This is a genomic window from Acidobacteriota bacterium, assembly GCA_009861545.1.
Classification (GTDB): domain Bacteria; phylum Acidobacteriota; class Vicinamibacteria; order Vicinamibacterales; family UBA8438; genus WTFV01.
This window is the reverse complement of the sequence record VXME01000110.1, coordinates 1,411-105,270: the sequence shown is the minus strand read 5'-3', so window position 1 is coordinate 105,270 and position 103,860 is coordinate 1,411. Positions and strand designations below refer to the sequence as shown.

The window sequence follows — 103,860 nt, the reverse complement described above, 5'->3', positions numbered from 1 at the left end:
GGCGGGGTGGTCTGGAAGACGCTGGGGGAGGCGGGGCCGCCGCTGGTCAACGTCAACGGCCCGCGCTACGGCGTCGTCCGGGGCGCCGACCGACGCGTGGTCGGCATCAACAACATCGAGCTCATCACCGACCGGCCCCTGGAGCTGAACCTGCGCGAGATCAAGGCGGTCAAGCGCGACTATCCCGACCGCGCGGTGGTGGTGTCGCTGATGGTGCCGTGCGAGGAGGCCGCCTGGCAGCGCATCCTGCGGCAGGTCGAGGAGACCGGCGCCGACGGCGTCGAGCTGAACTTCGGCTGCCCCCACGGGATGCAGGAGCGCGGGATGGGCGCGGCGGTGGGCCAGGTGCCGGAGTACATCGAGATGGTCACGCGCTGGGTGAAGGCGGCCACCCGGCTGCCGGTCATCGTCAAGCTCACGCCCAACGTCGCCGACATCCGCTACGCGGCCCGCGCGTCCCGGGCGGCAGGCGCCGACGCGGTGAGCCTGATCAACACGGTGAACTCCATCACCTCGGTCAACCTCGACACCTTCAGCCCCGAGCCCTCCATCGACGGCAAGGGCAGTCATGGGGGTTATGCCGGCCCAGCGATCAAACCGATCGGCCTGCACATGGTGGCCGAGATCGCGCGCGACCCGGAGACCGCCGGCCTGCCGCTGTCGGGCATCGGCGGCATCGAGACGTGGCGCGACGCGGCAGAGTACATCGCGCTGGGCTGCGGCAACGTGCAGGTGTGCACCGCGGCGATGGTCTACGGCTTCCGCATCGTCGAGGAGATGATCGCGGGGCTGCAGCTCTGGATGGAGGACAAGGGCTGCGAGCGCCTCTCCGACTTCCAGGGCCGCGCCGTGCCCAACGTCACCGACTGGCAGCACCTGAACCTGAACTACACGGCCAAGGCGCGCATCGACCAGGAGACCTGCATCCAGTGCGGCCGCTGCTACGCGGCCTGCGAGGACACCTCCCACCAGTCGATCGCCGTCCGCGAGGGTCGCGTCTTCGAGGTGATCGACGCCGAGTGCGTCGCCTGCAATCTCTGCGTCATCACCTGCCCGGTGGAGGACTGCATCACGATGGAGTCGCTGCCGGTCGGCGCGGTCGACCCGCGCACCGGCAAGGTGGTGGAAGGCTACGCGAACTGGACGACGCATCCGAACAACCCGGAGGTGGGGTCCGAGCCGCCGGTGTCGTGAGGTGACTGCTACAAAAGTGTTGGCGTTGGGACCTATGGCGACAAGAACGTAGCCCCGGCCGCCATTCTTGTCGTCCCGTCACCGATTTCGTCGTCCGTCGCCGATTCCGACTACGAATCGACCGCCTGAAGGCCCCTCTGTCCGCACCGCGGGGCGCAACCCGGACGACACGCTCGATCCACGAAAAAGTAGGCTGTGGTGGCCTGGTCTGACAATAGTGTCTGTCCTGCCGGGGCCGTCGACGGTCACCTCCCTACGGGCGGATCGCCAATTTTGCTGTTCCCCTGTTGGGCGAATCCACCGCGGGCACACCGCGCACACTCGGCCTCCAGCAGTGGCATCTTCCTTGCACCAGTTCCCGCTCATGACAGTCGTCCCGGCGGGAAACGGCTTGTGCTCGGAAGTCCGGAATCGGCATGCGCAACGGAGAAGGAGAAACATCGTGGCCTGTCACAGACATCGCAGCAACCATGCCGCATACGAGTGGCGTCTCGGATTGGCGGTGGCGTTGCTGGCGGCACTGGCCGGGTGGACCGGCGCCGGCGCCCTCCACGCCCAGGACGACGTAGACGCCGGGGAAGTGGAGATTATGGAAGCGGAAGCCCGCGAAGCGGCGGAAGCGCCGGCTGTGGAGACTCGCGCAGCGGCGGCAGCCCCCGGTTCGGCCGCGGGCGGGGAAGCCCGCGCAGCGGCGGCAGCCCCGGCGGCGGCAGCCCAGGACGTCGAGGCGGCGGCAGTCCAGGAACCGGAGCCGCTGCCCCCGATCTCGGTGGGCGGCGGGCTGCAGTCCAGCTTCCTGCATCACCGGTCGAACGACGCCGACGCCTCCGATCACCTCAGGGTCAACAGCCTGCGCCTGTACCTCAACGGCGCCGCCACCAACAACATCAAGTTCATGGTGAACACGGACATCGACTACGGAGGCTCGCTGGGTGCTCCCAATGTCGGCCAGAACACCAGGTTCAAGATCCTCGACGCGGTCGCCCAGTTCGAGATGTCCGACACGTTCAACGTGTGGGTGGGCAGGTTCCTGCCCCCGAGCGACCGGGCCAACCTGTACGGTCCGTTCTACGCGCACCACTGGGGGGTCTACGCGGACGGCGTCCAGGACGGCTATCCGTTCATCTTCCAGGGCCGCGCGAACGGCGCCGCCTACTGGGGCCAGTTCGACAAGGTCAAGCTGTCCGCGGGCGCCTTCGACGGCCATTCGACAACCGGCGTCTCTTCGCTTATCGGGGCCGGCAGGGTGCAGGTGAACTTCTGGGACCAGGAGCCCGGCTACTACCTGAACAGCACTTACTACGGCGAGAAGAACATTCTCGCGATCGGCCTCGCCGGTCAGACGCAGGCCGAGTCCGGTAACGCCTACAGCGCCGACTTCCTCATGGAGCGCAAGGTCCCGGGCGGCGGCGCCGTGACTCTCGAAGCCGAGTGGGCGCGCTACGACGGCCTCGGCGGCTACGACCCGCGCTACGTGATGAACGACGGCGGCTACCTGCTTGGCGCCTACCTGTTTCCGAAACGCGTCGGTCCCGGCCAGTTCGAGATTCTCGGCAAGTACGCCCGCGCCCGGTTTCGCGAGGGCGTGACGGCCGACTACAACCAGAAGACGACGGAGGTCGATCTCAACTACATCATCCGGCAGTTCAATGCCCGCGTGATGATCTTCTTCAAGGACACCAGCTATACCGCGGTCCAGACCGACGACTTCCAGGTCGGGGTCGGACTGCAGATCCAGATGTAGCGATCCGCCCATACACAGACAGGAGCCAGCTTCATGAAACGCATCCATGCATGTCTCGTCTTTCTCGCCGCCGCCCTGGTCGCCTGCGGCGGGACCGGCGACGCGCCGGAGTCTTCCGCCGACGGCTTGACCGGCGAACCCATCAAGGTCGGCGTTCTGCATTCGCTATCGGGCACGATGGCCATCAGCGAAACCACCTTGAAAGACACCGTCCTGATGATGGTGGACGAGCAGAACGCCAAGGGCGGCCTGCTCGGCAGGCCCGTCGAGGCGGTGGTGGTCGATCCGGCGTCCGACTGGCCGCTGTTCGCCGAGCGCGCACGCGAGCTGCTCGAGTCCGAGGAGGTCGACGTGGTGTTCGGTTGCTGGACATCGGTCTCCCGCAAATCGGTGCTCCCGGTGTTCGAGGAGAACAACGGGCTCCTCTTCTATCCCGTGCAGTACGAGGGCGAGGAGTCGTCGAAGAACGTCATCTATACCGGCGCCGCCCCGAACCAGCAGGCGATTCCCGCCATCGACTACCTGATGAACGAGGTCGGCATCGAGCGCTGGGTGCTCGAGGGCACCGACTACGTCTATCCCCGCACGACCAACCGCATCCTCGAGGCGTATCTGAAGCAGAAGGGGGTCGCGGAAGAGGACATCTCGATCAACTACACCCCGTTCGGGCATTCGGACTGGCAGACGCGCGTTTCCGCCATCCGCCGCTTCGGCTCGGCCGGCAAGCCCACGGCCGTGGTCTCAACCATCAACGGCGACGCCAACGTGCCCTTCTACCTGGAACTCGCCAACCAGGAGGTCTCGGCGGACGAGATCCCGGTCGTCGCGTTCTCGGTGGGCGAGGAAGAGCTGTCCGGTCTCGACACCACGCCGCTGGTCGGCCACCTCGCCGCCTGGAACTACTTCCAGAGCGTGGACTCGCCGGCCAACGCGGAGTTCATCGCGAAGTGGAAGACGTTCGTCGGCAACGCCGAGCGCACTACCAACGACCCGATGGAAGCGCACTATGTCGGCTTCAACCTCTGGGCCAAGGCGGTCGAGAAGGCCGGAACCACCGAAGTCGACGCGGTGCTGGCCGCGTTGCCGGGAACGACGACTCCGAACCTGACCGGCGGCATCGCGGAAGTGCTGCCGAACCACCACATCACCAAGCCGGTGTACATCGGCGAGGTGCAGGCGAACGGGCAGTTCGACGTGGTCTGGCAGACCGACGGCACCGTGCCGGGGGACGCCTGGTCGGACTATCTGCCGGGCAGTGAAGACACGGAAGCGGACTGGGTGACGCTGAATTGCGGCAACTACAACACCGAGACGCAGATGTGCTCCGGACAGAACTACGAGTAGGAGCACGAGCGCCCGGCGGGCGATGGATCCCGAGTCTGTCGCTCGCCTGGTGCCTGCTCGCCGGTCCGGTGCCGGCGGCGGCCGAAACCGGCGACGACGCCTTTCGGGCGCTCGTCGCCGAGTTCGCGGACGCCAACTTCCGCGCGAAGGAAGCGCTGGCCGAGCGGATGCTCGCGACCGGTCACCCTCGCGTGCGGGACGTGCTGACCGCGCTGCTCGAGGACCGCCTGTTCGAGCGCGAACGCGACGCGCGGATCTTCGTCGTCGAGTCGAACGACGAGCGCTTGACCGCCTTCCAACTGCTCGACCCCGCCTCCCTGGACCCCGTGGAGGCGGTCGCGGCCGACCTGCTGAGGCGCATCATCACCAACAACCGGCTCCGCCGGTTCCTGCGGGGCACGATCGCGCGGTTCAGCCTGTCGAGCGCCGACCCCGGCGTGCGCCTCGAAGCCGCGCGGGAGCTGCTGCGCGATCTCGACGAAGAGACCATCGATCTCCTGCGCCGGCGGGCGCAGGTGGAGACCAATCCCGACGTCGCGTACGAGCTCGAGACGGCGCTGGCTCTCGAAGCGCTCGATCACGGCTACCCCGCGGTACGCGTCGCAGCCGTCGAGACGCTCTCGGGCCGGCTCAACCCGGTGGTGCACAACCGCCTGTCGGCGCTGGTGACGACCACCGGGGACGGCGGCCACGTCGAGCCCGACGCGGAAGTGCGTGCCGCGGCAACCGACGCCCTGTGGCGAATCGACTCGAGGCGCAACATGTACTCGGTGCTCGAGACGGCGGCCTTCGGTCTGAGTCTGGGGTCGGTGCTGGTGCTCGTCGCCATCGGGCTGGCGATCACCTTCGGCGTGATGGGCGTCATCAACATGGCCCACGGCGAGTTGATGATGCTCGGCGCCTACACGACCTACGTCGTGCAGCTCTGGATGCCGGACCTCATCGGCGTTTCGCTGCTCGTGGCGGTGCCGGCCGCCTTCCTCGTCGCGGGGACCGTCGGCGTGCTCATAGAGCGCAGCGTCATCCGGTTCCTGTACGGAAGGCCGCTCGAGACCCTGCTCGCCACGTTCGGCGTGAGCCTCGTGCTGCAACAGCTTGTGCGGTCCCTGTTCTCCGCGAACAACCGTGCGGTCGTCACGCCGGCCTGGATGAGCGGGGCGCTGCAGTTCAACGAGGCGTTCTCGCTCACCTACAACCGGATGTACATCGTCCTGTTCGCCCTGCTCGTGTTCGCGCTGGTGCTGGCGGTGCTGCGGCGCACGCGCCTGGGTCTCGACATCCGCGCCGTCTCGCAGAACCGCGCGATGGCGCGGGCCATGGGCGTGCGGACGGAATGGGTCGACGTCATGACGTTCGGACTCGGCGCCGGCATCGCCGGGGTAGCCGGCGTGGCCCTGACCCAGTTGACCAACGTCGGCCCCAACCTCGGCCAGTCCTACATCGTCGACTCGTTCATGGTCGTGGTGTTCGGAGGCGTCGGCAACATCTGGGGCACGCTCATCGGCGGCATGTCGCTGGGCATCGCGAACAAGCTGCTCGAGCCCTTCGCCGGGGCCGTGCTCGGCAAGATCCTGGTCCTGATCGCGTTGATCCTCTTCATCCAGCACCGGCCCCGCGGCCTGTTCCCGCAGACGGGTCGCGCCGCGGAGGGCACGTGATGGCGGTGACGAGGTACCTGCCGGCGGCAATCGCGGATCGCGCCAGCGTGGTGTTTCTGGCGGTGCTGGCGGCCGTCGCGCTGGCGGCGCCGATTCTCAACCTGGCCGTGCCCGAGTCGTCGCCGCTGCATCTGTCGAGCTATGCGGTCGGCCTGATCGGCAAGTACCTGTGCTATGCGCTGCTCGCGCTCGCGGTGGACTTCATCTGGGGCTACTGCGGCATCCTGAGCCTGGGGCACGCCGCGTTCTTCGCGCTCGGGGGCTACGCAATGGGGATGTACCTCATGCGCCAGATCGGCACCCGCGGCGTCTACGGGCACCCGGTCCTGCCCGACTTCATGGTGTTCCTGAACTGGACCGACCTGCCGTGGTTCTGGTACGGCTTCGACCACTTCTGGTTCGCGATGTTGATGGTGGCGCTGGCTCCCGGGGCGCTGGCGTTCCTGTTCGGGTGGCTCGCGTTCCGCTCGCGGGTCACCGGCGTGTATCTGTCGATCATGACGCAGGCGCTCACCTATGCCCTGATGCTCGCGTTCTTCCGTAACGACATGGGGTTCGGGGGCAACAACGGGTTCACCGACTTCAAGGACCTGCTCGGATTCGATCTGCAGAGCGACGCCACCCGTACGACACTCCTGGCGGCGACGGCGGTGGCGCTCGGAGCCAGCTACTGGATCTGCCGGTCGGTGCTCGGGTCGCGCGCCGGGCGGGTGCTGCGCGCCATCCGGGACGCCGAGAGCCGCACCCGTTTCCTGGGCTATCGTGTGGACATCTTCAAGCTGTCGGTGTTCGTGCTGTCCGCGGTGCTCGCCGGGGTGGCGGGCGCGCTGTACGTGCCGCAGGTGGGAATCATCAATCCCAGCGAGTTCGAGCCCATCAACTCGATCGAGGTGGTGATCTGGGTGGCGGTGGGCGGCCGGGGCACGCTGTGGGGAGCGGTCGCCGGGGCGGTGCTCGTCAACTACGCGAAGACCTGGTTCACCGGGGCGCTGCCCGACCTGTGGCTCTACGCGCTCGGCGCGCTGTTCGTGGGCGTCACCCTTTTCCTGCCCCGCGGTCTGGCCGGCATTCGGCTCCCGGCGAGGCGCAGCGCATGAAGGCGGATCCGGGACCCGCCGATTCCGTGAGCCGGCGCGACGCCTGGCGCGAGAAGCGCGACGCCGCGCTGCGGCGGCAACGGTCCCCGCTCGGCGGCGGCGTGCTGTACTTGCAGCACGTAACGGTAAGCTTCGACGGCTTCAAGGCGCTGGACGACCTCACCCTGCACGTCGACCCGGGCGAGCTGCTGTGCGTTATCGGGCCGAACGGGGCCGGCAAGACCACGATGATGGACGTCATCACCGGGAAGACGCGGCCGGACGAGGGCACGGTGTGGTTCGGGAACCAGATCAACCTGTTGACGCTGACCGAGCCGGAGATCGTGCAGGTCGGCATCGGCCGCAAGTTCCAGAAGCCCACCGTCTTCGATTTCCTGACGGTCTTCGAGAACCTGGAGCTGGCCCTCGCCGGCGACAAGTCTTTCTGGCGCACGTTCGTCGCGCGCCTGACCCGCGCCGACCGCGAACGCATCGCTGCCGTTCTCGAGACCACCGGGCTGGAGGCGAAGCGCGACTCGCCGGCCGGGGCCCTGGCCCACGGGCAGAAGCAATGGCTCGAGATCGGCATGCTCCTGATGCAGGAGCCCAAGCTGCTGCTGGTGGACGAGCCGGTCGCCGGCATGACGCCGCAGGAGACCGAGCGCACCGGCGAGCTGCTGCTGTCGCTGGCGGGACGGCACTCGGTGGTCGTCGTCGAGCACGACATGGAGTTCGTGCGGTCGATTGCCAACCGGGTGGCGGTCCTGCACGAGGGGCGGGTGCTGGCCGAGGGCAACATGGAGGACGTACAGGACGACCCGCGGGTCATCGAGGTATATCTCGGCGCATGAGTCTGCTCCGCATCCGCAACCTCAACCAGTCGTACGGCGGCAGCCGCACGCTGTGGGATATCGACCTGGACGTGGCGGCGGGGACGCGCCTGTGCCTGATGGGACGCAACGGCGTAGGCAAGACCACGCTGCTCAAGTGCGTGATGGGTCTGGTGCCGGTCGAGTCCGGGAGCATCGCGTTCGGTGACGTCGACCTGCTCGCGCGACCGCCGGAGAGCCGCGCGCGGATGGGCATCGGCTACGTGCCGCAGGGGCGCGAGGTCTTCCCGCAGCTCACCGTCGAGGAGAACCTGCGCATCGGCCTGGCGGCGCGGCGCGACGGCGTGCGGAGCATCCCGGCGAGCGTGTTCGAGCTGTTTCCGGTGCTGAAGCGGATGCTCCAGCGCCGCGGAGGCGACCTGTCGGGCGGCCAGCAGCAGCAGTTGGCGATAGGCAGGGCCCTGGTGCTCGAGCCGAAGCTGCTGATCCTGGACGAGCCGACGGAAGGGATCCAGCCGAACATCGTCCACGAGATCGGGGATATCATCCTCAGGCTCAACGACGAGGCCGGCGTCACCGTTCTGCTCGTCGAGCAGAAGCTGCCGTTCGCCCGGCGCGTGGCGAGCGAGTTCCGCATCCTGGACAAGGGACGTGCCGTGGCCGGCGGCGCCATCGACGAGTTGAGTGACGATGACATCCGCGACTACCTCACGGTGTGATCCGCGCCGTGAGACCCCGCCGGCGGATGTCCGGCCATCGCATTCGGGAAGCGCAGCCGTGGCGGCCGGTGTCCTGTCGCCGCATGCACCGAGCCGCGCGCAGCCCGGCCGCGGGCGGTTCACGGTCGAGCGGGCGCGCGGGCGCAGCGTCGTGTCGCGGGCCTTCGCCACGAGCCCGCTGCGGCTGCTGACCCCCAGGAACCACGGCCATGCCGCCTGGATCTTCACCTCGAGCCATGGCGGCGGGCTGGTGGACGGCGACGACATCGCGCTACGGGCGTCGGTCGGCGCCGGCGCCACGGCGTTCCTGTCGACGCAGTCCGCCACCAAGGTCTACCGTTCGCCGCGCGGCACACGGGCGGCGCTGGACGCCGACGTCGGCGACAACGCCCTGCTCGTCGTCGCGCCGGACGCCGTGATCTGCTTCGCCGGCTCCCGCTATCGCCAGACGCAGCGGGTCAACCTCGGCGCCGGAAGCGGGCTGGTGCTGCTCGACTGGGTGACGTCGGGCCGCCGGGAGTCGGGCGAGCGCTGGGCCTTCGACGAGTACGTCAGCCGCACCGTCGTCCACCTGGAAGGGCGCCTGCTCGTTCACGACGCGCTGGCGCTGCGGGGGGCGGACGGGCGGATGGATGCCCGCTTCGGTCCGTTCGACGTGCTGGCCGCCGCGGTGCTGGTGGGCCGCGGGCTGGCGGAGGAAATCGAGCGGCTCGACGCCCGCGTGCGCGCCGAACCGGTGAAACGCGGCGCCGACCGTCTCATCGCCGCCGCACCGCTGCAAGACGCCGGCTGCGTCCTGCGGGTCGCGGGCCGCACGGTGGAAGACGTCGACGAAACGTTGCGGGACCTTCTCGGTTTTGTGCCCCGGCTGCTCGGCGACAGCCCGTGGGCGCGGAAATGGTAGCGCCATGCATCTGACACCGCGCGAGGTCGACAAGCTGATCCTGCACCAGGCCGGGTTCCTGGCGCAGAAACGGCTTGCCCGCGGGCTCAGGCTGAACTACGTCGAGGCGGTCGCGCTGATTGCGACGCAACTGCTGGAGTTCATTCGGGACGGGCGCTCGGTGGCCGAGCTGATGGACCTCGGACGGCGGTTCCTGGGAACCGGCGACGTCCTCGACGGGATAGCCGACATGGTGGACGAGGTGCAGGTCGAAGGCACTTTCCCCGACGGCACGAAGCTCGTGACGGTCCACCACCCCATCGTGGCGGAGCACGGCGACCACGAGCTGGCGCTGTACGGCAGCTTTCTCACGCCGCCCGCGCCAGAACGGACGGGCGGACCCCCGGCCGCGGGGCTGGCGGGAGCCCCCGGCGAGGTAATGACCGCGGACGGCGCCATCACGCTGAACGAGGATCGCGACGCCGTCAGCCTGACCGTCGCGAACACCGGCGACCGGCCCATCCAGGTCGGCAGCCACTACCACTTCTTCGAGACCAATCGCGCCCTGGCCTTCGACCGCAGGGCGGCCTACGGACGCCGCCTGGACATTCCCGCGGGCACCGCGGTCCGCTTCGAGCCCGGCGAGAGCAAGACGGCCACGCTGGTGCCCATCGCCGGTGCGCGCGTCGTCCGCGGCGGCAACGCCTGGGCGAGCGGCCCGGTGGACGAATCACGCGACCTGGAGAACCTGGAGTAGTCATGCCGCATCGCATCGACCGGCGGCACTACGCCGACCTGTACGGACCCACCCGCGGCGACCGGCTGCGCCTGGGAGACACCGGGCTGGTGGCGGAAGTCGAAGACGACGCAACCGTCTATGGAGACGAGTGCAAGTTCGGCGGCGGCAAGGTGCTGCGCGACGGCATGGGACAGGCCGCCGGCGTCTCGGACGAGCGCGCCCTCGACTGCGTGATCACCAACGCCCTGATCGTCGACTGGACCGGCATCCGCAAGGCGGACGTCGGCATCAAGAACGGGCGCATCGCGGGCATCGGAAAGGCGGGCAACCCGGACGTCATGGCCGGCGTCGGCGACGACCTCGTCGTGGGGGTGACCACCGAGGCCATCGCCGGCGAGGGGCTCGTCCTGACCGCCGGCGCCATCGACGCCCACATCCACTTCATCTCGCCGCAGCAGGTCTACGAGGCGGTCGCCAGCGGCGTCACCACGTTCATCGGGGGCGGCACCGGACCGGCCACCGGCACCAAGGCGACGACGTGCACGCCGGGCAGCCGGCACATCGAGCTGATGTTGCAGGCCAACGATCCGCTGCCGATGAACTTCGGCTTCCTGGGCAAGGGCAATACGTCGCTGCCGGAAGGCATCGAGGAGCAGATCCGGAGCGGCGCGGTCGGGCTGAAGCTGCACGAGGACTGGGGCTCGACGCCGGCCACCATCGACTGCTGCCTGACCGAGGCGGACCGCTTCGACGTGCAGGTGGCCATCCACACCGACACGCTCAACGAGTCGGGTTTCGTCGACGCCTCCATCGCGGCGTTCAAGGGCCGCACGATCCACACGTACCATACGGAAGGCGCCGGCGGCGGCCACGCCCCGGACATCATCCGCGTCTGCGGCGAGCCCAACGTCCTGCCGAGCTCGACCAACCCGACGCGCCCGTACACCGTCAACACCCTCGACGAGCATCTCGACATGCTCATGGTCTGCCACCACCTGGACAAGAACACGCCGGAGGACGTCGCTTTCGCCGAGAGCCGTATCCGTGGCAAGACGATCGCGGCCGAGGACGTGCTGCACGACCTGGGGGCGATCAGCATCATGGCGAGCGACAGCCAGGCCATGGGACGCGTGGGAGAGGTCGTCACGCGCACCTGGCAGACCGCCGACAAGATGCGGTCCGAGCGCGGCCGCCTGGACGCCGAGCAGGGTGACAACGACAACCTCCGGATCCGGCGCTACGTAGCCAAGTACACGGTGAACCCGGCGATCGCGCACGGGATCGCCCACGAGGTGGGCTCGGTGGAGGTGGGCAAGCTGGCCGACCTCGTGCTGTGGAAGCCGGCCTTCTTCGGGGTCAAGCCGGAGCTCGTCCTCAAGGGCGGATTCATCGCCTGGGCGCAGATGGGCGACGCCAACGCATCGATCCCGACGCCCCAGCCACAGTTGATGCGCCCGATGTTCGGCGCCTTCGGCCGGGCCACCGGGGCGACGTCGCTGGCCTTCGTATCCGGCCTCTCGCTGCAGGAGGGAACCGTCGCGCGCTACGGGCTCACGAAAGAGCTGTCGGCCGTGCGCGGGTGCCGTACGATCGGCAAGCGGGACATGAAGCTCAACGACGCGCTGCCGCGCATCGAGGTCGATCCGGAGACCTACGTCGTCACCGCCGACGGCGAAGTCCTGACGGCCGAGGCGGCCGCGGTCCTGCCGCTCGCGCAGCGCTACTGCTTGTTCTGAGAGATGTCCGACTGGCTGGCGTGGCAGGTCGTGGACTCGGCGTTTCCCGTAGGGGTATTCGCGCACTCCTGGGGTCTCGAGGCGGCGTGGCAGGCGGGACACGTGGAGGACGAGACGGCCTTGCGGCGGTTCTTGGCGGAATCGATTCAGCAGACGGGATGGAGCGCGCTGCCGCTGATGAGCGCCGCTTACGAGCGACCCGAACGCCTGGCGGAACTGGACGAGCTGAACCACGCCTTCCTCACGAACGGCGTGGCCAACCGCGCCAGCCGCGTGCAGGGGCGGACGCTGGCCGCCACCGCGGCGCGGGTGTGGCCATCGAGCGCCATGAGCGACCTGCAGGCCCGGACCCGGGCCGGTCGGGCGCACGTGGCGCCGCTGTCGGGCGTCGTCTTTCGAACCATCGGGCTGTCGCCGGAGACGGCGCGCAAGGCGGTCCTCTACGGCGCGGCCCGCGGCGTGTTGTCGGCGGCGGTGCGTCTCGGAATCGTCGGCAGCTACGGGGCGCAGCGGATGCAGCATGCCGCCGCGACGCACCTCGACGCGACGCTGGAACGGTGTCGCACGCTTGCGCCCGAGGAAATTTGCCAGACGGCGCCGATCATCGACGTGCTCCAGGGAGCGCACGACCGCCTGTACTCGCGACTGTTCCAGTCCTAGCGCGACCGCAGGCCGCGTTGGGAGTCGTGCTGGCGCGAAGCTCCTGCGGGACAGACTCCTGAAGCGTGAAGAGCAACCATTTGACAACCGTGACGACGAATACCGAGACGACAAGTGTCCCGTCGAGAAAGTGAAGCCCCATGCACGACATGATCGACCGCCCGTACTACCACCATGACCCGGCCGGGAACGATCCCTCCGAGCCCGGGCTTTTCGCGGACCGAGACACGCCGCACGCGCGTGACTACCGGCAGCGCGCCTTCACGGTAGGCATCGGCGGACCGGTCGGCAGCGGAAAGACGGCGCTGCTTCTAACGCTGTGCCGCAAGCTCCGGGACCGCTACAGCCTCGCGGTCGTGACGAACGACATCTTCACCAAGGAGGATGGCGAGTTCCTGGTGCGCCACGAGGCACTGGAGACCCGCCGCATCACCGCCGTCGAAACCGGCGGCTGCCCGCACACCGCGGTACGTGACGACGTCAGTCAGAACCTGGACGCGCTGGCGCAACTGATGGTGCAAGTGCAACCCGAACTGCTGTTCGTCGAGAGCGGGGGGGACAACCTGGCCGCCCAGTTCAGCCGCGACCTGGCGGACTTCACCATCTACGTCATCGACGTGTCCGGCGGCGACAAGATCCCCCGCAAGGGGGGGCCGGGCATCACCCAATCGGACCTGCTCGTGATCAACAAGACAGACCTGGCCACGCTCGTCGGCGCCGACCTCGACGTCATGGCCCGGGACTCGCGGCGCATGCGGGGCGACGGTCCGTTCGTGTTCGCCCAGGTCACCAACGGCGTGGGCGTGGACACCATCACCGACGCCGTGGTCGCGGGTCTGGAGATGACGCGCCCCGGGTCGTCCTGAGACCGAAGGCGCCGGCGCCGTCCCTGTTGCCGGTGAGGATGGCGCGGCCGTCGGCGTGAGACGAGCGCCGCTGCCGGTCGCTGGCGGCTCGAGCAGGATGAGGAGCGAGGGCACCATGCCAAACAATCGTAACGACTCCTCGAGGGAGCAGTTCCGAGTGATGGGGACTGACGGCCGAATTCCGCGCACTCGCGCTGCGTCATCCACTCGAGCATTCGATGACACCGGCCTCGAGAAGCGCGGTCTCAATCCCGCGGTGTCCAAGATCACAGTGCGGCCGGCACCGCCGAAGCCGATCGCGACCAATCAGACGACTCCAAAGCATCCTGGTGCTGGGCGCTGCGGCCTTTCTCGCAGCCTACCTGCCGGCCCGCCGCGCGAACCGGTCAGTCCCGTCGGTGGCGCTGCGGACCGACTGAGTGAGGGTGGCCCAAGCCGACGCGCCGACCCAGCGGCCTCTTCATCTCGAGGCCGGGTCCCGGCGCGTTGACGCCCGCAGCGTCGTCCAGTACGTTGAGTGTTGATTCCGATGCAGGTCTTCATCAGCCACTCCGATTCGGATTCTCCGCTGGCCGCCCGCGTGTCCAGGGCGCTCCGGAAGGCCGGACTGCAGGTGTGGGATCCGGATCTCCACCTCTTCCCGGGCGATAACTGGCCGGCCGAGGTGGGCCGCGCGCTCGAAGAGTCCGACGCCATGGTCGTTCTCTTGACGCCCAGCTCGATCAGTTCGCCGCACGTCAAGGCTGAGATGATGTACGCGCTGGGTTCGAAGAGCTACAGAAACCGACTGATTCCCGTCGCAGTCGGTGGTCGGGAGCAGCTTCCGAAGGGCGAGATTCCCTGGATCGTCCGAAAGCTGCACTGGGTGGATCTGCCGAACCCGGAGAGCGCCGATCCCGAAGTCAAGCCCATCGCCGCGGCGCTCCTCGGCCAGGCCTGAGCCCGAGTAGGTGCCGAGCGCAAGTGCCGACCGAGGTCTTCGTCTCGCATTCGCACGCAGATCAGGAGTTCGCCGAGCGGTTGGTCGGCGTTCTGCGCCACCATCAGATTCCGGTGTGGTACAGCGACACCGACATCCAGGGTGCCCAGCAGTGGCACGACGAGATCGGCAGAGCGTTGCAGCGATGCGATTGGTTCATCGTCGTTCTCTCCCCGGAGTCCGTGGCTTCCATGTGGGTGAAGAGAGAACTTCTGTACGCCCTCGACCAACGCCGATTTGAGGGGCGCATCGCTCCGCTGGTGCATCGAACGTGTGACTACGAGCCGTTGTCCTGGACCCTGTCCCAGTTGCAGATGATCGATTTCACCCGCAGTTTCGATGACGGATGCCGCGCTCTGCTCCGAATCTGGGACGTGCAATACACCCCGTAGCGCCGCGGCAACGCGCAGGTGTGCACCGCCGCCATGGTCTACGGCTTCCGCATCGTCGAGGAGATGATCGCGGGGCTCCACTCCTCGTCGAGCACCACGAAGGTTGCGCCCGTCGCGGATCGCGATCGACTGGCCCTGTGAAGAACTGCAGCACGATGGAGACGCTGCCGGTCGGCGCGGGAATCTGGGCGATACACGGTCGCAGACCGGGACACAGGGCTCTCGCGGTGAACTCGCAGTAGGATGAAGGGCGTGAACCCCGACACGGTGTGGATCATCAGCGCGGTGATCTCGGTCACCGTGGCGCTCGCCGTTTTCTTGTAAGTTGCGGAGCCGCCGTGGAATTCGAGCTCACACCCCGCCAGATGCGCACCGTTGCGGCCGCGGTAACCACCGTGGCGGCGGTGATCATTCTCATCGCGGCCGGGTTGCTGGGATGGTTGATCGTGTTGTTCGTTCGGACCTTCTCGGGCGTGTTCCTGCCTCTGGTGGTCGGGGGTGTTGCGGCACTCGTGTTCCGGCCGTACTACGACTGGCTGCGCGGCCCGGGCCGGATGCCGGTCGCAGGAGCGGTCGCTGCGGTGTTCCTTTCCGCCCTCGTCCCGCTGGCCGCGTTCACTGCGTTCTTCGGGCATCTGGCGGTTCGTCAGTTTCTCGGCCTCGCTGAGCAGGTGCCCGAGCTATGGGAGCAGACTCGTACGTTGGCCGAGGCGATGCTGCCGCGCGTCGGCGTGGTGCTCGATACCTGGGGCGTGGGCGAATTGCTGGGGGAGGTCGTGTCGGCTCAACAGACCACGGTGGTGGAATGGTTGCGGACTGTCGTGTCGGGCGCGGTCGAGGCCGGTTTCGGATTCGCGCGTGGGTTCAGTGCCCTGCTCTCGTGGGCGATCACGCCGATCTACTTCGCTTACTTCCTGACCGCCACCGGCATTCGGTTCGACGCCGATCAACTGCTGCCGTTTCTCAAGCCTGGCGCGCGCAGGGACGTGACGTATCTGCTGCACGAGTTCGTCGCCATCCTCGTCGCGTTTCTTCGCGGACAGTTGATCATCGCGTCCCTGCAGGGCTTGCTGTTCGCCGTCGGCTTCTCCCTGATCGGTCTCAGCTACGGGTTCGTCATCGGCATGGCGCTGGGGATGCTCAACATCGTTCCGTACCTCGGTAGTATGATCGGGCTCGCCGTTGCCCTGCCTATCGCCTTCTTCCAAGCGGACGGCGGCCTGAGTACCTGCGTGCTCCTGCTGGTGGTGTTCGCCGTCGTGCAGCAGATCGAGGGCTGGTTCCTGACCCCAAGAATCATGGGCGAGCGTACCGGCCTCCACTTCATGGCCATAGTCGTGGCGATTCTGTTCTGGGGCACGGTATTCGACAGTGTCCTGGGACTGGTCCTGGCGATTCCGCTGACCGCGTTCCTGGAGTCGGTCTGGCACTTGGCGCGCGAGAAGTACATTCCGCATCGTTAACCGGGGCCGTCTGCGCCGCCGGACCCTCGCCAGTCCGCCGGGTGCCCGCGGCGGGCCAACCGGAAGGCTGGCCGGCAATCCACTCCGCAACAACGCGACTCCCACGGCGCGCTCCGTTGTCGCGGAGCACTGGAGCGGAACCGCATCGACCAGAACGACCTCGCTGATTCGTCCCTTTCGTTCTCGGGCCGGATTGGTCATGCGCTGATCAGCGCGTCCAGGCGCTCGAGAAGCGCTTCATAGTCACCCACCCAGGTGACGATTGCAGTGACCGTATCAGCCGGCAGCGCCATGCGTTCCGCCAGATCGGTGAGATAGCGCTCTTCTTCTGCGCTCATCTCATCAGCGAGAGCCAGCGTCACCGCGTCGCGGTAGACCAGCACCCGCGTCGCCCACGGCAGCGCCGACAGATCGCGCGGTACTTCGGGAAGGTTGTCGAGATCCACGCCGAAGTGCGCAGCGTGCTGCTCGAGGAGCTCTTGCTCGGCGGGATGGAGCCCGTCCACATGCGCGATCTCAGACAACGTGGCAACGTACAGTGACGGCGACAGGCCGTCGAGCGGATCGCGCAGCGGGTCCATGTTCATCCCTGCATGTACGTGTCGACGTCACCGGTTGTGTGGAGAATGCTTTCATCCGGAACGCCGACGGCTTTCGCCCCCCGGACGCTGGCCTTCAACAGTGTGGTGTTGCTCTCTGGATCGAAGGCGGTTGTCGCCAAGCGCTCCAGGTTTCCGAACCAGGCGTCCAACTGCTGTACGCGCGTACGGTACTCCTGGTCGAGCTGCTCATAGGCGTCCCGCTCGTAGTCGGCGAGCGCTCCGGCCAACGCGGACGCCGACTCTCCGAGTCCGTTCTTGAGAGCCGACGCGACCAGTTTCCCGGCCAGGCTCCCGAGCAGAGCGCCGAGCATCGGGATCGGCACTAGCGTTTGGCCACCTGCGACCGCCAGTCCCGCGACGGCGGCATCCATGGCAACGATATAAGACATCTCGACGAACTGATCGCCGTCTATCGTCCCGGCATGATGGTCCCGCAAGAGGGACCCGACGCCCATCAGGGCGCTGACCAGAGAGCCGGCAAACGGTGCGGCCAACGCTGTCGAGTTGGTCAGGGTGTAAACGGCGCTTCCGGCGACTGCGCCGCCGCCGGCACCCTGTGCCCCTACGACGCCGACGTCCTGCCAGTCCTGGATCGAGAATCCTCCTCTGAAGGGATTCTTGCCCTCACGGCACTTCACCCAGATCGCCTGCGCCAATCCGACACCCCCACCGATTGTGGCGCCCAACGTGGTGGCCTTGCCCAATCCGGCCGGGGATGGGCCGTGCTCGGCCTGCGCTGCGTCCCGCAGGTCCTCTTTCTCTTGGGCGAGTCGGGCCTCACGGTCCTGAAGGGTGTCGTGAACCCGTCCCCGTTGAACCTCGGAGTAGCGGGCGTCGCCCGGCTCGAGCAGTTCGTCGACCGACCGACCCGTTGCCCGCTCAAGACTGTCGGCTTCGCGTTGGATCGCGGCCGCGCTTCGGTCGGACAGACCGTCTATGCTGCCAGTCCGGCGAAGCTCGTCCAACTGCTGGTGCTGGTCACGGGGAATGTGGTAGCGACCGTGCTCACTGGCGAAGTCCGGGTACTTCTCGGCATGGGAGGCAACACCGTCAAGGGTATTGCGTAGACCGTTGTAGTACTTGGACTGGATGTCCACGTCGGCCACCCGGTAATCCACCGGACCGGTGCGCGGAACCCCATCGAACGTCGCGGACGGAACCCGGCCGTAGAGCACGTCTCTCGCACGGCTCACACCGACGTGGACCTGTTCGGCGATCTCGCCGTGCTTGGTATCTGAGTTCCCGAGGATGTTCTCCGGCGATCCCACGAAGTCCCGGACAACCTGCAATTCCCGCATGGCGGCCAGAAACGCCCGATCCTGTCCCTGCAGTGCCGCGGCGAGTTCGTCGGCTCGATGCGCGGCGTCCAGATCACTCCACGCAGCGGCAACCTGAGCGGAGACATGCGTCCCGGTCCGAACGTCGGGAGACTGACTCACAACACGACTTCCTTGCGGATCAACTCGCTGAGCGAGCGAATGTGATTGATGAGGGCGCCGAGACGATCCTTGTGTCCCGGGTCGAACCGTCGATAGTCGTGCGGAGCGCGACTGCGAAGCCATCGGAGCGAAGCCAGCGTGCCCTCGGTGTACGTCTGCGTACTTGCTTCGAGCCGCTCGATTTCCTTGTGGGCTGTCCGCAGGGAACGGACCTCGCCTTCAACCCGGACACGCTCCTGTACGGCTCTCCGCGCGAGGACACCGTTGCGGTAGTGGAGATAAGTACCCGAGCCCACAAGCGCGAGACCGCCGACGGTCCAGCCGACCGGTCCGGCTAGGGCCAGGAGTGCGTTGCCGGCCGCCATTCCGCCGCCGCCGGCTGCCAGCGCGCCGCCGCCGAGCCAGGCGAGAGCGGCATTGGTGGCTGCGGCACCGGACAAGGCGGAGATGGCGGTGCCCGTCGACGCGGTACCGAATGTGGTGGCCACAGCCAAGGCCGCGGTCGGACCGAATGCAGCCATGCTTATCCCGGCCGTCGTCCCGGCCAGGCCGAAGCCACTCCCAATCTTGCCGGACTTGGCGGCCTCCATCTCGATGCGTTTCACAGTGCTGCCGAACCGATCGATCTCGATACGGAACGCGCGAACCGACTTGTCGAACTCCTTGGGCGTGTTCGCCAGCCCGTTGACGTATTCCTCCACGGGCTCGATCACCTCGGCGGCAACCCGTTGCCGCTGTTCGAACAGCCTTACGCTGGCCTGCTCGACCTGCTCGCGAAGGCTCTCGTGTTCCTTGAGCGACTCCCGGAGCTTCTCGACCGCCGCGCAGCGGGTTGACACATTGAACAGGCGCCCGCGGGCCTGCCCGACTGCCCCATGAATCACCTGTCGGTTGGGGAGCGATTGACGGAGCTTGTGGACCGCCTCGCCGACGTCGAACGTGGATGAACCGGGCATGGACCACGCGCTCAATGTCCGCCGAGCGATTCAGACCTGCGGGGGGATGTTTCCAGTCCCACTACCGCAAGGTCTCGTCGTTTCTTGTGCCACGAGGAATTGCCCACTGTTACCTTCGCCCATTGGCGCTTGACCTGGGTCCGCTGAATCGGGCGTCCGACTTCCGGTTCGACAAGCATCCACGTTAGGTCGAAGTGAATCCCTATTTCGATGAGAGTCCGGGACGTACTCCATCCTCCAGGAACACAAAGGCCTGCGCCGGAGCGCGGGCCTCGGAAGGAAGGCAACACGTGCTTGCGCCTCACCGAGCAGCGTACATTCGAGCGCCGACCGCGTCAAGACCGCGCGAAGGCTCGATCTGCGGGGAGGATCTTCAAACACGTCGGCGCTGTCGCCCTCAAGGCAACCCAAACGCCCAGAACCCAAGCCGGGACGCTATCGCGACGTACTGCCGCCCCCCGACCATGTAGGTCATCGGCGACGCTCTCCACTCCTGGTTGATCTGCCGGTGCCAGATCGGCTCGCCGCTCCGCGCATCCAGCGCGGCGAACGCGCCGCTGTTCTCCCCGAAGAACACCACGTCGCCGTCCGTCGACAGGACGCCGGAGAAGGTGCGCGCCTCTCCGGACTGCGCATAGCTCCACACCGTCCGGCCGGTCTGGATGTCGAGCGCGCGGATGAACTTCTGGTTCGGGGCGCCGTCCGGGAGCCAGGTCGTGCCGCCCATCCAGTTTCGGCCGCGCTGCCACTCCTCGTCGGTCTTCGTGTACGTGTTGCACGATTCGAGCGCCATCATGTAGAAGAGCCCGGTTCCGGGGTGGTAGCTCGACGACCACCAGTTGGTCGCGCCGTAGATGGCCGGGCAGGTGACGGTGCCGGCCTCGGTGGGGAAGGACTCGGGCAGGACGATGGGACGCCCGGAATCGTCGAGCCCTTCGGCCCAGGTCTGGTTGACGAACGGCTCGCCGAGGAGGAACTGCCCGTTGGTGCGGTCGAGCACGTAGAAGAAACCGTTGCGGTTGCCCTGGATGAGCAGCTTGCGCGGCCGGCCCCGGAACTGCTCGTCGATCAGCAGCAGCGGCTCCTGCGCATCCCAGTCGTGGGTGTCGTGCGGCGTGAACTGGAAGTACCAGATCATCTCCCCGGTGCGGGGCCGCAGCGCCACCACCGAGTTCGTGTACAGGTTGTCGCCCGGGCGCCGGTCGCCGTTCATGTCCGGGCAGGGGTTGCCGGTGGCCCAGTACAGCAGGTCGAGCTCGGCGTCGTAGCTGCCCGTCAGCCAGGTGGCGCCGCAGCCGCGGCGCAACACCTCCGGGTCGCCCCAGGTCTCCGATCCCGGTTCCCCGGGCGCGGGAATGGTCCAGAAGCGCCATGCGCGCTCGCCCGTCTCGGCGTGATAGGCGTCGAGGAAGTCGCGCAGCCCGGTGTCTCCCGCGCTGATGCCGGCAATGACCAGATCGCCCACCACCAGCGGCGCCACGACGGCGCCGTAATGCTCGCGGTAGTCGTCCATCTCGATGTCCCAGACCAACTCGCCGGTGAAGCGGTCGAGGGCGATGACGTGGGCGTGGTCGGTGACGCTGAACACGAGGTCGTCGCGCACCGCGACCCCGCGGTTGAGGCCGATGCCCGGGTCGCCGACCAGACCTTCCGTGCGTGGCTGCGCGTAGCGCCAGATCTCGCGCCCCGTCGCCGCGTCGAGCGCGTACATTTGGTTCACCGCGGTGACGTACATCACGCCGGCAATCACCACCGGTGTCCCCTCGATCATCGGCATGTCGGGAATGGGATAGAACCACTGCATCGACAGCCCGCCGATGTTGTCCCGGTTGATCTGGTCCAGCGGACTGTGGCGGTTCCCGGAATAGCTGCCGTGGTAGGACGGCCAGTCGACGTACGGCTCGATGGCCGCCTCGCGGTAGGCGTCGCCCTCGCGGCGGAGCAGCACGATGTCGCCCCCGGCCGTCCGCAACTGTGCGTCGAACCCGCTCTCGTTGAGGATGGTGCCTTCCAGCGCATCGCCCCCCGCGAGCGGTATGGAGGCGGCGCGCGGTTGCGGCGCCCGCGGATCACGGGCCGCCGGCGGCGCCGCGGCGGCCAGTTCCTTGAGGTAGGCGACGAGCGGCGTCAGCTCCTCGTCCGGCATCTCGATGCCGGGCATGCCCCGCGACGGCACCCCCTCGGTGATGATGCGCGCCAACTGCGCCGGTCCGCTCGCATCCAGCGTCGCGAGAATCGACCCGGCGCGGTCGCTGCCCGCGGCGTTGCCGCCGTGGCAGAGCGCGCAGCGGGTGCGGTACGACTCCTCGCCGTCGGCCGCGGCGAGGCTCGCCGTCGAGAGGACCAGAACGGCGACGATGGCCAGGAGTCTGCACCGTAGAACGCAACGGCGTGAGTTCTGCGGCGCAGATTCCTGGGGTGGTGGGGGCTGGGGCCGAACGCGGCGCCTTGGCGACGGGTTTGGCGGCGCAGAGATTCTCATGACCCCGCCATGATACGACGGTGGCTGCCGGCATCGGCGCGACTCCCAACGTCCTCTTGACATCTAGAGGAGCCATGAGCCATCCTTCCTCTAGATGGCTAGAAGACTCGAAGACCTTCGAGGCTCGCTCGATCTGGTGATCCTGAAGACACTCTCGCTGGCGCCGACGCACGGTTGGGGCATCGGCTAACGGATCCGGCGGATGTCCTCGGGGGTGCTGGAGGTCAACCAGGGCTCGCTGTATCCGGCCCTCCAGCGCCTCGAGAAGCAGGGGCTGATTCGCAGCGACTGGGGAACGACCGACAACAACCGGCGGGCGCGCTACTACCGGTTGACGCCGTCGGGCCGGCGCGCGCTCGGCGACGAGATCGACAGTTGGGAGCGCTTCGCCGAAGGGCTCGGCGCGGTGTTGCGGAGCACGTGATGCGGTGGATGGACGCCGCCCGCGCCCGTATCCGCCTGCTGCTGTTCCGTGAAGAGGTCGAGCAGCGGATGGACGAGGAGTTCCGCTTCCATCTCGACATGGAAACGGCGCGCCTGGTGCGCGAGGCGGGAATCGACCCGCGGGAAGCGCGTCGGCGGGCGCGCGCCGTCTTCGGCGGCGTCGACGCGCACAAGGACGCGGTGCGTGACGGCCGCGGCGGCTGGGCCTGGCGGTCGGGACTCCAGCTCGGGGTGGCTCGCGACATCCGCGACGGCCTCCGGTCCCTGGCCAGGCGCCCGGCGTTCACGGCGGTCGCCGTTCTCTCGCTGGCCCTCGGCATCGGGGCCAACACGGCCATCTTCAGCCTCGTCAACGCGGTGATCCTTCGGGATACCTCGATCGAGCGGCCGGAAGAGGTGGTCAACCTCTACTTGCACCAGGCATCGTTCGAGTTCGGCACGTTGTCGTACCCCGATTTCGAGGACGTCCGCGACGGCACCGCCGCGGTGTTCAGCGACATCGCGGCCTCGCATTTCCTGCCGCTGACGATCGACCGCGGCGAGGGCGGCGGCGTCGGTCTGGCGCCGGCGGAGGCGGTGACCGGCAGCTACTTCCCGATGCTGGGCATCGAGGCGGCGGTCGGACGCACCCTGCTGCCGAGCGACGACGTCTCGCGCGGCGGGCACCCGGTCGTGATGCTCGACTATCGCTACTGGCAGAGCGCCTTCGCCGGCGACCCGGACGTCGTCGGCCGCGAGATGCGCGTCGGCGGCCGGGCGTACACGGTGATCGGGGTGGGGCCGCCCGAGTTCGCGGGCACCGTCCGCGGCCTTGTGCCGACGTTCTACGTCCCGTTCATGATGGCCGAGGAGCTGAACGGATTCCCTCTGTTCGACGAGCGGGGCCACACTTCGCTCTTCGTCAAGGCGCGTCTGCGGCCGGGCGTCACCCTGCCCCGGGCCGAGGCGGCCGTCGGGGCGATAGCCGCGCAGCTCACCCGGGACCGCATCGAGAACTGGGATCCGGCCGGGCAGTTCGCGCTCCTCCCGCTCACCGACGTGCTGCTGTTCCCGCCGATGGACGTCTTCATCCGGGCGGCGGCGTGGCTGCTGATGGTGGTCGTAGGGCTGGTGCTGCTGCTGGCGTGCACCAACCTCGCCAGCTTCCTGCTCGCGCGCGCCCTCGACCGGCGCAAGGAGGTCGCGGTGCGGCTGGCGTTGGGCGCGTCGCGCGGGTCGCTGGTGCGGCGGCTGCTGACCGAGACGACGCTGCTGAGCCTGCTGGCCGGGGGCGCCGGCGTCGGGCTGGCGGTCTGGTTGCTCGACCTGCTGTTGACCGCGGACCTCCCGCTGCCGACGCCGGTCACGCTCGATCTCGGTCTCGACGGAAACGTCCTCGGGTTCACGTTCGGCGTCTCGGTCGCGGCCGGCGCGCTGCTCGGCCTGGTGCCGGCGCTGCAGAGCACCCGGCCGGACGTGGCCGGCGCCCTGAGAAGCGAGAACGCCGGGGGCGGCCAGCCCGGTCAGCTCCGGTGGCGCAACGCGCTGGTCGTCGTGCAACTGACGATCTCGCTGGTGCTGCTGGTCGGCGCCGGGTTGTTCCTCCGCAGCTTTCAGCGGGTGCAGTCGGTCGACCCGGGCTTCGGCCGCGAGCCGACGGCGCTGATGACCTTCCAGACGCCGGCTACCCGGTTCACGCCCGACGAGGCGCGCGTCTACACGCGGCGCCTCCTCGATCGCTTCCGGGCGCTCCCCGGCGTCGAGGCGGTCGGCGCCATCAGCAACCTGCACCTGAACCCGCTCAGCCAGAGCTCGAGCGACTTCAACGTCGACGGGTTCGAGCCGCCGACGGACCACGGCGCCTTCATCGCGGACCGGGTCGCGGTCGAGCCGGGGTTCTTCGCGGCGGCCGGCATCGAGATCGTCCGCGGGCGCAACTTCCACGACGCCGACCGGCCGGACACCCGGCCCGTGGTCATCGTCAGCGACGCGATGGCCCGGCGCTTCTGGACGGACGGCGACGCGGTCGGCCGGCTCGTCCGGCGGCGCGGCGACGCTCCCCCCTGGCTGGTCGTCGGCGTGGCGAGCGACGCGAAGGTGAGGCAGCTCGGCGAGTCGCCCCGCAACATGGTCTATCTGCCGTACTCGCAACGGTTCACGCCGTCGCTGACCGTCGTGGCGAGGACGTCCCTCGACCCGGAGCGGGCCGCGCTCGCCCTGCTGGCCGCCGGCCGCGCGCTGGATCCCGACCTGCGGGTCCTCGAGACGAAGACGATGGAGCGCCACCTGGCGCTGATGCGGCTGCCCCAGCAGCTCTCCGCCTTCATCCTGTCGGCGTTCGCGGTGCTGGCGCTGGCGCTGGCCGCGGTCGGCCTCTACGGGGTGGTCAGCTACGGCGTCGCCTGGCGGACGCGCGAGATCGGCATCCGGCAGGCGCTCGGCGCCGACGGTGGCCGCGTCGTCCGGCTGCTCGTCACCAGCGGTCTCAAGCTGGTGGTCCTCGGCGGCGCGCTCGGTCTGGCGCTCGCCGTCGCCGCGACCCGCCTGCTGGGCGGGCTGCTGTTCGAGGTCGACGCGCTCGACCCGCTGACGTTCGTCGGCGTGCCGCTGGTGCTCGGCGCCGTGGCCCTTCTCGCAGCCTGGCTGCCGGCCCGCCGCGCCAGTAGGGTCAGTCCCATCGTGGCGCTGCGGACCGACTGAGCGCCGGCCGGTCCGAGCGATAGGATCCCGGGGTACGCTCACACACGCCCATGCAGCACAGACCTTCGCCGTCTTCCTGGTTCCTGACCGTCGCCTTCGTCGCCGGATTCGCGGTCCTCGGCGTCGCCGGCAACCAGACCGTCCCGCCGGACCCCGAGGACCCGGCGCTGCGCGAGATCATCGACCGGGGCCTCGAACGCGCGGCCTGGGCCGAGGAGGAGGGTTTCGAGACCCGCTACCGGCGTGCGATGACCCGGCGCGTCCAGCGGTTCGACGGGGACGGCGAGGTCACCGACGACGAGACGCTGCGCTACCAGGTGGAGCCTTACCAGGGCGCCCTGTTCGCCCGGCTGATGGCCAGGGACGGCGAACCGATCGACGCGCGCGGGCGGCGCGAGCAGGAGCGGCGCTGGGAGGAATTCCAGGTCGAGATCGACGACCCGGAGAAGCGGGCGGCGCGCGAGCGGGAAGCGGAGGAGAACGAGATCAGGTTCGACGAAGAGCTGATCGGCCGGTACACGGCCAGGCTGGACGGGGTGCAGGACCTGCGGGGTCGCCCCAGCCACGTCATCACGTTCGAGCCCCGGCCGGGGAGGCTCCCGGTGCGCAGGCGGATCGACCACGCCCTGAACCGGTCGCGGGGCGAGGTCTGGATCGACACCGAGACCTACGAGATCGCGCGGGTCAGCTTCCAGTTGATGGACCGCGTGCGCCTCTGGTGGGGCATCATCGGCTCCATTTCCGACGCCACCGGGCGCCTCGAACGCCGGCCCGTCGCGGGAGACGTCTGGCTGGACACCGAATTCGAGATCTACTTCCACGTGCGGGTCCTGTTCCGGACCACCCGCCGGAACACGACGACGCAGTGGAGCGAGTTCGAGCGCGCGGACTGACGGGCCGCCGTTGCTGGACGACGCGGCTTGGGGGCTGGTGCGGCACGCCGAGCGCACGTTCAGCCGGTCGGCCGCAGCGTGCCCTCGACATACTTGTGGAGCACGCTGGAGATCAGAGTCTGGTAGGGGATGCCCTCCGACAGGGCTCTTTTCCTGAGCGCATCCAGGTCCCGGCTGGAAATCCTCACGTTCACTCGCCGATCCTTGCGGAACGTCGCTGCAGCGTACTCGCGGTGCGCCTTCAAGATCGCCGACCGGTCCGGCGGGGACTGCAGCGTACCCGCCTCGAAGGCCTTGACGATTTCCCGTTCCTCCCTGGTCAGTTGCGCCATCATGACTCTCCCAGGTACCGCTTCGCGGCCGCTCGACTCGGGATGATGGTCTTGAGAAACACCTCCGCTTCCGATTCGACGAACGGGACGAGATACGCGTAGCGGATTGTATGCCTTATGTCATCACTGGGTCGCGTGGACACGCTGGCGCTCGATCACCTGTTCATCGTGTGCCCCACACGCGAGGCCTGTCAGGTCGACCATGGCATAACCATGCTGCCGGACACCGCGGTGGTCGATCTGCGTGCCCGGATCGCGGCGCTTTGAAGCGGCAGCCAACCGTTGATTGTGCGAGCGCCGGTCGGATACGATGCGGGATTCCGTGTGTTGCGCGCGGCGCCAAGCTGGCCCCGTGCATGTGTGGTCGGCCTTCGGCAGACGAGCGTAACGGGCAATGCACCATGGGAAAGCCAGAAAGGCTCGCGTCACTGCTCCTGCTGCTGTCGCTCGCGAGCGCCGGGCTCCAGGCCAACGAGCCCGATTCCCGGCTGCCGGAGCTGGCGCGTGCAGGTGATCGCGCCGCGGTCGCGCGCCTGCTGCAGGAGGACGGCGTAGACGTCGACGCGACGCAGGTGGACGGCACCGCCGCGCTGCACTGGGCCGCCTACGACGACGACGCCGAACTGACCGGGCTGCTGCTCGATGCCGGCGCGGATCCCGACGCCGTCAACCGGAATGGATCCACCCCGCTCGCCCTTGCCTGCGCCAGCGCCGGTACCGCCGTGGTTGCGCGCCTGCTGGACGCGGGTGCGGACCCGCATCTGGCGCCGACCGGGGAGCCTCCGATCCTGACTTGCGCGCGCACCGGGCGTGTCGCCGCGGTCAGGGCGCTGCTTGCCCGCGGGGCCGACATCGACGCGGTGGATGCCTGGCGGGGCCAGACCCCGCTGATGTGGGCTGCCGCCGAGAACCACGTCCCGGTCATGAACTTGTTGCTCGAGGCCGGCGCTGCCGTCGATGCTTCCTCGACGGGCGGCTTCACGGCGCTGATGTTCGCGGTGCGCCAGGACGCCCGCGACGCGCTGCGACTTCTCATTGCGGCGGGCGCCGAGGTTGACGTTCACCAGCCCGACCCCGCCGCGCTGGCCGCCGGCCGTGAGCCCGCCACGGGAAGTCTGCTGAGCATGGCCGTGACCGTCGGCCATTACACGGCGGCGGCGATGCTGCTCGAGGCGGGCGCCGACCCGAACGCGCGCGACGGGCGCGGTAACGCCATCCTGCACGACCTGGTGCGCGCCCGGGCGCCGCAGCGCCGCGTGGCCAACCAGTTCGTCGACGGCACGGGACGGGATCATTCCCAGCTCGACGGCCTGGACCTGATGCGCATGCTCCTGGAGCGCGGCGCGGATCCCAATGCCCGGACGGAGCCGGTGCCGATAGTGCACGAGCGGTGGACCGACGAGGGCATCTTCAGCGCCGGCCGGCCCCTCATGGACAACCGGGTCAACCTGGGCGGGGCGACGCCGTACCTGCTGGCCGCCCAGGCGGCCGACGTGGAGGCGATGCGCGTGCTGGCCGCGCACGGCGCGGACGAGCGGCTGGCGACCTACGCCAACAACACGGCCGTGATGCTGGCCGCCGGGGTGGGATACGTCGAAGGATCGCGGCCGTTCCGCTCCGAGGGGAATGCGCTCGAAGCGGTCAGGATGGCGCTGGCCGCCGGCGTCGACGTCAATGCGAGCAACGCCAACGGCCAGACGGCGCTGCACGGCGCGGTCTACCGGGCCGCGAACAGCATCATTCGGCGCCTGGTCGAGGCCGGCGCCCGGACGGATTTCCAGGACGAGCTGGAACGGAACCCGCTGGATCTCGCCGAGCAGGGATTCAACCAGGTGGCCAGCGTGATCCGGCGCGACAACGCGGCGGCGCTGCTGCGGGAGCTCGGCGCCGAGCCGACGCCGGCGTCAGAGGACGATGCGGACCGCGCGGTCTCGCGTTGATGACATGCGGGGTGTGCGAGGCACGGAAATGAAGATGTCGATCGGACGGCGGGCTGTTCGGGGTGAGCCGTCCGTCGTTGCGGCGACGCCGCGGAGCACGGAGGTGACGATGGCAGTCGGACGGCGCGTCCGGCGACTGCGACACGTGGGGTTGGCGCGGCTGGCCGGCAGTCTGCTGGCCGGCAGTTTGCTGACCGGCATCGCTCCTGCCGAGGCGTCGCAGGCCGCCGTGGCTGCCGCGCCAACGGCCTTGGTGCAGGCGCCGCGAGCCGTCGGCGCCGCACCCGCCGCGGCGGCGCCCGACGACCACGCCGCGCTCGTGCAGCGCTATTGCGTGACCTGCCACAACGGCCGGTTGCGGACCGCCGGCCTTGCTTTGGACGCGGTCGAGGTCTCCGCGGAGCACGTCGCCGCCCACCCCGAGCTGTGGGAGAAGGTCGTCCAGAAGCTGCGTAGCCGCACCATGCCCCCGGCGGGGCGCCCGCGGCCGGCGGGGGCCGCGTACAGCGCCTTCGCCTCGTGGCTGGAGACGACGCTCGATACGGCCGCGCTCGCGCGCCCCAACCCGGGTCGCCCGCTGCTGCACCGGATGAACCGCACGGAGTACCGCAACGCGGTGCGCGATCTGCTGGGCGTCGATGCCGACGTCAGCGCGTTGCCCGCTGACGATTCCACCTACGGCTTCGACAACATCGCGGACGCCCTGGGGGTGTCCCCGCTGCTCATCGAGAGCTACGTGACGACGGCGCGCAAGGTCAGCCGGCTGGCCGTCGGCAGCCCCGCGATCCCGGCGGCGACCGTTACCTACAAGACGCCGGAAGACCTGACCCAGGACTACCACCTGCGCGACCTGCCGCTCGGCACTCGCGGAGGCGTCCGCGTGGCGGAGCACTTCCCGGTCGACGCCGAATACGAGATTCGCGTGCGGCTGCGGCGGACCGCGGTGGGCGCCATCCGCGGGATCGGCGAGGAGCATCGGGTCGAGCTGACCCTGGACGGCGAGCGGGTCGCCCTGTTTCCGGTCGGCAGCGAGGACGCCTACCGGCCGATCGTGATCAACGAGCAGAACCCCGGCCAGACTGCCACGAAGGCGTTCACCGCGGACGAGTCGATGCGCGTGCGGCTGCCGATCACGGCCGGCCGTCACGAGATCGTCGCCTCGTTCGTGGGCCGGCCCGCGGCGCTGTCGGAAGAGGTCGCGAGGCCGTTTCTCCGCAGCTACGTCGGTACGAGCAGCCGCCGGGGGTTGCCGGATGTCGACCGCGTCCTGATCGCCGGGCCGTTCGACGCCGTGCGGCCGGAGGACACGCCGAGCCGGCGGCGCATCTTCACGTGCCGTCCGGAGGGCTCCGCCGACGAGCTGCCGTGCGCCCGCTCGATTCTCTCGCGGCTGGGTCGCCTGGCCTACCGCCGGCCTCTCGAAGCGCCGGAGCTCGACCGGCTGATCGACTTCTACCGGGAAGGCGGCCGCGACGGCGGCTTCGAGGCGGGTATCGAGCTGGCGCTGCGCTTCGTCCTGGCCAGCCCGCAGTTCATCTTCCGCCTGGAGGCCGAGCCCGCCGCTGTCGCGGCCGGCGCCGTCTATCCGCTGGCGGACCTGGACCTCGCCTCGCGGCTGTCGTTCTTTCTCTGGAGCAGCATCCCGGACGAGGAGTTGCTGGCGGCGGCCGAAGGCGGGCGCCTGACGGATCCGGCGGAGCTGATGCGGCAGGTGCGGCGCATGCTGGCCGATCCCCGCGCGTCGGCGCTGGTGGAGAACTTCGCCGGCCAGTGGCTGTACCTGCGGAACCTGGGCAATACGCATCCCGATCCGCCGACCTTCCCGGACTTCGACGACAACCTGCGCCGCGCGCTGCAGCGCGAGACGGAGCTGTTCTTCGAGAGCATCCTGCACGAGGATCGCAGCGTCCTCGATCTGCTGACCGCCGACTACACGTTCGTGAACGAGCGCCTGGCGCGCCACTACGGGATGCGGGGCATCTACGGGGATCGGTTCCGCCGCGTGCGCGTGACCGACGCGGCGCGGCGCGGGCTGCTGGGCCACGGCAGCGTGCTGACGGTCACCTCGTACGCGACGCGGACATCCCCGGTGCTGCGCGGGAACTGGATTCTCGAGAACCTGCTGGGCGCGCCCCCGCCGCCCCCGCCGCCCGACGTGCCGGACCTGGAGGACACGGGCAGCGCCGAGGGCCTGTCCATCCGCGAGCGCCTGACGCGGCACCGCGCGAACCCCGCCTGCGCCACGTGTCACGCGCGCATGGATCCGTACGGGTTCGGGCTGGAGAACTTCGACGCGATCGGCCGCTGGCGCGGGACCGGCGCCGACGGGCAGTCGATCGACGCCTCGGACGTCCTCCCCGACGGGACCGCGTTCGACGGTCCGAGCGAGCTGCGGGAGGCCATCCTGCAGAGGCCCGGGACGTTCGTCGAGACGTTCACGCGCAAGCTGCTGACGTATGGGATTGGCCGGGGGCTGGAGTACTACGACGCGCCCGCGGTGCGCAGGATCGTCGGGCAGGCGGCCGACCGGGACTACCGGTTCTCGTCGATCGTCGCCGGCATCGTGATGAGCGATGCATTTCGCATGAAGATGAAGCGGCCCGCTTCGGATGAGACGGCGGGCGCAAGGGCGGCGGTGCCGTAGCCGGTGGGCGGCGTATCGTCAGTGAACGGGAGGGAGCGACGCAGATGATCATCACGAAGAAGGCCTTGCCGCGGCGGACGTTCCTGCGCGGCGCCGGCGCGACGCTGGCGCTCCCGTTGCTCGACGCCATGGTGCCCGCGCTGTCGGCCATGTCCCGCACGGCGGCGGCGCCGGTGCGCCGGCTCGCGTTCTCCTACATCCCGAACGGCGCGATCATGGAGCAGTGGACGCCGGCCGCGGCGGGGACGGCGTTCGATCTGCCGCCGATACTCGCGTCGCTGGAGCCGCACCGCGACCGGCTCGTCGTCCTGTCGGGCCTCGACTCGCGCCCGGCGGAGGCGGCCGAGGGCGAGGGCTCGGGCGACCACGCGCGGGCCAGCGCGGTGTGGCTGACCGGCGTGCATCCCAGGCGGACCCAGGGGGCCGACGTTCGCGGCGCCAAGACCATCGACCAACTTGCGGCCGACGAGCTGGGCCGCGAAACGCAGTTGCGCTCGCTGGAAGTGGCCGCCGAGGACTTCACGGCCGTCGGCGGGTGCGACATCGGCTACTCGTGCAGCTACGTCAACACGCTGTCGTGGCGCACGGCGACGACGCCGTTGCCCATGCAGACCGATCCGCGCGTCGTCTTCGAGCGCCTGTTCGGGGAGGGTCTCGGTGCGGAGGAGCGCCGGCGGCAGCTCGGCCGGGACCGGAGCATCCTGGATGCCATCGTCGGCGAGGTGGGCCGCCTGCGGACCCGGCTCGGCGCCGCCGACGCCGCGCGCGTGCACGAGTACCTGGACAGCGTGCGCGACGTGGAGCAGCGCGTCCGCAAGGTGGAGGCGCGCGTCGGCGAGCACATCGAGCTGCCGGAGATGCCGGTCGGGGTGCCCGAGCTGTACGACGACCACGTGAAGCTGATGTACGACCTGCAGGTGCTGGCCTTCCAGACCGACGTCACGCGCGTCAGCACGTTCATGCTCGCGCGCGAAGCGTCGACGCGGACCTACAGCCACATCGGCGTGCCCGATCCGCACCACGCCATCTCGCACCACGGCAACGCGGCCGACAAGGTGGCGAAGCACGCGAAGATCAACACGTACCACGTCAGCCTGTTCCGCTACTTCCTGGACCGGCTGCGCGAGACGCCGGACGGCGACGGCACGCTGCTGGATCATTCGCTGCTGCTGTACGGCGGCTGCATCAGCAACGGGAACCTGCACCTGCACACCGATCTGCCGGTGCTGCTGGCCGGCGGCGCCGGGGGCCGGCTGCAGGGCGGCCGCCACGCGGTCTGTGCGGACGGCACCCCGCTGACCAACCTGCTGCTGTCGATCCTGGACAAGGTGGACGTCCACCGCGACCGCCTCGGCGACAGCACCGGGCGCCTGGCGGAGATCTGAGGAGCTCTATCGGGAGCCCGTCGCTCGTTGACTGGTCAGAGTGGGTGGGCGCCCGGGCCCGTGCTGGGACGCCGGGCGTCCGTGGAGAAGGCGTGACGCCGGGTGGTGCGCTTGCACCAGCCCGGCGCCGTGGTCTGCGGTCAGAAGATCGCGATCGGGTTGAGCGGTGAGCCGGTGCCTCCCTCGACCGGGATCGGCCCGGCGGTCAGCATGAACTCCCAGCGGTTCTCCTGCGCCGCGGTCTCGGCCAGCGCCTCCAGGTCCATGTTGTCGAAGATGTGCGTGCCGAGCCCGGCGATGAGCATCGTGTGGACGGGCTGGGTGACGCCCTCGACCAGCGACGGCATCACGTCGCTGGCCGCGTCGCTGCCGACGATGGCGACGCCGCGCTCCTTGATCCAGGGCAGCACCGACGCGTGCAGCCCGGCGCTGTTGCCCGAGACCTGCCACGGCCCGAGCGCGGCGCGGCGCGCCCAGCGGCCGGTCCGCACGAAGACGACGTCGCCCGGCGAGACCGTGACCCCGGCCATCTCTTCCCAGGCCTCGATGTCCTCGACGTAGATCGGCGTCTGCGGCTCCAGGTACGGCACGCCCTTCAGGCGCGCGAAGTCGAGCAGGATGCCGCGCGTGACGATGCCCTGCTTCAGGTTCTGGATGCCGAGCTTGCCGCAGCCCTCCTCCAGCGAGCTCGCCGACGGCGGGATGTCGTTGTACATCCGGTCGTTCCACAGGAAGTGGCAGAGCGAGTCGATGTGGCTGACCCCGTAGCCGTGGTATCGGAACTCGTACGTATCGCTCCGCAACGACGCGCCCATCGTGTGGTTGAACGCGGCGTCGGGGTTGTCCACCGCCTCGTCCGGCATCGGGTTGTGCGCCAGCGACACGGTGATGCCCCGCTGCACGAGCGCCGCCGCTTCGCGCGTCTTCTCGGGCGTGATCAGATTCATCGTGCCGAGCTCGTCGTCGGCGCCCCAGCGGCCCCAGTTGTTCAGCTCCTGGAACATCGCGTCGAACTCTTCGACGTTGCGCGGGTTGCGCGGCTCCTGGGTTTCGACGGTGACGGCGGCGGCGAACGCGGCCGCGGCGACGAGTGCGACGAGCCTGAGGAATGCCGTGCTGGATCTGCGAGTCATCTGCGTGCTCCCCCCCGATACGCGTGCCTGATGATGTATCGACGCAGAGCATTATGTTCCAACAGCTCGTGACGGGAGCTCCGAGACGCAGGGATGGGGCCGAACACGGAGCCCGGCGACGGGTTTGGCGGCGCGCCCCGAAACGCCTCGCAGGCTCGGAGTCCTTGCCCATCCCCCCACTCCATGACCTTGCGCCTCGGAACTCCGCATCGCTGCGTTCTGCGGCGCGAGCTTCTAGAATCCACGGCGTGCCTGCGTCCGCCAAGGATGTTGCGAGTGAGCCGGGAAAGGAGAACGGCATCCGCGCGCGCCGGGAGCGGGCCGCCGCGGGCGTCCGCGCGGCAGGCGATTGGTTGCGGCGCCTGGGCGCCGCCGCGGCTGGCGCGTCCCCGGACGGGCGACTGACCGTTGCGGTCGACGTCCGCGCGTTCTGGGAGCCCCTGACCGGCGTCGGCTGGTACCTGTACGAGCTCCTCCGGCACCTGGCCGCGGCGGAGGGGCTGCGCCTGCGGCTCTACGGACCGACGCTGTTTCCCAACCCGGACGCGCCGGGTCCGGTCGTGGACCCGCCCCGCGGCCCGGCCATCGAGATGGTGACGGGGCTGGCGCCGCCCGGCCGGTGGGGCCGGCGGCGCAGCGTGCTGCGCGCCCTGCGGCTGATGGAGCCGCTGGTCTTCGCCCTGCAGCGCAACGCGGTGCTCTTCGCGCCGAACTTCATACTGCCGCGGGCGTTTCGGCTGTCCCGCGGAGCGACCGTGGCGACGGTCCACGACCTCGCGTTCCGCCGGCTGCCGGGGACGGTTCGCGAGGAGACGCGCGCCGCTCTCGATGCGCAGTTCCATCGCACGCTGGCCCGCGCGAGCGCCGTGATCACCGTGTCGCGCACGGTTCGCGACGAGCTCCTCGCGACCGAGGCGATCGGGGCGGCGCGGGTCACCGCGATTCACCACGGTCCGGGGCACCTGTCGACGCGGAAGGGCGGGGCGCCGCCTCCCGGAACCCCCGGGCGCTACATGCTGCACGTCGGCACCATCGAGCCGCGCAAGAACATCGAGCTGCTGCTCGGCGTGTGGGAGTCGTGGGTGGCCGACGACCCGGCGGCGCCGGCGCTCCTGCTGTGCGGCCGGCGGGGCTGGAAGAGCGAGGCGCTGCACGCGGCGTTCGACCGCGCCGCCGCGGCCGGCTGGCTGCATCATCCCGGCTACGTCGACGACGACGCGTTGGCCGCCCTCTACCGCGGAGCGCTCGCCGTCGTCTGTCCCTCGCTGTACGAGGGCTTCGGCCTGCCGCTGGTCGAGGGAATGGCGGCCGGCACGCCGGTCGTGGCGAGCGACATTCCGGTGTTCCGGGAGGTCGCCGGCGATGCGGCCGTCTTCGCGCCGGTGCACGATCCCGCGGCCTGGAAGCGGGCGCTGGTCGCGCTCGCGCACGACGAGATCCTGCGCGGGCGTCTGGCCGAGCTGGGACGGGAGCGGGCCGGGGGGTTCGACTGGGCGGCGGCGGCGGCGCGGACCGGCGAGGTCCTGCGGCGGGCGGCGCGGGACGGGTGAGCGCGCGCCGGCCGCCGCCGGCGGCAGCGCCGCCCCTGTAGTATTGGCGGCGATGGACCCTGGTTCGATCGCGGGGCGGCGAGTCGCGTGGGTGAAGTCGTTGACGAGACGGACGTCGATCCCGGCGATCGCCGCGGGCGTGCTGCTGGCCTGCGGGCCGGGCAATCCTCCCGAAGACTACGTCCCGTTGCCGATCGCGTCCGTGGCCCCGGCGCTGCTCGACGACGTGGAGAGGACACGGCGCCATCTCAACGCGTTCCCGATCGAGGAATACGAGCAGCACGAGGTCGCGGGCGTCGGCCGCTTCTTCATCGACGATCCGTCCGACATGATCAAGCAGGTCATCGTGGCCGGCTACGCGTGGGAGCGGCACCAGGCGGAGCTGTTCGAGGAGCACGTCGAGCCGGGCTCCGTGGCGGTCGAGGTCGGGGCGCACATCGGCAGCCACACCGTGTCGCTCGCCCGCCTGGTCGGGCCCTGGGGCCGCGTCTACGCGTTCGAGCCGCAGCGGAAGATCTACCGCGAGCTGTACCACAACCTCGCCCTGAACGGTCTGAACAACGTCGTGCCGCTGCGCTATGCGATCGGCGCGGGGGAGACGCGCGTCATCGAGATGAATCCCGCCACGCAGGGCAACGAGGGCGGCACCGGCGTCGGCGCCGGGGGCGACCGGGCGGAGCTGCGCAGCCTCGACAGCTTCGGCTTCGAGCGCGTGTCGCTGCTGAAGATCGACGTGGAGCACTACGAGAACGAGGTGCTCGCAGGAGCCGTCGAGACCATCCGCCGCAACCGGCCGGCGATCCTGATCGAGATCATGGGCGGCGAGGATTACGCGACGGCGTCGCCCGCCGTGCGGGAGCGGATCCACGCTACCTGGGACCGGTTGGAGACGCTCGGCTACACCGTTGAACCGGTGGCCGGGCACGACTACATCGCGTTGCCGAACATCGAACAAGGAGGAGACCCGTGAAGCTGAATCACCTGATCGCAACCGCGTGCGTCGCCGCGCTCGCCGCCGTCGTCGGCATCGTCGCGGCCGGGGCCGGCGCCCCATTCGCCGTAGCCGCGTCGGCCCAGAGCGGCGACTTCACGCCGCACGTCGTCACGCCCGAGGACATCCCGTCGGGCATCCACGAGGACTCGTGGGCGCGCGTGCCGCAGATCACGCGCGACTCCCTCGACGCCGACGGCCAGCGGGCGTACGACGTCATCGTCAATCCGGGCAGCCGCTACGCCACCGGCCTGCGCGGCCCGATCGGCATGTGGATGAACAGCCCGCTCATGGCCGAGCACCTGTTCCCGGCCAGCTCCTACCTGCGCTACGGCGCCGACGGCAACCGGGACCAGCGGCTCGCCGAGCTCGCCATCCTGACCGCCGCCCGCGCGCTGAACAGCCAGTACGAGTGGTCCGCCCACGAAGGGCTGGGCCGCAGCGCGGGGCTCGAGGAGGAGATCATCGATCTGCTGCGGTGGGACACCCCGCTGGCCGACGCCGGAGAGCTGCCCGGGTTGAACGAGCCGGAGCGGACCATCATCCGCGTCGTCCGCGAGCTGATCCGCGAGCCGAAGCTGAGCGACGAGGCGTTCGAGGCGGCGCAGCGGATCTTCGGCAACCAGGGCCTGATGGACATCGCCGGCCTGATCGGCCACTACACGCTGGTGAACTACACGTTGAAGGCGTTCGACGTGCAGCGGCCGCCCGGCAGCGAGCTCACGATGCCGACGCTTCCGTGAACGCGGGGAAAGGCTGCACCGTGCCGGGGTTGCGCCCTTCCGCACGACGCGGGAGGGCGCAATTCCTGGCCTGTGCAAGTCCTAGCCCGTGGTCGCCCGTGCGACGCCGGCAAGCTCGCCGAGCCGCTCGCCGGTGCTGTCGCCGAACTTCTCCGCCGGCACCCCCAGCAGGTTGAGCAGCGTCAACTGCAGGTTCGTCAGCCGCTGGGTGCGGCGCGGATACCGGAGATGGCGCCCGCCGGCGAGGCGTCCGCCCGCCCCGCCGGCCAGCAGCAGCGGGAGGTTCCGGGAATCGTGCCGGTTGCCCTCGCTGATGGCGCTGCCGTACAGGATGGCGACGTTGTCGAGGACCGAACCGTCGCCGTCGTCGGTCGCCGCCAGCTTGTCGAGGAAGTAGCCGAGCAGCGAGACGTGGTAGGCGTTGATGCGCTGCAGGGAGGCGATCTTCTTCGGGTCGCCGCCGTGGTGCGAGATCGGGTGGTGCGAGTCCGAGACGCCGATCTGCGGGTACGTCGCACCGCTCTGCTCGCGGCCGATCTGGAACGTGATGACGCGCGTCGAATCGGTCTGGAACGCAAGCGCCTGCATGTCGAACATCAGCCGCGCGTGCTCGTCGTAGTCCACCGGGATGCCGGCCGGCGAGTCGACCAGCGGCAGCTCGCGGCCGTCCGCCTCGGCGTTCTGGATGCGCCGCTCGATCTCGCGGACCGAGTCGACGTACTCGTCGATCTTCCGCTGGTCGCGATGCCCGAGGTCGCCGTGCAGGTGGCGGACCTTGTCGAGCACGGAGTCGAGGATGCTGCTCTGCCGGCGCAGGCGGGCGTTCCGCGCGGCCGGATCCGTGCTGCCGATGTCGCCGAACAGACGCTCGAAAACCACGCGCGGGTTCGGCTCCACCGGCAGCGGCGTCGACGGGCCGGCCCATGCCAGGGTGTTCTGGTAGGCGCAATTGAAGCCGACGCCGCACGTCCCGACGCCGTTGACGGTGTCGGCGCCCTCCAGGCCCAACTCCAGCGACGGCAGCGGCGTGTCCTGGCTGATCGTCTTCGCCAGGATCTGATCCATGGAGATGCCCAGGTCCAGGCTCGAGCTGCTCGTCGTCTGGAGCGGCTCGACCCCGGTCAGGAAGGCGCCGGCCGGCTTGGCGTGCGACCCGGGGTTCCCGGTCCGCGAGCTGGCCCCGGTGTTGTCGAGCCCGCTCACCACCAGCAGTTGCCGGCGATGGGCCGCGAGCGGCTTCAACGTCGGCGTGAACTCGAAGGCGCTCCCTTCGGCGGCCGGCGTCCAGTCCTTCATGATGATCCCGTTCGGCACGTACACCGCGCAGAAACGGGAAACCCGCCGGGCCGGGGTCTTCGACAGCGCGGTCAGCGCCGGCACCATGCCGTCGAGCAGCGGCAGCGCGAGCGCGGCGCCGGCGCCGCGGAGCACGGTTCGCCGGGGGATGGCCTTCCTGGTGATCATCATGATTCTGTCCTCCGCATCGGGATGCGATTACCCGGCATCATAGCCCCCTGCGGCGCGCGTTCCAACCACTTTCACGTCGAATCACCCACAGCCGTCGAATCGCCCCGCCGACCGCCGCGGCCAGCGTCGCCAGGATCAACACGCTCTTCAGCAGCGTGAAGATCGCCGCCACTCTCGACCAGGACGTCGGGTCACCGTCGTAGGTCGAGGCCAGCAAGGCGATGGAGAGGTTCTCGAGGACGTCCGCTGCGGCCCCCGCGATCGGCAGCAGGTAGAACGGCCGTCCGTCCCCGAGGACGCGAAGCAGCAGGAGCGCGAAGAGCAGGCCGTAGGCGATCGGGAAGATCATGTCGATCGACACCTCGGTCCAGGCGTAGACGGCCCTTGCCCGCGAGTCGAGCTGATCGAGCGCTCCGAACAAGTCCGCGGCCTGCTCGGGCGTGTACCACTGCCGGGTGTCGAGGAGCTCGAGACCATCCAGTCGAGCGTCTCGCCACTCGAAGCCGGCCACGCAGAGCAGCGCGGCCAGCGCTGTCGGGATGACCACGCGCCGCGTGGCGAGCCGTTGCAGTTCTCGACGAATCCGGTCGTGCATGTTTCACCCGCGTCGCTTGGCTGGCGGTCTGATCGCTCCCTTCGCCTGCCGGTCGGGCCCTGCGGGGTCTCGGTCCCGCGCCAGGAGGGAGGCAAGCGCCCTTGAAGAAGGATGTCAATATAACTATCATATTTCTGACACATCGGCTCAGCCGCCCATCATCATGCACAGCGTGTCGAAGCGTATCGTGGCGCACGCCCGCTCGCTCCCCGAAGCCACGCCGATCTGCGCTGGCGCCTTGCTTCATCTCGGCAACCGCACGGCCGTCGACCAGGCTCTCTCGCGGCTCGCCCGCTCGGGGAGACTGATGCGAATCTGTCAGGGGATCTACATGCGCCCCGTCGAGACCCGGTTCGGGCCCTGCGCACCCAACCTCGACAAGGCGCTCGACGCACTCGCGAATCTGTGGAACGTGACCATCGTCCCTTGCGGCGGTGCGGCGGCGCACGTGCTCGGGTTCACCACCCAGATCCCGATCCGGTCGGTCTACCTCACCTCCGGTTCCGGGCGCCGCTTGCGCTTCGGCAATCTGGACGTTGACCTGCGGCACGCCCCGCGCTGGCAGCTCGCCGCTCCCCGGCGCCGGGCGGGCGAGATCATCCGCGCGCTGGCGTGGCTCGGCCCGACCGAGGTCCGAGTAGGGCTCGAGGCCGTTCTGCCGGGCTTGTCTCCCGAGGACATCAGCGATCTCGCCGAGGCGCGGGCGACCATGCCGCACTGGATGGCGGAGCCGGTGAGCCTGCTCGTCGCGCATGGCTGAGACCCCGTTCGAGTCGTTGTCGGTTCGAGACAGGCGCGAGGCGCTGAACGTCGCTCAGCAAGCGGGCGGGCGGCGAGCGTTCCTCCTGGAGAAGGACGTCTGGATCGTCCGGATGCTGCGTGTCCTTTTCGGCGCGCCGTTCGGTACCGACCTCGTGTTCAAGGGCGGCACGTCGCTCGCCAAGGCCTACCACGCCATCCGCCGGTTCTCGGAGGACATCGATGTCACATACGACATCCGCGCCTTCGCGCCCGATCTCGTGACCGGCGCCGGCACCGAGGCGTTGCCGTCCACGCGAAGTCAGGAGCAACGCTGGAGCAGGGCGATCCGCTCACGCCTCACCGAGTGGGTCCGGGGCGAGGCGCTAGCGGCGGTCGGCGAGGGCCTCGGCCGGCCGGGCCTCTCCGGCGAAGTCAGCGCCTCTGGCGAACGGCTCGTCCTTCGTTACGAACCGGTGCTCGACGCCTACGGATTCGTTCGGCCCGAAGTTGTCGTCGAGTTCGGGGCGCGTGGAACCGGCGAACCCCACGAGACGTGCCCCGTCGCGTGCGATGCGGCGCGTCATCTTCCCGACATCGTCTTTCCGACGGCCTCGCCGTCGGTCATGATGGCCGAACGTACCTTCTGGGAAAAGGCGACCGCGATGCACGTGTTCTGTCGCCAGCAGCGTCAGCGGGGCGATCGGCTGTCTCGTCATTGGCATGACGTCGTTCGTCTGGACGAGACCGGATATGCGGGCAAGGCGCTCGCCGACCGCTCGCTCGCCCTGTCGGTGGCGCGCCACAAGGCGGCGTTCTTCCGTGAGAAGGATTCCGGCGGCCGATGGATCGACTACAGCGCTGCCGTTTCCGGCGGGATGCAACTGGTTCCCGAGGGACCCGCTCGGGACGCGCTGCGGCAAGATTACGAGCGGATGGTCTCCGGCGGCATGCTCGATGATGCCGAACCGTTTGACGTGCTCATCGACGGCTGCGCCGATCTAGAAGCGAGGGCCAACGACGTGTGAGCCGAATGTGCGGGGACAGTCAGGGCAGATCTCGGAATCGCAACGTCGCACCAGGAGTCGCAGTCATGAAGAACCGTAGAGCACGAACCGCCGTCATGGCGGTCGGACTGGCAGCGCTCGCGCTCGGTCCGGCGCCGGGGGCCCAGGCGCCCACCCCGGTCCGCAACGACGTGCCCAGAGTGGGGCAGCAGGAAGTCATCATGATGCGCCATGCCTATCTCGAGGAAGGCCGCTACGAGGCCTGGCATGAAGCCAGCCGGTCGGGGGTGTGGCCCTGGTTCGAGAGGCTGGGCGCTCGGATACTCGGCGACTTCGAGGTCGTCTATCCCGCGGGCGACGACGCCACGCCCGGCCGGGACGAGGCGCTTCGTTTCGCGCGATACGCCAGCTACGAGCACTGGCAGGCCACCCGCGGCGGCGCCCTCGCCGGCGATACGGGAGGCGCCGGGCGGCTCGGCGGCGACGGCGGCTTCAGCGATGCGTCGCGGGAGGCGCTACGCACCCGCCGCCAGTACCAGCAGGGATCCCGCGGCGGCATCTTTCTGCAGGGCTACCTGGCGGAGATCCGCCCGCTCTACATGCCCGGGCTCGTCGAACGCTACGAGCAGATAGACGGCAGCCCCGATCCGGCCTCTTCCGCACCCTACCCGGTGCGGTTGGGCCGGGCTCGGCCCGGAGACGGCCTGCTCGCGCTGGAGCACTCGCGGATCGGGAAGGGCGCCTTCGAGGAGTATCACGCCATCGCCCGCGATCGGGTCTGGCCCTACGTGGAGAAGATCGGGGTTCGGCCAGTGGGCCTGTGGCGGGTCGCGTACCTGCCGAACAGCGACCCGGTCGAGAGCGACGACTACGACGAGGTGTACTACCTGGCCCGCTACGCCAGCTACGAGCACTTTCTCGCGGTCCGTGACGGCGCGGTCGGCATGGGCGGCAACGGACCGGACTTCGTGGCGTTCCAGGACGCGTCGGAGCAACTCGACGGCCTCACGCAAGGGCGTTCCATCGAGTTCCTCCGGGGCGAGCCGTATGGCAGTCCGCCGGTGTATGCACCTGGCCTCGAGGAGAACTACCGCCCTGTCCGGTAGTGGACCGGGTCAGGGCGCTTCCGGCACGTAGATGATCTCGCCGCTGTCGAGTTGGTAGGCGATGCCGACCCGCCGGCCGCGGCGGCCCGCGGCGTCGTTCACGTCCTCGGCCCGATAGCGGGTGATCTCGCCGGCCTCCTGGGTGATGATCTCCATCTCTGCGGTGCCGGGGTTCTTGACCATCGTGAAGTCCTCCTGCGTGAGGAACTCCGTCAACTGCCAGCGGCTGACCATGGCGACCATGAGCGCCACGGCGAAGACCATGGCGACGTCGAACAGGTTCGCGATGGCGCCGAGCGGGTCGGTGTCGTCACGAAACGCGGCGCCGAGCCGCCGCCGCCGTCTCCTGCCTGCCATCCGGGCCTCCTGCTTCTTGTGTGGACGTCTGTTCGCCGATGGGGCGAGGCCCCCCGGGGGCGAGACGACTACTCTTCTTGTGTGGATGTCCGTTCGCCGATGAGCCCGCTCACGAACTCCAGGTCGTTGAGCGCCTCGCCGTGCCAGCGTTGCTTCGCTTGCGAGACGGCGAAGCCGATGCCGCCGACGAAGAGGCCCACGACCGTGGTCGAGAAGGCCACCTGCAGGTTCTCGGCCATCGTCGCGATGTCGCCGGCGGCCAGTCCCACCAGCGCCGGTCCCATCGGGATGAGCGTTCCCATCAGGCCGAGCATCGGGCCCAGGCGGGCCATGGTCCGCGCCGGCGCGAGGTCCTCCTCGCAGCCCGCCTCGAAGTCGGCGAGCGCCTTCTCGCGCTGCGCCGCCGACCGGCCGTGGTCGAGCAGACGCCAGATCGCCGGCTTCCACCGCGGCTCGGGGGGCAGGTCGGCGTCGCGGAGCAGGGACTCCGCGTTGTCGCGATCGAGCCGGTCGAGCAGCGGGCGCAACGCGGATCGGAACCGAAGCCGCGACAGCCAGGCGCCGTAGGTGCGTCCGGCGAGCAGCAGCGATCGGGCGAAGAGGATCAGCAGCAGGACGATGACCGGGACCAGCAGGCCGGTCGAGAGCAGATACAGGGTGCGGGTCAACAGCTCCATGGGGCTTCACTCTGCGATGCGGCCCGGCGCCGAGCGGGACTTCCCGGAGGAGAACGGACGTGTCGGCGGTTCCACGGTCTCACTCTGCGCCGCGGCGCAGGCGCCGGCGATGGCTCCAGTAACCGATGCCGATCCCGAGCGCCGCCGCGGCGGCGACGACGGCATGGGGCCCCGCTTCGAGCGCCGCCGCCGAGCGGTTCACACCGCCCTGCAAGGCGAACGCGGTCAGCCCGGCCGCCAGCATCACCTGCGCGGCGTGCACGAGCAGGCGCAGCTCGGCCCGTAGATCCCGATCCGGAAGCAGCCGTCGAATCGCCTCGCTCCCCGCGAGACCGGCAACGACGACGGCGCCGCACAGCGCCAGGGCGGTCGTCGAGAAGGGCCATGGTGACGCGTCGAACGCCTTCATCTCCAGGTAGAACAGCGCCGGCGCGGGGATGACGCCGACATGGTGTGCCGCGAGTCGCCGGAGGCGATGCAAGGGCAGGCCGTGCCGAGTTTCCGAGAGTCCGTGGAGATTCTTCGCGGAGGCCGCGCCACGGGCTCCCAGCAGCAGGGTCGCCCCGGTGCAGCCCAGGACACCGTCGAGCGTGAGGACGGCGGCCAGCGTCTGGAGGTCGACACCGTCCAGGGCGCCGACGAAGGCGGGCAGGCTCTGGCGCACCGCGATCGGGTGCACGGCGTAGGCGATTGCCGCGACCATCGCGACGGCCAGCAACCGGCCCCAGGCACGCTCGATGTACGCCAGCGCCAGCAGGAACAGGACGACACCCGTTCCCGCGACGATGTCGAGTACCGCCTCCATGGTTCGCGGGTGTCAGGTCGTTCTCCGCCGTCGCAGGAACTTCGCGCTGGGCCCAGACGACGATTGCTGCATCAGGATACCTGCCTGCGCGGCGACCGCCCGAGGCCCCGTCTTCAGCGCCCGGTGCCGCCGCCGCGCCCGATGCGGATCAGTTCCCGCCCCGTCCTGACGAGCAGCCCGCCGTCGACGGCGGCCGTGCCGTACACGCGCTCGGAGACGGTCAGCGAGTTCCTCGCCAGCTCGAGCGGCTCGGCCGCGTCCGCGGCGAAGATCGAGGCCACGCCGTCGGTCCCGAACACGTAGACGCGGTCGCCGTTGACGATCGGCGTCGCCCACGCGGCCGACGCGAGGCGGGTCGCCCACCGCGACCGGCCCGAGTCCAGCTCGAGGCAGCGGATGACGCCCCGGGAGTTGATGAAGTAGATCGCCTCGCCGTTCACGACCGGCGACGACATCGAAGCCGTCGCGCTGCGGCCGCGCCAGACGACCTGTTCCTCCGCGAGCCGTCCCCGGTGCCCGACGGGCAGGACGAGGTTGGACCGGGAGTCCGACGACGAGACGACGATGCGCCCCCCGGCGAGGATCGGCGACGGGAGTCTGTTGCCGGAGAGCCCGTCGATCCACCAGACCCGTTCGCCGGTCCCCGCGTCGTACGCCTCGACCGTGCCGTCGATGCTGACCACCACGAGCTCGCCGTCCTCCCAGGGCACGACGATCGGCGTCGTCCAGGCCGACGCGGCGGGACGATCCGCCTTCCACCGCGTCTCGCCGGTGGCTGCATCGACGGCCAGCAGGTACGACGGACCGTCGTGGGCGGCGAGGACGAACAGCGACTCGTCGTTGCCGGCGAGCGAGCCGCCGAGGCCGTAGCCCTCGATCTCGCCGTAGTCCGCCTTCAGCGACCGGGACCAGAGCGGCTCGCCGTCATGGCGCAGCGCGCCGAGGTCGCCGCTCTCGAACAGGTAGTAGACACGTTCGGCGTCGACTCGCGGCGTCGGCGCGCCCTTGGCCACGAAGTTCGTGACCTCGACGGGCTGGCTCGACGCCAGGGTGTGGCGCCACCGCAGCTCGCCGGTCCGCGCGTCGACGGCCTCGACGATCTGCGTCTCGCGCCGCGGGCCGTCGATGGCGGTGACGAACACGTGCCCGTCCCAGACCACGGGGCTCGATTGGCCGTAGCCGCCGATGGCGTGCCGCCACGCGAGGTTCTCGTCGTCCGACCAGGCCAGCGGAAGGTCGCGGGCCTGGCTGTGACCGAACGCCGCTCCCCGAAAGCCGGGCCAGCGCCGGGCTCCGGCCAGCGGCGGCCGGTCGCCTGCCGCGCCCGCCGTCCGCCGCGGCGTTTCGAGCACGTCGCTCGGCCGCAGCGAGGCCGCCTCGACCCGGTCGACCACCGCGTGGGTGCGGCCGTGCGCGGCTCCCCCCACGATGTGCAGCACGCCGGGTCCGCCGACCAGGGCGTGGTAGGCACGTTCCGGCGCGATGTCGTAGGTGAGCGCCTGCCAGGCGCGTCCGCCGGCGTCGAGACGGAACAACTGGTTCACGTTGCTCACGTACAGGTTCCCGCCGGTCGCGGCCATGCCCAGGCCGACGCCCCGGCTGCGGCCGCGAATCGGCGGAACGGGCGCGGGCGCCAGGGTCCGGGTCCGCAGGTCCAGCCGCTGCACGTCGAGCGCCGGCCCGCCGGGCGTCATGCCCCCGGCGAGCCAGACGGCGTCCTCGTGGACGGCCGCGGCAAGGGAATGCAGGCGCAGGGATGCCGTCTCGACCACCGTCCAGGTCACCGGGTCCGCGTCGAGGTCGGCGACGAGCACGTCGTCGCGCCAGTCCTCGGCCGGCACGGCGGGCGGGCGGAGGCGCGCTCGGGGGCTCTCGGCCACCGCCGAGGGCGCCCAGCCGCCGAGCACCCAGAGCCGCTGCCCGACAATCACCGCCGCGTGGTCCGTCCTGCCCGACGGCATCGGCGTCAGGTCGACCCACTCCCCATCCGCCTGGTCCCACCGCTGCAGGTCGGGGCGGGCCCGACGGGCGCCCGTGATCTCGGCGCCTCCCACGCGGTAGAGGTCCTCGCCGTCGCTGACGAGCACCGAGCCGAGTACCGGGCTGCCGGTCCAGACCGTCCTCCAGAACGCGTCGGCCGGGGAGAGCGCGTAGAGAGCGGCCCTCCCGGCGCCCGCGGCAGTGCGGGAGGCGGGCGGTTGCTCTCCTGCATGCATGTAGAGCACGTCGCCGGCGTAGGCCCCGGACACGTCCGCTGATGCGTGCGGGAGAGGCGGCGCGGTCTCGGGTGGCGCGGCCGGCATCAAGGGGGACTGCGCGTGCGCCCTCACGCCGTCGCCCGCGCCTGCTCCGCTCGCCAGGATGACCGCCGCCAACAGGGCGGAGGCTGCAGGGGTGCATCGCATGGTCGTCTCCAGTCTCGAACTGCTCGTGTTCCCGGGTTGCGTCGAAGGCCCCCTTACGCCCGTGTCAGGTCGTGCTCCGGCGCCGCAGGACGAGCAGCGCGATCGCGAGCAGCCCGGCGACTATGATTGCGCCCAGGTAGGCCAGGCGTCGCGCGGGCGGCTGGTTCGCCGGCGCATCGGCCGGCCGCGCCTCGGCGTCCTGGTCCGCCAGGACCACGCTCGCCTCGGTCAGCTCCACGCTCGACGTCAGCGCCCGCTGCAGCTCGCTCCGATAGCTCGCCGCGAGGTCTGCCGGGGCCTGCTCGGCGATGAACGTCGCCAGGGCCGCGTTGTCGCAGACGAACCCGCTGCAGCCCGCCTCGAACTCCTCCACCAGGCGGGTGTGCAACTCCGCCAGCACCTCGACCTGCCGCGCCGAGGCTTCCCAGTAGCCCTTGCGCACGGTCTCAAGCATCACCGCCGTCATCTCCTGCAGTGCGTACGGGTTCTCGCGGCGGAAGAAGTCCTCGATCCCGATGTCGTAGCGGTCGTCGACGTACACCTCGTACAGCTCGTTCCAGAGCGCGTCGTCGATGGCCGCCGGCTTCATCACGTTCCACCCGTAGGTGTTGCGGAACGTCTCGGCGAAGTGCTCGGCCGACGAGGCGCCGCCCTCCTGCATCTCGCCGATGTAGGCCGGGTTCAGCAGCGTCGACCGCGCCTCGGTCCAGACCGTCTCGGTGAGGTCGGTCACCCGCGGCCGCTGCGCGTTGCGGAAGTCGTTGAAGTAGGCGTCGGCGTCCCGGCCGGTCACGTGGCGGACGGCCATGCTCAGCCCGCCCATGAACTCGTAGACGTGGTCCAGGCTGAGGGCGCCCCAGGTGTGGCTCTCCCGCGGCTGCACGACGATCTCGGTGTCGGCGAGCGCCGCCTCGAAGATGCCCTCGGCGTAGAAGCTCCAGAGCTCGCCTTCGTCGTAGACGGCGCCCATGTTGCGCAGGTACTGGCCGGCAACCTCGGCATCGTCCTCCCAGCGGTCGCCACTTTCGACCATCTCCATGATGGCCGTCCCGTAGATGCCGTTCACGCCGCCGAAGACCCGCAGCGTCGAGTAGCGGCGCGCGTCCGCGGGCGACAGGCCCTTCTCCTTCATCACCTCTTCCGCCCGCAGGCGCCCCGCCTGGACGAAGTTGGCGTGCCCGTCCGCATCGCGAGCCTCGGCCGCCATCGCGACGGCGCGGTTGATGAGCGCGAGGCGCGAGGCGGCGAGGTCCCGGAGCTGGCCGGCGGTCTGGACGACGACGTCGATGCGGGGCCGGCCGAGGTCGGCCGCCGGCATCAGGCGCAGGTCGGCGACCCTCCCGAACGCGTCCCAGACCGGCTCGACGCCCAGCAGGTAGAAGATCTGGCCGATGGTCGCGCCCTCGGTGCCGATGAAGTCGGTGGGCCAGAGCGTGAACGCGACCTTCCGGGGATACGCGTCGTGCCGCCGCCGGTGCTCCTCGAGGAGCGCCTCCGCCAGACCGCGCCCCACCGTCCACGCCTCCGGCGACGGGGTCTTCTCGGCGTCGATGGAGAAGAGGTTGCGACCGGTGGGGACGGCGTCGGGGTTGACGATGGGGTCACCTCCGGGCGAAGGCTCCACATAGCCGCCGCCGAGGGCGCGTGCCACGCTCCCGAGCTCCAGATCCGTGCTGTTGCGCAGGCCCTGCCGATGCCGGTCGATGCCGGCGACGCTCGCTTCCAGCGTCAGGACTGCGCGTGCGAGCTCCGCGTCCCGGGCCGCTCGCTTCTCCATCTCGATCTCCGCGGCGCCGACGGCGCCGTCGAGGCGCCGGTCGAACGACGGGTCGTCGAGGATTTCTCGCAGGCGATCCGCCGCTGGCGCGTCGACCTCCCGAAGCTGGCCGCCGAGCGCCGCGCGGTGCTCCCGGTAGAAGGTGGCTGCTTCCAGGGCCTTCTCGATGTCCTCGCTGGCGGCGGTCACCAGCTCGCCGGCCGATTCGTGGCCCCAGGCCCGCCCGAGCGCCTCGACCTGAGGCGCATCGAGGGCGAACGCGAGCCGCTCCGCCGCCAGCCGCCGCTTTTCCTCCTCAACGCGGTCGACGAGTCCCGGGTCCTTCAGCAGGGCGAAGGTCCGCTCGCGGAGCGCCGCGTCCTGCATCACCTCCAGCAGGGCGAAAACGTCCGGGTCCTCGGCGATCTCGATGGCCTCGGCCATCGGGGGGATGACCGCGGCGATGGTCTTCGCGCGCTCGCGCTGCACGGGATCCAGCAGTTGCGACGTCCGCGCGAACTCCTGCTCCGATTGCATCCGCTCGACGAATTCGACCTTGCGCGGATGCGGCAGGATGCGCGCCACCAGGTCCTCGAGTTCGCCCGCGCGGGCTGCGGACACGGTCGCGTCCGGCCGGTTGCGGCTGCCCGCGCCCATCGAGATGAACCCGCGGATGATGTCGTCGTCCGACGGCCGGCGCGCCGCTTCCCGCCAGGCGTGGGCGTGTTGCCGGTCGGCGTCCGCCACCAGGTCGGAGAGCACCGCATCGGCGTCGCCGCCCGCCACCCGCCGCGCATAGGCGTCGCGGGCCCGCCGGCGGTAGCGGCGCTCGAAGAGCACCTCGTCCTCCAGGTCGGCGGCGTCGACCGCACGCTTGATCGTGTCGATGCGGGCCAGGGCGTAGGCGATCGGATCGATCGCCATCAGCTCCGCCGTCGAGTCGACCTCCGCCTCCGTGAAGGCGTTCCCGAGGGTGTAGAGGCCCTGCGCGACCTTCTCCCCGTCGATGGTCTCGACGTGGTTGCTCAGCCGGAAGAAGTCGTCCGCCGACCACGCCGCGTCGGGGTCGAGGCCGAGGTCGACGTGCAGGTTCATCTCCGTCGCAAGGCGTCGGATCGTGCGCGCATGCTCCGCCCGGACCGGCCCGTCGGCTGCGTTGCGATAACTGTCGAGCCGGTTTCGCAGCGGCCGCAGCCCCTCGTACAGCCCGCCCTCCATGAACGGGGACGTCAGGTGGGTCACCGTGGTGGCGTAGGAGCGGCGCTTGGCGATGATCCCCTCGCCTATGTTGCTCATGACGTAGACGTAGACGTGCGGGAGCCCGCCGACGAGGGCGTCCGACCAGTCGAATGTCGACAGCGCAATCTGCTTCCAGGGCCTGAACTCCAGGCTGCCGTGCGTGCCGAGATGCATCACGGCGTCGGCCCCGAAGGCATTGCGGGTCCACAGGTAGGAGGCCACGTAGGGATGGGGCGGGGCCTTCCGCGCGCCGTGCACGAGCCGGAACGTGTCGTCGCCGACGCCCGGCAGGGGCTGCGGCAGGATGACGACGTTGCCGAACTGCACGCGGGCCACCGCCAGCGCGGTCTCGTCGCCCTCGCCGACCGTCATGTACTCGCCCGGGGCGGGGCCGTACTGCTCGACGACGGCGTCGCGCATGCCCGGCTCGAGGTCCGCCGCCATCCACGCGGCGTACTCGGCGGCCGGCACCAGGGCCGGATCGCCGGTGGCCACGTACTCCTCGAACGCGCCGCGCGCGTACGGTCCGAGCACCGGGCCCTTTGCCTGGACGAGCTCCCAGAACTCGTCGTCGGTCTCGGGGAGCCCCTCGACCGTGTAGCCGGCGTCGCGCAGCGAGCGCAGCAGGTTCAGCAGGCTCGGCGCCACCTCCATGCTGCCGGCGTGCATGGCGTTCTTGCCCGGTCCCTTGTAGTAGTAGATGGCCACGCGCTTGTCGCGGTTGGGCTTCGCCTTCAGCGCCAGCCAGCGCTCGACGAGGTCGCAGAAGGTGTCGAGCCGCCCCGGCACCACGTCGAAGATCTCGTAGCCGTCCGCGTCGGTGAACTGCGCCGCCACCGCGTAGGGTGCGATGCCGCCGTCGAGCTCGGGTAGCACGACGCTCATCGTGAGCAGGGCGCCGGCCATTCCCTGCTGGTCGGTCACCCACTCGTCGTGGTTCTGGAACACCGAGAGCGGCGTCAGCATGGGGATGTCGCGCTCCCGCAGCCACGCGATCGCCTCGTCGGCGCGGCCCAGGGTGAGCCGGCCGTGCGGCATCAGCACCACGAGATCGGGTTCGATCTCCTTGAGGAAGTCGAGGCGCTTCTCGACGGCGGCAATCGGGTAGACGTTCCACTCGCGGCCCTCAAGCGCTTGGATGAACGCATCGACGTGATCCCGGTTGGCGTTGAACGGGCCGGGCACGCTGGTGATCAGGGCGATGTTCGGGGCGTTCGGTTTCGCCAGACCCTGCGCGTCGTAGTAGGCGTCGAACGCGTCGACGGTCTCGAACGTCAGGTCGTCGTCCAGATGGAACAGCACGTCCATGGAACGCTCGACCGGGGGCTGCACCGGATCCGAGCGGAACGCCTTGCCGTCGAGCTCGACGCGCGAGAAGTTGAGCAGCCGGGCGTAGTTGTCGGCGCCCCCGAACTCGAGGTAGCCGTTGACGGCGTCGAGCTGCGCGCCGCGCAGGTTGGTGACGTCGAGGGCCGGGTTCGTGGCCCCCTGCACGAACAGGCGCGCGCCCCGGCGGCCGGCTTCGCGCAGGTGCTCGAGCTGCGCCTCTTCGAGCTGCAGGCCGCGTCCGAAGATGTAGACGACCGGATAGTCGGCGGCCCGGTCCAGCGTCGCCATGTCCAGCGGCTCGATGCGCACCGCGCCGTGCGGTCGCGCGCGCTCGATGCGCGCGAGCTGGAAGCCGGGGAAGTTGACGAAGGCGACTCGGGTCACCGCGAGATGGCGCTGGTAGGCCGCGAACCCGCCCCAGAGCACCGCCGCCGCGAGCACCGCCGCCGCGATCCGCTTGCGATGGGACCACAGGTCGGCCAGCCGGGTCCTCACCGTCCGCTCGCGTGCCGGTTCTGTCCTGGCAGTCATCGGATCCTCCGGTCTAGAAAGGCGTTATCGCCAGGCTCACCGAAACGAGACGTCCGAGCGTCGGGCTCGCCGCCGTTTCCTGGTAGTCGGCATCCATCACGTTCAGGACGTGAACACCCACACGCAGGTCGTCGTTGGGATGCAGGTAGACCGCGAGGTCGGTGCGCATGTACTCGTCGAGCAGCACCGGGACGCCCTGCGAGCTCTGCGTCCGCTCGCCGACCCAGCGCTGATCGACGGACCCGGTCAGGCGCCACGACCCGAGCGCCGCCCCCAACTGGATGCCCGCGTTGACCTTCTGCCGCGGCACCAGCGCCAGCGGGTTGCCGGTGGCGCGGTCCTCGCTGTCCGTGTACGCGTAGTTGGCGTAGTAGCCCAGCCACGAGGCCGCCTGCCCGTTCGCCACCAGCTCCAGGCCGGTCGAGCGCGCGTCGGCGACGTTCACCCAGTCGAAGTGGTCGCGCTGCGGCGAGACTACGAGCTGGATGAGATCCGTCATGTCGTTGTGGAAGACGTTCATCTCCGCCCGGAGCGCGCGGCTGACCTCGTGCTGAATCCCGCCGTCGAACGAGGTGATGTGCTCGGGTTCCAGGTCCGGATTCGGCAGTCCGGGAATGGGACCGTGGAAGACGACGTTGCCGAACAGCTCGAAGAGGCTCGGGGCGCGGAAGGCGCGGCCGGCGGAGGTGCGCACTCGCGTCGCCGGCGTCAGGGCGTACAGCAGCGACACCTTCGGCGAACCGACCGAGCCGAACTCCGAGTGCTGGTCGTAGCGCAGGCCGGGGACCAGTCGCAGCCGGTCGGCCAGCACCCACTCGTCCTGCACGTACGCGGAGAAGATGTCGAACTGCTCCCGTTGGCCCCGTGACAGGGGGAAGACGTTGCCGATCGCGGGATCCCGGACGAGGGTGACGGTCGGATTGGGCACGCCTCCCGCCGCCATGCCGGCCTGGATGCCCGCGGCAACCCGCGCGAGCGTGGCGTCCGAGCCGAGCAGGTTGGAATGATCGGCGATGGTGCTGTCGCCGAACGAGCCGCGCTCGCTCGTGTAGCTCGCCCCGAGGACGACCGTGTGAGCGAGGTTCGGCGCCCAGGTGACCTGCGGCTCGACGAGCACGCTGCGGAAGTCGGTGTCCTGGCCGGTGAGGGCCGCGAAAGGAAACACGCCGTGCGACACCGACTCGACGACGGCCGGCCCGGGCGGATCGACGATGGTCGTCTGCCGCGTCGGGGCGAGCGTGAAGTTCTCCTGGAAGAGACGCTGGTTCGAGTAGCGGTAGCTGGTTCGGATCTGCGCCGACAGCGGACCCGCCCCGTTGTAGCGGAAGATGCCGCCGAGGTTCACCGCCGTGTCGCGCTTGTGCTCGTCGACCGCAACCGGCAGGCGGGCCGACACGTCGAGGCCCGTCTCGTAGCTGGAGATCCGCGGCAGCAGCGTCACGTCCCAGGCGTCCGAGACGGAGAAGTCCAGCCGGCCCGTCAGCCGCACGTCCTCGTACCCGACGTTGCGGAGGGGCACGGTCTCCTGCTGCAGGCTGCGGTCTTCGGCGACGCGCGGCACGGTGCGCGTGTCGCGGTTGTAGACGTTGTCGATCTTGCGGCGATCCGCGGTGAACGCGTAGCCGACGGGGCCGGTTTCGCCGCGCACGGACGTGCCGAGCTGGTAGTAGCCGGCCGCGCCGCCACTGGCGAAGAAGTCGGCCACCGGCGGGCCCTCGCCGGGCCGGGTGATGGCATTGATGGCGCCGGCGAAGGCGTTGGCGCCGTAGAGGCTCGAGAACGGTCCGCGGACCACCTCGGCGCGCTCCACCGAGGCCAGCGGCACGAGGCTCAGCGCGGCGAGCGTGCCGAGACCCAGATCGTTGGCCGGCAGCCCGTCCACCAGGAGCAGGGCCCGCTTGGTGCCGGGGACGCCGCGCATGACGAGCGACGAGTTGGCGCGGGCGGCCATGCCGGAGGTCTCGGCGAGATCGATGGCCGGCGTCCGGCGCAGCAGATCCTGCAGGTTGCGGGCCGACGACGCTTCGATGGTCCGTGCGTCGAGAATCGTGACGCTGGCCGCGACCTCGGTGACCGCCCGCTCGGTCTGCGTCGCGGTCACCACGACGCTCTCCTCGAACTCCAGCACCGGGAGCCGGAGATCGAGAAGCACGGGTTCGCCGACTGCCACCGTCACCGGCGACGTGAGCGGCGCAAAGGCTTCGCGCGTCACCGTCAGCCGATACGTTCCGGCAGGGACGCCGTCGATCGCGAATGCGCCGTCGGCCCCCGTTGTGGCAGACATGTCGGTGCCTTCCAGAGCTACCCGCGCGGCCGGCAGCGGCACCCCGCCGTCCTCGGCCGCGACGGTTCCCTGGATCGAACCGGTTTCCTCGAGTCCGAATGCCGTCTCCGCGGCGAACAGCCCGCCGACGACGATTGCGCCCGAAACGAACGAAGCAGCTACCTGATTCCGTACACGCATCCCGAGTCCACCTCCGCGGCGGTCACTCGTCAGCCACGCCGGCCGGCGAGCCTCCCGCCGATTTCGTCATTCGAACGGCCGACACGCGGATGGTCCTCGGGGACCGTCCGGGTCGACGCGGCAAGGGGGAGGTGCTACGCGGGCGGTCCGCGCGTGGGTCGGATGTCGAGCGCGGTGCGCGGGCCGATTCGGTAGTGCGTCCGCGCTGCAGCGAGCGCCGTGAGTTCGGGCGTCGACGCCGTCGGCGCTGCGCGGGCCTCTATCGCGGCGTAGTGCGCAATACAGCAGATGACGCAGTTGTGGTGGTCGCCGCCGGTCGCGTCTCCTTCGTCGTGTTCGTGGAAGAAAGAGCCGGCCGGCAGCAGGACGCACGTCAGCACCAGCGCTGCGAACGCGAGCGGCCGGCTCGGCTTCTTCATGGTTCCGGCGGGTCGATGGTTGCGTCTGGGGACCGGCGTTCGCGGTCCCGATCAGTCGAGTTCGACGATGGTGATGGCGTTCCAGTTGTTCATCGGGATGAGCAGCCGGTTCCGCTTCGAGTCGTAGGACATCGAGGCGGCGCTCGGGATGCCGGACGCCACGACCTCGGCCTCTTCTCCGGGACGGATGCGCGAGACGGTGCCGATCCTGACGCTGGAGACGTACTTCGTGCCGTCGTCCAGAATCACCAGTCCGTCGTTGCCGCCGTCCACGGCGTGCTCGGTCTTGACGAGCTCGCCGTCGGGCGAGAACGTGAGCACCGCGTTGTCGTTGATGTTCACCACGACGACGTTGCCGTCCGGGTCGAAGGCTACGCCGTTGGGCCGGGCCAGCGGGGCTCCCTCGACGACGACCGACGAGTCGCCGTCCGGTCCGATGCGGTACAGGCGCCAGGTGCCGCTCTCCTCGGTCCCGGTCTGCGAGGCCCAGATGGTCCCGTCCTCGGCGACCTCGATGTCGTTGAAGCGCTGCGCGTCCTCGACGGTGACGCTGCCCCGCGGCTCGCCGCTCTCCATGTCGAACCAGCGCACCACGTTGATGTCGGCCACGTACAGCAGGCCGTTGATGATGTCGCTGCCGAGGGGGTGGTTCAACGTCAGGCCGTTCCGGTTGACGCCGATCCACTTCAGCGTGTGGGCGCTGCCGTCGGGGTTGATCAGCGAGATGTAGCCGTCGTTCGGAATGACGTTCTGGGCGATCCCGGCGTTGACCGCGACGTACAGGTCGCGGGCTTCGTCGTAGGCCATGCTCTCGGCGAAGCGGAAGCCGCCGTAGGTCTTGGCGTTCGACGACAGGTCGAGCGGCGCCCCCGCCATGAAGGGCTGGTCGGCAGCATCCTGAGCGTGCGCGACGGTCGCCGGGCCCGTGCTGCAAAGGGCCAGCAGCGCGGCGACCGCCATCCAGCGGGAAGCGAGCTGTTCTCTGCGAAGAATCGACATGGCAGTGTTCCTCCAGGTGCGAGCGTTGATTTCCGGATGGGCGGGGCGCGCACCGGCGTCCGTGCCTGTGCCGACGCCGAGCCCGACAACCGACGATCGTGCGATACGGGGTGTCGCGGGGAAGTGCGACGGGGCGGCTACGCGGGCGGTCCGCGCGTGGCAAGGATGCCGAGAACCGCGGCGCGCTCGCCATCCGGGCCGGCGGAAACGACGCCGTGGGCCACGAGAGCCGGCGTCGGCAGCGCCGGCGTACCGTCGGTCTCGACTACCGACAGGTGTCGGATATGGCAGGCGTCGCAATCCGCGTGAGCGGCGGACTGCACGTCGGCGTCGTGCTCGTGGAGCGCGACGCCGACCGACGCGAGCGCGAGCACCACGAAGAGTGCCGCACCCATCGCCGTCATGCGCTTCGAGGACGCCATCCGCCTATTGAAGAAGCAAAGGCGAGCCGGAGTCAAGGCGCGGCCGTCGGGTCGCGCCCCTTGCCACCTGGGGCCGATCTCTGCTAGCGTCGACAGCTTATGGCCCAGAGAGACCCCGTGCACGCGGGGCTCGCAGCACGTAGTTCCGGTTGGCGCGCCTGGATCGTCTTCCTGGCGCTCGTGCTGGCCGGCGCCACGGCCGCAGAGGCCATCTGCCACGAAGACCACGCAGCGGACCATGACTGCGCAGTCTGCCAGCTCCGGCACCAGCCGGCTGCCGAACCGTCCGGATCCCTGGAGATCGGATTCGCGGACGTCCCGCAGCCGCTCGAACAGGTCGTCGCCGGCGGTTGGATTGCATCCGGTCATTTGCGCCGCCTCCCCGCCCGCGCTCCGCCCGCCTAGTCCCGTTCGCAATTTCCGTTCGCCTGTCGTGCCGCGATAGCCCGCGAGTTCGCCTGCGTCCGAGGCAATGCGTGCGCGCCGTCGCATCGGCCGTGCCTGGACGCCGTTTCGGCTTGTCGACCGCCGGTGCACCCGGAGGAGTTTCCCCGGTGTCCGGCGGCGGCTCGGCGGCACGCGCCGTCCCATGCGGCGACGGGCGCCGGATCGACGAAACCGTTGGGTACGAGATTGGAGAGGGTTGGAGAAGCGATGCAAAGAGCGATGCGCAGATACCGGTGGATTGCGAGATGTCTTGGAGCGGTCGCGGTTGCCACGGCTTCGACCGTAGCGCCGCTGCCGGCGCAGGAGAGCGGCGTCGTGCGCGGGACGGTGACGCTGGAAGAGAACGGGGACTTCATCAGCGGCGCGGTGATCCTCGTCGTCGGCTCCGGCGCCTTCGCGCTGACCGACACGCAGGGCAGTTTCGTGATCGACCGCGTGCCGGCCGGCTCGTACGAGGTTCTCGCGCAGCGGGACCATCTGACCGCGGGCCGGCAGACGGTGACCGTCGAACCCGGCGGGACGGTGACGGCGGACTTCGTGCTGGGCCTCTCGCCCGTGCACGAGGAGGTGACCGTGACCGCCTCGGCGGGTGGAGCCGAGACGACGTACGAGGCCTTCAACGCGGTCACCACGGTGGACTCGTTCGACATCGCAAGAGAGTCGGTCCCCGGTTTCGGAGACGCCCTGCGGAACGAGCCGGGCATTGCGGTCCGCGGCTTCGGCCCCGGCGCGAGCCGGCCGATCATCCGCGGCTTCGACGGCGATCGGGTGCTGATTCTGGAGGACGGCGTCCGCACCGGGGACCTGTCGAACAATTCCGGCGACCATGTCGTCACGGTCGACCCCAGCAGCGCGGAGCGCATCGAGATCGTGCGCGGGCCGGCGACGTTGTTGTACGGCTCGAACGCGGTCGGCGGGGTCGTGAACGTGATCACGCCCCACGAGAGCAGCCGCGCGTCACTGCTCGAGGGCACGCGGGCACAGTTGAACGCCGACCTCGGGAGCGCGAACGCGCAGGCGGGCACCAACGTCGGCCTGCAGCACGCGCGGAACGGGGTGCGCTACTGGGCCGGCGGCAGCACGCGGCGGACGGGGGACTACGCCACGCCCCTGGGGACCGTCCAGAACTCCGCCACCGAGTCGGCCAACGCGGAGGCCGGTGTCGGCTGGTCGGGCGACCGGCTCTTCGCGAGCGCCGGGGTGACCTTGAACGACGGCCGTTACGGCGTGCCGTTCGCCGAGCAGTTCCACGGACACCACGAAGTGGATGCCGGCGGGCACCGGGACGATCACGGGGTCGATGAAGGCGGCGCGACCTCCATCGCGCTCGATTGGCAGCGTCGCGCGATGCGCTTCGACGTCGGCCTCCAGGGCCTTGCCAACCGCGTCGTCGAGGGGGTGCGACTCAGCCTGAAGGCCGTCGACTGGGGCCACGACGAGCTGGAAATAGAGGGCGGGAACGAAAACGTCGGCACGCGCTTCGACAACCGGGTCTACATCCTCCGCGCCGATGTGGATCAGCGGCAGACGGAGCGTCTGTCGGGGAGGTTCGGCGCCTGGACGCAGATACGGGACTTCGAAGCCGCGGGCTTCGAGGCGCTGGCGCCGCGGACCGACCTGTCGTCCTTCGCGGCCTTCGCCTACGAAGAGCTGAACCTGGGGCGCTTACGCGTGCAGTTCGGCGGTCGCGTCGACCGTGACAACTACCGCGTGGCGGAGCGTACCGGCGCATTTGCGAACGACGATGACGACGATGGCCACGAGGGGCACGACCATGGCGTGCTCGAGGCGCCCGACGCCCGCGACCGCGACTTCGCGGGTGCATCCGCGTCGGTCGGACTCCACGCGGACCTCGGCGCCGGCAACGCCCTGGTCGCGAACCTGACCCGCTCCCACCGCCCCCCGGCCATCGAGGAGCTGTACAACTTCGGCCCGCACGTCGGCACGCTCTCGTTCGACGTCGGCAACCCGGATCTCGATGCCGAGTCCACCCTCGGACTGGACTTGAGCTTGCGGCACCGGGGCGACCGCGTCCGTGGCGCACTGAACTTCTTCGTGTACGACATCGACAACTTCATCTTCGGCGACCGCAGCGACGAAGTGGCGGACAACCTGCCGGTGTACAACATCCTGCAGGGCGACAGCCGCTTCCGCGGCTTCGACGCACGCGGCAGCACCCGGCTCGCCGGACAGACCTGGTTGACGCTCGGCCTCGGGTACGTCGACGCGCGGCTGGCGACCGGGGAGCCCCTGCCGCGGATTCCGCCGTTGCGAGGCACGGTGGACCTCGACATCCCCTACGGCGGGTTCACGCTGACCCCGCAACTGGAGTTCGCGGCGCGGCAGGCCGACGTGTTCCGGGGCGAGACCGAGACGGGCCGCTATTCCCTGGTCAACGTGCGGGCGTCGTACGTCTGGCCGCGGCAGGACACGGCGCACATCCTGTCGTTCACGGGCTACAACCTGACGAACGAGCTGTATCGGAACCACTCCTCGTACATCAAGGACCTGGCGCCCGAGATGGGCCGCGGGGTCCGGGCGAGCTACGCCGTGCGGTTCCACTAGTGCTCGAGGGTCGGTCGGGACGCCTGCGTCCCGTCCGTGCGCATGGCCGCCCGCCGGACATTTCCCTCCCCGGCGGGCGGCCGCGCTAAACGCTCCCCGGCGCGTGGCGCCTTGACGGATTCGCGGGAACACGCTACAAGACACAATGCGGCGAGGCCGATCGACGCTGTTGCAGTGGGGCGCCGTTCTCGCGCTCGCGCTGCCGGCTCTCGCGACGACGCTTCATTTCCACGACGAGGCGGAGGCGCGGGACGGCACGTGCGTGCTGTGCCACGTGCAGGGTTCGCCGCCTGTCGCTTCCGGCGTCCTCGATCACCCCGACCCATGCGCTGTCCGCAACCCCTGTGCGGATGCGCCGGGGCATGCCCGCCCCGCGGAGGTCGAGGGGCACGGCTCGCGGGCGCCGCCCGCCTGACGCCGCGACCACATCCCGACTCTCTGGCTCCGTAGTCGCGTCGACGCCGTCGGCGCACCGGCCCGTTCTTTTCCTTTGGAGGGGGGAGCCCTGGTGATCCACCGGGACTCCTGTCGAGACCATGAGCGAAGTCGCGCCGATCGATGCCCGCCCCGCCTCCACCGCCGTCGCCTCGAACCCCGTGCTCGAGGCGCAGGCGTTGTCCAAGCGGTATGGCGACGTGGAGGCCGTCGCGGGCCTCGACCTACGCGTCGGACCATCCGAGATCTACTGTCTGCTCGGACCCAACGGGGCCGGCAAGACGACCACCATCCACCTGTTTCTGGGGTTCCTCGAGCCGACGGCGGGGAGCGTGCACGTGACCGGCCTCGACGTCGCCGCCGAGCCGCTGGAGTCCAAGCGACGCCTGGCCTACATCCCCGAGCAGGTGATGCTGTACCGCAACCTCAGCGGCCTGGAGAACCTCGAGTACTTCGCCGCACTGGGCGGGCGGGGATCGCTGGCCCCGGAGCACCTCACCGACGTCCTGGTCGGCGCGGGCCTGCCGCGCGACGCCGTCCGGCGGCGGGTGTCCGAGTACTCCAAGGGCATGCGCCAGAAGGTCGGCGTAGCCATCGCCATCGCCAAGGAGGCCGACGCGCTGCTGCTCGACGAGCCGACGTCCGGCCTCGACCCGCAGGCGTCGAACGAGTTCTCGGAGCTGCTCGGGCGGCTCAGGGACCGCGGCGTCGCGGTGCTCATGGCGACGCACGATCTGTTTCGCGCCAAGGAGACCGGCACGCGTGTCGGCATCATGCGCCACGGGCGCCTGGTCAGGGAGATGAGCACGGACGAGATCGGCCACGCCGACCTCGAGCGCATTTATCTGGAGCACATGCACGAGTAGGCGAGGGAGCTGACGATGATCAAGCACATCGCACGCAAGGAGTTCACCGACGTGGTTCGGGACGGCCGCTTCCGCTGGTGCGCGGCCGTGGTAGGCGCGCTTCTCCTGGTCTCGCTGGGGCACGGCTGGGTCCAGTCGCGCCAGGCGCAGGAGGAGCTTGCGGCCGCGCAGGCCACCGCCCGCGATCACTGGGAGTCGCAGGGCGAGAAGAATCCGCACTCGGCGGCCCATTACGGCATCTACGCGTTCAAGCCCCGCCTGGCGCTGTCGTTCGTCGACGAGGGCGTGGATCCCTACACGGGCACGTCGGTGTGGCTGGAGGCGCACCGGCAGAACGACTTCCTCATGCGCCCGGCGCAGGACGCGACGTCCGCCCAGCGCGTCGGCGCCCTGACTGCCGCGGGGGTCTTGCAGCACCTGGTGCCGCTGCTCATCATCCTGCTGACCTTCGGCGCGCTGGCCGGCGAGCGGGAGCAGGGGACCCTGCGCCAGCTCCTGGCCACCGGTATCGGCCGCTCGGATCTGGCCCTGGGCAAGGCCCTGGGCATCGCCGGCGCGCTGGCGCTGCTGCTGGTGCCGGCGGCGCTGGTGGGCGCGGCCGCCCTCGTCGTCGGCAGCACGGGTCCGGCCGCGTCTCCGCTGGCCCGGGGAGCAGTCCTGGCCGGCGTCTACCTGGCCTACTTCGCCGCCTTCGTGGGGTTGTCGCTGGCCGTGTCGGCGTGGGCCCGCTCGGCGCGCACCGCGCTGGTCGTCCTGTTGGCGGTGTGGGTGGTGAACGGGCTCGTGGCCCCGCGCGCGGCGGTGGACCTCTCCAAGTGGATCCATCCGACGCCGTCCGCGGTCGAGTTCGCACAAACGCTGGAACGCGAGATGGCCGCCGGCGTGGATGACATCCAGCGACCGGACCGGGCGGCGTTGACCGAGAGCCTCCTCGCGGAGCACGGCGTGGAACGGGCCGAGGACCTGCCGGTGAACGACGTGGGGATCTACCTGCAGGAGAGCGAGGAGTTCGGCAACCGGATCTTCGACCGCAACTACGGTGCGCTGTGGGACACGTTCGAGCGCCAGGGTGTCGTCCACGAGGCGCTCGCGGTGGCGGCGCCGCTGCTGGCGGTGCGCACGCTGTCGATGGGGCTGGCCGGCACCGACGTCGAGCAGCACCGGCACTTCGCGACCGCGGCCGAGACGTACCGCAGGGACCTGATGCGGCGGATGAACGGCGACCTGGCGGAGAACTCCCGTAGCGGGGACTTCTCGTACGCCGCCGGACCCGACCTCTGGGCCGAGGTGCCGCCCCTGCAGTACGACGCCCCGACGCTGGGCTGGGTCCTGAACAACCGGATCCTGTCGCTCCTGGTGCTGGGCTTGTGGCTCGCCGGCGCGGTCTGGGCCGCGGCGGCCGGCGTGCGGCGCGCGGAGGTGGCGTAGCCGTGGCCCTGCGTACCGTCCTGCGGAACGAGTGGCGCCTGCTGGCGGCGGACCCGGCGCTGCGGATCGTGCTCGCGGTCTTCGCCGTCCTCTTCCTCTACGCGCTGGCCAACGGCATGGCCTGGGAGCGCTTCCAGGAGCGGACGGTGGAGGCCGCGCGGACCGGGAGCGCCGAGCGCGTGAGCGCCCTCGAGCAGGAGCTGACCGACATCGCGAACGGCGGACAGCCATCCTCGCCCTTCCGCGACCCCCGCGCCCCCAACGTCCTCGGCGGCGCCCGCGGCGCGCACGCCGCGGTGCTGGAGCCGGGCCCCCTGGCCGCGCTGGCGGTCGGGCAGAGCGACCTGCTGCCGTACCACTACGACGTCAGCATCTACACCAACGAATCGACCTTCCAGCAGAACGGCGAAGTGGAGAACCCCCTCAACCTCCTGGTGGGCCGATTCGACCTGGCCTTCGTGACGGTGTACCTGCTGCCGCTGCTCGTGCTGGCCCTCAGCTTCAACGTCCTCTCGGAGGAGCGTGAGCAGGGGACGCTGGCCCTGACGCTGTCGCAGCCCGTGTCGGCCCGCGACGTGGTGGGCGCGAAGCTGGCGTTCCGGGCGTTGCTCGTGGTCGGTCTCGCCGCGGGGGTCTCGCTGCTCGGCATCCTGGCCACCGGCGGCTTCGGCTCGGCCGGCCGGGTGGTCCTGTGGTGCGCCACGGTGGTCCTGTACGCGCTGTTCTGGTTCGCGCTCGCGGCGTGGGTGAACAGCCTGCGGCGGTCCTCCGCCTGGAACGCCACGGTCCTGGTGGGCGCGTGGCTCGTGCTGGTGGTGGTGCTGCCGGCTGCCGTGAACATCGCGGCCGGCATGCTGCACCCGTTGCCGTCGCGCGTGGAGATGATCACCGCCCAGCGCGAGGCCTCGAACGAGGCCGTGAGCCGCCGCAGCGAGCTGCTCGCCCGCTACCTGGAAGACCATCCGGAGATGGCCAGTGGCGTGGTGGCCGACGAGCCCGGCCTGGGCGCGCTCGCCTGGGCCGCCACCGACGCCGTGAACACGCGCCTGGAGGAGGTGTCGGCGGTGCACGACGCCAGCCGCGCCGACCAGTTGGCCCTGGTCCGCCGCTACCGCTTCCTGTCGCCGGCGCTGCTGGCCCAGGAGGTGCTCATCGACGCGGCGGGGACGGGAGACGCGCGCTTCGCCCGGTTCCAGTTGCAGGTGCGCGCTTTCGCCGAAGAGTGGCGGCAGTTCTTCGTGCCGGCGATCCTCGCCAGCGAGCAGATGACCGCCGACGTCCTGCCCGACGTGCCGGCGTTCCGGTTCGTGGACGAGGAACCCGCGGAGGTCGCCGGGCGGGCAGCGGTTCCGCTGACCGTTCTCGGCGGACTGGTCGTCCTGGTGATCGCCGGCGCCGGGGCCGGCCTCGGGCGGGTGCGGGGAGCCGACTGACACCGAGGCGGCGAACGGGATTGGTCGAACGGGGCGTCTGCGCTGCCGCAACTGCGCCGTCGCGCGCGGAGCGGGCGCCCCGGGGGCGCTACGGGACGATGTCCACGGACGCGTCGTCCTCCTCGATCGACGGGCGGAACTCGATGGGGATGCGCCGCGCGAACTCGCCGAAATGCGCGTCGGCGTCGGCTTCCCGTCCGAGCAGGCTGGCGACCGCGCCTTCGTGGTAGCGGAGCCCGGCCACGACGAAGTCGCGCTGCGCGGCGGTCAGCAAGCTCAGGTGCGGGTCGCGCTCCGGCGGCACGAGCTGGTGGAGGCGCCGGAGGAAGGCGCCCAGCTCGGCGGAGTTGAACCACTCGGTCGCCCCGGTGCGCTCTTCCCGTTGCGTCACGGGCGTCAGGTACTCCACGAGCGGCCGGTCGTCGGTGTTGATCGGCCCGGACGGAATCAGTCCGTCGGCCGCCGACAGGTTCCCCGCATAGAAGGGGAGCGTTACCGCGAGCGAGGTGGACGGGGGCAACTCGCGGCCGCCGCTCAGGTACTGCCCGTTGAGGTCGATCACGTCCGGGTCGAGCAGGGTCGGCCCGGAGGCGCCGATCAGCGCCAGGACCGGCCGCTCCGCCGCAAAGCTGCCGCGCCAGACCGTGACCTGCTCGAAGACGGTGAGCATGGTGCGGGCGACCACCTCGAACTCGCTCCGCGACAACTGGTACAGCGGCAGCCACTGGACGAACAGGCCGCCCGGCGCGAGGCGCTCGCGGGAGGCCTGGAAGTGCTCGCGGCTGTAGAGGTTCCCGACGCCGGCCCGCCACGGGACGAACAGGTCGGCGATGATCGCGTCGAAGCGCTCGGTCGTGCCCAGCAGGTGATTGCGGGCGTCGCAGGCGCGGACCGTCGCACGCGGGTCGTTGAAGAGGCCGCCGCTCGGGACGTCGAACCAGGCCGCGGAGGCCGCGATCACGTCGGCGGCTATCTCGCAGACCAGCAGCCGCTCGACGGGATGCCGGAGGGCCGCTCCCGCGGTGATGCCGGTGCCCAGGCCCAGCATGAAGACCGCGCGCGGCCGCGGGTGCGTCATCAGCGGCAGCAGGGCCTGGTTCTGCTCGTGCTCCATGGAGGCCGTGCCGCCGAGCGTGTAGAAGTTGTTCACCTTGATGCGCCGGTTCCCGGGACGCTCGACGACGGCGACGACGCCGTCGGGGCCCTCCCATGTCTCGATCAGCCGTTCGCCGCGATCCGTGTTGACGTTGACGACCGGCAGGCGTGAGGCGTCGACCAGCGTGCCGAGCAGCACCACGGCGCCGATCGTGGCCGCCGCCGGCAGGAGCCGCGCGCCGAGCGTCCGCCAGCCGTTCCAGCAGGCCGCCAGCGCCAGGACGAGGTAGCCGAAGGCGAACAGCCGCATGCTGTTCCACAGTCCGATGCTCCCGAGCAGGACGAATCCGGCGGCCAGCGACCCGACCACGGCGCCGCCGGTGTTCAGGGCATTGAGTCTCCCGATGATGGCGCCCGGTTCGGCGCGCGAACCCTCCGCCGCGCGCAGCAGGTACGGGAACGCGCTGCCGAGCAGAGCCGCCGGGACGAACAGCAGCAGCGCCGTGTTGGCGAAGATCGAGAAGACGTACAGCAGCCATCCGTCGCCGGTCACGAGCGTGCCGAGGCCGCCGGTCAGATCGTGGAACCCGAACGGAATGACGGCCACGCCCAGGCCCGACAGCGTCAGCAGCAGCCACAGGACCTGCGCCGGCGCCGCCCGTACCCGGCAGAGGCGGTTCGCGATCGCCGAACCGGTCGCGAGCGCGGCCAGGAACACCACCAGGATGATCGAGAAGGTGTAGACCGAGTTCTGCAGAACCTGCGCGAACATCCGCGTCCAGAGCACCTCGAGCCCGAGCGCGAACGCACCCGACAGGCAGGCGACGGTGGCCAGAAGCCACGCGGGGCAGGCCGTGTCGGCGGCGGGAACCGCCGGCCGTCTGCCGGGGGCCTTCCCCGGCCGTTGCGAACGCTGGTGGTCGGCCGGCGGCTCCGGGGCGGGCGCGCCGTGCGCCTCGGCGGCTCCGGCCAGCCGCCAGGCGAGACCGGCGACCGCGAGGTTGACGGCCATGGCCAGCAGATACGCCCGGTCGAAGCCGAGCGCGAGCGGCAGCACGAACCCGGCCAGGAACGCGCCGGTGGCCGCGCCGAGCGTGTTCACCGCGTACAGGAACGACCCGATGCGCCCCAGCTCGTCCGGACGCCGCACGAGGTGCTGACCCAGAACCGGGATGGTGCCGCCCATCAGGGCGGCCGGCGGCAGTAGCGCCAGCATCGCCAGGGCGGTCCTGGCTGCGTTGAAGGCCGCGGGGCGGTCGCTCAGTGCGTCGTACAGCGGACCGTAGAGCTGGAAGTAGATCTCGAGCAGGACAAAATAGACCGCGGCCGATACCGTGATCCCCAGCTCGATCCAGGCGTAGGCGCGCAGCGGCGATCGCAGGCGCGGCGACCAGCGGCCGAACACGGCCCCGCCGACCGCCAGACCGAGGAAGAAGACGGCCAGCGTGGTGGAGGCGGCGTAGGCGGTACTCCCGAAGAGCAGGCCCAGCTCCTTGAGCCAGAGCACCTCGTAGACGAGGCTCGCCGCCCCGGACAGGAAGACGAGGGCGAACAGCGGGGCCCGGTGCAGAGCGGGGCTCGATTGCCGGGACGGAGCGGGCATCGACTGAAGATACAGCGCCGGCCGCCCGCCGGGGGAGGGAGTCCGGCGAGCGGCCGAGCGCCTGGACGGGCCGAAGACGACCCGTCCCTCGGTTAACCGGGCCTCCTAGCGCCCCGAAACGCCTCGCAGGCTCGGCGTTTCGGCCCATCCCCCCCGCTTCATGACCTTGCGCCTCAGCACTTCGCTTCGCTGCGTTCTGCGGTGCAAGGTCCTAGAAGAACCGCACCGAGTAGTTCACCCGGACCCCGCGGCCCATCTCGGGGGCCAGATCCTTGATGAACGAGGTGTGGTTGCGATAGAGCTCGTTCGTCAGGTTGTAGCCGGTGAACGACAGGATGTGCGCCGTGTGCTGCCGCGGCCAGACGTAGGACGCTCGCAGGTTGACGATGGAGTAGCCGTTCGTCTCCGTCTCGTCCCGGAACACGTTGGCCTGCTGCCCCGCGAATTCCAGTTGCGGACCGAACGTGAATCCGCCGTACGGGACGTCGAGGCTCACGGTCCCGCGCAACGGTGGGATGCGCGGCAGCGGCTCGCCGGTCGTGGTCAGGTCCGCATCGACGTAGCCGATGCCGAGCGTCGCCCAGGCGTTCCCACCCAATCGCACGCTGCTCTTGGCGTCGAAGCCGACGAAGCGGCTGTCGCCCTGGATGAAGTACCAGACCGGCAGGTTGTCCTCCACCTCGCCCGTGCGGTCGCCGAAGATGAAGTTGTCGATGGAGTAGACGTAGGCGTTCAGGTTGCTGCGCACGCGGCCGGCCTGGTGGCGGAAGCTCACGTCGACGCCGAGCGTCGTCTCGGCGTCGAGCGTCGGGTTGCCTATCTCGAAGGCGAGGTTGCCGACGTGCGGACCGAAATTGTAGAGCTCCTCGAGCGCCGGCGCGCGGTGCGAGTGGGTGAGGTTGGCGACGAAAGCGCTGCCGGCGCCGACGTCGGTGTGCAGGCCCACCGAGGCTGACGCGCCGAGGAACTGCCGATCGGGCGCGTCGGGCACTTCGAGACCATGGGAGTGACCGTGGTCGTCGCCGGGGGCGTCGGGAACCATGCGGCCCGCGGTCCGGTAATCGTTCTGCTCGACGCGCCCGCCGAACTGCAGCCGGGTACGTTGGAAGTCGACCTCTTCGTAGGCGAACGCGGCGAAGGATGTCTGGTCGGTCCGGGGCGCGAGCGCCTCGACGCCCACCGCCTCGAAATCGCGGAGCTGGGCCCAGGCCCCGAACCTGCCCGAGAGCCGCTCGGTCTGCCGCTGATCGACGTCGGCCCGCATGATGTAGGTCCGGTTCGTGAACCGGGTGCCGATGCGCTCGACGCCGTCCTCGATCTCCAGCTCGTCGTGTTTCCAGTCGATCACGTTCAGGGCCACGCGCACTCCCTCGATGAAGGTGTTGGCGAGGTTGCGGAGGCCCATGTCGAAGCGCCCGACGCGGCGGCGCGACGCGAGGTCGATCGCCGTCTCCCTGGGACCTTCCCCTGCGTGTACGCCGTGCGCCTGGTGAAACTCGTCCGCGAACGGCACCCCGTAGCGGCCGTCCTCCAGCGTGAGCCCGCCGCTGGCGAAGGCCCGGTCGCCGAACCAGCCGAGGCCGGCCCGCGCGTTCGTCAGCTCGGAGGCGGAATTCTCGACGGCTCCCTCGGGCGTGGCGTAGTCATCCGTGCGCCGCATGCTTCCGCCGCCCCAGACGAGCACGTTGTTCTGCGAGTACTGCAGGCTGGCGGTGGTGCCCGCCTCGGCGTTCGCGCTGCCCACGTTGGTGCCGAACTGCGCCCGCGCGCCCTCGAAGAGCGACTCGCGGTAGCTCTCGTGCGGGGTGATGATGTTGACGAGGCCGCCGACCGCGTTCGACCCGTAGAGCAGGGTCGCCGGTCCCCGCACGATCTCGATGCGCTCGGCGCCGTTCGGGTCGATCGTCACGCCGTGATCGCCCGACTGGCTGGAAAGGTCGCCCGTGCGGAGCCCGTCATCGAGAATGAGCACGCGGTCGCCGTCGAAGCCGCGGATGATCGGCCGGCTCGACCCGGGGCCGAAGCTGCGGCTGGCGATCCCCGGCTCGTTCCGGAGCGCGTCGCCGAGGCTGCCGGCCGACTCCCTGGTGATGTCGAACGAGTCCATCGTGGTGACGGCGTTGAAGGCTTCGAATGTCGTCTCGGTGCCGCCCACCGAGGCGGTGACGGTCACGTCCTCGTGGACCGGGGAGAGCCCGAGCACGAAGTCCACCGTCGCCGGCCCATCGGGGTCGACAGTCACCGACTGCCGCCCCGCCGTCAGGTGCTCGCGTTGCGCGAGGACGTCGTACGAGCCCGCGGGTATGTTGTCGATCTCGAACATTCCCTGTTCGTCGGTCAGCGCGAACGCGCCCGAGCCGACCACGAGGATCACCGCGCCGTGGACGGGCTCCCCGTTCTCTTCCAACGTCACCGTACCGCGTACGGCGCCGGCCTCCTGGGCCGAGGCCGTCGTACCGGCCAGGGCGGCCGCGGCCACGGTTCCCACGAGACATGTCGCAATCAATCGGTACATCGTTTCCCTCCCCAAGTTCTCAACGGTTTCGTCTACCCTGTGCGGCGCGGTGGCGTGAAACGCCATGCCCGCGCTCGCCCCCCTGCACTGCTCGGGAGACGTTCCGAACGCCGTCGTCGTCCTGAACGGCGTCGGATTGCAGGGCGCTCACGCCGCGACGCACGTACATGTACCTCGGGCTCGCCGGCTCGGCGGCGATGGCTGCGCGCCCGACGGTTGCGGCGTTGACGGGAATCAGGCGGGTGGGGCGCGGGCCGGGAGACGGCGGGTGTGGCCGGATGCGATCCATGCGGCGGCGGGAGCCGGCTCGAACGGCTTCGGGACGTCCGCGAACCCGACTTGCACGGACTCGGAGAGTGCGGCGGGCTGGTGTCGGAACTGGCAGACCGCGCAGTCCTGGTCGGCTGCGTGCTCCTCGTGCCGGGCGGTCGCGGTGGATGCAGCACCGACCAGCGCCATCGCCAGAACGGCGATCCGGATGCGCCGGCCAAGGCTGCGTCGCGCGAGCCCTGCGTGCATGGGTCCTCCTGTGATCATCGAGCTTCGACCATAGCGGAGACCGCGCGGAAGCCGCAAGAGGCAGCCGGTCGGCGATTTCTGAAGTTTGCCTGAACTCGGGCGGGCAACAGGGGCCGCGGCGGCGGGCGTCTCGGGCGCGTCCGATTGCGGGGCTGCCTCGTGGTCAGGGCGTCAGATCGACGCCGACCGGGCAATGATCGGATCCGGTCACCGCGGGCCAGATGAAGGCGCTGGTCACCCGCCGCGCCGCGGACGGCGACGCCAGCACGTAGTCGATGCGCCATCCGACGTTGTTCTCGCGGGCGCCGCCCCACTGCCGCCACCACGTGTAGTGGCCCGCCTCGCCGGGATGGAGGGCGCGGAACGTGTCCACCCAGCCCGCGTCGACCCAGCGCGTCAGCTCCGCCCGCTCCTCCGGCAGGAAGCCGCTGGTCTTCGTGTTGGCGGCGGGCCGTGCGAGATCGATCGGCGCGCGCGCCGTGTTGTAGTCGCCGACGACGAACACCGGCCCGCGGCGCCGTAGCGCCTGCAGGCGTTCGAAGAGCGCCGCGTAGAAGTCGAGCTTGTAGGGCACGCGACGGTTGTCGCGGTCTCTCCCGCTGCCCTTGGGGAAGTAGACCGACGCCACGCAGAGTCGCCCGAAGCGGGCGATGGCCAGGCGGCCCTCGGCGTCGAAACGCGGTTCGTCGAGGGACGTCTCGACGCGGTCGGGCGGCTTGCGGGAGTAGATCGCGACCCCGCTGTAGCCGGCCCGCTCGGCAGGAGAGAAGGTCGCATGCCAGCCGAGCGGCGCGCGCACCGCCGGCTCGAGCTGGTGCTCGAAGGCGCGCACCTCCTGGATCCCGACGACATCGGCCTCGGCGTCTTCCAGGAAGCGGAGGAAGCCCTTCCGGGCGCAGGCCCGCAGGCCGTTGACGTTCCAGCTCACGATGCGCATGGCGTCACGATTCGATCCGGCTCCACGTCGAGGACCACGATGTTGCGCGGAACGTGGAGGCCCGGTCAAGGCGATGCGGACGCTCCGGGCGGTGGCCGGCGAGGTCGGATTGGCAACGTCCGACGGCGCAGGGAACGGGCAGGGGTAAACGGTCCGGCTCCGGAAGCCGTCGAAAGACGGCTAGAATCGACGTGTCGTCCAAGGCACGCAGCTCATGAGCAATCACCAGCACCGGCTCCGCATCGGCCGCTCCATCGCCGTCGTGATTCTGGCCGCCGGGCTGCCGCTGGGGGCGGCCGGGCAGTCTACCAGCGGCAACGGCGGCGGCGAGCCGGCGGAGGCCGGCGCGCAGACGTTCTCCGCCCTCGAGGCCCGCGCACTCACCGCGACCGGCGCCCCGATCGCGTTCGCGCTGCGCGTCGGGGAGGCGCCGGCGGTCGACGGCGATGTACTGGCCGACCCGGCCTACGGGGACGCGCGGCTGGCGACCGGCTTCGTGCAGAGCCGTCCCTTCGAGGGGCGGCCCGCCTCGGAGCGGACCGAGGTACGCATCGTCTACACGGAGGACACGCTGTATTTCGGCGTCGTCTGCTATACGGACGACCCGTCCACGATCATCGTGGCCGACAGCCGCCGCGACTCCGACCTGACCGAGACCGACAGCTTCCGGCTCATCCTCGACACCTACCACGACGGCCTCAACGGCTTCGTCTTCGGGACCAATCCGGCCGGCGTCGAGTACGACGGGCAACTGACGAACGAGGGGCAGGGGAGCGGCCGTTTCGGCGGCGGCGGGAGCGGACGGCCGAGCAACAGCCGGCAGCAGCGCGGATCGGGCGGCGGCCTGAACGTGAACTGGGACGGCGCGTGGCAAGTGGCCACGAGCATCACCGACGTCGGCTGGACGGCCGAGATCGCCATCCCGTTCCGCACGCTGCGCTATCCGCCCGCCGACGTGCAGACCTGGGGCATGAACTTCCAGCGCAACATCCGCTTCAACAACGAGCAGGCGTACTGGTCGCCGTTGCCGCGGCAGTTCACCCTCAACCGCCTGACGTTGGCCGGCGAGCTCCAGGGCCTCAGCGTTCCGGCCCAGCGGAACCTGCAGTTGATGCCGTACCTCCTCGGAGACGCGGCCTACAGCAGCGAGGTGCGGCGCACCGACCGCACCGGCGCCGTCGGCGGCGATCTGAAGTACAGCATCACGCCGAGCATGACCCTCGACGCCACCATCAACACGGACTTCGCGCAGGTGGAGGTGGACGACGAGCAGGTCAACCTCGACCGGTTCACGCTGTTCTTTCCCGAGAAGCGGCCCTTCTTCCTGGAGAACGCGGGGCTGTTCTCGGTGGGCCAGTCCGGGGCCGTCGACATTTTCTTCAGCCGGCGCATCGGCCTCGGCGAGAGCGGCGAGCAGATTCCCATTCTCGGCGGCGGACGGCTCTCCGGCAGGGTCGGGAACAACACCAACGTCGGCTTCCTGAACATGCAGACCGGCGCCGTCGACTCGACCGGCACGCCGCAGCAGAACTTCACGGTGGGCCGCGTCCGCCAGGATATGGCGAACCGTTCCAACGTCGGCGCGATGTTCGTCAACCGCCAGGCGAGCGGGGCGCTGGCGGGGGATCAGGACTACAACCGGGCCTACGCGCTCGACGGGCGCTGGGGCATCGGCGAGGGCGGCACCCTCGCCGGATTCGTCTCGCAGACCGACAGCCCCGGGCGGCCGGGGGACGACAACCACGCCTACGCCTTCAGCGCGCAGCACCAGTCGCAGACCCTGCGCCTGAGTCTCGGCTATACGGAGGTCGCGCCCGAATTCAACCCCGAGGTCGGGTTCCTCGCCCGGCGGAGCTACCGCCGGATGAACGGCAGCGTGTTCTCCACCCTGCGGCCCGACGACTTCTGGGGCGTCCACGAGTTCCGTCCCCACATCTCCCACTTCACCATCTTCGACTTCCACACCGGTTGGCAGGAGACGCAGTTCACCCACATCGACAACCACATCGAGTGGCGCAACGGCTACGAGATCCACACCGGCGTGAACGTCACCCGGGAAGGGGTCTTCGAGCCGTTCGAGATCTTCCCGGGGGTCATCGTGCCGCCTGGGCGGTACGATCACAGCGAGGCGCAGATCGCCGGGAACACGAACCTCGGCGCGCCGGTGAGCGGCAACTTCAACGCCATCATCGGCGGCCTGTTCGGCGGCCAGCGCGTCACCATCACCCCGTCCATCGCCGCGCGCGCCGGCGAGACCTTCAACGCGTTGCTCGAGTGGAGCTACAACGACCTGGACCTGCCGCTCGGGCACTTCACGACCAACCTGATCCGCCTGCGGACGTCCTATTCGTTCTCCACCCGCATGTTCTTCCAGGCGCTCGTGCAGTACAACGACCGGGCCAACCTCTGGTCGTCGAACCTGCGGTTCGGCCTGCTGTCGGACGCCAACACCGGGCTGTTCGTCGTGTACAACGACATCCAGCCGCTGGGCCTCGAGCGCGGCGACTTCATCATCCGGTCCGGCCGCAGCCTGACGGTGAAATACAGCTACCTGTTCGACATCCTGCGCTGACTGCGCGACCTGCGGTCGCGTTGGGAGTTTCGCTGGCGCGAAACTCCTGCGCGGCGGTCGCGTTGGGAGTTTCGCTGGCGCGAGACTCCTGCGCTGCGCTTGACACCGTGCGGCGGCGCGGCTACAACACCATCCGTGCATATAGATGGCGTGTTTCCGCCCATTCCAACCCCCTTCAAGGACGGCCGGGTCGACGTCGCGGCGATGGCGTCGAACGTCGAGCGCTGGATGGCGACCCGCATCCGCGGCGTCGTGGTGCTCGGCTCGAACGGCGAGGCGCCCCTGATCGACGAAGCGGAATCGGACGCGGCGATCGCGGCCGCGCGCGACGCGGTGCCGAGCGGCCGGCTCTGCCTCGCCGGCACCGGACGCGAGTCGACCGCCGCCGCCATCGGCGCCTCGCGGCGCGCGGCCGACTTGGGGGCCGACGCGGTGCTGGTCCGAACCCCTTCGTACTTCAAGCCGCTGCTGACGTCCGACGCGTTCGTGGCGCACTACACGGCGGTGGCGGACGCGTCGCCGGTTTCGGTGGTGCTCTACAACTACACGGCGCTGACCGGCGTCACGCTGGGCGTGGACGCGGTCGCGAGGCTGGCCGAGCACCCCAACATCGTCGGCATGAAGGAGTCGGGAAGCGACCTCAAGTTCCTGACCGCGCTCATCGACGGCACGCCCGACGACTTCGCGGTCATGGCGGGGTCGGCGCCGGTGTTCTATGCCAGCCTGCTGGTGGGCGCCGCCGGCGGGATTCTGGCTCTCGCCTCGGTCGTGCCCGACCTGTGCGTCGACCTGTACGACCTGGTCCGTGCCGGCCGTCTCGACGAGGCGCGCGATCTCCAGCGTCGCCTGACGCCGCTCGCGGGCCTGGTGACGTCGAGGTACGGCGTGCCGGGCCTCAAGGCGGCCGTCTCGCTGCTCGGTTTCACCGGCGGCGATCCCTGCCCCCCGCTCCGCCCTGCGAGCGAGGGCGCGACCGGGGAGATCCGCCGGGCGCTGGACCACCTGCGCGTGCCGGTAGCCTGATCCCGGCGCCGCGGTCCGCCGCCGGGTCCCGGCCGCCCGTGGTACGCTGGTGCGAAGGACGGTGCGCGGTCCGGAGCTCGGGCACCGCTCCCGATTTCCACGCCTCGCGGAGGTGGACGGCATGGCTTATCTGCTTCAGTCACGCGCCGGACGGCTGCTCGCCGCGGTTCTGCTCGCGGGTGTGGCCGCGGCCTGCGCCACGAACCCGGTCACCGGGAGCCGCGAGCTCGTCTTCATGAGCGAGTCGCAGGAGGCCGATCTGGGCCGCTCGGCCGACGCGCAGATCCGCAGCGAGATGGGCGTCTATGAAGATGCGGCGCTGCAGGAGTACATCGCGAGGGTGGGCAACGAGCTGGCCGCGGTATCGCATCGCCCGGACCTGCCGTGGCAGTTCGCGGTCATCGATTCGCCGGTCGTGAACGCGTTCGCCGTGCCGGGCGGTTACATCTATCTGACGCGCGGCCTGCTGGCGTACCTGAACGACGAGGCGGAGCTGGCCGGCGTGCTCGGCCACGAGATCGGCCACGTGACGGCCCGCCACTCGGTGCAGGCGTACAGCCGCGCCGCCGGGGCCCAGATGGGGTTGCTTCTCGGTCAGATCTTCGTTCCGGCCATGCGTCCCCGGTACGGAGCACCCGGAGTCGGCGACGCCGCGGGGCAGGGACTGGGGTTGCTGTTCCTGAAATTCGGGCGCGACGACGAACGGCAGGCGGATCGTCTCGGCGCCGAGTACGCCGTCGCCTCCGGCTGGGACCCGCACGGCGTCGGAGACATGCTGACGACGCTGGGGCGTATCGCGGACACGACCGACCGCCGAGGGACCCCCAACTGGCTCGCCACCCATCCGGAGCCGGCCGACCGCGTCGCCGGCGTTGCCGGCACCGTCGAGACCCTGCTTGCGGACACGAGCGACCTGTCCGCGCTTCGCGTCGACCGCGCGGGGTACCTGGCCCGCGTGGACGGCATCGTCTATGGCGACAACCCCGAGCAGGGCGTCGTCCGCGGCCGGGAGTTCCTGCACCCGGCCCTCCGCTTCGCGCTTGCGTTTCCCCCCGGCTGGGAGGTGCACAACGGCGCCGAGATGGTCATCGCGCGCGAGCCCGGGCAGGAGCGGTACATGCTGCTGCAGATCGCGCAGGAAACGGGCTACGACCTCCAGCGGTTCGCCGAGCGCGAGATGCGCGGCGCCGGCTTCGTCGAGGTGCAGGCGACGACGACCCGGATCAACGGCCTCGACGCCTACATCGGCACCTACACGCAGGACGTCCGCGGGGTGGGCCCCATGATCGCGCGGGTCGCGTTCATACGTTCCGGCTCTTCGGTGTACCTGTTCGGCGCCTTCGCCGACGCGGACGGCTTCCGGCTCATCGAGCGCGATGCGCACGACAGCATTCATTCGTTTCGGCAGATCAGCCGCGACGAGGCGGAGAGGATCCGGCCCAATCGGCTCGCCCTCTACCACGTGCAGGACGGGGACACGTGGCAGCGCATCGCGCAGCGGGTCGGAGACGAGATTGTCTCGGCCGCCACGCTCGCGATCATGAACGGCTATCCGGTGAACGAGCAGCCGTTGCCCGGGGACGTCGTCAAGGTCGTGCGGCCGGGCGCTTGACGGCATTGCGCGTCCGGTGAGGTAACTCTCGTGTGCGCAACGTGTTACATGGCGGTTCGGTTGACACCGGGTTGGGCGTCGGCGAGAATGGCGCAGCATTCCGGGGGGGGCCGTGGAGCAGACCTTGCTGCTGAACGCGACGTACGAGCCGCTGAAGGTGGTCGACTGGCGCAAGGCGATGACCCTGCTGTGTCAGGGCAAGGTGGAGGTCGTTTCCGAGTACGACCGCGAGATCCACTCGGTGTCGGTGACTTTTCGGCTGCCCTCCGTGATTCGCCTCCTGCGCTACATTACGATCAGCCGGCGGCTGGACGACGTGCCGTTCTCGCGCGCCAACATCTACGCCAGGGACGAGCACCGATGCCAGTACTGCGGGTGGGAGTTCCCGGTCGCGGAGCTGACCTTCGATCACGTCGTGCCCGTCTCGCAGGGCGGGCGCAAGGACTGGGAGAACATCGTGACGGCCTGTATCCCGTGCAACCGCCGAAAGGGCGGGCGCACGCCGGCCCAGGCCGGGATGCGCGTCATCCGGCAGCCCTGTCGTCCCACGCGGTCGCCGGTCGTGCGCATCACCTTCGGGCTGCGCGAAGCGCCGGCGAGCTGGCGCGACTATCTGTACTGGAACGTCGAGCTCGACCGGACGTGATGCATCGGGCCCCGTCAGCCTCCACCGTTCTCCGCCGCGGGTACTGAACGGGTGCCCGAACCACGCATCACCGCCGTGCAGCCGCCGTGGGCGGTCGAGGGCGGACGGATCACCATTCGCGGGGAAGGCCTGGGATCCGGGGATGGGGAGGCTCTCCTGCCCGAGGTCCGGATCGGCGCGTCGACCGCGCGCGTCGTCGCCGCCTCGCCGCGTTCCGTCTCGGTCACCGTGCCGGCGGGTCTCGACGGGGGACGGACCCCGGTGCGGGTCGGCGGGGCGTCCGGCGCGACCGCGTTCCTCGAGGTGGGGCGTCCGGTGGCGACCGGCGTGCACCAGGTGGACAATCCCGTCATCGACGGCGACGGGACCCTGTTCGTCACCTACAGCGGGCCCCGGGGAGAGCGGTCGCCCGTGTCGATCTTCCGGGTCCGCTCCGACGGCTACCGCGAGCCGTTCGTCACCGGCATCGTCAACGCGACCTCGATGGCCCTGTCGCCGGACGGCAGACTGCACGTGTCGAGCCGCTCCGAGGGTTCCGTCTACTGCATCGCCGAGGACGGTTCGTACGACGTGTTCGCGAGCGACCTCGGCGTGACGTGCGGAATGGCCTTCAGTCCCGACGGTACGCTCTACGTCGGCGACCGGTCCGGTACCGTCTTCAGGGTGGCGACCACCGGCCGGGCCACGCCGTTCGCGACGCTTCCGCCCAGCGTCGCCGCCTTTCACCTCGCCTGGGGGCACGACGACGGCCTGTACGTCTCCGCCCCGACGCTCGCGACCTGCGATCGCGTCTATCGCATCGAGCGCACCGGCGCGGTGGCGACGGTCTCGTCGGGCTTCGGCCGGCCGCAGGGACTCGCATTCGACGCGCAGGGCGTGCTCCACGTGGTCGAAGCGCTCGCGGGCGCCAGCGGCCTCTACCGGATCGACGGCGACGGGACGCGCACGCTGGTGCTGGCTGCGACGAGCCTCGTCGGCGTTGCCTTCGATCCCTCGGGCGGCGTCGTGGTGGCGTCCGGAGACACGGCGTATCGACTCGATCCCGGCGCCGTGGCGATAGGGCAACCGGGCCTTCCCTGACCGGCGTGCTAGCATGACGGGTTTGGGTTTCCGTCGAAGGGGGCTCACGATGCCATGCCGCACGACTGGATCGACATCCGCGGGGCCCGCGTTCACAATCTGAAGGACATCGACGTCCGGATTCCGCGCAACCGGCTGGTCGTCGTGACCGGCCTGTCCGGTTCGGGCAAGTCGTCGCTGGCGTTCGACACCCTCTACGCCGAAGGGCAGCGGCGCTACGTCGAGTCGCTGTCCGCCTACGCCCGCCAGTTCCTGGAGCAGGTCGAAAAGCCGGATGTCGATCAGATCGACGGCCTGTCGCCCGCCATCTCCATCGAGCAGCGCACCACCGGGTCGAATCCGCGGTCGACGGTGGGGACCGTCACCGAGATCTACGACTATCTCCGCCTGCTGTTCGCCAATATCGGGGTGCCGCACTGTCCGTCGTGCGGGCAAGTGATCACGTCGCAATCGGTGGAGCGCATCGTCGAGACCATCATGGTCGAGCCCGCGACCGAGCGGGTCAACGTCCTCGCGCCCATCGTGCGCGGCCGCAAGGGCGAGTTCCGGAAGGAGCTGGCCGCCATCCGGGAACGCGGACTGACGCGCGTCCGGATCGACGGGGAGGTGCGCGCCGTCGAGGAGGAGACCCGCCTGGATCGGCGCCGCAACCACTGGATCGAAGTCGTGGTGGACCGACTCGTCGTGCGCCGCGGCGCCGAACGGCGCCTCACCGAGTCCATCGAGTACGCACTGACCCTCGCCGACGACGTCGTCATCATCAACACGCTGGGCGGCGGCGACAGGCTGTTCTCGCGCCGGATGGCCTGCGTCGACTGCGGAATCAGCGTCCCCGAGATGACGCCGCGCGCCTTCTCCTTCAACTCGCCGCACGGTGCGTGTCCCGCCTGCCACGGGCTCGGCGCCGTGGAGGACTTCGATCCCGCCCGGATCGTGCCCGACGAAACGGTCACGCTGTCCGGTGGCGCCATCGAGGCCTGGGCAGCCGGCGACCGCCAGCTCGTGAAGCGGGCGCTGTCGCGGTTGTCGCGCTGCTTCGGCATCGAGCTCGACGTGCCGTTCGGCAAGCTGCCGCGGCGCCACCGCGACCTGTTGCTCTTCGGCCCGAACGGTGGCGCAACGCCTCCCCGCGCGCCCGCGTCCGCCCGGGGACGGCGTGCCGGACCCGGTCGGGTCGATCCGTTCGGCAAGGACTTCGAGGGCATCATTCCCAACCTGCGGCGCCGCTACGACGAGGGAGCCTGGTCGCAGCAGGAGGCGCTGGAGAGCTACCGGACCCTGCAGCCGTGCCCGGCGTGCGGCGGCCGGCGGCTGCGGCCCGAGAGCTGCGCGGTACGGGTGAAGGGCCGCACGATGGCGGACTACGTCGACGTGTCCGTGGCGGATGCGCTGGCGATGATCGACGGGCTCGAGCTGAGCGACCGGGAGTCGCCGGTGGCGGAGCGTGTCCTCCGCGAGATCCGCGACCGGATGCGGTTCCTGTGCGACGTGGGCGTCGGCTATCTGACCCTGGCGCGGAGCGCGACGACGCTGTCGGGGGGCGAGACGCAGCGTATCCGGCTCGCCACGCAGGTGGGGGCCAACCTGACCGGGGTCCTGTATGTGCTCGACGAACCGTCGATCGGGTTGCACCAGCGCGACAACCAGTTGCTGCTGGCGACGCTGGAGCGCCTCCGCGATCTGGGCAACACGGTGGTGGTCGTCGAGCACGACGAGGAGACCATTCGCGCGGCGGACTACGTGGTGGACCTCGGGCCGGGCGCGGGGGAGCACGGGGGGCGCGTGATCTTCCAGGGGCCGTCCGGCGTCCTGGAGACGGCGGGCGGGGAATCGCTCACGGCCTTGTACCTGAAAGGCGAGCGGACGATCCCGGTGCCGGCGACCCGTCGTCGCGCGCTCGGCGGCGAACTGCGGATCCGCGGCGCCCGGGCGAACAATCTGAAGAACATCGACGCGGGGGTGCCGCTGGGACTGCTGACCGCCGTCACCGGGGTCAGCGGGTCGGGCAAGTCCACGCTGGTCAACGACATCCTCTATCGCACGCTGGCGCGGGCCCTCTACCGGGCGAGCGACGATCCCGGCCCGCACACGGCGGTCGACGGCATCGAGTCCATCGACAAGGTGATTCAGATCGATCAGTCGCCGATCGGGCGCACGCCGCGGTCCAACCCCGCCACCTACACGGGCCTGTTCACGTTCATCCGCGAGCTCTACGCCATGCTCCCCGAGTCGCGCGCCCGCGGTTATCGGCCGGGACGGTTCTCGTTCAACGTCAAGGGCGGGCGATGCGAGACCTGTCAGGGCGATGGAATGATCGCCATCGAGATGCACTTTCTCCCGGACGTCTACGTGACGTGCGAGCAGTGCAAGGGACGCCGCTACAACCGGGAGACCCTGGAGGTCAGGTACCGCGGCATCTCCATCGCCGACATGCTGGCGCTGACGGTGGATCAGGCCGTTCCGCTTCTGGAGAACGTGCCGTCGGTCGCCGCGAAGTTGCGTTCGCTGCAGGACGTCGGCCTCGGCTACGTGACGCTGGGGCAGTCGGCCACGACGCTGAGCGGCGGCGAGGCGCAACGGGTGAAGCTGGCCAAGGAGCTGTCGCGCCGGAGCACCGGCCGGACGCTCTACATCCTGGACGAGCCGACGACGGGGCTGCACCTGGAAGACACGCGGCGCCTGCTCGACGTGCTTCATCTTCTCGTGGGGCAGGGCAACACGGTGGTCGTGATCGAGCATCACCTCGACGTCATCAAGACCGCCGACCACGTTCTGGACCTCGGCCCGGGGGGCGGCGACGCCGGCGGGCGAATCGTCGCTCAGGGCACGCCGGAGGAAGTGGCGGCGCACGGCGGTTCCGAGACGGGCGCGTTTCTCCGGCCGCTGCTCGGACGCTGATCCGGCCGCCCGTCGTCCTCCCTTCGAGCGTGGAGACCGGATCCGGGAGGCGGGAAGGGCGCGACTGGTATCCGGTGGTCGACTTCCGCTAAAGTTGACGGCAGCGGCACCCGATAGTCCCAGAAGATGCTAGCCGGCGGTGGTCGTGTGTGGTATAAGAGCCCATCTGTGAGTCGACCGATGACAATCGGTCGGCCGGGCACTGCCGGGGTCGCCAGCTTCGAGTGGCTGGCCAGGCACGACCGAACCGAGGCGTTGCGGGAGGCTCACAGTCGCTCGGAATGACGACCCAGCGGACTCTTAGGCGGTCGGTTTCGTGCACCGGTATCGGGCTCCACTCGGGGCGGAAGGTGACCCTTCGACTCAAGCCCGCCCCACCCGATCACGGTATCCGCTTCAAACGTCTCGACCTCGACGGTCTGGAAGTACCCGCGGTGGCGGACCGGATAGCGGGCATCAGCTACGCCACCGGTCTGGCGCAGGACGCGGCGTCGGTCGGCACGGTGGAGCATCTGCTGGCGGCGCTGGTCGGTCTCGGGATCGACAACGTGAGCGTCGAGCTGGATCAGGCGGAAGTGCCGATCATGGACGGCAGCGCCGCATCCTTCGTCTACCTCGTGCACGAGGCCGGCGTGCGCAAGCTCAAGGCGGCCCGGCGATTCCTGAAGGTCGTCCGCCCCATCGCGCTCTCCAACGGCAACAAGCGGATTGCCGTCTACGCCTCCGATCACTTCAAGGTCACCTACAGCATCAGCTTCGATCATCCGCTGCTGCGGCACCAGTCGCGGACCCAGCACGTGACGGAGGAGACGTTCCAGGAGGAGATCGCGCCCGCGCGCACGTTCGGCTTCCTGAAGGAGGTCGAGCAGTTGCGCAAGAAGGGGCTCGCGCTCGGCGGCTCGCTCGACAACGCCATCGTGCTCGGCGAGACCGGCTTCCTGAACAACACGCTGCGCTTCGACGACGAGTTCGTCCGCCACAAGATTCTCGACGTGATCGGCGATCTGGCGCTCGTCGGTTACCCGATCATCGGGCACGTGGTCGCCCACAGGGGCGGACACGCGCTCCACGCCGGTTTCGCCCGGAAGATACTGGAAGAGACCGACGCGTGGCGCCTCGTCGAATTCCAGCCCGGGCCATCCGAGGAGCCCGTCCCCGCGGTCAGTCCCGGCGCCGTCCCGGCGCGCTGACTGTCCTTCCGATTCGGAGTGCCGGACTGGCGGCCGCGGTCGGTCAGGGACGGTCGGCCGTGTGCGCGACCGGCGGCCCCGTATCCGACGTGAGCTTACGGACGTAGGCGCCCAGCTTCTCGTTCTCGTAGGTCACCGAGTTCAGGAAGAGGCTCTCGAGCAGGTAGGTCTCGCGGTCCGTCTCCGCCATCTGGCCGATGAGGTGCCGGATCTCGCGCATGGTGTCCTCGAAGCTGTAGTCGAGCCCGTGACGGGAATGGAGTTCGCGATACAGCGTTTCGAGCACCCCCAGCAGGTCGCCGTCCAGACCGATTTCGGTGCCTGAGGTCGTCTTGATCGTGCGCATGTTCATTCCCCAAAGCTGCTGGCGGCGCCGGCCTCGTCCGCGTGCAGCTCGATGAAATTGTGCGCGCCCGTCATGGTCAGCATCGTTTCGACACGCTTCTGCACGCCTGCCAGCTTGATCGCGCCGCCGAGCTTGTCGGCCTGGCGGTACAGGTCCATCAGGCAGCCGATCGTCGCGCTGTCGACGTACACGACCCGCGACAGATCGATGATCACGCGTTTCTCGCCGGCCGCGAACAGCTTCGTCACCGCGTCCGCGAACTTGGAGAGGATCTGGTACGTCAGTTTGGCCTCGCCCACCCGGACGAGAACCGCTCTGCCGACGCGTTCGCTTGACAAGTTCATTCCCGTTGCTCCGCTCATGGGGTGGCCGCCGCTGCTCCCGCACGCCGGCTGTTGTCCGCGCGCTGCGCCTTCTCGATCCGCAGCACCTGGCGCGCCAGCTCGTGGCGTCCCCGGTTGATTCGCGACTTCACCGTGCCGTCCGGAAGACCGAGTTGCCTGGCGATTTCCTGATAGGACAGTTCCTGCAGATCGCGCAAAGCGACCGCTTCCCGGAGCGTTTCCGGCAGCGCCGCGAGGGCCTCGCGCAGCAACGCCCGCCGGTCGAAGCGATCGAGTCGTGCGAACGCGTCGAGACCTCCGGACACCGGTGTCAGCTCGCTCGCGTCCACGCGGTGATCGACGACCTCGCGTTCCTTTCGCACGCGCCTGTAGTGATCGATGCAGAGGTTGCGGCTGACGCTGATGATCCACGTGGTGAAGTTGGCCCGGCGGTCGAACGTGCCGAGCGCCTTGAAGACCTTCAGAAAGATGTCCTGCGTCAGATCCTCGGCCTCGTCGTGGCGACCCACGAACGTGTACGCGACGTTGAACACCTTCCGGCGGTAGCGGCGGACGATGGCGTCCCACGCCGACTGGTCTCCCCGCAGACAGGCCTCGATGAGGGTGTCGGTGGAGTCGGCCGGCCCGGCCAGCGGATCGGTGGGCACAAGCCGTAAGTTTCGCGCGGGCACGCGTGGCGGGTCAAATCGCCGCCGTTCCGGACCGCCCGGTTCGACAGGGCCGCCGGCCCCGCGTACAATGCGCCGCGCCGTGCGTCGTCACGATTCCCCATGCCCGGATTCACGTTCTCACCGCACCCGGTGACCTGCGACGGGGTGAGTCCGGCGGCCCTGGCGGCTGCCGAGGGGACGCCCCTGTACGTCTACAGCGCGGCCCTCATCGTCGACCGCTACCGCGCGCTGGACGCCGCGCTCGGCGCGTATCCCCATCGCGTGCACTACGCGCTGAAGGCGAACTCGACGCTCGGCATCGTGCGCCTGCTGCACTCGGCGGGCAGCGCCGTGGACGCCAACTCGGGCGGCGAGATGGCGGTGGCGCGACGGGCCGGCGTGGATCCCCGGGACATCGTCTTCACCGGCGTGGGCAAGACCGCGGCCGAGCTCGAGGAGGCGGTGTGCATCGGCGTCGGCGCGATCAACGCCGAATCGGCCGGCGAGGTGGACCGCATCGATCGAATCGCGACCGCGCGCGGCGTGCGGGCGCGGGTGGCCGTGCGGATCAATCCCGGCATCGAGGCCGACAGCCATCCCGGCATCGTGACCGGCGGTCCGGAGCACAAGTTCGGGGTGCCGATCGAGGACGCGGGCGCCGTGTGCCGCGATGCGGCGGGCCGTCCCGGACTCGTCCTCGTCGGCGTGCATGCGCACGTGGGATCGCAGTTGACGACCCTGGACGCGGTGGCGAGGACCGCCTCGACGATGGCGCGCTTCGCGCAGGATCTGCGTGACGCGGGCGTCGCGCTCGAGCACGTCGATCTCGGCGGCGGGCTCGGGATCTCGTACGATGGGAGTCCGGCGCTCGATGTCGCGGAGTACGCCGGGACGCTCGTGGAGGCGGTGGCGCCGACGGGACTGACGCTGCTCGTCGAGCCGGGCCGCTGGATCGTCGGGCCGGCGGGTGCGCTCGTGGCAACCGTGGTGGACGTGAAGCCCCGGCGCGCCGGACGCTACTTCGTGGTGCTCGATGCCGGCATGAGCGAGCTTCTGCGGCCGGCTCTCTACGGCGCCGAGCACCGTCTGGAGCGGCTGACCGAGCGCGCCGGGCCGGATGTCACGTGCGACGTGGTCGGGCCGATCTGCGAGACGACCGACGTGATCCGGCTCGGGCAGTCGATGCCGCTGCCGGAGGTCGGCGATCTGGTCCTGGTGCGCGACGCGGGGGCCTACGGGTCGGCGATGGCATCCAACTACAACCGCCGCGCCCTGCCGGCCGAGGCCCTGGTGGAGGGCGGCGCCTGGCGGATGATCCGCCGTCGCCAGACGGTGGAAGACCTGCTGGCCTGCGAGTCGTGACCGTGCAAGGCGGACCGGAGCCGCCGAGGGAGCGAGGCGAATACGATGCTGGTGGCGGTTGAAGGGCTGGACCAGACCGGCAAGACGACACAGGCGCAGCACCTGCGGGATCGACTCCGCGCCTCCGGGTACAAGTCGCGGGTCGTCTCTTTCCCGGACTACGACAGCTTCCTGGGCGAGGAGATCGCCAGGGCGCTGCAGGGCGAGCGGGACTACGGTCCGGAAGCGATGCAGTTGCTGTACGTCGCGAACCGCTTCGAGCGCAAGGCGGACATCGAGCGCTGGCACGCCGCCGGCCTGATCGTGCTGTTCGACCGGTACATCGCGTCCGGGATTGCCTACGGTGAAGGGCAAGGGCTCGATCCCGACTGGCTGGCCTCCATCCAGGGGGCTCTTCCGCAGCCGGAGCTGACCATCCTGCTCGATGCCGCGCCGGACGCGACCGCGGCCCGCAAGCAGACCGGCCGCGATCAGTACGAACGCGACCTCGCGTTGCTCACGCGGGTTCGGCAGAGCTACCTGCGTCAGGCCGCCCGGCCGGACTGGGTGCGCATCGACGCCGAACAGGCGCCGGATGTCGTGGCCGCGGAAATGGCGGCTGCGATCGAGCCGCGACTGCCAGAGCTGCGCTGAGCGCCCGCACCTGCCGCGCCCCCGCATCGCGGAGCACCGCGGCGCAGGCGTCCACCGTCGCACCGGTCGTGATCACGTCGTCGACGAGCACGACGGAGCGTCCGCGGATCGCCGCGGCGGCCGTGCGCCGGCTGCCGCGGCGCGCGAGGGCGAACGCGCCTCCGAGCGCCTCCAGCCGTGCGGCACGCGACAGCTCGACCTGCCGGCCGGTGTGGCGCGTGCGCCGCAGCGCCTGGACGACCGGTATGCCGAGGTGCGCCGCGAGATCGGCCGCCTGATTGAATCCCCGCCGCCACTGTCTGAAGGCGTGCAGCGGCACCGGCACCGCGATGTCCGCGCCGCGCAGCCAGTCGCCGCCGGCTTCCCGCATGCGTTGCGCGAGGGGCCGTGCGAGCGATCGCCGCCCGTCGTACTTGAACGCGTGGACGATGGCCCGCAGCGTGCCCGCGTGCACCCCGACGGCCCGGCGCTCGGTCGGCGGACCGCCGGTTCTCCGGCATTCGGCGCACCGCGCGTCCGCCCGGGTGTCCCCCGTTGCCACCGGCACGCCGCAACGGTCGCAGACCGGCGCCGCGATGGCGGGAAGCCGGCGCCAGCAGGCCGCGCAGACGACTCCCCGGGTCGGGGCGTCGAGCGGATCGTCGCACGCCGCGCAACGCGGCGCCCAGACGACCGCCAGGATCGCGTCGAGCGCGCGCATTCCTCACCTGGCTTCGTGGCGAATGACTATTCGTCGCCGGCCGGCCGACCTTCGCCCGGGACCGGGATCTCGATACGGGTCGCGCTGCCCCACAGGCGTTCCAGGTCGTAGATCTCCCGCGTGTCCCGCGTGAAGATGTGGACGATCACGTCGAAGCAGTCCATCAGCACCCACTCGGCGTGGTCGTACCCCTCCACGTGGGTCGGCCGCGCATCGACCGCGCGCAGCCGCTGGCCGACCGCATCGGCAATGGCCTGTACCTGCCGCGTGCTGCGCCCGGAGCAGACCACGAAGTAGTCGGTGAAGGCGCCGCTGCGGCGCAGATCCAGCACGACGACGTCGAGCGCCTTCTTGTCCTCCATCGCGTCGATGATCTGCGGGAGAGGCTCCGGGAGATCGAGCACGTTGGTAGTCATGCAAACAACCGGCCACGCGGGGTGGCGTCGTAGAGTCGATGCCGGGAGATGTAGGCGGCGACGACGTCCGGCAGCAGGTCGCCGGTCGGCTCCGAGGCAGCCAGGCGGCGCCGGATGGTCGAGGACGACACGTCGCGGGTCTCCGCATCGACGAGCCAGATCGACGTGGAGCCGGCTTCGGCTCCGGCGTCGGAGCGGGCCGCGGGACGCCGCATCCGAGCGGCCAGCGCCGGCAGCCGGCCGCGCAGATCCGCCAGGGGCCTTCCGGCTCGCGCGACGACGGCGAAGTGGCTGCGACCCAGTATCCCCGGGAAGTCGTGCCAGTGTGCGATTTCTGCGAACGCGTCGCTGCCGAGGATGAAGAAGAGTTGCGAGGGCGCGTACCCGACCCGTGCGAGCTGCTGCAGCGTCAGCGACGTGTACGACGGCTCGGTCGACCGCAGCTCCAGGTCGCTGACGCGCAGACCCGGGTGCTCGGCCGCCGCGAGCGCCGCCATCGCGAAGCGGTGGTATCCCGAGGTGCGGGTCGGCGAGGCCTTGTGCGGCGGCACGCGTGAAGGCACCAGCACCACCTCGGCGAGCGCGAGGGACCGCCGCGCGGCGTCCGCGGCGTCGAGATGGCCGTAGTGCACCGGGTCGAACGTGCCGCCGAGCAAGCCGATGCGGGACCCGCCGCTCGTCACGCCGTCTCCTGCGGCGGTCGACCGGGTTCATCGGCCGAGCGCTCTCGCACCGCCGCCCACATGGCCTCGAGGAGAGCCGGCAGTCCGTGTCCGGTCACCGCCGAGACGGTGTAGAGAGGCACCGAGCGCGCCGCGAGGTGCCGCCGCAGGCCCTCGAGGCGCTCGGGCTCGTCGACGGCGTCCATCTTGTTGGCGGCGGCGATCTGCGGCTTGCCCGACAGCCCGGCGACGGCGCCGGCCGGCAGTCCGTCAGCCCCTCGAAAACGGGCCAGCTCGGCGCAGATCGTGTCGAAGTCGCTCACCGGGTTGCGCCCGCTGGCCGACGACACGTCGACCACGTGGACCAGGACCTTCGTGCGCTCCAGGTGACTCAGGAAGCGATGGCCCAGGCCGTGCCCCTCGTGGGCGCCGGCGATGAGCCCCGGCACGTCCGCGAGCACGAAGCTGCGCTCGTCGTCGAGGCGGACGACGCCCAGGTTGGGAGACAGCGTCGTGAACGGGTAGTCCGCGATCTTCGGGCGCGCCGCCGACACCCGGGCGATCAGCGTCGACTTGCCGGCGTTGGGGTAGCCGACGAGGCCGACGTCGGCCAGCAGCTTGAGTCGCAACCGGAAGGTACGGGTCTCGCCGGGGTGTCCCGGTTCGAAGCGCCGCGGCGCGCGGTTGGTCGACGTGGTGAAACGCCGGTTGCCGCGCCCGCCGTCACCGCCCCGCGCGGCCAGCCAGGACTGCCCGTTCTCGGCCAGGTCGGCCAGCTTCTCGAGGCCTTCGTCATGGTCCGCCCCGTAGACCACGGTGCCGACCGGCACGTCCAGGTACAGGTCGCGGCCCGCGCGACCGGTGCGGTTCGCGCCTTCGCCGTGGCCGCCGCGCTTGGCGCGGCAGAGCGGATGGTAGGTGAATTTGACCAGCGTGTTCAGGTGCGTGGTGGCTCGCAGGTAGACGGAACCGCCGCGACCCCCGTCGCCGCCGTCGGGTCCGCCCCGCGGCACGAACTTCTCGCGGCGGAAGCTGACGCACCCGTTGCCGCCGTCTCCGGCCGCCACATGCAGGTCGACTTCGTCGACGAACATACGGGCTGGCTGATGGTTGGAAGAACGGTCAGCGGGCCGCCCCTGCCGCCCTATCCCTCGAGCGGCAGGACACTGATGGTGCGGCCCCTCGATCCGTGATCCTCGAAGCGGACCCGTCCCGCCGCGGTGGCGAACAACGTATCGTCCTTGCCGAGGCCGACGTTGAGGCCGGGTCGGAACCGCCGTCCCCGTTGGCGCACGAGGATGGCGCCTCCCGGCACGAGATTGCCGTCGAAACGCTTGACGCCGAGACGCTGCGCCTGACTGTCGCGTCCGTTGCGCGAGCTGCCCTGGCCCTTCTTGTGTGCCATGGTTGCCTCTGAATCTACACGCCGTTGATGCCGGTTATGCGCACCCGGGTCAGCGCGGTCCGGTGCCCGAGGGTCCGGCGCCACGCCTTCCGCCGCCGCTTCCGGAACACCCGAATCTTCGGTCCCCGGTCCAGAGCGTCCACCACCCCGGTCACCGTGGCGCTGGGGACGTACGGCGCGCCGGCCGCGAAGCCTCCGTCGCCGGCTACGAACAGAACGCGATCGAAAACGACCTCGTCCCCGACCTCCTTGTGCAGACGGTCGACGGTCACGAGCGCGTTCTCCTCGACGCGCACCTGCCGGCCGCCGCTCTCGATAATCGCGAACACGTTCGACCCCTTCCGAGTCCCCGCGCGTACCTCCGCGGGTGAATCCCCCACCGTACCGGAAACGTGCGATCGTAATACCGGCGCCGCCGGCTGTAAAGCCATGCAGGACGCCGCACCGGGACCGGACCGCGCTACTTGAGCATGATGCGCGTGCCGCGCACGCTCTGGTCGGCGAGCGCCCCGAGGAACGACGGCAGCAGGCGGTCCATCAACTCGAAGTACGAGGACAGCGCCGGCGTGTTGTGGGAGATGTCGTACAGCACCTCCTCGCGGTGGCGCTCGGTATAGAGCGTGATCCCGCTCCGGCCGTCGATGAAGATGAAGGTCGGGCTGAGCACGAAGCCGGAGCGGTCGCGGTACGCCCGTACCGGTCTCACCATGCGGCGGCCGAACTCGTCGTAGATCTCGCGCTCGCGGGTGACCATGCCCGACCGCTGGTGCGGCGTGAAGTGGACCGTGCCGGTGACGATGAGCGGATTCTGGTGCTCCTCGCCGAGCTGACGCCAGTAGCTCACGTTGGCGAAGATGTGCTCGAAGGCTTCCAGATCCTCCTCGCTGAGGTCGCCGCGTTCCTTCGTGTCCAGCCCGCCGTCGCCGTTCGCGGCGTCCGGGTCGCCGCCGTTGCCGTTGCCGTTCTCGCCGTAGTCCCCGTTCTGCCTGTCGGCGATGTCCAGCAGGTCCAGGACCTCGGCGTCGATGACCTCGAGCCGGGACTCCGCGCGAAGCTGGCTCCGCAGCAGCCGCGCGGTCTCGAGGTTGGTGTCGACGTCCTCGGTGCCGCCCGCCACGAAGCCGGCGACGAGAATGCGCTGGAAGCGTCCCACGTCCAGCTTCGGCTGCAACGGGGTCTCGATCGGCACCTCGTAGTAGCTCGAGCAGGCCGCCCCGCCCAGCAGCAGGAGTGCGCTAACGGTCGCCTTGAAGAACGCGGTCATGGATTTCCCTGAAAAGATCGTAGTTCTGCTGGATGTTGAGGTTGTCCGGCTCGAGATCGAGAGCGGTCTCGTAGGCTTCGAGCGCCTCGTCGAACATCCCCTTCTGCTCGTACGCGATGCCGAGGTTGTTCCAGGCGGCCGCGTAGTCGGGATCGATCTCCGTGGCCCGCTTCCAGCGGTACTCGGCCTCGTCCCACAATCCCGCCTGCGCGACGGAGATTCCGAACTCCACCTGCGCCACCGCGTCGTCGCGGGAGTCGGGAGCGGCCGTGGCCGGCGCGATCGAGGCGACCAGCGTAACGACCAGGATGATGGCGGTTCTGCCCGGCAACGTGTCGCTCCGATGAGAGATGCTTCTCATACCGAATATAGCCACGTCGCGCCGCCCGGCGCAAGTCCTCATCGATCTCGCTGCCGCCTGGTTCGATTCTTGCTTCCGGATGTCGTGGTGACGGCAAGGGAAACTCTCGTCGAAGATGTCGCGCTGTCTCTGTTCCTGGTTCGGAGGCGATTGCGCCGCGCGCTGCTCGAGCCGCCTGCGGGCGGGGGCGACGACCAGCGGCGGGATGTCGACCCGCAAAGGGCGGCGGCCCGCTTTCGCGACCTGCCGGCGCACCTCCGCGAGGATGGCCGTCGCTGCCGGGCGCGCGCCCGCCGGCTGCTGGACGCCGCCGCCGACGGCGGTATCGACCCGGTCGGCTGGTCCGACTCCCGCTATCCCCGCCAGCTCCTGACGCTGGACGACCCGCCCCCGGTGGTCTGGCTGAGAGGGCACGCAGGCGTGCTCGCCAGGCCCGCGGTGGCGATCGTCGGCTCGCGCGCCGCCTCGCCGTACGCCGTCGCCGTCGCGGAGCGACTGGCGTCCGAGCTGGGCGGCTGCGGTATCGTGGTGGTGAGCGGGTGCGCGCGCGGCGTGGATGCGGCGGCGCACCGGGGGGTGCTCGCCGGCGAAGGGGCCACGATCGCCGTCCTCGGCTCGGGAGTCGATGTCGTCTATCCCGCCGAGCACGCGGAGCTCGCGGCGTCGATCGCGCGTGCGGGTGCGGTGCTGAGCGAGTTCCCGCCGGGCATGCCGCCGCTCCGCCATCACTTTCCCCGGCGGAATCGTCTGATCAGCGGACTCGCGCGGGGCGTGGTGGTCGTCGAGGCCGGCGCCCGCAGCGGCTCGCTCATCACCGCGCGCTGCGCGGCGGAGCAGGGTCGGGAGGTGATGGCCGTGCCCGGCAACGTTCTCAGCGGGCGCAGTGCCGGGGGGCATGCCCTGATCCGCGACGGGGCCGCGATCGTGGAAACGGCGGGCGATGTCCTCGAGGCTATCGGTGTCGGCGCGCCCGGCGGGACGCCGGACCCGGCCGCCGCCGGTGTGCAGCGGACGGCGCGGGAGGCGGAGGATCCCCTGTTGCGCCACATGGACCCCGGCGAGATCTGCGCTGTCGACGACCTGATCGAGTGGAGCGGCCTCGACAGTGCGACGGTTCTGTTGCGTCTGACGGAGCTGGAAATCGCGGGACTCGTCGCCCGTGCCGGACCCGGTCGATTCGTTCGGTCGCGCTTGGGGATGCTAACGTAATGCCCGGTCGACGGCGGTTCGAGCCTCGACCTCAACAGGAGGACCATGGCCCGATCCCTGGTTATCGTCGAGTCGCCGGCAAAAGCCCGCACCATCAATCGCTACCTGGGCAATGACTTCCTGGTCAAGTCGAGCGTAGGCCATATCCGCGACCTGCCCGCGGGCGGCAAGGGCAGGCAGTCGGGCGGACGCGGCAAGCAGGCCGCCGGCGGTCGGAAGGGGACGCGGGGGCGCGCCGCCGACCCGCAGGTGCGGGCGCGGCGGCAGCTCGTACAGCGCATGGGCGTCGATCCGGACCGGGGCTGGCGGGCGACCTACGAGGTCGTGCCCGGCAAGGAGAAGGTCGTCGGCGAGCTCAAGAAGCTGGCGGGGGCGTCCGGACAGGTCTTTCTCGCCACCGACCTCGACCGCGAGGGGGAAGCCATCGCCTGGCACTTGAAGGAAGTGATCGGGGGGGACCCGGCGCGTTTCCGGCGCGTGGTGTTCAACGAGATTACGCGGCGGGCCATTCAGGACGCCTTCGAGAATCCCGGCGAGATCGACCAGAACCGGGTGAACGCGCAGCAGGCGCGGCGGTTCCTCGACCGGGTGGTGGGCTTCGAGGTGTCGCCGCTGCTCTGGGCCAAGGTGGCCCGCGGGCTGTCCGCCGGCCGCGTGCAGTCGGTGGCGGTGCGGCTCGTCGTGGAGCGCGAGCGCGAGATCCGCGCCTTCGAGCCGGAGGAGTACTGGGAGGTCTTCGCCGACCTGACGCGGGACGGAGGCGAGGATCCCTGCCGTTTCCAGGTCGTCAGGTCCGACGGCAAGGCCTTCCGGCCGCGCAACAAGAACGAGGCGGACGATGCGCTGGCCCGCCTGCGCAGGGAAGCGTTCACGGTCGCGCGGGTGGAGAGCAGACCGACCACGACGCGGCCGGGCGCGCCCTTCATCACCTCGACGCTCCAGCAGGCGGCGTCGACCCGCCTCGGCTTCGGCGTGCGCAAGACGATGACGCTGGCGCAGCGGCTGTACGAGGGCGGCCACATCACCTACATGCGCACCGACTCCACCAACCTCTCGCGGGAGGCGGTGGCCGGCGTGCGGGCCCATATCGAGGCCGCGTTCGGCGCGCGCTATCTGCCGAAGACGCCCAACGCCTACGCCAGCAAGGCCGGCGCGCAGGAGGCGCACGAGGCGATCCGGCCGACGGACGTGGCCGCGCAGCCCGAGACGCTGGCCGTCGCGGATGCCGACGCCCGCCGTCTCTACGACCTGGTTCGGCGTCAGTTCATCGCCTGCCAGATGACCGCGGCGGAATACATGAGCACCACCGTGACGGTCGCGGCGGGGGACTTCGAGCTGCGCGTCCGGGGACGCGTGCTCCGGTTCGACGGATTCACCCGCGTGCTGCCGCCCGCGTCGCGCAAGGGCGACCTGGCGGACGTGCCGGGCTACGAGCAGGGTGAGGGGCTTGCGTGCGCCAAGCTCGAATCGGCGCAGCACTTCACCAAGCCGCCGCCGCGGTACAGCGAAGCGAGTCTCGTCCGCGAGCTGGAGAAGCGCGGCATCGGACGGCCGTCGACCTATGCCTCGATCATCTCCACGATTCAGGATCGGGGCTACGTCACGCTGAACAAGCGGCGCTTCTACGCGGAGAAGATCGGCGAGATCGTGACCGATCGCCTGGTCGAGAGCTTCGCCGATCTGCTGGACTACTCGTTCACCGCCGGCATGGAGCAGGACCTCGATCAGATCGCTTCGGGCGACCGGCAATGGCTCAACGTGCTCGACACGTTCTACGGCGGCTTCTCACGGAAGCTCGCGGCTGCCGCCCGGCCCGACGGCATGCGCCCCAACGCACCGACGGAAACCCGGGTTGCCTGCGCCACATGCGACCGCCCGATGCAGATCCGGTCCGCCAGCACCGGCGTCTTTCTCGGCTGCTCGGGGTACTCGCTGCCGCCGAAGGAGCGTTGCACGCAGACCGTCGATCTCACTCCTGCGGACGAGGCCGCCGATGCGGACCGGGACGACGAGGGAGAGAGCCGGGCGTTGCGGGCCAAGCGCCGCTGTCCTCTCTGCGGCACCGCGATGGACAGCTACCTCGTCGACGCGCGGCGGAAGCTCCATGTCTGCGGCAAGAACCCGCAGTGCGCCGGTTACGAGATCGAGGAGGGCGCCTTCCGCTCCGCCGCGCTCGCGGAACGGACCATCGAATGCGATCGGTGCGACGGCGAGATGCAGCTTCGCTCGGGGCGTTTCGGAAAGTTCTTCGGCTGCACCAACGCCGAGTGCAAGAACACGCGCAAGGTGCTGCGCAATGGGGAACCCGCGCCGCCGAAGGCCGATCCGGTGCCGATGCCGGAGCTCCGCTGCCGAACCGTGGACGATCACTACGTGCTGCGCGACGGCGCCGCCGGGCTGTTCCTGGCCGCCAGCGGGTTTCCCCGTTACCGGGAGACGCGCGCGCCCGCGGTGTCGGAGCTCAAGCCCCACGCGGCGGAGCTGGATCCGAAGCACCGGTACCTGCTGGAGGCTCCGGAGACCGATCCCGAGGGCCGTCCGGCCGTCGTCCGCTTCTCCCGCAAGGCGGGCGAGCAGTACGTGACGTCGGAAGAGAACGGCAAGGCGACCCGCTGGCGCGCCGTCTATCGCGACGGGCGCTGGGTCGAGCCGGAACCGTCGGCGGCGCGGCAGTCCGCGAGAAAGACCGCCAAGGCGGCGGCGCGCGGCCGCGGCCGCCGGGAAGTGGCCTGAGCGAGAGCGCCCCGAGGTTCCCATGATCCGGATCGTCGGCGGCGGCCTGGCGGGCAGCGAGGCGGCTTGGCAGGCCGCGCGCCGGGGCGTCCCCGTGTCGCTGCACGAGATGCGTCCGGTCCGCTCGACCGCGGTCCACCGGACGGACCGGCTGGCCGAGCTGGTCTGCAGCAACTCGTTCCGCGGCGACGCCCTGGAGAACGCGGTCGGGCTGCTCAAGGAGGAGATGCGGCGGCTCGGCTCGCTGGTGATGCGGGTGGGCGACGAGACCCGCGTGCCGGCCGGGGGCGCGCTGGCCGTCGACCGCGAGCGGTTCGCCGCAGGCGTCACCGCGGCGCTCGAGGCGGAGCCGCTGATCACGATCCATCGCGAGGAGGTGCGGCGGATCCCGGAGGCGTCGGCGCGCGCGCCGGTCGTCGTGGCGACGGGCCCGCTGACCTCGCCGGACCTGGCGGCCGGGCTCACCGCCCTGGTCGGTCGCGAGCAGCTCTACTTCTTCGACGCGATCAGCCCCATCGTGCTGGCCGACTCGATAGATCGCGCCCGGGTCTTCCGGGCCTCGCGCCGCGGCCGGCGGGAGCGCCACAAGGACGTTGCGGTCGGCCGCACGTGCGGCGCCGGGGGCGAGGAGGACGGCGACTACCTGAACTGCCCCATGACCGCGGCGGAGTATCACCGGTTCCACGCCGCGCTGACGACCGCGGAGCTGGCCGAGCTGCACGATTTCGACCGCACGCCGTTCTTCGAGGGCTGCCTGCCGATCGAGGTGATGGCCCACCGCGGCGTCGACACCCTGCGTTTCGGTCCGATGAAGCCGGTCGGGCTCACCGATCCGGCCACCGGACGCCAGCCCTACGCGGTGGTTCAGCTCCGGCAGGACAATCTCGCGGCGGACCACTTCAGCCTGGTCGGCTTCCAGACGCAACTGAAGTGGCCGGAGCAGCGCCGGGTGCTGCGGATGATTCCCGGTCTCGAGCAGGCCGAGTTCGTCCGGCTCGGGATGATCCACCGCAACACCTACATCAACGCGCCCTCCGTGCTGGCGCCGACCTGGCAGACCCGGGCCCGCCCCGGCCTGTTCATCGCCGGCCAGGTCTCCGGCGTCGAGGGCTACGTGGAGTCGGCCGCTTCCGGGCTCGTCGCCGGGCTGAACGCGGCCGCGCTCGCGCGCGGCGAGGAGCCGCGGGCGCCGCCGCGCACGACCGCGCTGGGCGCGCTGGCCCACTACGTCTCGCATGCCGACCCGAGCCACTATCAGCCGACCAACATCGCCTTCGGACTGATCCCGGTGGTCGCGGGCGCGCCCCGCGGGCGGCAGGCGCGGCGCCGGGCGGTGGCCGAACGCGCGCTCGCCGACCTGGCCGCGTGGCGTGCGGTCGAACCCGTCACGGCCGCACCCTGACGGCCCGCGGTCGCGCGGCCGATACCAGGGTCGATGCGCGAGCAGCTTCGACCGTTTCTCGACCACCTGCGCCTGAACCGCAACCTCTCGCGGCATACCGTGCGCGCCTACGGGAGCGACCTGTCGCAGTTCTTCGAGTTCGCGGCCGCGCACCTCGGCCGCGAGCCGCGGGTCGCCGATCTCGGCCACCGGCTCGTGCGCGATTACCTGGCCGACACCTACGAACGGCGGCAGGCGTCGTCGTCGTCCGCACGCAAGCTCGCCGCGGTGCGCACCTTCGCGCGCTACCTGCGCCGCGAGGGCCTGCTGGAGGACGATCCGGGCACGCTCCTCTCGCCGCCGAAGGTGGAGCGCCGCATGCCGGCCCACATGGCCATTGACGAGGTGGGCGCCCTACTCGCCGTTCCGGATGCGTCGACCCCGTTGGGTCTTCGGGACCGGGCGATCCTGGAGCTCTTCTACGCCTCCGGCCTGCGTCTCGGCGAGCTCGTCGGGCTGGATCTGGAGGACGTGAACTTGTCCGCCCGTATGGTCCGCGTCCTCGGCAAGGGGGGCAAGGAACGCATCGTGCCGTTCAATCCGGCGGCGGCGGCCGCGATTCGCGAGTACCTGCCGGCGCGCCGCGGCCTCGTGCGGCGCGTGCAGCCCGGAGCAGCGCCGGCGCGCGGCCCGCTGCGACGGACGGGCGACCCGCTCTTCGTCAACTACCGCGGCGGGCGCCTGTCGAGCCGCAGCGTCGCGCGCATGGTGCGGCGGTGCGTCACGCAGGTCGGCGCAAAGCGCGGCATCAGCCCGCACGCCCTGCGCCACTCCTTCGCGACCCACCTGCTGGAGCGCGGCGCCGACCTGCGCGCCATCCAGGAGCTGCTCGGCCACGCCCGGATCACCACGACGCAGCGCTACACCCATGTCAGCGCCGCACAGATCACCGAGATCTACCGCAGGACGCACCCGCGGGCGTGACGAGATCGAATCGGACCAGGACCCCGGAAGCGCCTGCCCCGGAGTGTCACGTCGTGTCGGTATCGCTACGTGTCCCGTTGGCTACCTGGGCCACGCGTTGCATAATCGCCTTGTCGACGAGGCCGCGGACCATGGCTTCCATGCCGACGTTCCGGACCCGTGCCGAGAACGCCAGCGGTCCGAGTGAGGCGAACAGCTTGCCGACGAGCTCGTCGGCAAAGCTGCTCGACACGAGCGGCACTGCCGTCCAGTCGAGCACCAAGGGCTTGTCGGGTTCGGCATTCAGGAGATTCAGGCACTTGGTACGCAGTTGTCGACCTGCCGGTCGGGAGCCGAAGCCTGTTGACTCTTCACGCAGTCTCAAGACGACGGCATCGCCGCTCTCGGTCTCGTAGCGCAGTTCGATCACGTCGGTCGGTTGATGCGGTTCACCCGAGAAGCCGAGCGCTTCGGAAAGATGGAACTGTGCGTCGAGCCCAAGTTCCGCGTACACAACGGTGCCCTGAAACCGCTGGGCTTCCTTGCGCCTGTAGATCTTCGCTTCTGCCTGGGGGGGCGGTTGATCGCCGGTCCGGTCCGCCCGCATGACGATCTGGGCCCGTCCCGACGTGATCTCGAACGAACCCTCCGACATCGCTGCGATTCTCAAAGCGCCCGCGATACCGTTGCCCTGTCCGGCGTCAGGGTCTCGTGTGATGCCGACCTTCATCGCCTCACCGATGGCTTGCGCATCCGTTCGCAATTCGGGATGTCCTTCGCGGAGGGACGACAGGATGCCGCGTCCCGAATCGGCGACTCCGAAAGCTATCTTGCGGGCATCCGTGAACGTGCTGACCTGAACGACGCCACCCTCTGCGCACTCGGCATGGTTGAGCACGTTGTCCGTGATTTCGTTGATCGACCATTCGAGGCCGGCGATGACGTCGCGTTCCAGCGTCATGTTGCGCATCACGACGTCCATGAAGTCGTTTACCAGCTTCTGCTGCTGGTCGAAGTCCCTGAAACGCTGGGTGGCGAGATGCCGATCATGGACCGCATCGCTCTTGGAAAAACGCGCAGGTTCCAGGTAGTGAGCCCAGTTCGTGTTGACGAACAGGCGGGCGAGATCTTCCTTGTCGGGAAGCTCTACGGACACGTCGACCTTCTCGCGTCGCAAGGTGTCCGCGCTCGTGATAAGCGGGATCATGCCTATGGGGAACGCCGACTCGCAGGTCGAGAAATCCAGCACGACTGCGTCGTACCCGCGCTTCTGGCACTGGCGAACGCAGGACATGAATTGGCTATGGGCGAGAGCATTGACCCGGCCGACGAAACAGATGCGATTCTTCTTGCGCACGACAACCCGGCGTTGCGGCTTGGGGCGCCCCTGCGCCGCGGCGCGTCGTGCGTGGTCGAGCATGGCGGGGGGCATCTGTGATTCCCGTTCGACCGAGTCGATCCGAGGCCCGGGTCGCACCGATACCTCTCAGTGCCCGACGCTTTCAAGTATGCGGCCGGAACGCGGTTGGCTGCAATCCAGGCGACCCGGCGAGGGGTGCTCGTTCTCGGGGCTGAAGGATCAGGATGCGGCGGTCTGCTCGGCGGCCTCCTGCTCCAGCGCCTCCCACTGGTTCATCAGGTCGCCGACCTCCCACATCAGCTTCTGATGACGCTTGACCGCCTCGTCGGCCGAGGCCTGGTCCGTGAAGAAGCCGGGGGCCGCCATCTCCGCTTCCAGCTTGCGAACCGCCTCTTCCCGCTCCGCGATGCGCCTCTCCAGGTCGGCGATGCGCCTGCGCAGCCCGTCCAGCTTGCGCTGTTGCCGGCGCGCCTCCACCTGCCGCCGCTTGTGCTCGGCGGCGCCGCGCGGGGGCGGCGTCCTCGGCGGCGCCGCCGTTTCGGAGGCCGGCGCCGGTCCGGAGCGGTCCAGCCGGGGCGCCCTTGCCCGTTTCCCGGCTGCGTGGCCGTCCGGGTGGGTCGAGCCCGCGGCCCGGGCCCGCCCCGGCGATTGCTTCGACGTCGCCGTCGCGCCGGGGTCCTGTCCGGGTCGGCTGCGCCGTTCCGCCGCAGCGCGGCTCGGCCGGCCTGCGCCGCCTGCCGAACGCACGCCCTCGCTGCCGGTCGCGCCGCCGCCGGGCGTTCGCGGGGGCGGCGTCCGGCCATCCGACGCCTGCTCCCGGCTCCAGCGGAACTCCTCGTAGTTGCCCGGGTACAGCGCCGCCTCGCCATGCCCGATGTCGATGATCTTCGTCGCCAGCCGGTCGACGAAGTAGCGGTCGTGCGAGACGAAGATCAGCGTGCCGCCGTAGTCGGTCAGCGCGTCGAGCAGCACGTCGGTCGAGTCGATGTCGAGGTGGTTGGTCGGCTCGTCCAGGATCAGCGTGTTCGAGGGGCGCAGCAGCATCCGCGCCACCGCCAGCCGCGTGCGCTCGCCGCCCGAGAGCACCTTGACCCGCTTGTAGACGTCATCCTCGGTGAACAGGAAGCCGCCCAGGATGTTGCGGATCGCGGGCACCATGTCGACCGGCGAGCCCGATGCCAGCGTCTCGTAGACGGTGAGCGACCCGTCCAGGCGCGTTGCTTCGTCCTGGGCGAAGTACTGCGTGATGACGCGGTAGCCCTCGATCCGCTCGCCGCGGTCGGGCGCCTCCACGCCGGACAGCATGCGCATGAGGGTCGACTTGCCGGCGCCGTTCGGGCCGACCAGCGCCACGCGGTCGCCGCGCTCGATGTGGACGCCGGCGCGCTCGAACACCCGCACGTCGCCGTACGCCTTCGCGACGTCACGCAATTCAACAACCGTCCTGCCGCTCTTCGCGCTGGCCGGGAACTTGAAGTGCACGCGCTTGCGCGCCGCCGGCACCTCGATCGGGGTGATCTTCTCGAGCATCTTGACGCGGCTCTGGACCTGCTTGGCCTTGGTCGCCTTGTAGCGGAAGCGGTCGATGAACAGCCGCATCCGGGCGACCTCCTCGTCCTGTCGCTTCTTCGCCTCGCGCAGGCGGGCGATGCGGGCCTCCCGCTCGGTCAGGTAGGCGCTGTAGGTGCCGCGGAACTCGGTCAGCGTGCGCAGGCCGACCTCGGCGATCTCGGTCACCACGCTGTCGAGGAAATAGCGGTCGTGCGAGACCAGCACCACGGCGTCGGGGTAGTCGACCAGGAACTCCTCGAGCCAGTTGCGCGCCTCGAGATCGAGGTGGTTGGTCGGCTCGTCGAGCAGCAGCAGGCGGGGGCGGCGCAACAGCAGCTTGGCCAGCGCGATGCGCATCTGCCAGCCGCCGGAAAACGTCTCGGTGGGCTTCTCGAAATCGGTTCCTTCGAAGCCGAGACCGCGCAGCACGGCGTCCACCTTCGCCTCGATGCCGTAGCCGTCCCGGTCCTGGAAGGCGGTCTGGACCTCGCTGTAGCGGGTGAGTGCGGCGTCGTGCTCCGTCGCCGAGCGGCTCGTGTCGCCGAGTCGGATCTCCAGGTCGCGCAGCTCCGCCTGCAGCGCGAGCAGCGGCTCGAAGGCACGGCTCGTCTCGTCATAGAGCGTCCGGCCGGCATGGGTCAGCCCGTCCTGCGGCAGGTAGCCGACGGTCAGGCCGTTCGGCCGGGCGATCTCGCCGGCGTCGGCTTCGACCTCGCCGGACAGCATCTTGAGCAGCGTCGTCTTGCCGGCGCCGTTCGGGCCGCACAGGCCGACCCGCTGGCCGGGCTGGAGCTGCCACGAGACCTTGTCGAACAGCACCCGGTCGCCGAACGCCTTGTGGAGGTTGGAGATGTGGAGCATCGGACTCGGGTGCGACTGTCGCTGCCAAAGGATACAGGGAGCGAAGGTGGAGACCGTACTGACACGCGTGACAAGTTGGCTACAATTCCTGCTTGGTTTCCGATATTTCCGGTCAATTCTCGATGCCTGCCGTGTCATCACCGCCGCCGTCCACGGAGTCCGGAACCCCAGGCCCGCCAGACGATACGTCGTCGGTGCGTCTCCTCGACCGCGCGATCCGGGGCGACCCATTGGCGCGCGAAGCGTTGTTCGCGCGGTATCTGCCCTGGCTTCGGCGCTGGGCGCGGGGACGTCTGCCGCGCTGGACGCGCGGCGTCGTCGATACGAGCGACGTGGTCCAGGATGCGTTGCGCCGTACAGTCACTCGGCTCGGCAGCTTCGAGCCGCGGGGGGACGGCGCCCTCCGGGCGTATCTGCGAAACGCGGTCGAGAACCGGATCCGCGACGAGATGCGCCAGGTTGCGCGGCGTCCCGCCATGGATGTTCTGGATGAAGGGCAGCCACTCGCCGGCAACGAGCGTTCTCCGCTGGAGACGGCCATCCACGCAGAGGCGTGGGATCGCTATCGGTCGGCCCTGAAGCACCTGCCGCGGCGTGACCAGCGGCTGATCGTCGGGCGGCTGGAACTGGGCTACTCCTTCGGGCAGCTCGCCGCCGTCGACGGCAGGGCCGGCCCCGACGGAGCGCGGATGGCGCTCAAGCGGGCGCTGGTGCGGCTGGCGGCGGCAATGGGCGACGACGACGCGAGGAGTGGGTGATGGCCGGCGACGGCGTCCTGCTGGACGTGGCGGACGCCGTCGCGTCCAGGCAGCAGGTCGATTGGGATCGGGCGCGCGGCGCGGCGCCGCGCGATCAACGGCAATCACTCGACAACCTGCGCGCGCTGTCGGAGATGGTCGCGTCCGTCGGCGCCGGGACGCCAAGCGGTCCCGACACCGCTCGCTCCAGCGATCCACCCGGAACGCCTTTCGTGCGTATCGCACTTGGTGCCCTCGTCGTCGTAGCGGCGGTGCAGGTCGCGGCCGGGTTGGTGAGAATCACCTGGTCGTGGGAGCAGCGATGGGGGCTGCAGTTCGCCGAGCCGCGAATGCTGGCGCTCGTTTCCCTGTCGGCCTGCGCGGCGCTCCTGCTCATCGGTGGTCGCCGCGACCATCGGGCGCGCCTGCTGGGCGTCGTGTTCGCGCTGGGCGCCTCGTCGTTCTCATCCTCGTTCTCATGGCCGCTGGTTGCGCCAACTGCCACCCCCGTTGACCCATGGATTCTCCCCGAGGTCTTTCAGCCGGCGCTCATGTGGGCGTTCGCCAGGGAGTTTCCGCGGGTCCATCGACGCACTTGGATCGACGATCTGGCGCGGCGAATGGTGCCCCTCTGCGCCTGGGTCGGCGGCGGGCTCTGGATCGCGCACCTGCTCTTCCTCCCGGAGGGACGGCTACCGTTCCTGCACCGAGACGGCGACGTCTATTGGCTGATCCTGTCGGTCCTCACGCTGGCAGCGGTCTCCGCCATCGCATTGCGTGCGCGCGATGCAACGGCCCGGGAGTCGAGGCGGGTCGCACTGCTGATCGGCGGAATCGTGGTCGGGCTCGCGCCGATTCTTCTCGACATAACCATCGAACTGCTCTGGCCGGCAGCGCGCCGGTTCGGGGAAGAACACCTGCACGCGATTTCCGTCGTCGTGTTCACGTTCCTCCTCTCGACGCCATGCTCGATGACGTACGCCGTCCTTGGCGAGCATGCTCTGGATGTACGCACGGTGGTGCGGGCCTCGTACCGGCGTCTGCTCACGCGCCGCTTGCTCGCGGCGCTGATCGCCGCGCCGATGGGAGCATTGGTTTGGCTGCTCGCGAGTCAGCCGGATCGCACGGTCGCCGACGTCATGGGCACCTCGTTCGGTCGGTTGCTCGTGGCGGCGGTCGGAGTCGCGGCGTTGGCGGCGGGCTGCCGCAAGCGCCTGCTTCTACGACTGGATGCCTGGGTCTACCCCGAGACCGCGGATCACCGGCGTCTGCTGGTTGCCGCCGGATCCGAGCTGGTGCAGGCGACGTCTGTCGCCCGGATCGGCGAGGTGCTGACCGCGTCGGTACGGCGCGGCTGCGGCGCGCCTGGAACTCTGCTGATCGCGGACGCCGCCGCCGACGCGTCCGCGCATCACTTCACGGCCCCGACCGCCGATGTGGCGCCGCTGGTTCGCACATCGGCGATCGCACACGCGTTGGAGTCGACCCGCGAACCGATCTGGGTCGAACCGGAGGGCAGGGCGTCGGTATTCTCGTTGCTGCCGGGCCGTGACGCGGAGTGGGTCGTCGCGGCTGCGGCGACGGCGATCGTGCCGGTCTTCGGTCCGGGCACGGAGCTCCTCGGCTTCGTGGCGATTGGCCGGCGGTTCGATGATGGGCGGTTGAGCTCCGTGGATCCGGACTTCCTGCAGGCGTTGGCCGCGACGGTGGGACTCGCCCTCACGCGCCTGCGTCTGGCGGATGGTCGACCGGCGCCGCCCGCCCGCGAGTGTCCGGCGTGCGGAATCGTGGCGTCGGCGGGCTCGACGAGACCGTGCGGTTGCGGCGTGGACTTCACCGCGGCGGCGGTTCCGGGGATGCTTGCGGGCAAGTTTCTCCTGGAGCGGCGCCTCGGCAGCGGCGGAATGGGCGCCGTCTACCTCGCGCGAGACCTCGGCCTTCAGCGCCACGTCGCGGTCAAGACACTGCCCGTCGGCGACGGGCCGGGACTGGTACGGCTGATGCAAGAGGCACGGGCCATGGCCGCGGTGGCGCACCCGGCAATCGCACAGATTCACGGTCTCGAAACGTGGTGTGGCCGGCCGCTGCTGGTCGTCGAGTTCCTGCGCGGCGGCACGCTCGCGGCCCGCCTCGATCGCGGACCGCTGCCCGGTGCGGAGGCGGTCGGGGTGGTCCTGGCGTTGTCCGAGGCTCTCACCGCGTTGCACGAGGCCGGCTACGTGCACGGCGACGTCAAGCCGAGCAACATCGGCTTCGCGTCCGACGGCACCCCGAAGCTGCTCGATTTCGGCCTGGCGCGCTTGACGAACGATCATGATCAGCCGGCGGGCGGCACCTTGTCGTACTCGTCGCCCGAAGTGTTGCGCGGCGAGCGGACGGGCGCAGCCGACGATGTCTGGTCGCTGTGCGTGGTGCTGTACGAGATGGCCGCCGGGCGGCGCCCGTTCGTCGGTGACGGCGCCGGTGAGGTGGCCGCCTGCATCCGACGGCAAGCGATCAGCCCGGCGGCGGTTGAGGTGACAGAGACGGGACGGGCAAGTTCCCCGAGGTCCGCGAAGTTGCTTGCGTTCGCCGTTTCCGTCCTGACGGCCGGCCGACCGGACCGCCCCGCGACGGCCCGTGGGTTCGCCGCTGCGCTGCGCGGACTCTGAGCACGTGTTCGGTTTTCCCGTGCCAGACGTTTGTGGGTATAGATGGTCCTTCCCGTCAAGGCACCCCGTGGCCGGGAAGGATGCGCTCGCCTCGAATCTCGGCACGACCGAGAGTGCGCGATAGAGATCGGACGCAAGCGTGCGCAGGTGAACCCGCGACGCGGCTCGGGGAACGCGCCGCCCTCTGGCCGAAGGAGAACCGGAGATGACCGATGGGCAGGACATCGTCGAAAGAGCATTGAACGAATGTTCGGAGGAATTCAAACGAGGCGTGCACTCTTTTCACGGGTCGTCGGACGGCTCGGATCTGATCATTGGCGAGGGGGTCGTCGAAGGACTGCAAGATCTGCTGCGAAGTTCTTTCAAGGAGCAACTCGAGCACCCGGATCCGGCAGAGAGGCGAGAGTGGGAGAAGGACAAGAAGTACGTCTTTCCAATGGCATTCTATACGGGAGCACTTGCCGCGTGCTACGTGCACAACACCCTTGGCAAGGAGGTGACGGAGCGGCTCGCCAAAGATGCGCTTCGACACGTCTCCGAGTTCTGCCAGGGTCCGGACGTAGAACCCGCGGACACTTCGGGTGACGAGCTGCGAGCGAGATGGCGCTATTGTCCGACCTGGCCCGCGGCACGCGTCACCGAAGAGGACGTGATCAGCGCAATCGAGAAGTCCGAAGTTGTGTTGCCTCCGGCGACCGATCTCAAGAGGAGCAAGAAGACGGTGACTGTCGGCTGCGTGAAGATCCCGTTGCCGTTCCTCAAGCTCGAGGTCTGCGTCGACTTGCGGTTGAACTGGTAGGAGACTCCTTCGCGGGAGCGGCTGCGGGAGCGCAGCCGCCCCCATACTCGGTTGGTCCGAGGTTCGGGATCGGGTCCCCCGGCTCTGCACGTCGATCGTGTTCGTCGTTTCGGTCTAGACGGCTGGAGCGACCTGGAATGGCATGCGCGCTCCGCTCCGATGACGCGTGCGTTCACGTACGCGCTGAGCGACTCTGATTTCGTGTTCGGTGTGCCTGAGTCGAACGTTTACACATACTGACTGGTTCTTCTGGTCGAGCAGCCCATGGTCGGGAACTCGTTTCGATCCGGTCCTGTTTCTGGGCCAGGATTGTTCGCCGAAGTCGGACTCTTGCATCGTGGACTCACAAAGGAGGTATGAGATGGCCAATGAGCAGGTCGACCTAGGCGCTGAACTCGAGAAGTTGGGAGGATGTGCCTGATGCGTTGGCGGCGGCACCTGCGGGACGCTGCAGGAGACTCCTTTCGAAGTGCCTTTCGATCCCCGTCGGCAAGCTCCCGATTCCGATACCCAGTAAGCCGCGCATCTGCGTGGATGTGAAGATCTGTTGGTGATGTGGGTCCGGAGGAGCGCCTGAAACCGGTTGTGGTGCCGGCCGCTTGGTCCGGCACGACAGCCGGACCGTTCGATGCCATTCCGCCGGAGACGGATATTGGCACCCAGCACTCCGCTTCCGGCTGCGAAATGCCCGAAGACGAGAGCCGCTACGGCGCGCACCGAGCGTTTGGTGAGAAGAACACGAATGTTCCCCTTTGGGCTGGCTGGCCCTGAAAGGAGACAGGTTGATGACGGCAAGAACGTTACTCGCGACTACCGTTGCGATGCTGGTGGTTGCGCCTTCCTTGGCGACGGCACAGCAGACGCTCGTAGGAGCTCTGGCCCTCAACTCCAGCAGCACCCGGTATGGCTGGGCCGCCAACTACGACACGGCCTCGGCCGCAACGCAAAGGGCCTTGAACGAGTGCGGCTCCGGCTGTCGGCTCGTGGCTACCTTTCGAGGATGCGGGGCACTTGCGGTGGAGTCCGGGCGTGAGGTCCGAAACGCCGCCGGCTGGTCCTTCGACTGGCCTACCCGAGGCCAGGCGGAGAATGGGGCGATGCGAGCGTGCGCCAACCGCGGTGGGCGCTCGTGCCGGATAGTCGTATCGCAGTGCAACCGCAGCAGAGGAGAATAGGGTGATGAGAAAGGCACTGTCACTTCTGTGCGCCTTGCTCTTGTTGGGCGTGCAGGTTGCTGCCCAGAACACATCATCTTCGTCGATCCTCGAACAGGCACTTGCTCAACAGGGGCAGGGAGGGGCCATCGGTGGTGGTGATGGTGACCAGAGTGGTGACGACGAAGCAAGCACCTACGATCCAACTCCAAGTGTGTCCGGTGGAGACGACGGCGCTTGGAAAGTGCTCGCCTGGTTGTTCGTAATCATCGGCGGCGGTCTTGCGTTCGCTGATTTTGAAGATATGGACCCGGATGAGAGGAGAAATACACGGATCTTGGGGTGGGCCACCATGATAGGGTTTGGCACACTCGCCGTCTTGCCAGAGGATCGCCAACAGGGCGTTGCCATCCCGGGAACAGGCTTGAAATTTCAACCCAGACGTGGTGGCGGGGCAATGACGAAAGGCATAAGTTGGTAACCGCGTGAGCCGGGCCGGGGCATCCTGTCGTATTTTCGGGGGGGGGGGGGGCCCCCCCCCCCCCCCCGCCGGGGGGGCGGGGGGTTTTAAAAAAAAACGCGCCCCCCGCCCAAAGGGCAGGGGGGGTGGGGGGGGGGGGGGGGATAAAAAAAATGGGGGGG

General features: G+C 69.7%; 82 protein-coding genes and 2 pseudogenes. 50 read left to right on the top strand and 34 right to left on the bottom strand.

The features are described from left to right. From preA to F4X11_18110, 15 genes are all read left to right on the top strand, one after another. Positions 1-1,194 (top strand): NAD-dependent dihydropyrimidine dehydrogenase subunit PreA (preA, locus tag F4X11_18180; GenBank protein MYN66933.1); only part of this gene is annotated, 1,194 nt, incomplete at its 5' end. Between the two features lie 442 nt (positions 1,195-1,636). Further along, positions 1,637-2,938, top strand: a complete 1,302-nt coding sequence (locus F4X11_18175; protein MYN66932.1) for a hypothetical protein — start codon at positions 1,637-1,639, stop codon at positions 2,936-2,938. A gap of 33 nt (positions 2,939-2,971) precedes the next feature. Next, on the top strand, positions 2,972-4,282 hold the full coding sequence (gene urtA, locus F4X11_18170) for an urea ABC transporter substrate-binding protein (GenBank protein MYN66931.1): 1,311 nt from the start codon (positions 2,972-2,974) through the stop codon (positions 4,280-4,282). 167 nt (positions 4,283-4,449) lie between these two features. Next, positions 4,450-5,940 carry an urea ABC transporter permease subunit UrtB gene (gene urtB, locus F4X11_18165; GenBank protein ID MYN66930.1) on the top strand — a complete coding sequence of 497 codons (1,491 nt, stop codon included), beginning with the start codon at positions 4,450-4,452 and terminating at the stop codon, positions 5,938-5,940. Continuing rightward, positions 5,940-7,037 carry an urea ABC transporter permease subunit UrtC gene (gene urtC, locus F4X11_18160; GenBank protein ID MYN66929.1) on the top strand — a complete coding sequence of 366 codons (1,098 nt, stop codon included), beginning with the start codon at positions 5,940-5,942 and terminating at the stop codon, positions 7,035-7,037. Before urtB ends, urtC begins: the two co-directional genes overlap by 1 nt. Continuing rightward, complete coding sequence (gene urtD, locus F4X11_18155) at positions 7,034-7,867, top strand: urea ABC transporter ATP-binding protein UrtD (GenBank protein MYN66928.1); 834 nt, start codon at positions 7,034-7,036, stop codon at positions 7,865-7,867. The genes urtC and urtD overlap by 4 nt, the downstream gene beginning before the upstream one ends. A 2-nt stretch (positions 7,868-7,869) precedes the next feature. Further along, on the top strand, positions 7,870-8,565 hold the full coding sequence (gene urtE / locus F4X11_18150; GenBank protein MYN66927.1) for an urea ABC transporter ATP-binding subunit UrtE: 696 nt from the start codon (positions 7,870-7,872) through the stop codon (positions 8,563-8,565). Further along, the gene (locus tag F4X11_18145; GenBank protein MYN66926.1) at positions 8,537-9,469 is read left to right on the top strand and encodes an urease accessory protein UreD; all 933 of its coding nucleotides are present in this window, start codon (positions 8,537-8,539) and stop codon (positions 9,467-9,469) included. Before urtE ends, F4X11_18145 begins: the two co-directional genes overlap by 29 nt. A 4-nt stretch (positions 9,470-9,473) precedes the next feature. Continuing rightward, complete coding sequence (locus tag F4X11_18140) at positions 9,474-10,205, top strand: urease subunit beta (protein ID MYN66925.1); 732 nt, start codon at positions 9,474-9,476, stop codon at positions 10,203-10,205. A gap of 2 nt (positions 10,206-10,207) precedes the next feature. Next, positions 10,208-11,923, top strand: a complete 1,716-nt coding sequence (ureC, locus tag F4X11_18135) for an urease subunit alpha (protein ID MYN66924.1) — start codon at positions 10,208-10,210, stop codon at positions 11,921-11,923. Positions 11,924-11,926: 3 nt separating this feature from the next. Next, positions 11,927-12,583, top strand: a complete 657-nt coding sequence (locus tag F4X11_18130; GenBank protein MYN66923.1) for an urease accessory protein UreF — start codon at positions 11,927-11,929, stop codon at positions 12,581-12,583. A gap of 140 nt (positions 12,584-12,723) precedes the next feature. After that, the gene (ureG, locus tag F4X11_18125; GenBank protein MYN66922.1) at positions 12,724-13,449 is read left to right on the top strand and encodes an urease accessory protein UreG; all 726 of its coding nucleotides are present in this window, start codon (positions 12,724-12,726) and stop codon (positions 13,447-13,449) included. A gap of 529 nt (positions 13,450-13,978) precedes the next feature. Next, positions 13,979-14,389 carry a toll/interleukin-1 receptor domain-containing protein gene (locus F4X11_18120; protein MYN66921.1) on the top strand — a complete coding sequence of 137 codons (411 nt, stop codon included), beginning with the start codon at positions 13,979-13,981 and terminating at the stop codon, positions 14,387-14,389. A gap of 23 nt (positions 14,390-14,412) precedes the next feature. Beyond that, on the top strand, positions 14,413-14,820 hold the full coding sequence (locus tag F4X11_18115) for a toll/interleukin-1 receptor domain-containing protein (protein MYN66920.1): 408 nt from the start codon (positions 14,413-14,415) through the stop codon (positions 14,818-14,820). Between the two features lie 338 nt (positions 14,821-15,158). Beyond that, on the top strand, positions 15,159-16,283 hold the full coding sequence (locus F4X11_18110) for an AI-2E family transporter (protein ID MYN66919.1): 1,125 nt from the start codon (positions 15,159-15,161) through the stop codon (positions 16,281-16,283). Between the two features lie 197 nt (positions 16,284-16,480). Here F4X11_18110 and F4X11_18105 read toward each other — a convergent pair whose 3' ends face one another. The 4 genes from F4X11_18105 to F4X11_18090 form a co-directional block, all read right to left on the bottom strand. Continuing rightward, a complete protein-coding gene (locus tag F4X11_18105) occupies positions 16,481-16,864 on the bottom strand; it encodes a hypothetical protein (GenBank protein MYN66918.1) in 384 nt (127 codons plus the stop codon). Positions 16,865-16,866: 2 nt separating this feature from the next. Continuing rightward, positions 16,867-18,324, bottom strand: a complete 1,458-nt coding sequence (locus F4X11_18100) for a hypothetical protein (GenBank protein ID MYN66917.1) — start codon at positions 18,322-18,324, stop codon at positions 16,867-16,869. Then, positions 18,321-19,172 carry a hypothetical protein gene (locus tag F4X11_18095; protein MYN66916.1) on the bottom strand — a complete coding sequence of 284 codons (852 nt, stop codon included), beginning with the start codon at positions 19,170-19,172 and terminating at the stop codon, positions 18,321-18,323. Before F4X11_18095 ends, F4X11_18100 begins: the two co-directional genes overlap by 4 nt. Positions 19,173-19,677: 505 nt before the next feature. After that, entirely contained in the window at positions 19,678-21,825 is a 2,148-nt protein-coding gene (locus tag F4X11_18090) for a PQQ-binding-like beta-propeller repeat protein (GenBank protein MYN66915.1), read from the bottom strand. A gap of 31 nt (positions 21,826-21,856) precedes the next feature. On the opposite strand from F4X11_18090, the pseudogene F4X11_18085 reads away from it, so the two are divergent. The 3 genes and pseudogenes from F4X11_18085 (at position 21,857) to F4X11_18075 (ending at position 25,778) form a co-directional block, all read left to right on the top strand. Then, positions 21,857-22,186 (top strand): annotated as a pseudogene (locus F4X11_18085) (PadR family transcriptional regulator). Next, the gene (locus F4X11_18080) at positions 22,186-24,885 is read left to right on the top strand and encodes an ABC transporter permease (GenBank protein MYN66914.1); all 2,700 of its coding nucleotides are present in this window, start codon (positions 22,186-22,188) and stop codon (positions 24,883-24,885) included. Before F4X11_18085 ends, F4X11_18080 begins: the two are co-directional and overlap by 1 nt. Before the next feature lie 50 nt (positions 24,886-24,935). Beyond that, positions 24,936-25,778, top strand: coding sequence for a hypothetical protein (locus F4X11_18075; GenBank protein ID MYN66913.1), 843 nt, complete (start codon positions 24,936-24,938; stop codon positions 25,776-25,778). Between the two features lie 59 nt (positions 25,779-25,837). Here the strand turns inward: F4X11_18075 and F4X11_18070 are convergent, their stop codons facing one another. Further along, positions 25,838-26,110, bottom strand: coding sequence for an antitoxin (locus F4X11_18070; GenBank protein ID MYN66912.1), 273 nt, complete (start codon positions 26,108-26,110; stop codon positions 25,838-25,840). 110 nt (positions 26,111-26,220) lie between these two features. Here F4X11_18070 and F4X11_18065 point away from each other — a divergent pair, with 110 nt between their 5' ends. The 3 genes from F4X11_18065 to F4X11_18055 are packed head-to-tail and all read left to right on the top strand — an operon-like array spanning position 26,221 to position 32,079. Beyond that, entirely contained in the window at positions 26,221-28,050 is a 1,830-nt protein-coding gene (locus tag F4X11_18065) for a hypothetical protein (GenBank protein ID MYN66911.1), read from the top strand. Continuing rightward, entirely contained in the window at positions 28,025-30,694 is a 2,670-nt protein-coding gene (locus F4X11_18060) for a DUF1592 domain-containing protein (GenBank protein MYN66910.1), read from the top strand. The genes F4X11_18065 and F4X11_18060 overlap by 26 nt, the downstream gene beginning before the upstream one ends. Before the next feature lie 44 nt (positions 30,695-30,738). Next, positions 30,739-32,079 carry a DUF1552 domain-containing protein gene (locus F4X11_18055; GenBank protein ID MYN66909.1) on the top strand — a complete coding sequence of 447 codons (1,341 nt, stop codon included), beginning with the start codon at positions 30,739-30,741 and terminating at the stop codon, positions 32,077-32,079. A 140-nt stretch (positions 32,080-32,219) separates the two neighbouring features. Here the strand turns inward: F4X11_18055 and F4X11_18050 are convergent, their stop codons facing one another. Then, the gene (locus F4X11_18050; protein MYN66908.1) at positions 32,220-33,212 is read right to left on the bottom strand and encodes a cyclase family protein; all 993 of its coding nucleotides are present in this window, start codon (positions 33,210-33,212) and stop codon (positions 32,220-32,222) included. Here F4X11_18050 and F4X11_18045 point away from each other — a divergent pair. Genes F4X11_18045 through F4X11_18035 form a run of 3 tightly spaced genes read left to right on the top strand, consistent with a single transcriptional unit; the run spans position 33,188 to position 36,496 of the window. After that, the gene (locus tag F4X11_18045) at positions 33,188-34,762 is read left to right on the top strand and encodes a glycosyltransferase family 4 protein (protein MYN66907.1); all 1,575 of its coding nucleotides are present in this window, start codon (positions 33,188-33,190) and stop codon (positions 34,760-34,762) included. The genes F4X11_18050 and F4X11_18045 overlap by 25 nt on opposite strands. 52 nt (positions 34,763-34,814) lie before the next feature. After that, positions 34,815-35,732: an FkbM family methyltransferase gene (locus F4X11_18040; protein ID MYN66906.1), complete on the top strand. Its 918-nt coding sequence runs from the start codon at positions 34,815-34,817 to the stop codon at positions 35,730-35,732. Next, positions 35,729-36,496, top strand: coding sequence for a hypothetical protein (locus F4X11_18035; protein ID MYN66905.1), 768 nt, complete (start codon positions 35,729-35,731; stop codon positions 36,494-36,496). The genes F4X11_18040 and F4X11_18035 overlap by 4 nt, the downstream gene beginning before the upstream one ends. 81 nt (positions 36,497-36,577) lie before the next feature. Here F4X11_18035 and F4X11_18030 read toward each other — a convergent pair whose 3' ends face one another. Continuing rightward, the gene (locus tag F4X11_18030) at positions 36,578-37,963 is read right to left on the bottom strand and encodes a DUF1552 domain-containing protein (protein ID MYN66904.1); all 1,386 of its coding nucleotides are present in this window, start codon (positions 37,961-37,963) and stop codon (positions 36,578-36,580) included. 37 nt (positions 37,964-38,000) lie between these two features. Beyond that, complete coding sequence (locus tag F4X11_18025) at positions 38,001-38,558, bottom strand: hypothetical protein (GenBank protein MYN66903.1); 558 nt, start codon at positions 38,556-38,558, stop codon at positions 38,001-38,003. A gap of 163 nt (positions 38,559-38,721) precedes the next feature. Between F4X11_18025 and F4X11_18020 the strand changes: the two genes are divergently transcribed. The 3 genes from F4X11_18020 (at position 38,722) to F4X11_18010 (ending at position 41,409) form a co-directional block, all read left to right on the top strand. Then, the gene (locus F4X11_18020) at positions 38,722-39,318 is read left to right on the top strand and encodes a hypothetical protein (protein MYN66902.1); all 597 of its coding nucleotides are present in this window, start codon (positions 38,722-38,724) and stop codon (positions 39,316-39,318) included. Further along, on the top strand, positions 39,311-40,324 hold the full coding sequence (locus tag F4X11_18015; GenBank protein MYN66901.1) for a nucleotidyl transferase AbiEii/AbiGii toxin family protein: 1,014 nt from the start codon (positions 39,311-39,313) through the stop codon (positions 40,322-40,324). Before F4X11_18020 ends, F4X11_18015 begins: the two co-directional genes overlap by 8 nt. A 65-nt stretch (positions 40,325-40,389) precedes the next feature. Beyond that, positions 40,390-41,409: a hypothetical protein gene (locus F4X11_18010; protein MYN66900.1), complete on the top strand. Its 1,020-nt coding sequence runs from the start codon at positions 40,390-40,392 to the stop codon at positions 41,407-41,409. Between the two features lie 9 nt (positions 41,410-41,418). Here F4X11_18010 and F4X11_18005 read toward each other — a convergent pair whose 3' ends face one another. From F4X11_18005 to F4X11_17965, 9 genes are all read right to left on the bottom strand, one after another. Beyond that, positions 41,419-41,766, bottom strand: coding sequence for a DUF2149 domain-containing protein (locus F4X11_18005; protein MYN66899.1), 348 nt, complete (start codon positions 41,764-41,766; stop codon positions 41,419-41,421). Positions 41,767-41,834: 68 nt separating this feature from the next. Next, on the bottom strand, positions 41,835-42,443 hold the full coding sequence (locus F4X11_18000) for a MotA/TolQ/ExbB proton channel family protein (GenBank protein MYN66898.1): 609 nt from the start codon (positions 42,441-42,443) through the stop codon (positions 41,835-41,837). 79 nt (positions 42,444-42,522) lie between these two features. Then, positions 42,523-43,248 (bottom strand): hypothetical protein, encoded by a 726-nt coding sequence (locus F4X11_17995; protein MYN66897.1) that lies wholly within the window; start codon positions 43,246-43,248, stop codon positions 42,523-42,525. Positions 43,249-43,361: 113 nt separating this feature from the next. Next, positions 43,362-45,653: a PQQ-binding-like beta-propeller repeat protein gene (locus F4X11_17990; GenBank protein ID MYN66896.1), complete on the bottom strand. Its 2,292-nt coding sequence runs from the start codon at positions 45,651-45,653 to the stop codon at positions 43,362-43,364. Positions 45,654-45,717: 64 nt separating this feature from the next. Beyond that, positions 45,718-50,508 carry a cobaltochelatase subunit CobN gene (locus F4X11_17985; GenBank protein ID MYN66895.1) on the bottom strand — a complete coding sequence of 1,597 codons (4,791 nt, stop codon included), beginning with the start codon at positions 50,506-50,508 and terminating at the stop codon, positions 45,718-45,720. A gap of 13 nt (positions 50,509-50,521) precedes the next feature. Continuing rightward, complete coding sequence (locus tag F4X11_17980) at positions 50,522-52,972, bottom strand: TonB-dependent receptor (protein MYN66894.1); 2,451 nt, start codon at positions 52,970-52,972, stop codon at positions 50,522-50,524. Between the two features lie 134 nt (positions 52,973-53,106). Further along, complete coding sequence (locus F4X11_17975; protein MYN66893.1) at positions 53,107-53,391, bottom strand: hypothetical protein; 285 nt, start codon at positions 53,389-53,391, stop codon at positions 53,107-53,109. Positions 53,392-53,442: 51 nt separating this feature from the next. Further along, positions 53,443-54,351, bottom strand: coding sequence for a gluconolaconase (locus F4X11_17970; protein MYN66892.1), 909 nt, complete (start codon positions 54,349-54,351; stop codon positions 53,443-53,445). 176 nt (positions 54,352-54,527) lie between these two features. Beyond that, on the bottom strand, positions 54,528-55,304 hold the full coding sequence (locus F4X11_17965; GenBank protein ID MYN66891.1) for a hypothetical protein: 777 nt from the start codon (positions 55,302-55,304) through the stop codon (positions 54,528-54,530). A 162-nt stretch (positions 55,305-55,466) separates the two neighbouring features. Here F4X11_17965 and F4X11_17960 point away from each other — a divergent pair, with 162 nt between their 5' ends. The 5 genes from F4X11_17960 (at position 55,467) to F4X11_17940 (ending at position 61,986) form a co-directional block, all read left to right on the top strand. Next, positions 55,467-57,824, top strand: a complete 2,358-nt coding sequence (locus F4X11_17960) for a TonB-dependent receptor (protein ID MYN66890.1) — start codon at positions 55,467-55,469, stop codon at positions 57,822-57,824. A 145-nt stretch (positions 57,825-57,969) separates the two neighbouring features. Continuing rightward, positions 57,970-58,239 (top strand): hypothetical protein, encoded by a 270-nt coding sequence (locus tag F4X11_17955; protein MYN66889.1) that lies wholly within the window; start codon positions 57,970-57,972, stop codon positions 58,237-58,239. Between the two features lie 181 nt (positions 58,240-58,420). After that, the gene (locus tag F4X11_17950) at positions 58,421-59,125 is read left to right on the top strand and encodes an ABC transporter ATP-binding protein (GenBank protein MYN66888.1); all 705 of its coding nucleotides are present in this window, start codon (positions 58,421-58,423) and stop codon (positions 59,123-59,125) included. A 15-nt stretch (positions 59,126-59,140) separates the two neighbouring features. Further along, entirely contained in the window at positions 59,141-60,553 is a 1,413-nt protein-coding gene (locus F4X11_17945; protein MYN66887.1) for an ABC transporter permease subunit, read from the top strand. Between the two features lie 2 nt (positions 60,554-60,555). Next, entirely contained in the window at positions 60,556-61,986 is a 1,431-nt protein-coding gene (locus tag F4X11_17940) for a DUF3526 domain-containing protein (GenBank protein MYN66886.1), read from the top strand. An 88-nt stretch (positions 61,987-62,074) separates the two neighbouring features. On the opposite strand, the gene F4X11_17935 is transcribed toward F4X11_17940, so the two are convergent. The 4 genes from F4X11_17935 to xth form a co-directional block, all read right to left on the bottom strand. After that, on the bottom strand, positions 62,075-64,684 hold the full coding sequence (locus F4X11_17935) for a hypothetical protein (GenBank protein ID MYN66885.1): 2,610 nt from the start codon (positions 64,682-64,684) through the stop codon (positions 62,075-62,077). Positions 64,685-64,895: 211 nt separating this feature from the next. Continuing rightward, the gene (locus tag F4X11_17930) at positions 64,896-67,265 is read right to left on the bottom strand and encodes a TonB-dependent receptor (GenBank protein ID MYN66884.1); all 2,370 of its coding nucleotides are present in this window, start codon (positions 67,263-67,265) and stop codon (positions 64,896-64,898) included. A 168-nt stretch (positions 67,266-67,433) separates the two neighbouring features. Then, positions 67,434-67,718 carry a hypothetical protein gene (locus tag F4X11_17925; protein ID MYN66883.1) on the bottom strand — a complete coding sequence of 95 codons (285 nt, stop codon included), beginning with the start codon at positions 67,716-67,718 and terminating at the stop codon, positions 67,434-67,436. Positions 67,719-67,881: 163 nt separating this feature from the next. Continuing rightward, entirely contained in the window at positions 67,882-68,655 is a 774-nt protein-coding gene (xth, locus tag F4X11_17920; GenBank protein MYN66882.1) for an exodeoxyribonuclease III, read from the bottom strand. A 214-nt stretch (positions 68,656-68,869) separates the two neighbouring features. On the opposite strand from xth, the gene F4X11_17915 reads away from it, so the two are divergent. From F4X11_17915 to F4X11_17885, 7 genes are all read left to right on the top strand, one after another. Next, on the top strand, positions 68,870-71,227 hold the full coding sequence (locus F4X11_17915; GenBank protein ID MYN66881.1) for a carbohydrate binding family 9 domain-containing protein: 2,358 nt from the start codon (positions 68,870-68,872) through the stop codon (positions 71,225-71,227). After that, a complete protein-coding gene (locus F4X11_17910) occupies positions 71,228-72,250 on the top strand; it encodes a dihydrodipicolinate synthase family protein (GenBank protein MYN66880.1) in 1,023 nt (340 codons plus the stop codon). A 121-nt stretch (positions 72,251-72,371) separates the two neighbouring features. Continuing rightward, entirely contained in the window at positions 72,372-73,862 is a 1,491-nt protein-coding gene (locus tag F4X11_17905) for a M48 family metalloprotease (GenBank protein MYN66879.1), read from the top strand. Positions 73,863-74,040: 178 nt separating this feature from the next. Further along, positions 74,041-74,508 carry an HNH endonuclease gene (locus tag F4X11_17900; GenBank protein MYN66878.1) on the top strand — a complete coding sequence of 156 codons (468 nt, stop codon included), beginning with the start codon at positions 74,041-74,043 and terminating at the stop codon, positions 74,506-74,508. A 3-nt stretch (positions 74,509-74,511) separates the two neighbouring features. Then, on the top strand, positions 74,512-75,588 hold the full coding sequence (locus tag F4X11_17895; protein MYN66877.1) for a gluconolaconase: 1,077 nt from the start codon (positions 74,512-74,514) through the stop codon (positions 75,586-75,588). 54 nt (positions 75,589-75,642) lie between these two features. Continuing rightward, entirely contained in the window at positions 75,643-78,486 is a 2,844-nt protein-coding gene (gene uvrA, locus F4X11_17890; protein MYN66876.1) for an excinuclease ABC subunit UvrA, read from the top strand. A gap of 281 nt (positions 78,487-78,767) precedes the next feature. Further along, positions 78,768-79,676 (top strand): UDP-3-O-acyl-N-acetylglucosamine deacetylase, encoded by a 909-nt coding sequence (locus F4X11_17885; protein MYN66875.1) that lies wholly within the window; start codon positions 78,768-78,770, stop codon positions 79,674-79,676. A gap of 43 nt (positions 79,677-79,719) precedes the next feature. Here F4X11_17885 and F4X11_17880 read toward each other — a convergent pair whose 3' ends face one another. The 3 genes from F4X11_17880 to F4X11_17870 are packed head-to-tail and all read right to left on the bottom strand — an operon-like array spanning position 79,720 to position 81,106. Continuing rightward, positions 79,720-80,028, bottom strand: a complete 309-nt coding sequence (locus tag F4X11_17880) for a hypothetical protein (protein MYN66874.1) — start codon at positions 80,026-80,028, stop codon at positions 79,720-79,722. Further along, positions 80,025-80,384, bottom strand: coding sequence for an STAS domain-containing protein (locus F4X11_17875; protein MYN66873.1), 360 nt, complete (start codon positions 80,382-80,384; stop codon positions 80,025-80,027). The genes F4X11_17880 and F4X11_17875 overlap by 4 nt, the downstream gene beginning before the upstream one ends. Then, on the bottom strand, positions 80,381-81,106 hold the full coding sequence (locus F4X11_17870) for an RNA polymerase sigma factor (GenBank protein MYN66872.1): 726 nt from the start codon (positions 81,104-81,106) through the stop codon (positions 80,381-80,383). Before F4X11_17870 ends, F4X11_17875 begins: the two co-directional genes overlap by 4 nt. A 30-nt stretch (positions 81,107-81,136) precedes the next feature. On the opposite strand from F4X11_17870, the gene lysA reads away from it, so the two are divergent. Beyond that, entirely contained in the window at positions 81,137-82,378 is a 1,242-nt protein-coding gene (lysA, locus tag F4X11_17865) for a diaminopimelate decarboxylase (GenBank protein ID MYN66871.1), read from the top strand. Between the two features lie 45 nt (positions 82,379-82,423). Then, positions 82,424-83,011, top strand: coding sequence for a dTMP kinase (tmk, locus tag F4X11_17860; protein MYN66870.1), 588 nt, complete (start codon positions 82,424-82,426; stop codon positions 83,009-83,011). On the opposite strand, the gene F4X11_17855 is transcribed toward tmk, so the two are convergent. The 8 genes from F4X11_17855 to F4X11_17820 form a co-directional block, all read right to left on the bottom strand. Continuing rightward, positions 82,875-83,711: a ComF family protein gene (locus tag F4X11_17855; GenBank protein ID MYN66869.1), complete on the bottom strand. Its 837-nt coding sequence runs from the start codon at positions 83,709-83,711 to the stop codon at positions 82,875-82,877. The two genes, tmk and F4X11_17855, sit on opposite strands and share 137 nt — an antisense overlap. Positions 83,712-83,737: 26 nt before the next feature. After that, a complete protein-coding gene (gene rsfS / locus F4X11_17850) occupies positions 83,738-84,127 on the bottom strand; it encodes a ribosome silencing factor (protein MYN66868.1) in 390 nt (129 codons plus the stop codon). Then, the gene (gene nadD, locus F4X11_17845; GenBank protein MYN66867.1) at positions 84,124-84,810 is read right to left on the bottom strand and encodes a nicotinate (nicotinamide) nucleotide adenylyltransferase; all 687 of its coding nucleotides are present in this window, start codon (positions 84,808-84,810) and stop codon (positions 84,124-84,126) included. Before nadD ends, rsfS begins: the two co-directional genes overlap by 4 nt. After that, positions 84,807-85,883 (bottom strand): GTPase ObgE, encoded by a 1,077-nt coding sequence (obgE, locus tag F4X11_17840; protein MYN66866.1) that lies wholly within the window; start codon positions 85,881-85,883, stop codon positions 84,807-84,809. Before obgE ends, nadD begins: the two co-directional genes overlap by 4 nt. A 50-nt stretch (positions 85,884-85,933) precedes the next feature. After that, positions 85,934-86,194 carry a 50S ribosomal protein L27 gene (locus F4X11_17835; GenBank protein ID MYN66865.1) on the bottom strand — a complete coding sequence of 87 codons (261 nt, stop codon included), beginning with the start codon at positions 86,192-86,194 and terminating at the stop codon, positions 85,934-85,936. A 14-nt stretch (positions 86,195-86,208) separates the two neighbouring features. After that, a complete protein-coding gene (gene rplU, locus F4X11_17830; GenBank protein ID MYN66864.1) occupies positions 86,209-86,523 on the bottom strand; it encodes a 50S ribosomal protein L21 in 315 nt (104 codons plus the stop codon). A gap of 131 nt (positions 86,524-86,654) precedes the next feature. Next, positions 86,655-87,458: a hypothetical protein gene (locus F4X11_17825; GenBank protein MYN66863.1), complete on the bottom strand. Its 804-nt coding sequence runs from the start codon at positions 87,456-87,458 to the stop codon at positions 86,655-86,657. Further along, positions 87,430-87,861, bottom strand: coding sequence for a tetratricopeptide repeat protein (locus F4X11_17820; GenBank protein MYN66862.1), 432 nt, complete (start codon positions 87,859-87,861; stop codon positions 87,430-87,432). Before F4X11_17820 ends, F4X11_17825 begins: the two co-directional genes overlap by 29 nt. Here F4X11_17820 and dprA point away from each other — a divergent pair. From dprA to F4X11_17800, 4 genes are read left to right on the top strand one after another with little or no spacing between them, the layout of a single operon-like run. After that, complete coding sequence (gene dprA / locus F4X11_17815; protein ID MYN66861.1) at positions 87,802-89,028, top strand: DNA-protecting protein DprA; 1,227 nt, start codon at positions 87,802-87,804, stop codon at positions 89,026-89,028. The genes F4X11_17820 and dprA overlap by 60 nt on opposite strands. Positions 89,029-89,073: 45 nt before the next feature. Beyond that, positions 89,074-91,761, top strand: a complete 2,688-nt coding sequence (gene topA / locus F4X11_17810) for a type I DNA topoisomerase (protein ID MYN66860.1) — start codon at positions 89,074-89,076, stop codon at positions 91,759-91,761. A 22-nt stretch (positions 91,762-91,783) separates the two neighbouring features. Continuing rightward, positions 91,784-93,163, top strand: coding sequence for a methylenetetrahydrofolate--tRNA-(uracil(54)-C(5))-methyltransferase (FADH(2)-oxidizing) TrmFO (locus F4X11_17805; protein ID MYN66859.1), 1,380 nt, complete (start codon positions 91,784-91,786; stop codon positions 93,161-93,163). Between the two features lie 33 nt (positions 93,164-93,196). Further along, positions 93,197-94,126, top strand: a complete 930-nt coding sequence (locus F4X11_17800; protein MYN66858.1) for a tyrosine recombinase XerC — start codon at positions 93,197-93,199, stop codon at positions 94,124-94,126. 46 nt (positions 94,127-94,172) lie between these two features. Here F4X11_17800 and F4X11_17795 read toward each other — a convergent pair whose 3' ends face one another. After that, a complete protein-coding gene (locus F4X11_17795; protein ID MYN66857.1) occupies positions 94,173-95,525 on the bottom strand; it encodes a hypothetical protein in 1,353 nt (450 codons plus the stop codon). Positions 95,526-96,263: 738 nt separating this feature from the next. Beyond that, positions 96,264-97,877: pseudogene (locus tag F4X11_17790) on the bottom strand (ABC-F family ATP-binding cassette domain-containing protein). Positions 97,878-97,999: 122 nt separating this feature from the next. Here F4X11_17790 and F4X11_17785 point away from each other — a divergent pair. From F4X11_17785 to F4X11_17765, 5 genes are all read left to right on the top strand, one after another. After that, on the top strand, positions 98,000-98,635 hold the full coding sequence (locus F4X11_17785) for a sigma-70 family RNA polymerase sigma factor (GenBank protein ID MYN66856.1): 636 nt from the start codon (positions 98,000-98,002) through the stop codon (positions 98,633-98,635). Then, positions 98,635-101,265 (top strand): serine/threonine protein kinase, encoded by a 2,631-nt coding sequence (locus tag F4X11_17780; GenBank protein ID MYN66855.1) that lies wholly within the window; start codon positions 98,635-98,637, stop codon positions 101,263-101,265. The genes F4X11_17785 and F4X11_17780 overlap by 1 nt, the downstream gene beginning before the upstream one ends. Positions 101,266-101,470: 205 nt before the next feature. Beyond that, a complete protein-coding gene (locus F4X11_17775) occupies positions 101,471-102,064 on the top strand; it encodes a hypothetical protein (GenBank protein MYN66854.1) in 594 nt (197 codons plus the stop codon). Between the two features lie 785 nt (positions 102,065-102,849). Further along, positions 102,850-103,239 carry a DUF4189 domain-containing protein gene (locus tag F4X11_17770; protein ID MYN66853.1) on the top strand — a complete coding sequence of 130 codons (390 nt, stop codon included), beginning with the start codon at positions 102,850-102,852 and terminating at the stop codon, positions 103,237-103,239. 4 nt (positions 103,240-103,243) lie between these two features. Continuing rightward, positions 103,244-103,699, top strand: a complete 456-nt coding sequence (locus F4X11_17765) for a hypothetical protein (GenBank protein MYN66852.1) — start codon at positions 103,244-103,246, stop codon at positions 103,697-103,699. The last annotated feature ends 161 nt before the right edge of the window (positions 103,700-103,860 follow it).

Excerpts from the sequence above, each read along its gene's own strand:
- F4X11_18025 (MYN66903.1), bottom strand. The coding sequence starts at position 38,558 with ATGCACGACCGGATTCGTCGAGAACTGCAACGGCTCGCCACGCGGCGC.
- F4X11_17955 (MYN66889.1), top strand. The coding sequence starts at position 57,970 with ATGCGGCGAGGCCGATCGACGCTGTTGCAGTGGGGCGCCGTTCTCGCG.
- F4X11_17880 (MYN66874.1), bottom strand. The coding sequence starts at position 80,028 with ATGAACATGCGCACGATCAAGACGACCTCAGGCACCGAAATCGGTCTG.
- dprA (MYN66861.1), top strand. The coding sequence starts at position 87,802 with ATGAGAGATGCTTCTCATACCGAATATAGCCACGTCGCGCCGCCCGGC.
- F4X11_17925 (MYN66883.1), bottom strand. The coding sequence starts at position 67,718 with ATGCACGCAGGGCTCGCGCGACGCAGCCTTGGCCGGCGCATCCGGATC.
- F4X11_17780 (MYN66855.1), top strand. The coding sequence starts at position 98,635 with ATGGCCGGCGACGGCGTCCTGCTGGACGTGGCGGACGCCGTCGCGTCC.
- F4X11_18050 (MYN66908.1), bottom strand. The coding sequence starts at position 33,212 with ATGACTCGCAGATCCAGCACGGCATTCCTCAGGCTCGTCGCACTCGTC.
- topA (MYN66860.1), top strand. The coding sequence starts at position 89,074 with ATGGCCCGATCCCTGGTTATCGTCGAGTCGCCGGCAAAAGCCCGCACC.
- F4X11_17915 (MYN66881.1), top strand. The coding sequence starts at position 68,870 with ATGAGCAATCACCAGCACCGGCTCCGCATCGGCCGCTCCATCGCCGTC.
- F4X11_17805 (MYN66859.1), top strand. The coding sequence starts at position 91,784 with ATGATCCGGATCGTCGGCGGCGGCCTGGCGGGCAGCGAGGCGGCTTGG.
- urtD (MYN66928.1), top strand. The coding sequence starts at position 7,034 with ATGAAGGCGGATCCGGGACCCGCCGATTCCGTGAGCCGGCGCGACGCC.
- F4X11_18030 (MYN66904.1), bottom strand. The coding sequence starts at position 37,963 with ATGATGATCACCAGGAAGGCCATCCCCCGGCGAACCGTGCTCCGCGGC.
- F4X11_17800 (MYN66858.1), top strand. The coding sequence starts at position 93,197 with ATGCGCGAGCAGCTTCGACCGTTTCTCGACCACCTGCGCCTGAACCGC.
- F4X11_17995 (MYN66897.1), bottom strand. The coding sequence starts at position 43,248 with ATGGAGGCGGTACTCGACATCGTCGCGGGAACGGGTGTCGTCCTGTTC.
- F4X11_18105 (MYN66918.1), bottom strand. The coding sequence starts at position 16,864 with ATGGACCCGCTGCGCGATCCGCTCGACGGCCTGTCGCCGTCACTGTAC.
- F4X11_17835 (MYN66865.1), bottom strand. The coding sequence starts at position 86,194 with ATGGCACACAAGAAGGGCCAGGGCAGCTCGCGCAACGGACGCGACAGT.
- F4X11_17775 (MYN66854.1), top strand. The coding sequence starts at position 101,471 with ATGACCGATGGGCAGGACATCGTCGAAAGAGCATTGAACGAATGTTCG.
- F4X11_18005 (MYN66899.1), bottom strand. The coding sequence starts at position 41,766 with ATGGCAGGCAGGAGACGGCGGCGGCGGCTCGGCGCCGCGTTTCGTGAC.
- ureG (MYN66922.1), top strand. The coding sequence starts at position 12,724 with ATGCACGACATGATCGACCGCCCGTACTACCACCATGACCCGGCCGGG.
- F4X11_18080 (MYN66914.1), top strand. The coding sequence starts at position 22,186 with ATGCGGTGGATGGACGCCGCCCGCGCCCGTATCCGCCTGCTGCTGTTC.
- F4X11_17900 (MYN66878.1), top strand. The coding sequence starts at position 74,041 with ATGACCCTGCTGTGTCAGGGCAAGGTGGAGGTCGTTTCCGAGTACGAC.
- F4X11_18065 (MYN66911.1), top strand. The coding sequence starts at position 26,221 with ATGCCTTATGTCATCACTGGGTCGCGTGGACACGCTGGCGCTCGATCA.
- F4X11_18055 (MYN66909.1), top strand. The coding sequence starts at position 30,739 with ATGATCATCACGAAGAAGGCCTTGCCGCGGCGGACGTTCCTGCGCGGC.
- F4X11_17795 (MYN66857.1), bottom strand. The coding sequence starts at position 95,525 with ATGCTCGACCACGCACGACGCGCCGCGGCGCAGGGGCGCCCCAAGCCG.
- F4X11_17965 (MYN66891.1), bottom strand. The coding sequence starts at position 55,304 with ATGCGACGGCGCGCACGCATTGCCTCGGACGCAGGCGAACTCGCGGGC.
- F4X11_17935 (MYN66885.1), bottom strand. The coding sequence starts at position 64,684 with ATGCCCGCTCCGTCCCGGCAATCGAGCCCCGCTCTGCACCGGGCCCCG.
- F4X11_17820 (MYN66862.1), bottom strand. The coding sequence starts at position 87,861 with ATGAGGACTTGCGCCGGGCGGCGCGACGTGGCTATATTCGGTATGAGA.
- F4X11_18000 (MYN66898.1), bottom strand. The coding sequence starts at position 42,443 with ATGGAGCTGTTGACCCGCACCCTGTATCTGCTCTCGACCGGCCTGCTG.
- F4X11_18090 (MYN66915.1), bottom strand. The coding sequence starts at position 21,825 with ATGTCAAGAGGACGTTGGGAGTCGCGCCGATGCCGGCAGCCACCGTCG.
- F4X11_18010 (MYN66900.1), top strand. The coding sequence starts at position 40,390 with ATGAAGAACCGTAGAGCACGAACCGCCGTCATGGCGGTCGGACTGGCA.
- F4X11_17985 (MYN66895.1), bottom strand. The coding sequence starts at position 50,508 with ATGACTGCCAGGACAGAACCGGCACGCGAGCGGACGGTGAGGACCCGG.
- F4X11_18145 (MYN66926.1), top strand. The coding sequence starts at position 8,537 with ATGACATCCGCGACTACCTCACGGTGTGATCCGCGCCGTGAGACCCCG.
- ureC (MYN66924.1), top strand. The coding sequence starts at position 10,208 with ATGCCGCATCGCATCGACCGGCGGCACTACGCCGACCTGTACGGACCC.
- F4X11_18140 (MYN66925.1), top strand. The coding sequence starts at position 9,474 with ATGCATCTGACACCGCGCGAGGTCGACAAGCTGATCCTGCACCAGGCC.
- F4X11_17960 (MYN66890.1), top strand. The coding sequence starts at position 55,467 with ATGCAAAGAGCGATGCGCAGATACCGGTGGATTGCGAGATGTCTTGGA.
- F4X11_18015 (MYN66901.1), top strand. The coding sequence starts at position 39,311 with ATGGCTGAGACCCCGTTCGAGTCGTTGTCGGTTCGAGACAGGCGCGAG.
- F4X11_17930 (MYN66884.1), bottom strand. The coding sequence starts at position 67,265 with ATGGCGTTTCACGCCACCGCGCCGCACAGGGTAGACGAAACCGTTGAG.
- F4X11_18075 (MYN66913.1), top strand. The coding sequence starts at position 24,936 with ATGCAGCACAGACCTTCGCCGTCTTCCTGGTTCCTGACCGTCGCCTTC.
- F4X11_17825 (MYN66863.1), bottom strand. The coding sequence starts at position 87,458 with ATGACCGCGTTCTTCAAGGCGACCGTTAGCGCACTCCTGCTGCTGGGC.
- F4X11_17970 (MYN66892.1), bottom strand. The coding sequence starts at position 54,351 with ATGGCGGTCGCCGCGCTGCTGGCCCTTTGCAGCACGGGCCCGGCGACC.
- urtC (MYN66929.1), top strand. The coding sequence starts at position 5,940 with ATGGCGGTGACGAGGTACCTGCCGGCGGCAATCGCGGATCGCGCCAGC.
- tmk (MYN66870.1), top strand. The coding sequence starts at position 82,424 with ATGCTGGTGGCGGTTGAAGGGCTGGACCAGACCGGCAAGACGACACAG.
- F4X11_18120 (MYN66921.1), top strand. The coding sequence starts at position 13,979 with ATGCAGGTCTTCATCAGCCACTCCGATTCGGATTCTCCGCTGGCCGCC.
- urtA (MYN66931.1), top strand. The coding sequence starts at position 2,972 with ATGAAACGCATCCATGCATGTCTCGTCTTTCTCGCCGCCGCCCTGGTC.
- F4X11_18070 (MYN66912.1), bottom strand. The coding sequence starts at position 26,110 with ATGGCGCAACTGACCAGGGAGGAACGGGAAATCGTCAAGGCCTTCGAG.
- F4X11_17885 (MYN66875.1), top strand. The coding sequence starts at position 78,768 with ATGACGACCCAGCGGACTCTTAGGCGGTCGGTTTCGTGCACCGGTATC.
- F4X11_17905 (MYN66879.1), top strand. The coding sequence starts at position 72,372 with ATGGCTTATCTGCTTCAGTCACGCGCCGGACGGCTGCTCGCCGCGGTT.
- uvrA (MYN66876.1), top strand. The coding sequence starts at position 75,643 with ATGCCGCACGACTGGATCGACATCCGCGGGGCCCGCGTTCACAATCTG.
- F4X11_17980 (MYN66894.1), bottom strand. The coding sequence starts at position 52,972 with ATGCGTGTACGGAATCAGGTAGCTGCTTCGTTCGTTTCGGGCGCAATC.
- obgE (MYN66866.1), bottom strand. The coding sequence starts at position 85,883 with ATGTTCGTCGACGAAGTCGACCTGCATGTGGCGGCCGGAGACGGCGGC.
- urtB (MYN66930.1), top strand. The coding sequence starts at position 4,450 with ATGCTCGCGACCGGTCACCCTCGCGTGCGGGACGTGCTGACCGCGCTG.
- F4X11_18130 (MYN66923.1), top strand. The coding sequence starts at position 11,927 with ATGTCCGACTGGCTGGCGTGGCAGGTCGTGGACTCGGCGTTTCCCGTA.
- F4X11_17855 (MYN66869.1), bottom strand. The coding sequence starts at position 83,711 with ATGCGCGCGCTCGACGCGATCCTGGCGGTCGTCTGGGCGCCGCGTTGC.
- lysA (MYN66871.1), top strand. The coding sequence starts at position 81,137 with ATGCCCGGATTCACGTTCTCACCGCACCCGGTGACCTGCGACGGGGTG.
- F4X11_17990 (MYN66896.1), bottom strand. The coding sequence starts at position 45,653 with ATGCGATGCACCCCTGCAGCCTCCGCCCTGTTGGCGGCGGTCATCCTG.
- F4X11_17945 (MYN66887.1), top strand. The coding sequence starts at position 59,141 with ATGATCAAGCACATCGCACGCAAGGAGTTCACCGACGTGGTTCGGGAC.
- F4X11_18060 (MYN66910.1), top strand. The coding sequence starts at position 28,025 with ATGCGGACCGCGCGGTCTCGCGTTGATGACATGCGGGGTGTGCGAGGC.
- F4X11_17875 (MYN66873.1), bottom strand. The coding sequence starts at position 80,384 with ATGAGCGGAGCAACGGGAATGAACTTGTCAAGCGAACGCGTCGGCAGA.
- F4X11_18020 (MYN66902.1), top strand. The coding sequence starts at position 38,722 with ATGCACAGCGTGTCGAAGCGTATCGTGGCGCACGCCCGCTCGCTCCCC.
- F4X11_18045 (MYN66907.1), top strand. The coding sequence starts at position 33,188 with ATGCCGTGCTGGATCTGCGAGTCATCTGCGTGCTCCCCCCCGATACGC.
- F4X11_17975 (MYN66893.1), bottom strand. The coding sequence starts at position 53,391 with ATGAAGAAGCCGAGCCGGCCGCTCGCGTTCGCAGCGCTGGTGCTGACG.
- F4X11_17765 (MYN66852.1), top strand. The coding sequence starts at position 103,244 with ATGAGAAAGGCACTGTCACTTCTGTGCGCCTTGCTCTTGTTGGGCGTG.
- F4X11_18040 (MYN66906.1), top strand. The coding sequence starts at position 34,815 with ATGGACCCTGGTTCGATCGCGGGGCGGCGAGTCGCGTGGGTGAAGTCG.
- xth (MYN66882.1), bottom strand. The coding sequence starts at position 68,655 with ATGCGCATCGTGAGCTGGAACGTCAACGGCCTGCGGGCCTGCGCCCGG.
- F4X11_17785 (MYN66856.1), top strand. The coding sequence starts at position 98,000 with ATGCCTGCCGTGTCATCACCGCCGCCGTCCACGGAGTCCGGAACCCCA.
- F4X11_17770 (MYN66853.1), top strand. The coding sequence starts at position 102,850 with ATGACGGCAAGAACGTTACTCGCGACTACCGTTGCGATGCTGGTGGTT.
- rsfS (MYN66868.1), bottom strand. The coding sequence starts at position 84,127 with ATGACTACCAACGTGCTCGATCTCCCGGAGCCTCTCCCGCAGATCATC.